Below are 97,597 nucleotides of genomic sequence, written 5' to 3'. Positions count from 1 at the left end.
ATTACATAGTCCCCTGTCATTCTGCGGCTTTCTCTGATATATAGTTGGGGCGACCAATGGTTGTCCTCTGTATATTCGTCTTTGGGGTAGCCCCATGCCTGTATTTCATCTCTTAGTTCTTGCGGAACCCTGGGATCGGTCTTGTAGAAATAAAGTAATCCCTGAGTGTAGTCTTTATGTGCTTGAATGATTTCCGCCCTTTCTTCATAAGATGCTTCCGGATAGTTATGGTTCATTCCGATCATATCAGTCGAAAATCCTCCCCGGTTATTTATATCCGTCTTATTGTTTGGCATCCGGCTCCAGATAAAATAATGGTTTAGTTTTCTTTTATCGGGTTGGGCGTCAAACAGGCGTAACAGCAACTCATATTTGGTGGAGTCATAATTTTCCGGCCGGGTGATTTCTATTTTGTTGGCAGGATTATCGGTGAGGCAAATGCGGTAATTATAGGCTTGTACTAACTTGTCGCCCGTACCGTCCGGCGAGAGTGCGGCAGGACTGATTCCCCATAATAATCCGCTTGTGGAATCACCTTTTATCTTGTACGGGTCTACTCCATCCGGGAACTGGTGTCCTTTCATCAGTTGGACGCCATTGTAAGTTTCATGATACAGTTTGTTGTCTTCCCGTCCTATCGTGTATGAAACTCCTGCTTTAGCCATCAGGTCACCCTCATAAGTACAGTCGATGAATACTTTGGCGGCTATGGATTTGCCGGGTTTTGTCCCGTCGGAACTTTCAAGCGTGATATTTTTTATATATCCGTTGGCAAGTTGGGCATCTGTGATTCTGTATTTATATAAAACCTCGACATCTGCCCGATTAATGTAGTCATTAAAGATGCTGTCCGCTACTTTGGGTTCGAATATCCATTGTTCCAGTTTGCCGTAATGAGCACCCAAACGACGGTAAAAGTCTTTTGATAATCCGGTTACTACTTGTTTGTTTCCTATATCGGTGAAACCAAGCCCGCCGGAAGTCAGTCCGCCGAGACGGTTTTGTGGTTCGATAAGCAACACCTTCTTATCCAACATCTTGGCAGAGTATGCTGCTATGACTCCGGCGGAAGTACCGCCATAGATACATATATCGTACTTTTCTTCCGGGTTGCTTTTACAACTGTACAGAAAAGTAAGAACGGTCAATAATAGAATAAGTTTCTTCATATTCGGTTTCATTTTACGTTAAACTTAATTTTTTGTAGGTCTTTGTCCAAAGAACTGCCACCCACCATGACGGTGAATGTGCCCGGTTCGAGCACATACTCGGCTTTATGGTTATAGTAGGACAGGTCTTCTCTGTTCAAGCGGAATGATACCACTTTGCTTTCTCCCTTTTCCAGAAGAATACGTTGAAAACGTTTCAGTTCTTTCACCGGTCGGGTGGTGTTACTGTAATCATCCCGAATATAAAGCTGGACGATTTCTTCCCCTTGCCTTTCTCCTGTGTTGCTGACATTCACTGTAACCTCTATTTCTTCGTTGGCATTATAATCCGTCTTGTTTGTTTTCAGTTGGTCGTATTTGAAAGAAGTATAACTTAGACCATACCCGAAAGGATAAAGCGGTGTTTTATCCCCGTCGATATAAGGATGGAGAAATTGGGACGGTTTGTGATTATATACCGTTGAAATCTGGCCTACGTGCCGTGGAATAGTGATTGGTAACTTTCCGCTGGGATTTACTTTGCCGAAGAGAATTTCTGCAATTGCTTTTCCACCCATTGAACCAGGCTCCCAAGCTTCAATAATAGCCGGGATATTTTCAGCAATCCATCCGGTGGCAAGGGGGCGTCCGTTTACCAGGATGACAATAGTAGGAACTCCTGTCTTGTAAATAGATTCTACAAGATAGTCCTGTTTACCCCAAAGGGTGATGTCCATGCGATCCCTGTTTTCTCCACATGTTTTCTCTTTCCAATGTTGCCGGAAAGAGTCTTCACCGACTACGACGATTGCCAAATCCGAAGACTTTGCTGCTTGTACGGCTTCTTCTATTTTGGCGCTGTCCAGTGCTCTCAGATTCCAACCGACATCTACATAATTTATCTGTACGCCGGATGCTTCTTCTTTTATGCCTTTCAGTATGGTTGAGACATTCTTCTCCGGTTGCTCAAATACCCAGTCGCCCATGATTGACTGGTTGTTGGCGTTAGGGCCTGTCACGAGTATCTTTTTGAACTTTCGGGTGTTGATGGGAAGCAGGGCTTCATTTTTCAAGAGGACGATGGAGCGTCGGGCGATTTCGAGTGCCGTCTGCTGATGTTCTTTGCTGAATACCGTTTTTTTTATACCGCCTTCCGTGACATACCGGTTTTCGAATAATCCTAGCCGGAACTTGGCTTCCAGTATCTTGGCGCATGCCTTATTAATTCTTTCTTCCGTCAGTTTTCCTTCTTTTATCAGTCTTAGGATGGCATCGGAAAAAACAGGACCATGCATATGCATGTCTACTCCGCCATCTACGGACAAGAAGAATGCGTCGGTCGTATTTTCGGCTATCCGGTGGCGTGTGCTGATTGCTTCCATATCCATCCAGTCGCTTACAATGAATCCGTCGAATCCGTATTCATTGCGTATGATGTCAGTCATCAACCATTTGTTTGCATGGCACGGGACTCCGTTCAATTCATTGTGTGCCGGCATAAGGGTGAAAGGTTTGGCTTCTTGTACGGCTGCTTTGAATGGTGGCAAAAAGATATTTCTCAGTTTTCCTTCACTCAATTCTACCGGACCGGCATTAGTTCCGTTATTGGCTATTCCCCCTGCAACGAGATGCTTGGCACAAGCCAATACGGTGTTTAATCCTGTAAGATTGTCTGTTTGCAGACCTTTGATGGATGCTACTCCCATGCGGGATACCAGATATGGGTCTTCCCCGAATGTTTCTCCGACTCTTCCCCAACGGGCATCGCAAGCTATCTCTATGTTGGGAGTGAAAGCCCAATGAGAACCTGTTGCGCGCATTTCGAGAGCTGTCTGTCTGTTTGCCTGTTCTATTAAATCAGGTGCAAATGTGGAAGCCATTCCTATGGGAGACGGGTAAATGGTAGAGCCACTGACAAGCCCGTTTCCGTGTATGGCATCAATCCCTATCAGTAAGGGGATCTTCAAACGGCTTTTCTCCGCCAACTTTTGCAAATGATTGGCTTCTTCCGGAGTCAGGACATGAAGAAATGAACCGATTCTTCCCTGTGTGACCATCCGTTCTACTCCTGTGGAGTGCAATCCTTTATAGAATCCTCTGGCATGACCGTTCAGCAGCTCTTCTTCCGTAATATTCTTTTCCGCATCACGCATATGTTCCAGACCGACATACTGGCACATTTGGGCAATCTTTTCTTCCAAGGTCATTAAGGACATAAGGTTTTCAACTCTTGTCCGGACTGGCTGGGAAGGGTCAAGGTATATCGGTTGTTGGGGTGCGTCATTGGCCCCAGATACTAAGGGTTGAAAAGCAATAAACAGGATAAATAATAATTTTATTTTCATTGTTTTATAGATAATAATTTCTAATCCGCCCCTATTTTTGTCATAAATAAGGGCGGTTAAGAATTAATTTATTTTGAGAACCGGATTATTTTTCCACTTTCATGTCGATGGTGACATTTCCTTTCGAACTGCCGCTGGCAAATGACCTGACAATTATAATACCATATTTGTCGGCTACAGTTTTGAATCCGATGATAGAGCCTACCCCCAGTTTTTCTGTCAGTTTCTCTACTTCTGCTTCGGATGAATTGGTGTAGAGATTCTGAATCATTTCAGCAGAATTGATTGCCAGGAACTCATCCGGTGTTATTTGCATAACTTTCAGTTTCGTACTGTTACGATGTTCCCAAGTAGCTATTGCATCCGGTGCTTTAAAAATAGCTGTGATACTTGCGTCGGACGGAGATACGAAATAATAGCCATATGAATTGTTGCTGTAGAATAAAGTAATGTCAATATTAGCTGATTTGGCTGCCGCTCCGTCTCGTACATAAATTTCTCCATTCGTGGTATTGAGGAAGGGACCTGCATCCGTACTGGCTTGTGCTCCGATTTTAAGTCCGTAGAATTCGTTGATGTCTAATTCTACAGCTCTCGTTACTTCTACGCTATATTCGCTTCTTACGATACCGCCGTTAGCATCCATCACCTCAAAAGTGAATGACAGGGTTTGTCCGGCATTCAAATCTGTAGTTGTGTATGAGAACGTATATGTATCACTGTTCGGATTCTCGAATGTCTCTTTGGTCAAATCTGTAAGTTCGGAATCAGCCAGATATGTTTTTATACTTCTTAGTGTTGCTGAAGAAGTAATCTCAATATCGAATGCGACCATTTCTCCAGCAGTGACTGTCTCCGGTGCTGTATCAGGAATCCTTATTTCGATTTCCGGTTGGGCGGCCTGAACGTAAACGGCATATTCGGCAGTTGATTTCTTTTCTTCATTATCAATTGCCAGTATTACAAAGTTCAGTGTTTTTCCTACTTCTTCCGATTTTATGGTATATGCTACATTGTATGAGCCTTTATCCGTATTTTCCGGATATTCTTTGGCGCTTCCGGGGATTTCTTGCGAGTTGAGCATGGTAACAACTTTTTTGATACCGGCTGTGCCTGTCATTTCTACAGAGAAACTGAGCTTTGTTCCGGGGTAAGCAATGACAGGTTCGTCTCCGACTTTCGTGAACTTAATAGTCGGTTTCGGGTTTTGCTGTATAGTTTCGTCATCACTGTCGCATGCTATGAAAAAGATAGCCGTGAGACACAACAAGATGCTTAAATTATATTTTAATAGTTTCATGGTCGATATTTTTTTATTGAACAGAAAATGGAATAACCGCACTTGCTACTTTCTTATTTTTCACGTCGCGCACAAAGACTATCAGACGATAGTTGCCAACTGTTGAAGGAGCTTTGAATGTAATATCCTTTTGGGTGTTATCATCTATCAATCCGGTGATACCATCCGGCAGGCTGCCGTCTGAAGAAGCTGTCTTTTCTTTCATAATCATCCAGTCGTAGGTCAGTGCATCTCCATCCGGGTCGGTGGCTGTAACTTTTGCTTCGTTGGATGAATTCGGGCTGACAATAATAACGTCTTCCGCTTTTTTGCCATTCATCAGCATATCATTACGGGTTGCTATCACCGGAGCACGGTTTTTCGGGTAACTCCCTGTCCATGCATATTGCATGGCATCGACTGCCGGGAAGGTATATCCTTTCTTGTCGAACAGCCCGTACCAAGTCAGTACTTCTCCGTGTGTCTGGTATCCCCATAAGAATACGAACGAACCTAAACAACCGTTGTCCTTATTGGCGGCTATATTCTCCTGATAGGCTTTCAGGTAGACGGCTTCTTTTTCACTACTGGTCTGTTCTACCAAGCCACCCCACGGCAATATTCTTTCGGGTTCGGGATTCATTTGCCACGTACCGCGAGGTCCGAACTCCGTAATCATATATGGTTTGGTCCAGCCTGCGGACTGAAGGTTACCCAATACTCCCGGCAGGTTAGGCGCATATGTATTGACCGATAGAATATCTATATGAGGGGCCTTTTCTATAATATTCTTTATATGGTTTACATTAGAGGATGCCAATGTCGTTGTAGTGGGATGATTTGGGTCGGTTTCGTGAATCATCTTAGCTATATCATTGATTGCATCCCAGAGTTTGAGATTGGTATAACTTGCTTCAGCTTCATTGCCTATCGACCATACCAAAAGCGCCGGATGGTCTTTGAAGCGTTCGACTGTTGCTTTTATTTCATCAAACTGAGCTTTTACCGCCGCACTGTTGTTATAATCAAAGCCGTCGGTCTCTCTTCTGATATAGAGCCCGAAATTTACATAAAGTCCTTTTTCCTGTGCGCTGTTCAAAATAGTCATGCTCTTGTCAGACACCCCATATGTTCTGATAACATTGGCTCCGAAGTCTTTGGCTTCAGCATAGAAGTTGTTGCATGCGGCTCCTTTGATATATAATTCTTGTCCGTTTACAAGCAATTTCCATTTTCCGTCGACTTTTGATGTCTCAACTTTAGCGGGGGGAACAACTGGCTTTTCTTCAAAAGAACCTTTGGGGATTGTATAATTGTCGTTGTCTGAACACGAAGCGTTCAGGACAGCGGCAAGTATAAAGAATGAGGTAAATAGGTATTTTAGTTTCATAACTTTATTTTTTAGTGGGTACTGATAATAATTGTCCGTCCTGTAGTAATTTATACTTCAATACATCATAAGATAGTTTCTGGACAGGTAAATTGGAATCTATTGCCAAAGCGGCGGCAGTGGCTGCCGATTGTCCTAATATCATATATACCGGTTCCATTCTGATAGTACTGTAAGCTACATGAGAAGATGACAAACATACGGTTGCCAATAGGTTGGCACATTCTTCCTCCTTAGGAGTCAGTGAATAATAACTGATAGGGTAGGGAATGGTAGGGGCAAATATGGTGCCCTCGTTTCTTAACTTGCCTTCTTGGTCGATGACGCGGGATACATAATGGCAGTCAAGGGCATAAGAACCCAGTCCCACCGAATGTTCGGCGGGTGTACGGTCTGTTTTGCGTACATTCTTTTCTGTCATCACAAATGTACCGATCATCCTGCGGGCTTCGCGCACGTATATTTGATAAGGGAAATTCCGGGTGTCGGTGAATTCGTCTTTAGGCAATCCCCAATCCAGCATCTCCTTGCGGATATGTTCCGGTACACGCTTGTCATGACCCAAAAACCATAACATGCCCAGTGCGTAATCTTTATGCAGTTGCTCTATTTCCTTTCTGGTTTTGTAGTCGGCTTCTGCATAGTCGTAGCTTGCACCGAAGAAGTCCAGATGGTTGGTATCCGTTTTCTTGTTAGGCATAGGAGTCAATGTTATAATTTGCTGGAGTTTTGTTTCCGGTTCCAGTTTCAGCATACGTACATATATCTCATACCATAACGGATTATAGTTCTTCGGCTTTTGAATGGATATACGGTTGTCGGGGTCGTTTGTCAGAGTCATTCTGTAGCAATAGGCTTGTACACGTTTGTCCGCATCCCCTTGTTTACCCCATTCCTGGGTTGTCACATAAGGCAGAGCGCCTGATTTTGCATTCCCTTCCTTGATGTAAGGGCTTATCTTTGTCAGGTCTTTCCCTTGGTCATAATTGATACGGATACCGTTATAGGTTTCTCCGTATTGCAGGTTTGATTCGCGCCCTACTGTGTAGGAAATTCCTGTACGTGCCAGAAGGTCTCCTTCGTAGGAAGCGTCTATAAACATTTTAGCTTCAATAACCTTTCCATTCTCCAGTTGGATGCTCCGGATTATATTCTCTTCTTTCCGGACGTTCTTATTCAGGTCGAGCCGGTGGTTGAAAAGGACTTCTACTCCTGCCGTTTTCAGCATATCCCGCATAATCCGTTCGGCTACTGAGGATTCATAAACCCATTGTATCCGCCTTTCATCATTTTTACCTCTATATGTGCGCTTTAATGTCGAAACCATGAATGATTCTCTGTCTTGATTGCGCCATACTTCGGGTTGCAGGTAGTAATTGTATATTTTGTTGTAGAATTCTTTTGTTATACCACCTATCAGGTCATTACGGTTCATGTCGGTAGCTGTCAGCCCTGATGTGACAAGACCGCCTACATGGTCGTTCTTCGATATAAGCACTACTTTCTTACCCATACGTGCGCCTTGTATCGCTGCAATTACTCCGGAAGCTGACTCTCCATATATACAAATGTCATATTGTGGAGTATTGGCAAACAAGCCTGTAACAAAAGAACAGAGCAGTAGTATTAATATAGTAATCTTTTTTCTCATCTTATTATATGTATGTTTTTCAGTGATTATTTGTATCCAATATTTTGCGGAAAGTTTTCGGCTCCCATATTGATGACTTCCGCTTCGGGTATCGGCCATCTCACAAAGTGAGGGTTGGCAGGCAGATTATTACGTCCGAGAATAGATGCAGGTATTTCCGGGTCCCCGGCATATGCCTTGACTTGCTCAATAAGTATTCCAAGACGTTTCAGGAAATACCATCTGTCGCCTTCGAAAGACAGTTCGCGAGCTTGCTCGTCCATAATGTCTTTCATAGTGAGCACACCGGTGAATTTATCGTTTCCGGCTCTTTCCCACGTTTTGTTGAAATAGTATTTGGCTAACGTCTGGTCATTCTTCATCAAGGCTGCTTCGGCCGCCATTATATAGGACTCGGCAAGACGGTATACTATCACATCCTTATAGCTGCGTGTCTCAGAAGCGGTGCGCGTCCATTTATCCCCATACTTGATGCATCCCGGATATACATATTTATTGATGCTTCCGTTCTTATATAGTGGAAAATAATCTCCGGGTTTTACTGTAGCCGAACCGTATGAGATGTTCTTATCAGTAGTATTCTTGTACTGGTGTATATAGTACTCCTGATAACGTTTGTCCTTAGCTTTGTCATACAGTGAGAATAAATAGGGGCTGGGGAGACATCTTCCGTAAGTATATCCCCAGTTGTCATAAGAACAGGCATATTCTGCGGTTCCACCGATTTCTGTGCGATACTGTGCGATGAAATAGGCGGCAAAGTAATTACCTTTCGGACTGGCACTGGATAAGTTGCCGCCCGGATTTTTGCTCCATTGTTGCACCATCAGCGCTTCTTTATGGTTCAAGTCCCCGGCATTGAAAACTTCATTCAGTGCAATCAAGTCAAAATGGCCGGATTTCTCAATTTCTTCCACTTGTTCCAAAGTCGTATCCCAGTCTTTGAGCCATAATGCTGCTTTGGCTTTCATATGACGGGCGGCAGCTTGGGTGAACCGTCCCGCTTCATCAGATACCCAATCGAGGTTTGTAATGGCATACTCCAAATCTTCGTAAATCAGGTCGAACACCTCTTTCTCGGAAGCAGCATGAAAATCTCTCGGGTCGTTGACGTTTTCAGCAGTAGTCGGCAGTACATTCAGCCATATCCTGTCGAATGTGCGATAAAGCAGAAAATAAGACTGTGCTCTGAAACACTTTGCTTCTGAAACGGTGGCCCGTAGTGAAGGGGTGTCTTCCAAATCCTCGGCGGCAGCAATTATTTCATTGGCTTTGCCTATGATTTGGTACATCGTGCGCCACATAAATCCTACCTGATAAGCAGACGGCTTTAAATAATTAGGGTCATAGATGCCGTAAAAGTTACCGGTTCCACCGTTGGTTACGGCTAAATCCGTACCTCTTTCCAAAGCAAAGATGGTGGAGTTCTCAGTATCATTTGCATAGTTACGTTGCAATGCGTATAGTGCATTGACAGCGAGCTTTAGCCCTTCCGGTGTTCCGAATACGTATTCGGAGCTATACTTCGTCTTATGTTCTTCGTCCAGGAAGTCGGAGCAGGAAGTAGTAAAGAGGAAGCAGGCTGTAAATATAAATAATATACTCTTTTTCATGATTTTACCTTATTAAAATGTCACATTCAATCCAAATAATACAGTCCTGGGTTCGGGATAATCTCCCGGAGTCTGTTCCGGGCCGTAAGCCTGTACGTCGGTTTTCGTCCAGAAGTTAGACAGTGTCATATAGAGTCTCAGACTTTGCATGTATGCTTTGCTGATAAGTGCACGGGGAAAATTGTATCCGAAAGTAACGTTTCGCAGACGGACATATGATGCATCCTGATAGCCCAATGAACTGATGTATGCGGGTGCTTGCGTCATGTTGGGCGCAGGGGCTTCATTAGACGGGTTATTCTGTGTCCAGTAATTGCGTCGGATACCGTTCCGCTTGGCAGTCAAGTCGCCACCATTCTCGAATGTGGTCAGATAAGGGTTGTAGATTGTCCCACCATGAGAGATATACAAGTCGGCAGATAAGTCGAATCCCTTATAGTTGAAAGATGTGCCGACCGTACCTATCCATTTGGGGTCACGTTGCATCACTACTCTGTCATCGGCTGTTATCTGATTGTCGTTGTTCACATCCCGCAGTTTGATGCTACCCGGAGTAGCTGTCGGCATATGAGAATTGGCGATATCGTCATCTTTTTGCCAGATGCCGTCAAATACATAGTCGTAATATACATTCATCGGATATCCGACAAACCATTTGTTGTTCACGTCATCAAGCGGTTTTCCATTCTCATCGACTTGTCCGTCTATCTTTTTTATTTCATTTTTGTTCTTGGTGAAAGTGAAGTTGACATCCCATCTGAAATCTTTGATTTTGACGGGAGTGGTATTCAGCGTTATTTCGATACCATTATTCTTCATTTCCGCCAGATTCACGGTCTGGGTGGAATATCCCAGTGAGCTCGGGATAGACTTGGTGACAAGCAGGTCGGTAGTCTTGGTAGTATAGTATTCTATCGTACCATTGATTCTTCCGTTGAAGAATCCGAAATCAAGTCCGATATTCCCGGAAGTGGACGTTTCCCATTTCAAGTTAGGATTGGTCAATTCTGTTCCGGGCAGGTATCCGATGACTGTTTTATCTCCGAATTCAGTCAGGTACCTGTCAGTCAAGCCAAGTGATTTATAAGGATTGACTCCTTGATTACCCACCGCACCGTAACTTAGACGGAGTTTCAGGTTGGACAACCATTTGGCTTCTTTCAAGAAGGACTCTTCATTTATCCGCCAGGCAAAAGCTCCTGAGGGGAAATAACCATATTTATTATTTTTCCCGAAAACCGAAGAGCCGTCCACGCGTAAAGCGAAGGTGAATAAGTATTTCTCGAACAGGTTGTATCTCACACGTCCTAAGAATGATAAAAGTTTTCTGTCAGACAATTGCCAGGTAGGAGTACCATATTCATTGGCGGAACCTATTGCATTGTAGGTCAAGTCGTCATTCGCAAATCCTGTGCCGTTTATTCCTAAACTCTTCCATTCAATGACATTCACACTTTGCATAAAGGTTGCGTCGAAATGATGATTCTTATTGAAATCCTTCACATAGTTGACTATATTCTCGAACAGGTAGTCATTGGAGAAACTGGTTCCGGCAGTCGCTTTTCCATTGTTGTTGCGTCCGGTCGTGTGCTTCGTTCCCTGATACGTGTTGCTATGGACGGTTCTGGTATTCAAACTTCCGTTGGCACGATATGACAAGTCTTTTGTGATTTTCCAGTCTACGAAGAAGTTTATCAATAACCGGTCTGTCTGGCTTTTATTGTTTGAGTAGTCGATATTCCATAAGGGGTTGTAATGAGACTCCCCGGCTTCGGTTACATCTTCACGCAATGAACCGTCGTCATTATATACTTTTGCCAGAGGCGGCATGGTGATAAATGAATTGAAGGAGCCGTCGGCTGTTTTCTTCCATGATTTGGTGTATAAGAAGTTCGTACCTATTGTCAGGTTTTTCAGTAGTTTGTGGTCGATGTTCAATCGTCCGCTCAAACGCTGGAATCCTGAATTAGGAACCATACCGTTCTGGTCAAAATATCCCAGTCCCAGGGCGTATTTTGTTTTGTCCCCGCCGGATTGGATTAGAATATCGTGCTTTTGTTGCCAGGCGGAGCTTATCATTAGTTTTTCCCAGTCAACATATTCTCCTGATTTGAGCACGTCGAGCATCAATCCTCTGAAACAGTCGGCTTCATCATAACTAAGATTGGCATTGTAGTATGCTTCCTTACGTAAAGCAGCCCATTCTTCTCCATTGTAAAACTCAAAGTTCTTATGAATACTTTGTGAAGCAGCGTAAGTGTTATAACTGATTTTCATCTTTCCGGTCTTTCCCCGTTTGGTAGTAATCAGTATGACACCGTTGGCGGCGCGTGCACCATAGATTGATTGTGAAGAGGCGTCTTTCAGAACTTCGAGCGATGCTATATCGTTGGAGTTTATATCATCTATACTGCTCATTGGAACACCGTCCACAATATAAAGAGGGTCATTTCCACCGGAAAGGGAACGCCGTCCCCGAATCAGAATGTTTGAACTTCCACCGGGCGCGGCATTAGCCATGGTGACTTGTACACCGGCAGCTTGTCCTCTCAGCATTTCACCCAAGCTGGAAGAGGGTGTGGCATTCAGTTTCTCGGAAGTTACGGAAGAAATAGCACCGGTGACGTCACTGCGTTTCTGTACGCCGTAACCTACTACTATTACTTCGTCCAGCAGTTCGCTGTCTTCTTTTAGTATGATGCGCGCTAACTCTTTACTGTTAGCTTTAACTTCGGTTGTTTGATATCCGATGTATGAGAACTGAATAGTAGCGTCTTCGGTTACGTTTGCCAAAGAGTAGTTTCCGTTAATATCGGTAATGATACCGTTCGTCGTACCTTTTACTAATACATTGGCACCGATAATGGGTTCACCGTTCTGGTCTGTAACTGTTCCGTTGACTGTTTTGGTTCTTGTAGACTTTATTGTTTCCCGACTTTTTTGTTTGCCGACGGAGATGGTATTGTTTTTCCTATTGAAATATAAATTGGTCTGTACCGTTATCTTGCTCAGAATATTTTCTAATGAGCTGTTGCGTGCTTTGATTGAAATGCGTGGAGCAGCATTCACAATTTCCTGGTCATAAAAGAATTTGTAGCCGGTCTGCTTGCTTAATTGATTGAATACATTTTCTACGGTTTCATTCTTGACATCCAGCGTAATGTTTTTCTTTTCCTGCGCCTGTGTGTAATAAGGCAATGATGACAAGCATACGAATAGTAAAAAAGCTAAAAATGAATGTACATTCCTGCCTTTCCTTTTTATATTAGGAAGATTATTCATAAATTTGTACGTTTTAGTAATTGAATAGATTATTTAAAACAAAGGTTCGTAATGCGCGATACGTTATTCACACGGGTCGAAACGAATGAATATCCGTCCGGATTACGGAATAGGGGCTTCTCTGAGAGACGGCTCCTATTTTTCTGAAATGGGATTAACCGGGTGCTTTCATAATATAATTTTTTTTTAGAATTATAAGTTTAATATTCAAGGTTCTATAAAGTAATACACACGATAGATTATATGCTAGGGTGTGATTAACATCTTTTTGCTATTTATATAACAATATGCAGTTTCCTTCTTTTTTATACCGGATACCACTTGTATATTCGATAGATTGAAGAACTGCTTCCAGGCTCTTATTGTCGTGCTCTCCGGAAATCAGATTATTGAATTTACCATCGGCAAATGTAATGCGGCAATTGTACATTCGCTCCAGCTCCTTTGCCACGTCACGTATCGGAGTACTGTTGAAACGCAGTCCGCCTTTTTTCCATATCGCCACCGGGCGCTCTTCGCGTCGTTTGCTGTATTCGCCCGAAATGGTATTGATAAGTACCTGTTCCTTGCCTTTTAACCGCATCATTGCTTCCGGCAAGTCCACTTGTACCTTTCCGCTTTCCACCTCTACAGAAACAATTTCATCAGAAGAATAGGATTTTATGTCAAAGCAGGTTCCCAATACACGTACATCGAAACGGCGGGTACTGACAATAAAAGGCTGTTCCTCATTTCTGTATACTTGAAAATATCCTTCACCTTCCAGTACTATTTTACGTTCTTCTCCTTTGAAACTATTCGGATACCGTACATGTGAACATGAATTTAGTGTCAGTTGGGTGCCGTCGGGCAGAAGAATCTGTTTACGTTCGCCATAAGAGGTTGAGGCTTCCAGATAGATAGTCTGTCGTTCATTCAGATGTTCCAGATAATGAATTCCGCCTAGTACAAGACAAACGATTGCTGCTGTGCTGATGGCAGCAACTGCGATACGACGCAGCCAAGTACGTTTTTTATGTTCTATGCGTTTCAATAATTGGCGTGCTTCCCGTTTATAGTGTTCCCGTTCAAGATCAGTGAGAGGTTGCTGTGTTGCCGCTTCTTCCCACACATCAGAAGACAACTCGTCGAGTGTTTCATGATTATCCGGGTGGTGCAAGCTGTTCAGTATTTCCCGGGCATCCTCTGTGGTATAGAGATCATCCAGATAGCGACGATATAAGTTCTTGTTATTTTCTGTATTCTTCATATTCTGTTATTTAGAGTTCGGGGATATCTTATTTTCCCCTTTGTATAATTAGTACACAAAGGAAAAGAGTATCTGGGGTATAGTTAACTTCCTTTAACCATCAACTTCATGAGAAGCTGTCTTCCGCTAAAGATTGAGGCAGATAAGGAGCAAGATAAGGTCAGTGCCGGTAATGGAGTGTTTCTCCAAATACGTACGAAGTGAACGTAATGAAGATGAGATATGCTCTTGTACAGTATTGACAGAAATTCCCAACGCTTCTGCAATTTCTTTGTGAGACATTTGTTTTTCACGGCTCATTTCGAATATTTCCCGTTGGCGGGAAGTCAGCTGTTCCAGTGCTTGGGATACAAGTCTTTGTAAATCATTAGCAATGATTGTATTGTTTGTCTCATTGCTATAGTCTATAGCTTGTGATAGAATCTGTTCTTTCAGCCGGTCTTCACTTGCCAGTTCACGCAACTGGTTCAGAATCCGGTTGCGCATGATTGTATATAGATAAGAAGAAAAAGAGGCGTCCGGATTAATAAAACGGCGACTTTCCCAAATCACAGTGAAGGCGTCCTGAAAGATGTCTTCAGCATATTCGCGTGATTTAAGGAAACGCATGGCAAAATATATCAGGCGATTTTTATAAGCCGCATAAAGTTCACAGAATGCATCCTCATCTCCGGCTATCAGACGGATGACAAGCGAACGTTCATTACCGGGAATATTTGTTGCGCACATATAGCATTTTAGGTTTCAATTCACAAAGGGATTGCTTAGATTGTCACAAACGTACGTAAAATCCGGGAAATAAAAAAGGAAAGAAGTAGCTAATCTTTTTCAGATTTATTTCAGTATCATGATTTTTCTTTGCCGGAGATAATTTGCTATCTTTGCAATTTTAACCCGATAATCAATGAGTAGAATATTATTTAATGCTAAGGCTTGGCTGTTTGTTTTATTAGTTGGACTGGTATCCTCTGTATGGGCACAAAGTGATGATTTCACTACATGGACCAAGTTCAAAGTGAATCATAAGATAGATTCTCGATTTTCGGTTTCCGGTGATTTGGAATTGCGTACGAAAGATGATATGAGCAGGATGGATCGTTGGGGATTAACCGTTGGCGGAGTTTACCATGCATATTCTTTCTTGAATTTCGGTGTCGGATATGAAACTCATTTTCGTAATTTGGGAGATTCGGACTGGAAGTCAAGACATCGTTATCATATCAGTGCAGTTGCAAGTTTTCGTTATCAGTGGTTGAAAGTCTCCTTGCGGGAAAGGTTTCAGCAGACTTTTGACCGTGGAGATTCGGAAACCCGTTTGCGTTCCCGTTTAAAATTAGCTTATGCACCCGCAAAAGGGATTGTTTCGCCTTACTTCTCTCTCGAGATTTATCAAAGTCTGGATGATGCTTCTTTTTGGAGGGCGGCTCGAATGCGCTATCGTCCGGGAGTAGAAATTGATTTGGCCAAACGCTGGTCGCTGGATGCGTTTTATTGTTACCAGTATGAATCTTCACGGGGGAAACATATTGTCGGTATAGAAGTGGTTTATTCTTTCTGAAAATGGTTGTTTTCTTATATAATAAGGTCTGACTTTAAGTTGGTTAAATATATGTAGATTTCTAAGTTGTTGATTATTCGTTAGTTAAAAATATAGATAAAGATTTCTTAATTAAAATATAGCTAGTTTCAACTATAATATGTACTTTCGCTTCCGCATTTCAAAATGGAATGCTGAAATTAACGATTCTACAGTGACAACAGACGTGTTGTATAATGTCTCATAACCGAAGCTAACACTTCCTTTTATGTCATTCTTCTGCTCAATCAGAGATTTCTTGTTTGAACTAATAAATACTAAAAATGAAAACATGTCATGGCCTATTTGTGGGAGTAGGTTTGTTTATTCTGTGTTCTGTTTCGTTGACAGCTTGTGTAAATCGCATTTCAGAAGAAGAGGGGGAAATAATCAATAATGGAGATATTCCATTGAAATTTATTGCTGATATTCACGAAATAGTCAATACTCGTGTGGCAAATAATAATTTTGAAGAAGGGGATGAGGTTGGCTTGTTCGCACTTGCGGGGAATACTACAATGCAGGAAGAACGTTATGCAGATAATCTTCATTTTGTACGTTCTTCCAATGGTGAATTTGTATCAGACGAGTCGGTTTATTATCCGGACGATGGAGTGACATTGAATTTAATCAGTTATTATCCATACCAGGAAAAAGGAGTACCAATGGGCGAAAGCACCATGCAAGTATCGGTTGCTACAAGTCAGAATAAGCCTGAAGATTATTCACATTCGGATTTTCTGGTTGCTTCTAAAGAAGATGTATTGGCTAGTAAAGAAGCTGTGCCCCTGACTTATAATCATCAATTTTTCCGTTTAAAGATAACTCTTGTTCCCGGTGAAGGAGAAAATGTAGAAGATATGTTATCTGCCAAGCCGACACTTTCTGTCAGTGGCTTTTATACTAAGGCTATTTACGATTTTCAAAAAAATACTTTCTCTGCTTATTCCGAAGAAAAGGAAATTACTCCTGCGGGCGAATGGGAAATAAAAGGCGGTCGGTTGGTAGGAAAAGAACTTATTCTGATACCGCAGGAAGCGACGGTTGGATACCAGTATATAGCATTGGAAGCCGGAGGAAAGCCATATACTAGCCTGTTGCCTGCCTCTTTACAATTGAAAAGTGGTAAACAGAGAGAATTGGAAATAACATTTGTAGCGGATGAAGATATATTAATGAGCAAAGTCAGTGGAGAAATCGGCGATTGGGACGGAACTGAAGTAGATCAGAGTGAATCGGTAACTCTTCATAAATATGTAGATGTATCAAAACTGACTTTTGAAAAATCGAATATATATAAGATACTAAATTCAGGAAAACAAGTTGCTGAAATATGTAAGGAGTATTTGGTTACTCCAGAACTTTCTTCCCAGGCGATTGTTGCTTATCCGATGAAAGAAGATGGAAGTGTTGATTTATCACAAGGAATTGTGGCTCAACTATTAGGTAAATCAGGTAAGGTTCATGGTGGAAGTGTTTCATGGAATGTGGAAGATAATTCTTTGACTTATACTGTCGGGAACTTGGCGGCTCGTAATAATGTTTATGTGCTGGCAGATGGAAAAATTTCATTGTCGGTAGCAGTAGCAGATAATGTATTATCTGTATTGGCATTAGAAGACGTTGCCCGCGATGTACGTGGCGGGATGATTCATAATTATCCATTGGTGAAGATTGGAACTCAATATTGGATGCGGGATAATTTGGAAACTGCCTTGTACGTGAATGGTGACGAACTTCCTAAGTTAGATGCTGTGACTGAAAATGCTGTCGGGTATTTGCAATCCGGTGCGGAACATCATTTTTATACAGCTAGTGTTGCGTTATCAGCTAATTTCTTACCTGCACATTGGAACATACCGAATAAAGGGGATTGGGATCTTTTGAATACTTATCTAAAAGGGGATGCTTCTTTACTGAAATCAGGAACCTGGTTACCACTTAAAACAGGAGAGACAGCACAACCGGCTAATAATTTGTCAGGTTTCAATGCAGCTCCTATAGGCATGTGGGTTGAACCGAATCAGAATATATTTGCAGGCAAGCATTTGGCATATTGGACATTGGATGATACAAATACAGCAATAGCCGATGATATCTTTTACCTGAAAAGTGATGAAAATACGATTGGAAAGTCTGCTCCGGGTGTCGAGAAAAAAGCTTTTGCAATTCGTTGTATCCGAAAGTAAATTAGCGGAAATCATTCTTCCTTTTCATATTTTGCTTATATTTGGGAAGAAAAACTAAAAAAGAGAGAACCATGAAGAAGATAATAAATCCCTGGAAAGGTTTGGAAGGGTACAACTGTTTCGGCTGTGCACCAAATAATGAAGCCGGAGTGAGAATGGAATTTTACGAAGACGGTGATGAAATCGTGAGCATCTGGAAACCCCGTCCTGAATATCAGGGGTGGATTGATACATTGCACGGTGGTATTCAAGCTGTTTTGTTGGATGAGATTTGCGCATGGGTGATACTTCGTAAGTTACAGACAACAGGGGTCACTTCGAAAATGGAGACTCGCTACCGGAAGCCAATTGATACGAAAGATTCTCATGTCGTGTTGCGTGCATCCATTAAAGAAATAAAGCGGAACATTGTTATTATTGAGGCGAAGCTATATAACAAGGATGGTGAAGTATGTACGGAAGCCCTTTGTACTTACTTTACATTCTCACAGGAAAAGGCGAAAAGTGAAATGCATTTTCTGAAATGTGATGTTGAACCGGAAGAGATATTACCTTTAATTTGAAATGAAAACTCAAGTTTTTGTGATAAATGTTTGGTAGTATCAAACAAATACTTTACTTTTGTCGCAGTTAATAAAAGAAATATGAAATATACAGCTACACATCATCATCATCATTTTCCTAACGAATAACTCGGTGGGCGTAGATGATATTGTGTATACTCTATATAACGATAACGAAGGCTTGCCGAATACGGTAAGCCTTTTTTTATTTTCTCATTCGGATAGTAATTAATAATAAATAATTAAATAAGATCATGTTAAGAATCGCAGTACAAGCCAAAGGACGTCTCTTCGAAGAGACAATGGCACTTTTAGAAGAATCGGATATCAAGTTGAGCACTACCAAACGTACTTTATTAGTGCAATCTCCTAATTTCCCCATCGAAGTTCTTTTTCTTCGTGATGACGATATACCACAGACGGTAGCTACCGGAGTGGCTGATTTGGGGATTGTCGGTGAGAACGAATTTATGGAAAAAGAAGAAGACGCGGAAATCATCAAACGTTTGGGATTCAGTAAGTGCCGTTTGTCATTGGCAATGCCGAAAGATTTGGAATATCCCGGCCTGTCATGGTTCAACGGAAAGAAGATTGCGACCTCATATCCTGTTATCCTTCGCAACTTCTTGAAAAAGAATGGTGTGAATGCAGAAATCCATGTCATTACCGGTTCGGTGGAAGTGTCTCCGGGCATCGGATTGGCTGATGCTATTTTTGATATTGTAAGTTCCGGTTCTACTTTAGTCAGCAATCGCCTGAAAGAAGTAGAGGTAGTGATGAAATCGGAAGCTTTGTTGATTGGTAACAAAAACATGAGCGATGAGAAAAAAGCAGTGTTGGAAGAACTCTTGTTCCGTATGAACGCTGTAAAAACTGCCGAAGATAAAAAATACGTATTGATGAATGCCCCGAAAGACAAACTGGAAGAAATTATCGCTGTATTGCCGGGTATGAAGAGCCCTACCGTAATGCCATTGGCACAAGAAGGCTGGTGTTCCGTTCATACAGTACTTGACGAAAAACGTTTTTGGGAAATTATCGGAAAACTCAAAGCACTGGGAGCAGAAGGCATTTTGGTACTGCCGATTGAAAAGATGATTGTATAAATATATATAGGCACGGATTACACAGATTACGCGGTATCTGAGGTTAGTGACTGCATTATCTGTGTTATCCGTGAAATCTGTGCCTAATAAAATATAAACTATGAAATTAATTAAGTATCCATCAAAAGAGCAATGGGCAGAACTCTTGAAACGTCCGGCACTGAATACGGAGAACCTGTTCGATACGGTTCGTACCATTATAAGTAAGGTAAGGGCAGAGGGTGACAAAGCTGTACTGGAATATGAAGCCGCCTTTGATAAAGTTACTTTGTCTGCGCTTGCAGTGACTCCTGAAGAAGTGCAGGTTGCCGAAACATTAGTAAGTGATGAACTGAAAGCCGCCATCTCCCTGGCAAAACAAAATATTGAAACCTTTCACTCTTCCCAACGTTTTGTGGGAAAGAAGGTGGAAACGATGAATGGCGTAACCTGTTGGCAAAAAGCCGTGGGCATTGAAAAGGTCGGGCTATACATTCCGGGAGGAACAGCCCCGCTGTTCTCAACCGTATTGATGCTCGCTGTTCCTGCCAAAATAGCAGGATGCAAGGAAATCGTACTTTGTACTCCCCCCGATAAAAATGGGAATATCCACCCTGCCATTCTCTTTGCCGCCCAACTGGCAGGAGTTAGTAAAATCTTCAAGGCAGGTGGTGTACAAGCGATTGCTGCCATGGCTTACGGAACAGAAAGCGTGCCAAAAGTCTATAAAATCTTTGGCCCCGGAAATCAGTATGTGACAGCAGCAAAGCAATTGGTAAGTCTACGTGATGTTGCCATTGATATGCCTGCCGGCCCTTCCGAAGTAGAAGTATTGGCTGACGCATCCGCAAATCCGGTTTTCGTGGCAGCAGATTTACTGTCTCAGGCAGAGCACGGAGTCGACAGCCAGGCCATGTTGATAACAACTTCCGAGGAACTCCAAACAGAAGTGATGGTAGAAGTGGAACGTCAACTGGCAGAATTACCCCGTCGTGAGATAGCTGCAAAATCGTTGGAAAACAGCAAACTAATCTTAGTGAAGGATTTGGATGAAGCACTGGAATTAACCAATGCTTATGCGCCCGAACACTTAATCATCGAGACAGAAAACTATTTGGAAGTGGCAGAACGTGTCACCAATGCCGGTTCTGTATTCCTCGGCTCATTAACTCCCGAAAGTGCAGGTGATTATGCTTCGGGTACTAACCATACTTTGCCGACCAACGGATATGCCAAAGCATATAGCGGTGTAAGCCTCGATAGTTTCATCCGCAAGATTACATTCCAGGAAATTCTTCCGGCAGGAATAAAAGCCATTGGTCCGGCTATTGAAGAAATGGCAGCTAACGAACTTTTGGATGCGCATAAGAACGCAGTTACTGTCCGTCTCAAAGCTATTCAGAACTCATAACTTAAAAAATCAAAGAAGTGAAAACGTTACAAGAACTAACCCGCCCGAACATTTGGAAACTAAAACCATACTCTTCGGCCCGTGATGAATATAAAGGAGTGACAGCTTCTGTCTTTTTGGATGCCAATGAGAATCCGTACAATACGCCTCATAACCGTTATCCGGATCCTATGCAATGCGAACTGAAAACGCTGCTGTCGAAAATCAAGAAAGTATCTCCCGAACATATTTTCTTGGGAAATGGTAGCGACGAAGCCATTGATTTGGTCTTTCGTGCTTTCTGCGAACCGGGCAAGGATAATGTAGTGGCTATCGACCCTACTTATGGGATGTATCAGGTTTGTGCAGATGTGAACAACGTTGAATACCGGAAAGTGCTATTGGATGATGACTTCCAGTTCTCTGCTGATAAGTTAATGGCTGCTACAGACGAACATACCAAACTTATTTTTCTTTGCTCGCCCAATAATCCGACAGGAAACGACCTGCTTCGTTCCGAAATAGAAAAGATTCTGAATCGGTTTGAAGGACTGGTGATGCTGGATGAGGCTTACAATGATTTCTCCAAAGCCCCCTCTTTTCTGGAAGAGTTGGATAAATATCCTAATCTTGTTGTATTCCAGACATTCTCCAAAGCTTGGGGATGTGCCGCTATCCGTTTGGGAATGGCTTTTGCATCCGAAGATATCATTGGCATTTTGAGTAAAATCAAATATCCCTATAACGTTAACCAACTCACTCAACAGCAGGCTATCAGTATGCTTCATAAGCATTATGAGATAGAACGTTGGGTAAAGACATTGAAGGAAGAACGCGATTATTTGGAAGAAGAGTTTGAAAAACTTCCATGTACCATTAAGTTATTTCCATCCGATGCTAATTTCTTTTTGGCTAAAGTGACGGATGCAGTGAAAATCTATAATTATTTGGTAGGCGAGGGGATTATTGTCCGCAATCGTCATACCGTTTCACTCTGCTGCAACTGTTTGCGTGTGACGGTTGGTACTCGTACAGAGAATAACACCCTATTGGAAGCCCTTAAAAAATACCCGGGATAGATTATGAAGAAAAAAGTTTTATTTATAGACAGAGACGGAACGCTGGTTATTGAGCCGCCAGTTGACTATCAACTCGACTCTTTGGAGAAATTGGAATTCTATCCGAAAGTATTCCGTAATTTGGGCTTTATCCGTAGTAAACTCGATTTCGAATTTGCAATGGTCACCAATCAGGACGGACTGGGTACATCATCCTTTCCGGAAGAAACATTCTGGCCTGCCCATAACCTGATGCTTAAAACATTGGAAGGCGAGGGAATTACTTTTGATGAAATACTGATAGACCGTAGTTTCCCTGAAGATAATGCGCCGACACGTAAACCACGTACCGGAATGTTGACGAAATATCTGAATAATCCTGAATACGATCTGCCTGGAAGTTTTGTTATCGGTGACCGTCCTACAGATGTGGAACTTGCCAAAAATCTGGGTTGCCGTGCCATCTATCTACAAGATTCAACAGAAAGTCTGAAAGAAAAAGGACTGGAAGACGTTTGCGCTCTCGCCACAACAGACTGGGATCAGATAGCCGAATTCCTGTTTGCCGGTGAGCGGAAAGCGGAAGTACGTCGCACAACTAAAGAGACGGATATATATGTAGCTCTGAACCTTGATGGAAACGGTACTTGCGATATTTCCACTGGTCTTGGCTTCTTCGACCATATGCTCGAACAGATTGGAAAACACTCCGGTATGGATTTAACGATTCGTGTAAAAGGAGACTTGGAAGTAGACGAACATCATACTATCGAAGATACTGCTATTGCTTTGGGAGACTGTATCTATCAGGCTTTGGGCAGCAAACGGGGAATTGAACGTTATGGATATGCTTTGCCGATGGACGATTGTCTTTGCCAGGTATGCCTGGATTTTGGTGGCCGCCCCTGGTTGGTATGGGATGCGGAGTTCAAACGCGAGAAGATAGGGGAGATGCCGACTGAAATGTTCCTACATTTCTTTAAGTCATTGAGTGATGTCGCAAAAATGAATCTGAACATCAAGGCTGAAGGGCAGAATGAACATCATAAGATAGAAGGAATCTTTAAAGCATTAGCCCGTGCTTTAAAAATGGCACTCAAAAGAGATATCTATCATTTTGAGCTTCCATCCAGTAAAGGTGTGCTTTGAGTAAATACGAAAATTTATGCAGAAACGAATCTTGTTGATCCTGTTTTTAGGAATCATTTTCTCTGTCTCTGTTTTCAGCCAAAACCTGAAAGCAGAGAAGGTTATTCTTCCTGATAGTGAACTGGCCAATTTGTATAAGATAGATTCGGGAGTATATCGTTCGGAACAGCCTTCATCTGTTGATTTTAAAGCTCTTGAAAAATATGGAATCAAAGAGTCCCTAAATCTCCGTAACAGGCATAGTGACGATGATGAAGCGGCAGGTACAGCCGTGAAACTTCATCGGGTAAAGATGAAGGCGCATTCAGTCAGTGAGGAGCAATTAATAAGGGCATTGCGTATCATAAAGAACCGTAAAGCGCCAATTGTAATCCATTGTCATCATGGTTCCGACCGTACAGGAGCTGTTTGTGCGCTCTATCGCATTGTATTTCAGAATGTCTCCAAAGAAGATGCAATTCACGAAATGACTGAAGGAGGTTTTGGTTTTCACCGTATTTATAAAAATATAATTCGAAGAATCAAAGAAGCGGATATAGAGCGAATAAAAAAAGAGGTGATGCAATAATTCAATTGACTGTATGATTTAGTCGAATCATAAGGAAGAATTAGAAACTTCTATGGCATGAATTAATGTTTTCTCCTCATCTATTAGCTAATTCAACAGCTAGTATTATCCTGTTGCACTTGTGTAACGGTGCAAATGGACTTGAGCAACTAGCCGGACAGACTTGTGTAACTCTTCAGTTGCACAAGTCTGTCCGACTAGTTATTCATAAAAGATGGTAACGCTCTGTAATATAGTATGTTATATGAAAAATGCAGTTTTTCTCTCCAAAAAGTCAAAAACAACCGCATGTTTTTTGTGAACTTTCCTTAAAATGAGCCTATTTTTAGACTTAAATACTTGATATATAGCGCTGTGACATTTTTGTTTTTCCCCCTATAATACTTAAAATAAATACAAAAATGTCGCAAACAAAAATACCTGCCAAAATAAACTGTCTATCAAGAAGATTATAAGTTCTCTATTTCTTTAAGCCACATAGCTGAACTGGCATCACTCGGCATTCGCCAATCCCCTCTCGGACTGATAGAAATACTACCGACTTTCGGTCCGTCAGGCAGGCATGAACGTTTGAACTGCTGATTGAAGAAACGACGGAAGAAAATGGATAACCATTTCTTAATTGTCTCTTCGTCATAACAGTCTTTGAATGCGGCACTTGCCAGGTAATAAATCTTGGAAGGACGGAAACCGAAACGCAGGAAATAATAAAGAAAGAAGTCATGCAGTTCGTAAGGGCCTACCAAATCCTCGGTCTTTTGCTTGATTTCTCCATTTTCATCTGCCGGAATAAGTTCCGGGCTGATAGGAGTGTCTACTATATCAAGTAGTGTAGCTTTAGAATCCTCATCCACACCATTTTCTGCCACCCATTGTACCAGATATTTCACGAGCGTTTTAGGTACGCTTGCATTGACACCGTACATAGACATATGGTCACCATTGTAAGTCGCCCATCCCAAAGCGAGTTCCGATAAGTCTCCTGTACCTATTACCATTCCCCAAGTCTGGTTGGCAACATCCATTAAAATTTGCGTACGTTCGCGTGCCTGTGAGTTTTCATAAGTGACATCATGTACGTTTACATCATGGTCTATATCTTTGAAATGCTGGATACAGGCATCTTTGATACTGATTTCACGGATAGATATGCCTAATGACTTCATCAAGTCAATAGCATTATGATAAGTCCGGTCAGTCGTTCCGAAGCCGGGCATTGTAATTCCGAGAATCCCTTTTCTTGATAATCCCAGTTTGTCGAAAGTCTTCACGCAGACTAGTAAAGCCAATGTTGAATCCAGTCCGCCGGAAATGCCTACTACAGCAGTCTTGGCTCCGGTATGGACGAGCCGTTGTGCCAGTCCTGCCACTTGAATGGAAAAAACTTCTTCACAATGTTCATTTAACTCATTGCCCTGCGGTACAAAAGGATGAGCATTGAAGTTCCGGGTTAAAGTCAGCTCTTTACTATTCACAAATTCCGTTGCGATAGAAACCGCCTTTTTGCCTTCGAAATTAGCTTGGTTGGCAGCGAAAGTCGTATTGATTCTACGTTCTGCGCGTATGCGTTCCACATCAATCTCGCTGATTATAAGTTGTTCTTCCATACTGAATCGCTCGCTACGTGCAAGAAGACTACCATTTTCGTAAATCAATCCGTTTCCGGCAAAGACTACATCTGTAGTAGACTCTCCGAAACCGCAAGATGAAAATACATATCCTGCGATACAGCGTGCAGATTGCTGGCTGATAAGAGAACACAGATAATTATGTTTTCCGATACCCTCATTATCTGCCGACATATTAAATAGAATTTCCGCTCCTTGCAATGCAAGTGAAGAGCTGGGTGGAATTGTAGCCCAGAGATCTTCACAAACTTCAATTCCGAAAGTAGTATCTGAAGTTTCAAAAAGCAGGTTAGCCCCTATAGGAACAATCTGTCCGCACAAACGTACATTATCAGTTGTAAGCTGAAGGGCGGATGTGAACCAACGTTGTTCATAGAACTCTTTATAGTTGGGCAGATAAGTCTTGGCTGCAACACCCAATACTTTTCCTTTCTGAATAACTACCGCACTATTGATAACCGTAGAATTGGCAACTACCGGCATACCGACAATAGAAATGATGTCCAATTGGCGTGTATTATTCAGGATCTGCATTAATCCCATTTCAGCCTCTTCCAACAAAAGTTGTTGACCGAATAAGTCACCGCAAGTATATCCGGTAATACTCATTTCCGGGAAAATAATGATTTGCACTCCTTTTCCTTCAGCCACTGCAATCAGACTTTCTATTCTCTCTACATTGAATTTACAGTCAGCCACTTTTATATGTGGCACGGCCGCTGCTACTTTCACGAATCCGTAGTTCATCTTATACCTTATTTATATATAGTGGGTGCAAAAATAGGAAAATAGTTTTGAATATTTATCTTTTCTATAGTGAATCCTTTCTATGGGGTATTTTACATCACTAGTGCTACTGTTGTTTAAACAATTAAATGAATTGTCAAAATGAAAGTTAATATTCTATTTGTTGAATAATTATTCTTTTGCTTGTTCCTCAATTGGTTTGTATATACTTAAATATGTGACAAAAAGATATATGTGGAAATTTAGTATAAAATATGCGACATTTTGTTTCTTTTATTTAACTATAATATTTATATTTGTAGCGAAAAAGAACATATTTAGAAATATATAGCACTTAAACAGGACAAGTAATATTAGTGTTTAATTTATAACTTAGGAGAGCAGATGGTCATACATTTAATTCACACAGCGGTAACACGAAAAATCTATTTGGATATTTGGCGTAATATTAAGAATTTGCCAAGTTAGTATTCCCTATTTTGTTTTTAGAGAAAATATCCTGCCCAAGGTCAAAAAAAAGTTATGCTTTGAGAGTTGACCTGTGGGAGAGGAGCGTATTATTATTTCTTGAGTGAAAATGGAATACGCGTATTTCACTTGTAGACAAATCTATAAAATAAATCAATTTCATTAATTTTAATTTAAGTATCAAAGATGAGAAAATCAATTCTCTTGTTTGTACTCTTTACTCTGACGAATATCCCCCTGTTGCTTTTCGCACAGGGCGGATATCAGGTAAAAGGACACATCATTTCGGCGGAAGATAACCAGCCGATGATCGGTGTGTCCGTTTTGGAGAAAGGTACAACAAACGGAGTAATTACCGATATAGATGGTAATTATACTCTTGAGATTAAGGGGACAGCAAGTGTTACTTTGTTGTTTTCTTATGTCGGTATGCAATCTCAACAACATGTGGTCAATGCTAACACTGGCACGTTAAACATTCGTTTGCTTTCAGACGCAGCGTTAATAGACGAAGTGGTGGTAGTAGCGTATGGTACACGTAAGAAAGGAACGATTGCCGGTGCCGTATCTACTGTAAAGGCTGAAAAAATGGAAAATGTACCTGCGGCCGGTTTTGATCAGTCGTTGCAAGGACAGACTCCCGGGTTAACGGTAATCTCTAATTCGGGAGAACCAAGTAAGGCAGCTGTTTTTCAGCTTCGAGGTACCAATTCTATCAATTCGGGTACATCTCCGTTGTTTATATTGGATGGTGTACCTATTTCCAGCGCTGATTTTAATACAATCAGTCCGGGCGATATAGAGTCTATCTCTGTGTTGAAAGATGCTTCATCAACCTCTATTTACGGTGCCCGTGCAGCGAACGGTGTGGTAGTAATTACTTCCAAACGTGGTTTGGCTATTGACAAGGCAAAAGTAACCATGCGTGCGCAATGGGGTTTTTCACAATTGGCTTCAGATGACAATTGGGTAGTGATGAATACTCCGGAACGTATCCAGTTTGAAAAAGAAATAGGTTTAGATACGGGAAAGGATTATAACTTGTTGTCTCGTACGGATGTAAATTGGCTAGATGAAGTATTTAATGATCGTGCTCCTTTGCAGAGTTATGAATTGTCAGTTAATCGCGCCACCGACCGCTTGAATTATTTTGTTTCCGGAGGATTCTATGATCAGGAAGGTATTGCACAAAGCTCAAATTTTCGTCGCTATAATATGCGTGCCAATGCGGAAGTGAAAGCTAGCAACTGGTTAAAAATAGGCACTAATACGATGATGGCATACGAAGAAATAGCACAGGCTGAAGAGGGAGAACCGGCGCTTTATACACCTATTTCCGGCTCTCGTTTTATGTTGCCTTACTGGAATCCTTATAATGCTGACGGCTCTTTGGCTTCCGAAAACGATGGAACCTGGACAGGAACCGGACAGAACCCGATAGAATGGATGGCGAATAATCCTGTAAAATATGAAAAATACAAATTATTGTCTACTGTTTTCGCGGAAGTTACTCCGATTAGGGATTTAACCATTCGTGCACAGTTTGCTGCAGATTATGCACATTCTACAGCTTTCATGCAATCTTTCCCGAGTTACATAATTAATAATAAATCAGGTAAGGCCGGACGTAGTTCATCTGATATTCTTAGTTTGAGTGAAACTCTTACAGCCAATTACCGATGGGCTTTGAATGACAATCATTCATTGAACTTTTTGTTGGGACAAGAAGGTATAGACTATCGTTCAACCGGATTTCAGGTAACTACACAAGGACAGAATAATGACCGTCTTACCAACCTGCTTTCCGGAACTCGTGCTATCTCGTGGCCGGATTCAAATAGTGCTTATTCATACTTGTCTTTTTTCTTTCGTGGAGAGTATAACTATAAAGAGTTATATTATGCGGAAGTTGCTGCACGTACAGATGCTTCTTCCCGTTTTGGTAAAGACCACCGTTGGGGAATGTTCTGGTCGTTAGGTTTTATGTGGAATATCAAGAATGAGGCTTTCCTTAAAGACATAGAATGGCTCACGACCGCACAGATTAAGTTAAGCACAGGTACTTCAGGTAATTCGGAAATTCCTTATTATGATCATTTGGCGCTGGTTTCCGGTAATGCTAACTATAATGATGAAGCCGGTATATATCCTACACAAAGTGGGAATGAAGAATTAAGCTGGGAACAAACTTGGGCAAACAATATCGGTTTAAGTTTGAGCTTTTTCAATAGAGCCAATTTGAACGTCGATTTTTATCATAAAAAGACTACTAATATGTTGATGTTAGTTCCTCAATCGTATGCTATTACTGGTGTCGGTAATCGTTGGGACAACATTGGCGCTATGATGAATCGAGGAGTGGAAATTGCAATTGACGGAGATGTAATACGTACAAAAGACTTCACCTGGAATCTGAGCGCAAACGTATCCTACAATAAGAATAAACTATTGGAACTGTATAATGGCGTGGAAGAATATGTAAACTCCACTACCGGATTGAAATACGTAGTAGGACATCCCGTTCATGAGTATTTCATGAACCGTTATGCAGGAGTGAATCCGGCCAATGGGGACGCTTTGTGGTACACAGCGGATGGAGAACTGACAACAGAATATCGTGAAGAAGACAAAGTAATGACTGGTAAAACTTTTGACTCCCCTTGGGCAGGCGGCTTTGGCACAACCCTAATGTGGAAAGGGCTTTCATTATCAGCTCAGTTCAGTTGGATGGCTAAAAGATATGTGATGAATAATGACCGCTTCTTCGAAGAAAGTAACGGACTTTATAGTGCTTACAATCAATCAAGAAGACTATTGTATGATCGTTGGAAAAAACCGGGCGACATTACGGATATTCCCCGTTACGGAGTGACGGCTCAACTTGATGACCGTTTTCTTGAGAACTCTTCATTCCTTCGTTTAAAAAACTTGACGCTAGCTTATGCGCTTCCGCAATCATTGTTGAGCAAAACTCATTTCTTCACGTCAGCACGTGTTTATTTGCAGGGACAGAATTTGTTTACTTGGACAGGTTTTACAGGACTTGATCCGGAAGTGGCATCTAATGTGTATAGAGCACAATATCCAGCTTCACGTCAGTTTACTTTGGGTATTGACATTTCATTCTAATAGTATAATAAAGAAAGATGATTAAGAAATTTAAATTATATATCCTGATGGCTGCTGTGGCTCTTTCCGCCACTTCCTGTTTGGATAAGATGCCGGAGGACTCTATACCTTTTGATGATGCCATTCAAACGGTGGATGATGTAAATCTGGCAGTTATCGGTATTTACGACGCATTCAAGAATAGTGCTCTGTATTCCGGTAATCTCACCATACTTCCTGATTTGCAGACCGATCTTGTGTATGGTATCAACGGAAATACGAATACATACGGAGATATTTGGCGCTGGAAAGACATTCTGGCAACAAATACAAGTATCGAGGCTGTTTATGCCGGACTTTATGATGTGATCAATCGTTGTAACTTTATGCTCGACCGTGTAGACGGAGTGAGAAATAATACAACCGATGATAATGATTTGGACAAGCTCGACCAGTATTGTGGTGAAGCTTATTTTGCCCGTGCGCTTGCTTACTCTGAATTGGTGAAGCTTTTTTGTAAAGCCTATGAAAGTGATGAAGATGCTGCTAATCAGTTAGGGGTTATCTTGACGAAACATTATCAAGGCGACGAAGAAATGAAACGTTCTTCGTTGAAAGCTTCATATGAGTTTATTCTTGAAGATCTTGACCGGGCAGCTAAGTTGCTGGAGTTGGATAAAGATTATGATCCGTCTGTTGATGTGGCTTTGTTTAATAATGCTACATACTTTAATGAATATACTGTATATGCTTTACGTGCACGTGTTGCTCTTTATATGAGGAAGTGGGATGAAGCTATCAAGTACTCCAGTAAAGTTATAGATAGCGGATACTATCTGTTGGCTAGTTGTACTCGTGCAATTTCATCCGGAGTCAGTTATTATAAGTATATGTGGACAAATGACATGTCTACAGAAGCTATTTGGAAAGTGGGTTTTACCGTCAATTCTTATGGAGGCAAACTGGGATTGATTTTCTTAAATTACGATCATGTGAATTATCGTCCGGACTATGTTCCGGCCAGTTGGGTGCTCAGTGCTTATAATATGAATGATTTGCGTGCCTCTACTTTCTTCGAATCGCATACTACCAGTTTTAGCCATCATCTTTCATGGCCTTTGCTGGTCAAGTATGCCGGCAATAAGGATTTTATTGCTGCTAATATTCTTCATGTTTCCATGCCTAAAGTTTTGCGCCTGTCAGAACAATATCTGATACGTGCTGAGGCTTACGTACAAAAGGAACAGCCTGACTATAACCGTGCAGGAAAAGATATCACAACACTGCGTACCGCGCGATATTCCTCTTATGGCGGATCAACCCCAATGAGTGAGTCTAATGCAATGGAGGTCATCGAATCCGAACGCGTGAAAGAACTTTATATGGAAGGTTTCCGTCTTCATGATTTGAAACGCTGGCACAAAGGATTCGAGCGCAAGCCGCAAGACCAGTCTTTGTCAACTGGTGACAGATTGAAGGTAGAAGCGGACGATCCCTTATTTGTGTGGCCGATACCGCAACATGAATTGGATGCTCCCGGATCGCAAATAGAGCCGAATGAAAGTAATAAATAAGATTAAAACATACGATAATGAAGAAATTATTAATAGGATGTATGGCAGCCGTTGCTGCTCTGATAGCTTTCTCCGGATGCGATCAGGACAAGGTGGTGTACAGCGGGCCCAATTATCTTATGTTTTCTGACACGCTTTATACTTATGCCGTGCAAGAAACCAATGAGATATTCAATGTGCCTGTTTCTGCCACTGTGCCTGCCGACTATGACCGCACTTTCGGTGTCGAAGTCATAGATAAGGAGAGTAATGCTGTTGAAGGAAAGCACTACAAAATCTTGTCGAATACCGTTACTATAAAAGCGGGTGAAATGAGTGCTGATATTAAGGTACAAGGTCTTTATAAGAGTATAGGTATTACAGATTCGCTAGGATTCGCTTTGCGGTTGGTAATCCCTGATACTGAACAATGGGGTTTGTACAAGAACGAAACAAAGGTCGTGATGCAAAAGATTTGTCCGTTTGATATCAAAAACTTTAGGGGGTATTGCAAAGTGACTTCCAGCTATTTGTCTTCAGACTACTATCCGAAGAAAGCAGATTTGCGACTGGTGACTTCTGATATTGTGGAAGGTAAAGAAAACACGATTGTAGTTCATGGACTCTATTTTGACGGTTATGATATGGAAATAAAGTTCAATAGGAAAGATGTTTTAGAACCTCTTGTTGAAATGGAAGAACAGATTTGTGGCTCTACCGGAGAGGCGTTCAATACGATTCATGGCGATGGTAAGTTACGGTTAAATCAGCCTACAGCTTATACTTCTTTCTATAGTACAAATGAGAATTTTATCTTGCAGTATGTTACTATGAGTGTAAATAATAAAGACGGCTCATACTACGGTACAGTAGGAACGTTCGTCAATATACTCGAGTGGATAAGCGAAGCGGAAGCTGAAAAATTAAAAGAACAAGGATATTAAAAAATAGCAATAGATAAAGATATGAAAAAGTTTAGTTTAAAACCACTAGGAGATTCGTGCATGAAGACATTATGCAAGAGTGGGCTCTTTATTGGCTTACTTATGGCTTTCTGCCTTGCGGCATGTTCGGATGACGATGACAATGCAGTGACTCCGATATTTCCGGAGAAACAGAATCTCATCTGCAATTCTAATGATACAAGAGAGTTTACTTTTGTTGCTAATACGAACTGGAGTTTATCTTCTTCTGCCATTTGGTGTAAGTTCAAAACTGATGATGAAGAAGAATTTGTTCTGTCCGGTACGGCTGGTACGCAGACGGTAACTCTTGTGATCACTGATGATAATATGCAGGTGGGTAACATTAGTGTAGCTAAATTGGAGCTGACAATGGGTGGTCAGACGATTGTAATCGGTGAAGTGACCCGTTCGGAAGTAGATTATAAACTGAAGATATATGATAAGGAAGGTAATGATATCACTGAAAACGGAGTTCTTAAAGTAGGTTATCAGGAATATTTCCGTTTTGATGTGGAAGCAAACTTCCGCTTTGCTGCCACCAATTTGCCGGGATGGGTTGAATTGGAAGGTGGATCCCTTGTAGGTGCGGTTAATAAGAAAGTACAAGGTGGTTTGAGAATAATCGAGAACGAAAGTCGTGAAAAATATCCGGTTTCGGCTAGTGATGAAAACGTGATAACATTCTCTGATGAAGAGGGAAGATCATTCTATACTATCAGACTAGCTTATGAGGGTATGACACCAGGAAAGATGGAACTGAAACGCCCCTCAAGTTATGCTACAGATTGGGTTGTATCAATGGATGGAAAAACATTTACCCAAAAAAGTACAGGTGGTAGTACAGGTGAAGTAGTGGTGAAGAAGAGAATGCCATTTACAGTTAAGACTCTAAAAGATGATTTTGAAATTGTATTTCTAAGTGAAGGATGGGACGGTAATATCCATTTAAAAGGTTCTATGTACGATTTCTTTACTTATGAATGGGTACATTGTGAAAAGGATGAAGGAAATTTAAACTTAACTGTTGATGACTACATTCCGAACGCAATGAATGGTGACCCTGATGAAAGGAGTGGATATGTTCTAGCATTTTCACGCGCAGAATATGAAAAGATAAAAGATAATCTAGAGGAAGCTATTGTTGTAAATGGAGAAATAGATTATAAGTATGAGCAGAACAATCTTTTAATTGGATTTACTCAAAAAGAAGTGAAAGAAGAGCCTCAAAATAACAGTTTCAAGATAAAGAAAGGTGGTTGGGAAGAAGTCTCTCCAAGTAAAACTACAGAACAGTCTATTTTGGATTTCCTTCAAGGAAACTATATGCTTGATGAGGTTTATTCTATTTCAGCTAATGCAGGTGACTATTATTCGATTTATCCGTTGCTGTCCGAGAGCGAATGGGCAGGTGAAGCTTATGTTATTAATAAGAGAGATGAAGAAGTTACTGCATCGGTTGAAGTGTCAATGGATGGAGATGGAATGTATTTTGGGATCACTGTACCTGCTACCTTTAATGAAGAAATAATTATTGTTTTTAAAGGAACTGATTACTTCTTTAAAAAAGCGTTAGTTATTACTCCTGCCAATTAATTAACATAGCTATTTTAATAAATGAATCTACAAAAATTATACTCAATATACCTCTTACCCCTTATCGTCAGTATACTGACGATAGGGTTGGTAACTGGTTGTTCCGACGATGATGAGGCACTGCAAAGCCAGTATGGTTATGTGCAGTTCCGACTTTTCAAAAGCGCGTCGTTTGAAGGAACAACTACTCGTGCGACGGACAAACTCGAATCGCTGTCGAACGCACAGAAGATAAAGGTGGTAATGGAGCATAACGGTACAACCGTTTCGCAGACGTTACCTTTGAACGCATACAATGAAAACAATGCAGAATATGGTATGCGTAGTGAAAAATTGCAGTTGGTTGTCGGTACTTATAAAATTATCGGTTATTATCTGTATGACAAACTGGATGAAGTGCTGTTGGCAGGTCCTGGTGGAGATGATAATGAACTGAACGTTGTCAGTGGAGGCTTACAGGAAAAAGCATTGCTAGTAGACGCTGTTTCTCGCGGAACAGTAACTTTTAAGCTGACAAAAGAAGGATTGACTACTCGTGCGGCAGGTGAATACTTGTTTAGTGATATTCGTTTCATCAAAGTCACAGTGATGAATACCTTCAACCGTGTCACTACCGAACTGAAGGATATGAAAGTCACCTATAAAGAAGATTCTAAGGAACATGAGAATCCTGATAATCCTAATGACAAGTATATGGATATAGGGGTAGCGACCTGCGACTCTGCCGTATGGCTTCCTGCCGGAACTTATCAGGTAGTAGCTTACACCACTTATACAAAAAGCGGTAGTACAAAAAAGGAACTGGAAACGCAGCCCGTCAGAGGTGAACCTTTCATTGTGAAAGATAATGAGTTGACAGAAGATGCTAATGTGCCTATCCAATTGAAGGAAACTGCAGAGTATATCAAAGACTATAAAGCACTGAAAGAAATTTGGAAAGCTTTAGATGGTGAAAACTGGAAATATTATGGCGGTACAGTAGATAATTCTGTACGTAGTACGAACTGGAATTTCAATAAAGAAATAGACATGTGGGGTGACCAGCCCGGCGTTGATTTGGATAGCAATGGACGTGTTACCGGACTTTCAATCGCTGGATTCGGAGCCAAAGGTATTGTGCCTGATGCTATCGGACAGTTAACGGAACTAAGAACTCTGTCTTTTGGAACACATAGCGAAACGTTGAGCGGGAGATTGTTTGGCGAAGACGAGCTGACTCCGAATATGAGTGACGAACAGAAACAGCGGATACGTATGCATTATAAGAGGACATTCCTTGATTACGATCCGCGTCTGAATATGTCGCAACTTATACAAGATGCTATCAATAGGAATCCGAAAATGAAACCTATCAAGAAAAACAGTCGTATTACATTGAAGGATACACAAATAGGAACCTTAACAAACAATATTACGTTTGTTTCGAAAGCTATTATGCGATTGACTAAATTGCAGGCGCTGTTTTTTGCCAATTCGCCTTTCACTCAGGATGAAATTGCAACCGAATGGGCAGACAAGGATTCCGAATATGCCAAACAATATATGAATGAGGATCTGAGTTGGAGCAAAATGGAGTCATTGACGGATGTGGAACTGTATAATTGTCGTAATATGACCCGCCTCCCGGAATTTATATTTGATCTTCCAGATTTGCAGTTACTGAACATCGCTTGCAACAGAGGTATTGAAGCTTCCGATATATTGGCTGATTGGCAAAAACTGGCGGACGATGAAGATACAGGTCCGAAGATTCAGATTTTATATATGGGGTACAACAATCTGGAAGCATTCCCGCCACACGAGTCATTGAAGAAGATGGTGAAACTCGGCTTGCTGGATTGTGTTCACAATAATATCAATACATTGAATCCGTTCGGTACGGAAATTAAACTGACAACTCTTAAGTTGGATTACAATCAAATAGAAGAAGTTCCGGATGATTTCTGTGCGTTTACCGATCAGGTGGAAGGTTTGGGATTTTCACATAACAAGCTGAAGTATATTCCGAATATATTCAATGCCAAATCGGTATATGTAATGGGATCTGTGGATTTCTCGTACAATGAAATTGGTTCGGAAGGCAAAAACATAAATTGTGAAATGAGTGAGTTTAAGGGTATCAATGCCAGTACGATTACCTTATCCTATAATCAGATAGAGAAATTCCCGACAGAATTGTTTGCGTCAGGATCTCCTATTTCTACTATTGATTTAAGTAATAATAAAATGACATCGATTCCGAAAAATTCACTTAAACCGAAAGAAGGGAATTATAAGAATACGTATATGCTCACTACTATTGATTTACGTTTTAATAAGTTGACTAGTTTGTCTGATGATTTTCGGGCGACCACTTTGCCTTACTTGAGCAATATGGACGTGGGGTTCAACTGTTTCTCGAAGTTCCCGACACAACCGTTGAATAGTAGTCAGTTGCAGGCTTTCGGTATCCGTCATCAACGTGATGCAGAAGGTAACCGTACTTTGCGTGAATGGCCTACGGGTATTACTTCTTGTCCGAGCTTGATTCAATTACAAATCGGTTCGAATGACATCCGTAAAGTAACCGAAAAGCTGACCTCGAAACTTTGGATTTTAGATATTGCGGACAATCCGAATATATCTATTGATGTGACAAGTGTATGTCCTAATATTGAAGCTGGTATGTATGCACTTATATATGATAAGACGCAGGATATTCGCGGTTGTGATGCTTTGGGTATTGAACGATAATATAAAAGATACTATTAATGAAATATTTTAATAAAATAATATTAGGACTGATTCTTTGCACTGGATTCGTTTTATCGTGCAAGGATGATGATGGAACGGGAATCAATGGTATTTCGATAGATAAGGAAGAGATTACTATCGGTGCCGAAGGAGGAACAGAGAAGATATCCGTTTCATCTAATGAACAATGGGTGGCACGTGTGTCTGACCCTTGGATTGCTGTTTCACCGGCAAATGGGCTAGGCTCGGCAGATTGCGTTCTTGCCATAGACTCTACACTGGAAAATACTGCGCGCACGGCAAAGATACGCTTTTCTATGGACGGACGTGAATCTAAGTTGGTTACAGTTACGCAGTTTGGCTTCGGTAAGCAAATTCTAGTGAGAGAACCAGAAGTGGAAATTCCCAGTTCCGATACTCACAAGAAACGTCATTTCGAAACTACCATTTCTACGAATATTGAATTTGCGATCGATAAAGTAGATTATTCTTTTGCCGAAGAGGCTACAATGACCGCTGAGGAGAAAGAGGAAGCGGAGAGAGAACGTAGTGGTTGGCTGACATTGCCGAAGAAAGAGGATTTAAAGGTTGATCTTGACAGAGGTGCGCGTCCCCGTACTCTGAAGGTTGATTTTCGTTGGGGAATGAATGTGGCTCCTTATACCCGTGTGGCAAAAGTGCGTTTAGTTCCAGTGGATCCAGAGAAAGATCAATTAGTAGATGATAACGGTAATAAAATTGATGCTGTTGTGCTGACTGTAACACAGAAAGCTGCAATGAAAATTGAAGATAACCGTTCGGGAGACTCGTTGGCTGTAATTACTATCAATAGCAAGCTCCAGACTATGATGAGTTTTGATACCAGTGAAAGTATGATTAACTGGGATTTTGTGACACTTTGGGAAGCTACTGATAAAGAAATTAAGAATAACGAAGTTCCTGAGGATGCAATAGGACGTGTGCGTTCAGTAAGCTATGCCATGATTGATTTGCAAAGTGGTGATTCCATACCGAAGGAAATTCGTCATTTGAAGTATCTGGAATCGTTCTCTATTCAAAGCAATGCAAACCGACAGACACGTACAGTTCATTTGGGTGAGGAAATCTGCGGATTAGAATATTTAAAGAACCTCACTGCATTTTCTTTCGGAATAGAAGACTTCCCTGATGGCTTTGTTAAATTAGGTAAGAAACTGGAAAGATTAGATTTGGCCAGCAATAATTTCAAGAAATTGTCTGTGATTACTGAAAAAGTGAACCAGGATAATTTCCCAAATTTGAAATATCTGACATTGACCGGATGCCGTGCTACGGAAACGTTGAGCGATTTAAGTTTGATTGAAGGCACTAAATACAATGGTAGAGAGGTAGGCCTGTATGTAAATATCTCTAAAGGGCAATCGGAACGGGAAGCTTTCTTGAAATTGCTGACTTGGGATAATCTGCTTTCACTGCAAATGTCATACAATTTTATAGAAGGTGAACTTCCTACAGATGAAGAAGTAACTGAAGCTTTGAGAGCGGCTAACAAACCGTTGACTTATAAGGCCGAAGATTTCTTTACTAAAGAGGAATTGACAGCTATACCGTCTATATTTCAAAACAAGATATCAAAAGACACTTGCCAATGGTTGCTGACGACAGATCGGCCTGTGGAATATAAGAAAACTAAAACTACGGTAAACGGCCAGCAAATACCGCGTGTATTGCCATTCGCCCGTAATGTTCATTTTAATTTGAACTTCCTGACCGGTGCTGTGCCGAATTGGATTTTATTCCATCCTTATTTTGCATATTGGTATCCGGAAACCATGGTATTTAATCAACAGGAGAATGGCAAAAATTCAAGTGGAACTGTGGTGGGGTTTAGTAATGTGGATATGGTGAACTACGATTATTCTTATTATTATGGAAAAGAAGATCCGGGAGAAGAGATAGTTGTAGAAGGCGTGGCCTATCCGTTGTATTTCAGAAAATTCGTATTATCGGGTACAACAGACTAAGCTAATTGTGGCATAAATATCATTAACAAGAATAATTTAAAAAGGAACAATGAAGAAAAAATTCTTATATACAGTATTGTTTGCCATCACATTGGCTTCATGCTCGGAACAAGAACTTATTGAACAACCGTCTACCCCTGTGGGGGGGACGGAAGTTCAGCTTCCGACTGATGTCACTTCCGGTGAACTACTGATTAAATTCGATCCTCAAATGACAGATATTCTTGATCGGACTCTAAAGATAACGACAAGAAGTGGAGGAGCTATGACTCGTTCTGGTATTCCATCTACGGATGAAGTACTGGACATTTTGGGTGCATATCATTTTGAACGTATATTTCCGGTAGATGTTAAGAATGAGGAACGTACACGTTCTGCCGGCTTACATCTTTGGTATCGGGTAAGGTTCGATGAAAATACAGACTTGAGGGAGGCTGCCGGTCGTCTTGCTAAATTGGGTGAGATATCCAAAGTACAGGCCAATGGTCATATTAAACGTGCTTATAACACTAAAGGTTACAGAAGTTATATAAGCGAAGCTGCGTTACAGCAAAAATCAGCTACACGTGCTGTAACAGCAAGCAGTACATTCTCTGATCCCGGATTATCTTATCAGTGGCATTACATCAACAGTGGTGCTAATGAATTTGATAATAAAAATGGGCTTAATAATGGTTCGGAAGCTGGATGCGATGTAGGTTGTGCGGAAGCTTGGGAGAAATGTACTGGCGATCCTTCTATAATTGTGGCAGTGTTGGATGAAGGAGTGATGTATAATCATCCCGATTTAAGAGGTAATATGTGGATAAACGAAGGAGAAGAACTTTATGCCGGTATAGATAAAGATGGTAACGGATATAAGGATGACAAGTATGGATACAATTTCGTAAGTGATACAGGTATTATTTCGTGGATGGAGGCTGAGGATTCTGGACACGGAACACATGTTGCAGGAACTATTGCTGCTGTGAATGGCAATGGTGAAGGTGTTTGTGGTATTGCCGGTGGTAACGGTCAAGAAAATTCTGGAGTGAAAATAATGTCCTGTCAGGTCTTCTCTGGTATAAATGGTGTCACTTTGGATGCAGAAGCCAGAGCTATTAAATATGCTGCGGATAATGGTGCCGTTATTCTGCAATGTAGTTGGGGATATAACTCTTCCTTGGCTAATATGATTGAAGGATATTCTCCCGGACCGGGTTCGGAGGAGGAATGGGAAAATATGTATCCGCTGGAAAAAGAGGCATTAGATTATTTCATCAATAATGCCGGTTCTCCTAACGGAGTGATTGACGGTGGATTGGCAATCTTTGCTTCCGGTAATGAATATGCAGGGATGGCGGCATTTCCCGCCGCTTATTCCAAATGTGTATCAGTTAGTGCAGTAGCAGCAGATTTTACTCCCGCTTCTTATTCAAACTATGGTGAGGAAGTGACTATTTCCGCTCCTGGTGGTGATACGGAATATTATAATAAGGTAGGGCAGGATGATCCTGAAAGTTGGTCGGATGGAATATATTCTGGTTCTGTTCTTTCTACATGGATACAGAATGGTACGGCTACATACGGATTCATGGATGGTACGTCTATGGCTTGTCCGCACGTATCGGGAGTTGCAGCGTTGGGATTGTCATACGCTTATCAGCAACGTCGTCATTTCAAGGCTAGTGAATATGTGGAATTGCTTAAGACATCAACAAAGTCATTAGATAGTTGGTATGGTGGTGGAAGGATGAAAAAATATTATCGCAACCATCTATCTGTAGGTGCTTCTCTTACCCAAGTGAATTTGTCGAAATATATTGGTAAAATGGGAGCTGGCCTAGTAAATGCAGGAATTCTGCTTGACAATATTAAAGATAAGGGCTCGGACATGGTAGTACCTAATGTATATGTGGCTGAAGGTACAGTATCAACTCTCAATCTGGCTTACTACTATGTGAATGGAGAAAATCTGACTTATACTTGCACATCAAGCGATGCATCTATTGCTACAGTCACTGTTGAAGGTACGCAAATGAAAGTGTCCGGAGTAAAAAACGGTGCAACTCGCATTTTAGTGAAAGTAAGTAATGGAAATGAGCAGACCATAACAGTCACCGTTCGTAAGAATGCGAATGATAACGGTTGGATGTAAATTCTGATATTCAATGAAATCATTTACTCTGATACGGTTGTTTTTATTAAGTGTAGTTACTGGACATTGGCAACTGTTCGAAGCCCGGATTGACTGTTCGATTCTACAGGAGCGAATAGATTCACTTATAAATCCGCCGTTGTTGAAGCAGGCCGGACAAATACTACGTTTTGATAGGACTTTGTTAAATATCGGGACATTAACCGAAGATGATGCTCCGAAGACATATCGTTTCATGTGTACTAATCTTAGTGGTAAGACCTTGAATTTAACCCGAGTCAAAACGACTTGCGGATGCGTGGTTGCAGATATTCAATCTGGAGATATATTACCGGGGGGAACAAAGGTTATCGGATTGACTTACAATCCGAATAACCATCCTGGAACAATAGATGCAAATGCTTTCGTTTACTTGTCTCTTTCTGACGAAAAGCCTGTGGCACGACTCACATTAAGAGGTAATGTGCTACCCAGCGCAGATGAATGGGCGCGATATCCATATATAATGGGGAAATTGCGGCTCAAACAAAATCGGATGGAATTTAAAATTTCCGGAAAACGCTTGTCTGAACGAATCCTCTGTGGTAATAGCGGAGAGCAAGAGTTGCGTTTGTCAGCTTCCAGTGTCCCCAAGTTTGCAACTTTTCGTACGGAACCGGAGGTTATCAGTCCAGGGGGAGAAGCTGATGTCGTGGTTACGATAGATGCGTCACAGATTCCTTCGGGAAAAGGCAGTTCGTTTACCTTTTCTATTATAATAGAAGGAATAGACGTACCGCAGTCTGACCGTATATTGAATATTAGAGTAAATCGTATTGAGTAATGAAATAAATAAAAGAAAATATGAAGAATATACTTAATTTGATGGCATTATTCGCCTTCGTACTTTGTTTTACTTCTTGTGATGATGACGAGAAGATGGACATTCCGACACTGCCGGTTACTCCGGCTAACTTGAATGGGACATGGCAACTTGCCGAATGGAACGGACAATCTATTGCCGAAGGTACATATTGTTACATAACTTTCAATCGCAAGGAGCAAACTTTTGAAATATACCAGAAGTTTGACAGCATGTACGCGCGTTATATCACCGGTGATTTCAGCATAGAAAAAGATCCTTATTTAGGATATGTGATTAGTGGCGAATATGATTTCGGCAATGGTGAATGGAATAACGACTACATCGTAACCGATTTATTGGAAACCGGTTCTATGATTTGGACTGCGAAAGATGATGCAGGAGATGTGTCTAAATATGTTCGTTGCGACGGAGTTCCTTCTAAGATTGTAGAAGAAGCTAGAGTTGATACGGATAACTAAAAGCTGACTTACGAAAAAAAGGATTCACTCCATTCATTGAATGATGTGAATCCTTTTTTATATATACTTAAACCTTACATCTCAGAAGTTTGCTCAATATTGTTATAAAAAAAATCATGAATTATTTGGAAATAAGATAAAGGGGAACTATCTTTGCATTGGATTTATAATTGTAATGAATACAATTTTGGAAAAGAAGAGGATAAATGATGAAACCATACGAACGATTATTAGACCATAATATAAAGCCATCAATGCAGCGTATTGCCATTATGCAATATTTGATGGAGCATCCCATTCATCCTTCAGCGGATGATATCTATACAGCATTGTCTCCATCTATGCCTACGCTTTCAAAGACGACAGTTTATAATACTTTGAAATTGTTTTCGGAACAAGGGGCGGCTCAGATGCTTACGATTGATGAGAAGAATACTAATTTTGATGCGGATACATCCATTCATTCCCACTTCCTTTGCAAACGTTGCGGACACATTTATGATTTGCAATGTCCGGAAGCGATAAAAAAAGTGGAAAGTTTGGAGATGGACGGACATCAGGTATCTGAAGTGCATTATTATTATAAAGGTATATGTAAGAATTGCTTGAGAAAAGATAAAGAAACACGTATTGACTAATTAATTTAAAATTGAGAAGAAAATGAAAAAATTTAGATGTACTGTATGCGGTTACGTTTATGAAGGTGACGCAGCTCCTGAGAAATGTCCTTTGTGTAAAGCTCCTGCCAGCAAGTTCGTAGAAGTTGTTGGAGTAGAAGGTGGTGCATTGTCTTTTGCTGACGAACACGTTATCGGTGTTGCAAAAGGTTGCGACGAAGAAATGATCAAGGATCTGAACAATCACTTCATGGGTGAATGTACTGAAGTTGGTATGTATCTTGCTATGAGCCGTCAGGCAGACCGTGAAGGTTATCCTGAAGTAGCTGAAGCTTTCAAGCGTTACGCTTGGGAAGAAGCTGAGCATGCTGCAAAATTTGCAGAATTGCTGGGTGACTGTGTTTGGGATACTAAAACCAACTTGCAGAAACGTAAAGATGCTGAACAAGGTGCATGCGAAGATAAAAAACGTATCGCAACTCGTGCTAAAGCTTTGAACTTGGATGCTATCCACGACACTGTACACGAAATGTGCAAGGACGAAGCTCGTCACGGTAAAGGTTTCGAAGGTTTATACAACCGTTATTTCGGTGATAAATAATCAAACCTCATAATAACTCTTAAAAGGTCTGTATTCAAAAATGAATACAGACCTTTTTTCTTTATATTTGCTCATCAACTTTTAATACCACAGTTATGAAAAGAGTACAACTATTGTTAGTTTGTTTAGTGCTTTCGGCGGCTGCTTTTGCTGCTGATAAAGTGATTAAGTTGCCGCAACCTAATTTGAATCGTACAGGTGCGGTGATGAAGGCATTGTCCGAACGTCATTCGACCAGAGAGTTTGCATCCAAAGCCTTGAGCTTGGCTGACTTGTCGGATTTATTATGGGCTGCTAATGGAATTAACCGGAAAGATTCAGGGAAAAGAACCGCTCCTTCAGCTATGAACAAGCAGGATGTGGATGTATATGTAGTGTTGCCTGAAGGCAGTTATTTGTATGATGCGAAAAATCATCAATTGAATTTGGTAGCTGAGGGTGATAATCGGGGTGCGGTAGCCGGTGGACAGGCTTTTGTGAAATCAGCTCCGGTTTCTCTGGTTTTGATTAGCGACCTTTCCCGTTTAGGGGATGCAAAGAAACCTCATACCCAGTTGATAGGAGCTATGGATGCAGGAATCGTTTCGCAGAATATTTCAATCTTCTGTTCTGCAGCCAAGTTAGCTACGGTGCCACGTGCTTCGATGGATAATAATCAATTGAAGAAAGTGCTGAAGCTGAAAGATACGCAGGTTCCTATGATGAACCATCCTGTAGGATATTTTAAATAAGGTCTGATAAGAATATAAAAATAGTGACGCTATCCGGTAAGAATAGCGTCACTATTTACTTGTTATAGCGTCACTATCCTTACCGGATAGCGTCACTATATTTTTCCCTTTTTTACTTCAATAAAAATTCATCAATTGCTTTCTTGTAAGTTGCTTTGTCAGCAGCTCCGCGGAAAAGCTGTGGATCTCCTTTCATGGGGATGAATACGAACAATGGAATACTTGTTGCGTTGAACAGGGCTGCCAGTTCTTTCTGCTTGTCCACATTTACTTTGTAGATTGTTATTTTCCCTGCATATTCCTTTGCCAATTCTTTCATGATAGGAGCTGTCTGGCGGCAAGGCCCGCACCAATCAGCGTATAAGTCGATAATGGCGGGCTTGTCACCTTTGTATTTCCACTCTTTTGATTTTTCATAATCGAAGACGTCTTTCAGAAACATTTCCTTGTTCATTACGACGACTTCACCGTTACCTGTTACCTCTTTTTTACCTTGACTGGCTTCTGCTTTGTCATTGAAAGCGTATACAATCACGCTTACCATGACAAGAGCCACCATTACTAATACTTTCTTCATTCGTTATCTTTATCTTTTTATGTATAATGTTTCTCGATAACCCCTTGCAGTTCGCTGCTATGGATTACGCCGGAATGTCTCCACACCGCTTCCCCATCCTTGAATACTATAAAGGTAGGTACGGCCTGTATACGATATTTAGTAGCCAGTTCTTCATGCTGGTCAACGTCTATCTTTACAATCCGGGCTTTGTCACCTACAACTAATTTCAGTTCTTCCAAAACGGGTTTCATTGCTTTACAAGGTCCGCACCATTCAGCAAAGAAATCAACCAAAACGGGTACCGGTGACTTTATCAAATCTTCAAACTTTTCCATAATCTTTCCTTTCTTAAAGTTAAATGGCAGCCATTGAAGACTGCAAATATAAATTCTATTTCATTAATATAACGGGAAAAAACTGTTTTTGTTCACAAAATAGTAATCTTGAAGATATTATCTTGTAATGTAAAAGAGGGGACTTTACGTATCGAAACACACAAAATGAAAGTACGAACAAAAGAGAAATGGATAATGAGCGAATCAGGCTTCATTATCCATTTCTTCTTTATGAATGATATTTCTAATTATTCCGCAATAGTCAATTCATCAATGATATGGGAAGCTCCCGCAAATTTATCTATGATAAAGAGTGTATAGCGAATATCGACACAGGCGGCACGCTGTGATGAAGGACGGAAAGCAATGTCGCCCGTCAATCCTTCAAAGTTACGGTCGAAAGCAGTTCCTACCAACTGACCTTTACCGTTGAAGACCGGACTACCGGAGTTTCCGCCTGTATTGTCAGTGTTTACAATAAAGCAGACGGGCATTTCACCGTTTTTGCCATAGCGCCCATAGTCTTTGGCTGCGTATAACTCTTTCAGTTTTTGAGGTACAACAAATTCCCAGTTTCCCTGATCTTCTTTCTCCATTACTCCTTTAAGGGTGGTATGGGCATCATAAACAGCACCGTCAAACGGTTCATAAGAAAGTACCTGGCCGTATGTCAACCGTAAAGTAGAATTTGCATCCGGGTAAATAGGAATACTTTTTTCCTGTCTCATATCCATCATGCCTTTCACCCATACTTTGTGAGCGGCGTCGTAGTTCTGATTCGCTTCTTTCATGGCGATAGCCGTTTTCAGTATCCCGTCGGTAATGGAATATTTGAATAATACCATCCAGTCGTATCCTATTTTATACAAGCTCGGCTTTTTGATAAACTTCTCAAAATTTTGGGGACTGCCGAAGATGGAGTGTTCGAAGCACTCATCGACGAACGCGTCGATATTACCTTTAAAACGGGAATTGATAATCTCAAAGATATTAATCCGCTGTTCTGCCGGAATATACTTGGCATAAGTTTTCAGCATTTCTTTGCCGACCATTTTCTCCACTTCCGGAAAAGGAACATTGGTAAAATATTTATCAGCTTCTTTTTTCAGGTTTAGCTTTGCTTCTTTTATCTTCTCTTTATCTTTAGATTTCAAGGCAGCAACCATTTCCATTGTAGAAGGAATACGCATAAAATCAAGAGCTGTTACCAATGCTTCATTAATAGCCTGCTGATGATAGAGAGCATCACGGCGATGAGCTACGATAGAACGGATTTCATCGAAAGCTTTCTGATAAGAATCATCTCCTTTTTCACGTCCACGTGCCAAAAGTTCTTCTTGTTGTGCACGTTTGGTATCCAATACGTTGAGACGTACCAGACCTTCGTTCATACCGATGGCATTCTTCCAATAGTTGGCAGATGATGCATACTTGCTGGCATAATGAATACGTACGGCGGGATCTTTCAGCATTTGATCCATAAGTACCTTTTGACGGGCCCCACGTACATGCTGACGCATGAAGTTGGTAGTCTGCATACGTTCTTCCACTTCATCGGAAATCATGTATCGCCAGTTGCGTCCGGGGAATCCCATGACAAAGGTGAAGTCACCTTCCTGTACTCCGGCAAGGCTGATAGTCAGATGTTTCTTTACTTTCAAAGGAACGTTGTCTTTAGAATAGGCTGCCGGTTTTCCATCTTTATCCGCGTAAATACGGAAAAGAGAGAAGTCCCCCGTATGACGCGGCCACATCCAATTATCCGTATCTGCTCCGAATTTACCAATGGAAGAAGGGGGCGCACCCACCATACGAATGTCGCTGTACACCGTTTTGATGAACATATAGTATTTGTTTCCACCATAGAAAGCCTTAAGCTCCAGTTTGGTGGCGGGAGTAATTTCTATATTCTCGGCTTTGGCAAAACGTTTTGCTACCTTGCTAAGATAGCTTGGTGACAGGTAGTTGACTCCTTCCGGATCCGGATCTTTCTTTAATTGCTCGGTGACATAATCGGTCACATCGAGAATACGGTCGATATATGTGACGGTAAGTCCCGGAGTAGGAAGCTCCGCCTCGCGGTTCATAGCCCAAAAACCTTCAGTCAGGTAATCATGCTCTACATTGCTATGCTGCTGGATAGCTCCATAACCGCAATGATGGTTCGTCAGAACCAGTCCTTCGGAAGAAATAACCTCTCCCGTGCATCCACCGCCAAAGTGTACAACCGCATCTTTCAGAGAAAGACCGTTTGCGTTGTATACCTCTTCGACAGGAATTTCAAGACCAAGTTCACGCATGGCAACTGCATTCTGAGTTTTCAGGTCGGTTAGCATCCACATGCCTTCGTCGGCGTGGATGCTGAGAGTTGCCAGTGAAAAGATGGTAAATAGGATTTGTTTTCTCATTTATTCTACGATTGTCATTTCGTTAATCAGATGTCCGCAGTTGCCCAATTTCTCAAGGATGAACAGGACATAACGGATATCCAGGTTGATACAGCGTTGCAGGTTGTTGTCGAAGTTAATATCACCACTCAACGATTCCCAGTTACCGTCAAAAGCACAACCGATCAGTTCTCCGTTTTCGTTCAATACCGGGCTGCCGGAGTTACCACCGGTAATGTCGTTGGTAGAGAGGAAGCAAACAGGCATATCTCCGTTCGGTAAAGCATAACGTCCGTAATCCTTCTTTTCTATCAGTTCTTTCAGTTTGGCAGGTACAACAAATTCACGGTCTTCCGGGTTTTCTTTTTCAAGAATACCTTTGGTAGTAGTGTAATAGTTGTAGTGTACACCGTCTTTCGGGTCATAAGGTTTCACGTTACCATAAGTCAGGCGAATGGTAAAGTTAGCATCCGGATAAGAAGGTACAGGCAGTTTCATTTCGCCAAGGCCACGGATATAGGTCTTGTGCAGCAAGGCGAGTTCCTGATCCATATCTTTCAGTTGTGAAACGATTTGCTCGAACAAGTCATATTTAGATTGGCAATATTGTAAAGCCAGGTCGTTGTCGATAGCTTTCACTGTCGGCTTTTTGATGAACTTTTCAAAGTTTTCACGGTTGGCGAAGATAGAGTTGTCATACATATCGTCGATAAACTTGTCATAGTCGCCTTTGTATTTCTGTTCGATCACCTTGTAGATAGACGGACGCTGGTCAGCCGGAATCATTTCTGCGTAAAGCGGGAACAGAGCTTTGGCTACCTTACGGTCTACTTCGTGGTCGTAGTCCTTATTATGTATACCGTCATAGGTTTCTTTCAGAGCTTCTATGCGTGCGTTGATTAAAGAGTCGTTCTTTTCTACCAGTGCTTCCCGTGTTTTGGATAATAGGGTACTACCGAATTCGATAGCGCCGAAGAATGTTTCTCTTAAACAAGTGAACTGATAGTTGAGAGGAGCGGTTTTAGCTACCAGGTCATCTATTTTCTTTACTACCTCTGCGTATTCAGCATTGTTCTTTGCTTTGGCAAATTCTGCGAATTTAGCTTCCTGCGCAGCCTTTGTACCCAGCACGTCATTATCAATAATCGCTTTGTTCATTCCGATGGAGTTCTTCCAGTAGTTGCTGGAACCGGCATACTTGTTGGCATACTGGATACGGATTTTGTCGCTGGCATTCATTACTTCTTTCAGGACAGCCAGGCGGGCACCCCGGATACGGATACGCGGTTCGTTTTCAGATTCCATACGTTCTTTTACTTCCGATACAGTCAGATAACGACTTGTACTTCCGGGGAATCCCATGATCATTGCATAATCTCCTTCTTTCAGACCTTTGATGGAGATAGACAAATGTTTCTTGGTTTTCAGAGGAGTATTGTCTGCACTGTATTCTGCCGGTTCACCGTTAGCATCTGCATAGATACGGAACATGGAGAAGTCACCTGTGTGACGCGGCCACATCCAGTTATCCGTTTCACCGCCGAACTTACCGATAGAAGAAGGCGGTGCGGCAACCATACGTACGTCCGGATATATTTTCTTATAAAACAGATAGAATTTATTTCCGGCATAGAACGGAAGTGCTTGCGGCACAATTCCTTTTTTATCTTTCAGATCACTTTTAGAGTAAAGTTCTTCTGCCAGTTTCTGAAGAAACGCACCTGTGAATGATTCTGATTCGGTGATTTCTTTAGCGGCGATTTTTGCGTTGACAATATCGGTAATATCTTCAATACGTTCGATAAAGGTGAATTTTAGCCCCGGAGTAGGAAGTTCCTTATCTCGGGAAGTAGCCCAGAAACCGTCGGTCAGATAATCGTGTTCAACGCTGCTGTGTTGTTGGATGGAAGCATAACCACAGTGATGGTTTGTCAGGATCAGACCTTCCGGTGAGATGATTTCTCCCGTACATCCCCCACCGAATATGCCGACAGCATCCTTTAGAGATACACCGTTGGGATTATATAAATCTTGGGCTTCCAACTTTAAACCTTGTTTTTTCATCATATCTATGGAATGTTGCTGCTGCATCAGTTGCAATAACCACATACCTTCATCCGCCTTGGCGGAACATACGATCAGCGCAGTCAGCGCCAATAAATAAAGTCTTAGTCTATTCATTAATTAAGTGATAAAAGTTAAATATATGATTGTTAATATGTTCTGTTTCTGATTATTCTGCTTTGAATGTTCCGTTCTTCAGGGCTTCCATAATATTTGCCGGTGGACGTTGGTTCATCAGTTCGTTTTTCATGAAGTCCATGTATGGAGCTACATGCTTGAAGAACTGATAGTATCCTTTGCATAAGTAATTCAAGCCGGGTTCGCCTTCCGATGTTTGGCTGAAACGATTCTTCGGACACTCTCCGTTGCAGGCAAAGAGGAATTCACATTCCTTACATTGAACCGGAAGAGACTGATATTTCATGTTTCCGAAGTTATGCTGGCGTTCGCTATGCATCATTTCCACGAGTGTTTGGTTGTAGATATTTCCCAATTTATATTCGGGGAACACAAAGTGGTCACAGGAATAAACGTCTCCGTTAAATTCCATCACACCGGCATGTCCACAGGTTTTTGCCATTGTACATACTCCAGGCTGTTCGCCCATCCAGTTGGCAAGGGTAGAGTCGAATATCTGTATGTAGTAGTTGCCTACATCTTCCTTTACCCATTCGTCAAAAAGAGTACAGAGGAACTTGCCCCACTGCTCCGGAGTGATTGAGAAGTCAGCCAACGTTCCTTCCTTGTTTTCTGCAAGAGAGGCGAGGTGGCGTCCGTCCTGATGCGGCAGGATACGCTCTACGATGGGAGCAAACTGAATATAGTGACAGCCTATCTCTTTGAAGAAATTGTAAAAATCCAGTGGATAGTCGGCATTGAAGTCATTGATAACAGCCATTGCATTCCATTCCACTTCATGTTTTTTCAGCAGATTGATGCCCTGCATTACTTTCACAAAAGAAGGTTTTCCCATCTTGTTTTTGCGGTACTCGTCGTGAAACTCCTGCGGCCCGTCGATAGAGACACCTACCAGCCAGTTGTTGTCGTGGAAAAACTTGCACCATTCATCGGTGAGCATTGTTCCGTTGGTCTGGATACAGTTGTCAATCGTACGTCCCCGGGCATACTTCTTTTGCAGTTCCATCGCCTTTTTGTAGAAAGAGAGCGGTCGCATCAGCGTTTCTCCCCCGTGCCAGGTAAAAAGCACCTGCGGCATGGTCTGTGAGTTGATGTACTCGTCGATAAACTTTTCAAGAAGTTCATCGCTCATTACGTGTTTCGGATTGTCTTTGTATAGATTTGCCTTCTCCAGATAGTAGCAATAATCGCATGCAAGATTGCATACGGCACCTACTGGCTTTACCATCACATAAAGCGGTTTGGCAAAAGGGGCATAAGTCGATGTTTTCATAACTGCAAAATTAGGTAATCTAAATGAAAAAAAATCGCTTATACGTATGTTTATAAGGATTATTAAAGAAAAGAGACTTACAAGATTTAAATATTGATAAAATGTTTCCTTGAATTCTGAATCAGTTGTACCTTTGCACACAGAATTTTAATGAATAGATGAACGTGAATAAAATTTTGCCTTTTTTGCTTTTGCTTCCATTTCTGGCTTCTTGCACCAGTAAGTACAAGATTGAAGGAACATCTTCAGTAAACAGTCTGGATGGAAAAATGTTGTATCTTAAATCCCTGAACGACGGCGAATGGGTAAAACTGGATTCCGCTGAAGTGGTGCATGGAGGATTCTCTATGAAAGGGAAAATAGATTCTGTGCAGATGGTAACGCTCTACATGGATAATGAAAGCATCATGCCGATTGTGCTGGAAAAAGGCAAGATTACGGTAACTATCAGCAATACCGACCTGAAAGCAGTGGGTACACCTCTGAACGCGGCATTGTATGAGTTCATCGACAAAAGAAATAAGCTGGAAGAAAGCATCGGTGAACTGGAACAGAAAGAAACCCGCATGGTGATGGACGGTGGCGATCTGGAAGAGATTCATTCACAACTCATGGTGGAAGGCGATTCACTGATGAAAGAAATGAACCAGTATGTAAAAACTTTCATCTCGACCAATTATGAGAATGTGCTCGGGCCGAGTGTGTTCATGATGCTTTGCAGTTCCTTGCCATATCCTGTTATGACTCCCCAGATAGATGATATAATAAAAGATGCCCCTTATTCTTTTAAGAGTAATAAACTCGTGCGTGAGTTCCTTTCCAAAGCGAAAGAGAATATGAAACTGATAGAAGAGCATCAACGTTTGGAACAAAATACTCCGGCAAATAAGTAAACTTTGAGTTTTTTGTGTATTTTTGCGCAAAACTCAAGAAAAATGAAAACGACTACTTCTGTATTTGCCGCTTTCTTTTTTATTTCTGCCTTTTTTATTTCGTGTCATAAGGATTCGGATGTCCTCAACAGGACTTTTTCCAAAGTGGAAGAGTATATGGACATCTGCCCGGACACAGCCTTGTATATTTTAAATTCAATACCTAATCCGGAAAACCTGCGTGGCAAGGCAGGGGCTGATTATGCGCTGCTGATGACGGAGGCTATGGATAAGAATTATATGAAATTTAGTTCTGATTCATTGATGGTATTGGCTTTGGAATACTATATGCCGGATAAGCGAGAACCCTTTATGCGTGCAAAGGCTCAGTTTTATTACGGACGGGTGTTGTTGGAGTCTGATAAGGCCGAAGAAGCCTTGGGCTATTTCCTTTCTGCAAAAGAATACTTTGCAAGTGTCCGAAACGATGAACTACTGGCATTGGTCGCTGAAGAAACGGGTAAAGTAAAACGAAAACAAAAAATACATACCGAAGCTTTAGAAGATTTTCGGGAGGCATTTGCCATGCACAAACAATTGGGCGATTCTATGGGAATCGTGCGATCCAGCCTTCATATGGCACGTTCCTTTTTGTTTGAGAATCAGTGGGACAGTAGTTATTATTATTATAAATATGCTTTAGAGTTAACTGAACTGAAGAAATATCCATTCGAGATTTCTATTCTGCATGAACTGGGAATATTATACCGTTCAATGGGGAATTTGGATGCTGCCGAACCTTATTTTCTGTCTGCATATCAGAAAGAAACTGATGAGGAGAAGAAGTATATGGAATGTTTGTCTTTGGGCTATCTGTATATGCAGATGGGAAGAATACAGGATGCACGGAAATATCTGAAGCTGAGTATGAATGCTACCCATCCATATACACGGATTGATGCTTATACTTATTTGTATTTTTTGGAAAAAGATATTGATAATTTTGAAGAAGCCATAATTTATCATGAGAAGGCGGATTCCATTACTAATGCGATGGAAAAGGTTAACTCCGGCGAATTGATTGTCCGTTTGCAGAAAGAATATGAGAAAGTGAAGCTTTGGAATGATAATTTGCGGATGAAGATACAGTATACAAGTTTTGCCTTGTGGAGTGTAGCTTCTTTTCTGATAGTAGCTTTTTGCATGTGTTATTATTATTGTAAAAATAGGGAACATAAGAATAAAATTATCGAAATTGAATCGCAAATCAAAGAAAATGAGGAACAAATAAAGTGTTATCAGCAGGAAATAGATGAAATTCAGAAATCAAAGGAGCGAATGTTGGAAGAGAACAGGATGCTCGAAGAAACCCGACTGAAAGTTGGTGAACTGAATGGTAAAATCATTCTTTTGAGCATGCAGAATAAGACATTATCGGGACTGCTCAAGGAATTAGGGGGAGAATTGACAGTAGGAACCTCTTCCGAACAATATATATCAGCTTTTCGTTTATTGCTCGCTATAAGGGAGGGTACGCTGAGAGGTAAATTGTCGGCTGGGGAGCGTTATAAATTATTCAGCTTGTTCGATTTGCTTTACTGTAATTATGTAACCCGTTTACTTGAAAAAACTCCTTCGTTGACTAAACGTGATCTTGAAATCTGTTGCTTCCTCAAGTTTGGACTGAATAATGAAGAGCTGGCACGTATTTTCCAAACTTCTTCTGACTCTGTAACTAAAGCAAAGGGAAGGTTAAAAGGGCGTTTGGGTATTTCTTCACAAGATGATTTGGCTGTTTATTTGGGCGGATTTTGATAAATAAAAAATGAATTGTCCGGTTCTATTTTTAAATAGTATTTGTATTTTGTTGATTATTAGTTGTTTAAGTTTTATTCTGTATACTAAATTTGTCCGGGTGACTTTTTTGGCGTTTTTCGATATATGCCGTACTTTTGGGCAGACAAAAACCAAATAGCTATATGAAAAATTTTAATGAGTTATCCGTTACTTCTTCTTATAAGGAGAGTAATTTGCAGCTTGTGGAACAGAAAGCCTGCATTGTTGTTGGGATTGCTAATCCCCGTATAAAAATAAGAGTGGAAGTTTTATTGAGTGAAAGCCCGGAATATCAAACAATTTATATATCTTCGGGAAGTGAAACAGGTAAGCTGATTGAAGAGGCGGATCTGATTATCGGATCGGGGATTACAGCGTATGAAGGGGTGGCGCGCCGGAAACCGGTGATTGTAGTAGGAGATTACGGACTGGGGGGACTGGTTACCCCTGATACATTCCGTAGCCAATATAATAACCGTTTTAAAGGTAGGATAAATGGTATGAAAGATGAATCTTTCTCGCTGGAAAGTCTTGAGAAAGAAATAAAGAAGGCTTTTAGCCTGACTTTTCAGGAATTACAAATGATGTCTAACCAAATTATCACATATCAAAATATCTAAATTTCTAGTTTTAATAATTTAATGCATAAAAACTGGTTAGGAATGTGGGGGTGCGTGAGTATCCCCACATTTAGTATCCATATCACCGATCTTGATCTTCGTTTTTCACCATACCCTTGTACTTTTCGGGAAGTGCACTTTCAACCGCGGCATAAGCCTCTGCCATAGTAGCTTTGATATTATCCATACCTTTTCCTTTGGGTGGAATAGGGTCGTGAATGGTCAGAATCATACGATGACGATGTATCCACTTCCCTGTACGTGGTAGAATTTCAAATGAACCGTCGATGGTGACAGGCACCACTGCCAACTGTAAATCATCGGCCAACTGGAAAGCTCCTTTCTTGAAATATCCCATATGTCCTGTGAAAGTACGTGCCCCTTCCGGAAAAACCACTAAAGAAACCCCGTCTTTCAGAGAGTCTTTTGCCTGTCGGATAGTCTCCAATACTTTCTTCGGTCCGGAACGGTCGACGAAGATATGCCCTGCACTTTCACAAGCCTTTCCTACGAATGGTAATTTGCGCAGGCTCTTTTTCATCATCCACTTGAAGTTTCTTCCGATGAAGCCATAGATCAGGAATATATCGAATGACCCCTGATGATTAGGTACGAAGATATAGGACGTTTTGTCATGCAACTTTTCACGCCCGTGAATTTTCACGGGAATCAACAGGAAAAGACAAATTAATTGTGACCATATTTTTCCCGGATGATATCCCCAGAAGTGGGCTCCACCCAAGAGTGAACCTACAATAGTGACGAGTGCCGTGAGGATGGTCAACACTAATAAAATAGGCAAAGCGATGCAAATCTGATAAATATAGTACAGTATCTTCATAGGGTTGGATTTTTATCCTGCAAATATACATGATTATTGGTAAAAAAGAGATTCAAATGCCGTTTTATCTTTTCGATTGTGTTATTTTTGTCTCTTGTTATTAGAGATAGTTACAAAAATATGATACGTATATTACATACTGCCGACTGGCATCTCGGACAAACGTTCTTCGGCTATGACCGTGCCGCAGAACATGAGATGTTTTTGAATTGGTTGTCAGAAGAAATTCGTCAGAAAGAAATTGACGCATTGGTTATAGCCGGAGACGTCTTTGATGTCTCCAATCCTTCGGCTGCTTCCCAAAGCATGTATTACCGGTTTATTTACCATGTGACGGCGGAGAATCCGAACTTGCAGATTGTGATTGTTGCCGGTAATCATGATTCGGCGGCACGTCTGGAAGCTCCCCTGCCTCTATTGCAGGCTATGAGGACAGAGGTCAGAGGAGTGGTGCGCAAACTGGCGGGTGGAGAGATAGATTACGACCATCTGTGTGTGGAACTGAAAAACCGGACGGGGGAAGTTGAATTGCTTTGCATGGCCGTTCCTTTCTTGCGTCAGGGAGATTATCCGGCAGTGCAGACGGAAGGTAACCAGTATGCGGAAGGAGTTCGTGAACTTTATGCGCAACTTCTGCAAAGGTTATGGAAGCGGAGAAAAGCCAATCAGTCGATTCTGGCCATCGGGCATTTGCAGGCTACCGGATCGGAGATTGCAGAGAAAGATTATAGTGAGCGTACGGTCATTGGCGGTTTGGAATGTGTGTCGCCGGATGCCTTTTCCGAGCAGATAGCCTACACGGCGTTGGGGCATATTCATAAAGCCCAGCGGGTATCCGGACGGGAGAATGTACGCTATGCAGGAAGTCCCATTCCGATGTCTTTTGCAGAGAAACATTATCATCATGGAGTGGTGATGGTAACTTTTGATGGTGGTTGTGCGGTAGATATAGAACGGATTGAATGTCCGAAGTCAGTCCCTTTGGTGAGTGTGCCGAATGGAGAACCTGCATTGCCGGAGGTTGTATTGGATGCTTTGAAAGATTTACCCGTAGCAGAGGAAATTGCACCCTATTTGGAAGTGAAGGTACTGTTGGAAGAACCGGAGCCCATGCTCCGGCAAGAGATAGAGGAAGCCTTGGCGGATAAAAACTACCGGTTGGCACGTATTGTTTCCACGTACCACAATGATGCGGGAAAGGTGGAAAAAGAGGAGACGGACTGGAAAGGGGGATTGCAGGAAATGTCTCCTTTACAAATTGCCCGATCTGCCTTTGAGAAAATTTATCAGGCAGAAATGCCTGAAGAATTGACAGACTTGTTTCAGGAAGCCTATTTGGCTGCTACCCGTAAAGAAGAGGAGGAAGAAGGATGAGAATATTAGCGATACGATTGAAGAATCTGACTTCGATAGAAGGAACAGTCGAAGTGGATTTTACATCTGCTCCCTTACATTCAGCAGGAATCTTTGCTATTTCAGGGCCTACGGGAGCAGGTAAATCTACTTTGTTGGATGCGTTGTGTCTGGCATTATACGATAAAGCGCCCCGTTTTGCCACTTCGGTGGAAAGTGTAAATTTGGCGGATGTAGGGGACAATCAGATTAACCAGTCCGATGTCAGAAACTTGCTGCGTCGGGGAACAAGCGACGGTTATGCGGAAGTCGATTTTATAGGAATAGACGGACATTGCTATCGTTCCCATTGGTCAGTAAGGCGGACAAGAAATAAAGTGAGCGGCTCTTTGCAATCACAAGTGTTGGAAGTGAGAGAACTGGATACGGAGAAAGAATTTCAAGGTACTAAAAAAGAGCTGTTGGCTCAATTGGTCGATTTGATCGGTTTGACGTATGAACAGTTTACCCGTACGGTACTATTGGCTCAAAATGATTTTGCTACTTTCCTGAAATCGAAAGGAACGGCAAAGGCGGAATTACTTGAAAAACTGACGGGAACAGGCGTTTATTCGCGTATCTCACAGGAAATCTTCGTCCGGAACAAAGCTGCACAGGAGGAAGTGGCTCTGATTCATAATAGAATGAGTGTGATTGAACTGATATCGGAGGAAGAACTGCTGACCTTGCAGAAAGAAAAAGAGTCATTGGTTGAAAAGCGTGCGGCAGGAATTAAATTGCTTGCCGAGCAGAATGCGCAACTGAATATTGTCCGGTCATTAAAGACGCAGGAAGAACTTCGGAAGAAGAAACAGGAAGAGGAGCAAGGGGAGAATGCAAGGTTGAAAATGTCTTTGGAAAGGCTTGCCTCACAAGAAGAAGGACTGGTACGCTTTAAAACTCAATGGGAAGCCATACAGCCGGATTTAAAGAAAGCGCGTCAGTTGGATGTGCAGATACAGTCACAGCAAGATGGATATGCGCAGGCGCAACAGATTTTGCAGGCTGCTTGCGGGCAGGTGGCAGAACAGGAAAAGAAGATGCGGACAGCTACGGAACACCTGCAATTATCTTTTCATTCTTTAAATCGCTTGTTGAATCATACAGGGGCGGAAGAATCTCTGCAACTTGAACAGGTGGAGAAAATCTTGCGGCAGGAAGAAGAGATGCTGAATGCCGGAGTAAAGGTGAATGAAGAACGGCTGGAACGATTGAACTCCTTTGGTTATCCGTCATTGGCTGAAGAACAAGTGAAGTTGCAGAAAGAACGGATACGTCAGCAGACCATCCGGCAGTTAACCGAAACACAAACGAAAGCCAAGGTGGAAATCGAAAAGTTAGAGAGAGAGACGGCTGATTGTTTAAAGCAACTGGCAGAACAAGAGATTGCACTGAAAACAGTCCAACGGCTTTATGAAAATGCCCGTATGGCGGTAGGAAAAGATGTGAAGGCTCTGCGTCAGCAGTTGCAGGAAGGTGAAGCTTGTCCGGTTTGTGGTAGTACATCGCATCCTTATCATCAGGAACACGAGGTAATAGACACTCTTTTTCGGAATATAGAGCAGGAATATAACACGGCGGTAGCTGCTTGTCAACAGAACAATAACCGTAATATTGCTCTGCAACGTGATTTGGCACATCAGAAAACGATTGAAAGACAGGTACGTGAACAGTTGGCTGCATTACAGAAAGAAGGTCTGGATGTCGGCAACGAAGAACAGATACAACATCGCCTGGCAGAATTGGCTAAGTTCATTTTAGAGTACCGTAATCTTTATGCGGAATGGCAACATAGCGATGAAGAGATTAAGAAAATGCGTGCCCATTGCGAGGCTCTGCGGGAAAATGTCTCCCAATGCCGTTTGGCAATGCAGAAAGTATCGTCTGCCAAAGAACAACTGGCTATTTTGCAAAATGCAGTCGCGGCCGAACAGAAGCGGTTTGAAGTGATAGAGAAGGCATTGAACACACTACGACAGGAACGTTCGGTCTTATTGAAAGGCAAGAGTGCGGACGAAGCGGAAGCTGCCGTAGCGAGAAAGGAAAAAGAACTGAATCTTGCTTTGGAACAAGCACGTAGAGAGGTGGAGACTGTGCAGAATCGCCTTTTCGGGTTGCAAGGAGAAATAAAGCAGATAACTTCAGCTATTGGAGAATTGCAGGAACAACAGAAACAGATTGAATTCCCCGAACAACTTCCCGAAATAATCAAGAAACAACAAGACGAAAATCTGAATACGGAACGAACTCTTTCTGCTATTGAAGCCCGCCTGCTGCAACAGATAAAGAATAAGGAAACAGTAGAAAAGATAGCCAAAGAACTGGCTGAAAAACAAACTGTAGCCGAACGCTGGGCGAAACTGAACAAGCTGATTGGAAGTGCGGACGGAGCGAAGTTCAAGGTTATCGCGCAAAGCTATACCCTGAATTTGTTGTTGCTTCATGCCAACAAGCATTTGTTCTATCTCTCCAAACGCTATAAATTACAGCAAGTCCCCGGCACATTGGCGCTTCAGGTCATTGACTGTGATATGTGTGATGAGGTGCGGACTGTATATTCCCTTTCCGGGGGAGAATCCTTCCTGATCTCTTTAGCATTGGCATTGGGATTGTCGTCCTTATCCAGTAATAATCTGAAAGTGGAATCCCTTTTCATTGATGAAGGATTCGGCTCTTTGGATGCGGAAAGTCTGCGGACAGCTATGGAAGCGTTGGAACAACTGCAAATGCAAGGAAGAAAAATCGGAGTTATTTCTCATGTGCAGGAAATGAGTGAACGGATTTCCGTTCAGGTACAGGTACATAAGAAAGTGAATGGAAAAAGTGCGCTTACCGTCGTAGGGTAAGCACCGTTATTTCCGGCCATGCGCCAAAGCGGAAAGGTAAGCCTACATAACCGATGCCGACATTGACATATAAGCCACGTGTGCCTTCCAGATACATTCCACCCCATTCGGGATAGACGTAAACAGAAGGAGAGTAGCTACCGAATTGAAGCTGCATGGCGTGGGTATGTCCTGCCAACATTAAATCTACGTCCGATTTGGGTAACACTTCCCGCCGCCAGTGCGTTGGGTTATGGCTTAACAGTATTTGGAACATACCGTCAGTACCGGCTTTTGCTCCGGCGAGATCACCATGTTGGGAGAAGGGCGGTTCACCTTCATTTTCTACTCCGATAAGGGCAATACTGTCATTTCCCTGAATTAGGATGGAATGTGAGTTATTCAGTAGTTTCCATCCCATAGCTGCCTGCCTTTGCTCTAAATCAATCAGATTATCGTCTTGCTCCTGTTTGCTTTTCCAACGGAAATAAGGGCCGTAATCGTGGTTTCCCAAGATGGAGTAAACTCCGTCTTTAGCCTTCAATCGGACAAGGATTTCCTGAAAACCATCCAATTCCTTCGCACGATGATTTACCAAATCTCCGGTGAAGACAATAAGATCGGGCTGTTGGGCGTTTACCAGGTTCACCATTCTTTCGATGTCAGGTGCATTTCCTATCCAACTACCGATATGTAGGTCTGAAAGTTGTACAATGCGATATCCGTCAAAAGCTTGGGGAAGGCGAGGCGAGGAGTAGGTGACTTCTTTGACCTCAAACTGGCTTCGTCCGATGAAAGAACCGTAGAGAATCATAATAATACAGAGGACAGCTAATGTCAATCCTGTACAGATAAACGGAGTACGTGGTGCCCGGAGCCATTTATGAAAAGGAATCCCGATGACAGTGCAGAGAGCCAGTAGTAACTTGGGAGCCGCAAAAAGGAAGAAGAAGACAGAATACCATCCGATGTCCCTTGTGTGGCTTTCGGAGAAAGGATTATTGGCGAAAAATACCAGATATACCAGTCCCGCGAGGATAAGGGTAGTCGGTATCCAATAGAGGATTCGTAACCATCGCTTTGTTGTGAGCCGGACGATAAAACGAAGATACAGATAAATATCCGGCAGGATCAGAAACAATAGTAGGAATATGAATAAACGTTGTAACATGCTGATTCGGAGTTAATATATTTAGAGTCTCTTTTTTATATCAATTCATTTAATTCGCTCAAGTTCTTTTTGATTTCGTGGATACGGTTAAGGAATTTCTTACGATAAATCCATAGGATCAAGCCAAGTCCGCCACCCCATAACAAAAAGAAAAAGAGCATCATACCGATTCCATATTGCCATACTTGCCAATAAATGAATGAAAGTACTGCCAATATCAGAAGAAAGATAATGGCAAACAATCGTTCTCTGATAGTCCACCGATGGATACGGTTGACACGACCAATCACCTCCACAAGCGGCATTTCGTCTATTTGAGTCCGTTGGAGAAAACGGGTGGTGACGATGTCCCAACAAAGTGCCGGAATCCAGGCAAGAAGAATGATGATATAGATTGGATTCAAACGGTTGTGCAATAATACTTCCGCTAAAAACAATATTAATACCGGCAGAGAAATCAGGATCAGCTTGATATTCAGGTTGGCAATGGCATGGATACCTTTATCGGCATGTCCTATCAGCTTCGAAAGCTCTTCTTCCTTGATAAGCTCCTTGTCTTTCAAGTGCTCATCGAGGGCATTCCAGGATTTTTTCAGTTCTTCCAGTTCCATATATCTTATTCCTCCTTTTTCATTCGTTTAAGTTTGTCTTTGATACGGCTTAGCTTGGTCGCTACATTCGTCACGGTTAGTCCGGTGATTTCTGCGATTTCCTCATAACTTTTATCTTCGAGATAAAGCAGGATGATTGATTTGTCGAGTTGTCCCAGTTGGTTAATCATCCGGTAGAGCTGTTTCAGCATTTCATTGATCGGGTCGTGTGCTTCGCTTGTCCAGTCAATCTCATGGGTAAGGCTGACGATTTCCGGTACATTTTTCTCTTTACGATAAAAACTGATACAAGTGTTGAGAGCAATACGGTAAATCCATGTCGAAATCTTACACTCTTTTCTGAATTTGGGAAAAGCTTTCCAAATGTTCAGTATCACATCCTGATAGAGATCGTTGAGAGGAGCGTTCGGATTGGCATACAGATAGCATACTTTGTAGATAACCCGCTCATATTCGCGGATGACCGACAAGAACTCTTGCTCAATGGGGTTATTTGCCTCTGTTGCTCGTTCTCTCATGGAGTTTAAGGTTGCTTTTTTGGTTAGTTAGTCGTGAGAAAAGGAGGAAAATCACAGTAAACGGAAGCTATTGTAAATTGGCTGCCAGGAATTTACGGATTTCTTCCACACTCTTTCCCCGGCGACGGGCATAATCTTCGAGTTGGTCTTCACCAATTTTGCCGACAGAGAAATATTCGGCTGCCGGGTGAGCGAACATCAGTCCGCAAACGGATGCGTGAGGATACATTGCTCCGTTTTCAGTCAGCGAAATACCTATCTGTTTCATATCTAAGAGCTCATCCAACAGGAAGTTGACGGATTGATCCGGCAAAGAAGGATAACCGACTGCCGGACGGATTCCCTGGTATTTCTCAACCAGCAAATCTGCCATACCTAAATTTTCATCCTTGGCATATCCCCATGCTTCTTTTCGTACATACTCATGCATCTTTTCCGTAGCCGCTTCCGCAAGGCGGTCGGAGAGGGTTTGGACGAGTAAATGCTTATATGGATCCTGCTCATACAGTCCTTCCATATCTGCGTCGATAGAAGAAGCAAAAGCACCGATGGTATCCGGGATGCCGGAAGATAACGGACGAATAAAGTCGCTTAAACAAACAAAGGGACTACCGTCCTTTTTAGGCGTTTGTTGGCGAAGCAAGGGGAAGGTGATGAACCGTCCTTCTTCCTTTTCAATCAACAGGTTATCTCCATCGGAATTTGCCTTGCAGAGTTTGAAGATTGTTTTTACTTCATAGTCACGGTCGAGCACGTCCAGCATCCGGTTGGCTTCTTTGAATAATTGCATGGCTTCGGCGGCTTTGCTACGCTCTTCTTCGGGGAAGCTGGCCAGCCACATGGCACGACAGGAATCACATCCATGAATGTTGGCGATGGCTGCAAAGCGTGGTTGGAAGCCCCATGCATGGAAGAAGTAAATCCAGTTGATGTATGGGGTGACGTTATGTATTTTGTAAGATATAACAGTACTACTCATAGGCTATCAGTGACGAATTGTAATTTATCTGAATCTTAACTCTTGTCCGCGATAAGTTTCGTCTATCTCTCCGTTGTTATATAACAGATGTCCGTTTGCAAATGTTTTCTCCACTTTCCAGTTGAAGGTATGACCTTCCAACGGGCTCCATTTACATTTACTTAAAATACAGTCAGTTGTTACTGTCCACTTATTGTCAGGACGTACCAAAACAAGGTCTGCCTGATAACCTTTACGAATGAATCCGCGATTTTGTATTTCGTACATTTGCGCAGGTGCGTGAGCCATCTTTTCTACCATTTTTTCAATGGTAAATACCCCCTTGTCAACTAATTCAAGCATACTGACTAATGAGAACTGAATCATCGGCATACCGGACATGGCTTTCAGAGCTCCTCCCTCTTTCTCACTGAGCAAGTGTGGAGCATGATCTGTTGCAATAGCGTCAATAAGACCGTTATTGACTGCTTCCTGCAATGCTTTCCGGTCTTCGGCTGTCTTGATGGCAGGGTTACATTTGATACGCGCCCCCAATGTCTGATAATCTTTTTCTGTAAAGAGTAGATGGGAAACGCAGGCTTCTGCCGTAATCCTCTTTTGTGCCAAAGGAGCGTTGGAGAACAGGCTCAATTCTTTAGCGGTGGAGATATGCATGATATGCAGACGCGCGTTAGTTTCATGTGCCAGTTTCACAGCTAGTTCGGAAGAACGGTAGCAGGCCTCTTCTGAGCGGAGAAGCGGATGGAGAGCCAACGGTACATCGTCTCCGTATTCTTTTTTATATTTATCCGTATTTTCTTTGATGATTCCCTGGTCTTCGCAATGGGCGGCGATAAGCAAATCGGTTCCACCGAATATATTACGCAGGCTGGCCATGCGGTCTACCAACATATTTCCGGTGCTCGAACCCATAAACAATTTCACGCCACAAACGCGGTGCTTGTCCAGTTGCGCAAACTGGGTGTAGTTATTATTGGTCGCTCCGAAGTAGCAAGAATAGTTGACCGACGACTTCTCGCCCAATAAAGCAAGTTTCTCATTCAGGGCTTCCAAAGTGGTTGTCTGCGGATTGGTATTCGGCATATCCATGATGGAAGTGACGCCACCGGCTGCCGCGGCATGGCTTTCTGTGGTAATATCTGCCTTATGAGTCAGTCCCGGATCACGGAAATGTACATGTTCGTCGATGGCGCCCGGTAACAGGTAACATCCGGTTGCATCTATGATTTCGTCACAAGGCGCGGTTGTTTTCTCGTCGCCTGCCAAAATTTCGGCGATTTTCTCGTCTTCGATAACAACCGAACCCAGTACTTTTCTTCCTTCGTTGACAATAACGGCATTTTGAATCAGTGTACGTTTCATTTCTTTTGCGGGAATTTATGGAACCAACTATTTGTTTTTAATTTAATCACACCGAATATGGCTTCTCCGAAGATGCTGCTGTTCATCTTGGAAGTACCCAGTTCGCGATTGATGAAGATAACGGGAACTTCGATGATTTTGAAACCACATTTATAAGCGGTGAATTTCATTTCAATCTGAAAAGCATATCCTTTGAAGCGGATATGGTCTAAATCAATCGTTTCCAATACCTGGCGACGGTAACAGACGAATCCGGCAGTGGTATCGTGTACGGGAATGCCTGTGATGAATCTCACATATTTGGATGCGAAATAGGACATCAGTACCCGTCCCATCGGCCAGTTCACTACGTTCACTCCGCTGACATAACGGGAGCCGATAGACACATCTCCGTCTTGTTCCGAGCAAGCCTGATACAGACGGGGAAGGTCGTTCGGGTTATGGCTGAAGTCGGCATCCATTTCGAAGATATATTTGTAGGTATGCTCCAGTGCCCATTTGAAACCGGTGATATAGGCGGTTCCCAGTCCCAGTTTCCCTTTACGTTCAATCATGAAAATACGTTCGGGAAATTCTTGTTGCAAGGTTTTGACTATATTTGCCGTTCCGTCCGGGGAACCGTCTTCTATTACCAGAATATGGAATACTTTGGGAAGTCCGAAAACGGCACGGATGATATTTTCTATGTTCTCCCGTTCATTATAGGTGGGGATAATTACGATGCTATCCGATGTTTGCATATAGATACTATAAAATTTAGAAACAAAAGTAGCTCTTTTCCTTTAGTTATAGATGAACTAAGGAAAATTTAACGTGTGCTATATTTCATTGGGAATCTCCCTTTATAATACTTCCAACCTTTGAGTATATACTCCCATTATTTTTTGTACTTTTGCGGTGAAATTCTTAATAGGTATGACAATAACTGAGTTGCAACAACAATATGCTGCCCACCCCAATACGGCAGTTATGAAGCGCTTGTTGAAGGACACTTCTGTTCAAACTATCTTTTGTGGTGGACTGTGTGCATCTGCTGCTTCCCTTTTTTCTTCTGTATTGGTGCAAGAGGGTGGTTGCCCGTTTGTGTTTATTTTAGGTGATCTTGAAGAAGCCGGATATTTCTATCACGACCTGACGCAGATATTAGGTGCGGAGACGGTACTTTTCTTTCCCTCTTCCTTTCGTCGTTCCATCAAATATGGGCAGAAAGACGCAGCGAATGAGATTCTTCGTACGGAAGTACTTAGCCGCCTGCAGAAAGGGGAGAAGGGATTGTGTATCGTAACTTATCCGGATGCGTTGGCGGAGAAAGTCGTGTCCCGCAAAGAGTTGAGCAATAAAACATTGAAACTGAACGTAGGCGAGAAGGTAGATACTACTTTTATAACGGATGTTCTGCATAGCTACGGTTTTGAATATGTGGATTATGTCTATGAACCGGGACAATACGCTGTTCGCGGCAGCATTATCGACGTCTTCTCTTTTGCTTCGGAATATCCCTATCGTATCGACTTCTTTGGCGATGAAGTAGAGAGCATCCGTACCTTTGAAGTGGAAACCCAGTTATCCCGTGAAAAAAAAGACGGGGTGTCTATTGTGCCTGATTTGGCTGTGACAGGTGATGTGACTACTTCTTTCCTTGATTTTATTCCGGAAGATACGACTTTGGCAATGCGTGATTTCCTTTGGTTGCGTGAACGGATACAGGTGGTGCATGATGATGCGTTGACGCCGCAGGCGATAGCTGTTCAGGAAGCCGAAGAGAACGGGGGGATTACATTGGAAGGAAAGTTGATAGACGGCAGTGAATTTACGGTACGTGCACTTGATTTCCGCCGATTGGAATTTGGTAATAAGCCGACCGGTACGCCGAATGCCAGTATCACTTTCAGCACTTCCGCCCAACCTATCTTTCATAAGAATTTCGATTTGGTAGCAGGTTCTTTCAAAGATTATCTGGAGAAAGGATATTCGCTTTACATCTGTAGCGACAGTATGAAACAGACGGATCGTATCAGGGTTATTTTTGAGGATCGCGGTGACAAGATACAATTCACCGCTGTTGAACGTACCATTCACGAAGGATTTGTAGATAACACTTTACGGCTCTGTATCTTTACAGACCATCAGTTGTTCGACCGTTTCCATAAATATAATCTGAAGAGTGATAAAGCACGTTCGGGAAAAGTGGCTCTTTCTTTGAAAGAATTGAACCAGTTCACTCCAGGCGATTATGTCGTTCATACGGATCATGGTATCGGACGTTTCTCAGGTTTGGTACGTATTCCGAATGGAGATACTACGCAGGAAGTTCTGAAGCTGGTCTTTCAGAATGAAGATGTGGTATTTGTTTCTATTCATTCCCTGCATAAGGTTTCTAAATATAAAGGCAAGGAAGGCGAAGCTCCGCGATTGAATAAATTGGGCACGGGTGCATGGGAGAAGCTGAAAGAACGCACAAAGAGCAAGATAAAGGATATTGCCCGTGATTTGATTAAGCTGTATTCGCAACGTCGGCAGGAAAAAGGATTTTCCTATAGTCCCGACAGCTTCTTACAACGTGAGTTGGAAGCATCTTTTATTTATGAAGACACACCGGATCAGAGTAAGGCGACTGTCGAGGTCAAGGCGGATATGGAAAGTGACCGTCCGATGGACCGTTTGGTTTGTGGAGACGTAGGTTTCGGTAAAACAGAGGTTGCTATCCGTGCCGCCTTCAAAGCGGTAGCCGATAATAAACAGGTAGCTGTCCTGGTGCCGACAACAGTCCTTGCCTACCAGCATTTCCAGACATTCCGCGAACGTCTCAAAGGATTGCCTTGCCGGGTAGATTATCTAAGTCGCGCACGTACGGCCGCACAATCCAAAGCGGTTCTGAAAGGATTGAAAGACGGGGAAATCGGTATCCTTATAGGTACGCATCGTATTTTGGGAAAAGATGTCCAGTTTAAGGACCTGGGACTGCTGATTGTTGACGAGGAACAGAAATTCGGAGTTTCTGTAAAGGAGAAGCTGCGTCAGCTAAAAGTGAATGTAGATACATTGACAATGACCGCCACCCCGATTCCCCGCACCCTTCAATTCTCATTAATGGGAGCACGCGACTTGAGTGTTATTTCCACGCCGCCACCCAACCGTTACCCGATTCAGACCGAAGTGCACACCTTCAATGAAGAAGTAATCACAGATGCGATTAATTTTGAAATGAGCCGTAACGGTCAGGTTTTCTTTGTCAATAACAGAATCGCCAATCTGCCGGAATTAAAAGCGATGATCGAACGTCATATCCCGGATTGCCGTGTAGCAATCGGACATGGGCAGATGGAACCGTCGCAACTGGAGAAAATCATTTTAGACTTTGTCAACTATGATTATGATGTACTTCTGGCGACAACTATCATTGAAAGTGGTATTGATATTCCGAATGCCAATACGATCATCATCAATCAAGCCCAGAATTTTGGATTGAGTGACCTTCACCAAATGCGTGGACGAGTGGGGCGTAGCAATAAGAAAGCCTTCTGCTATCTGTTGGCTCCGCCATTGAGCAGTCTTACGACAGAAGGAAAACGCCGACTTCAGGCGATTGAAAACTTTAGTGACCTCGGCAGTGGTATCCATATTGCCATGCAAGATCTGGATATTCGTGGAGCAGGAAATCTGCTCGGTGCGGAACAAAGTGGATTCGTAGCCGACTTGGGATATGAGACTTATCAGAAGATTCTTTCCGAAGCTGTCCATGAACTGAAGAACGACGAATTTGCAGATTTGTATGCAGATGAAATCAAAAGCGAAGGACAGATTAGTGGTGAAGGATTTGTTGATGAATGTCAGGTGGAAAGCGATCTCGAACTTTTGTTGCCTGCCAATTATGTAACCGGTAGCAGCGAACGCATGTTACTCTATCGCGAACTGGATGGTCTGACATTAGACAAGGAGGTAGATGCCTTCCGTTCCCGACTGGAAGACCGTTTCGGCCCTGTTCCACCGGAAACACAAGAGTTACTGCGTATCGTTCCTCTCCGTCGCTTGGCTGCACGTTTGGGAGCGGAAAAAATATTCCTGAAAGGCGGACGCATGACCCTGTTCTTTGTGTCCAACCCGGATAGTCCGTTCTATCAGAGCCAGGCATTCGGTAAGGTGATAGACTATATGATGAAATATACACGCCGATGTGATCTTCGCGAGCAAAATGGAAAACGGAGTATGCTGATTAAGGATGTATCGAATGTAGAGACAGCAGTCAGTGTGTTGCAGGAGATTGTGGCATTGCCGGTAAAAGAGGAATAGACAGGCGGTTCTGGCTATTTATCTTTTACCTCTGATTTTGTTTTGTACTACTTCTTTCCCTTTTCCATATAATTTATCTATTAAGTCAGAACGTCCAATCCGTCTCAACTCATTAATGATGTTCTTCCGTTCTTCCGGTTTATACCAAAAGAAAAACTGACGTTGAGAAAGTTTCTCCCGTTGGGTTTTAGCACTGAATATCGGTTCTAACGTGTATGGATGAAAACCGGTATACCATGCTTCGGTAGCTACTGTCATCGGAGTAGGAGTGAAGTCCTGCACTTGTTCCAAATGAAAGTCTAGTTGCTTGGTGATAACGGCAAGTTCCGCCATATCTTCTTCCTTACAACCCGGATGCGAAGAAATGAAGTAAGGAATCAGTTGCTGACGCAGATTTTCCTCTCTGTTAATACGGTCGAATATTTTCTTGAATGTTGTAAACTGTTCGAAAGATGGTTTGCGCATAATGGATAATACACGGTCACTGGTATGTTCGGGAGCCACTTTCAGACGCCCACTAACGTGATTGATAATCAGTTCGCGAGTATATTCAGCAGTACTGCGATTCGTTTCAGGGTCTTTACTTTGATGAAGTAACAAATCATAGCGTACTCCACTGCCGATAAAGGATTTCTTAATGCCGGGCAAAGCATCTACCGCATGATAAATATCCAGTAACGGGCGATGATCGGAGTTTAGATTCGGACAAACTTTCGGATGAATACATGACGGGCGTTTGCATTTCTTGCAAATAGATTCATCTTTCCCTTTCATCTGATACATATTAGCCGAAGGGCCACCCAGGTCACTTAAATATCCTTTGAAGTCCGGTAACTGGATAACCTCTTTTACTTCTTTCAGAATAGACTCTTTGCTACGGCTGACGATGAACTTTCCCTGATGTGCGGAAATAGTACAGAAAGCACAGCCACCGAAGCATCCCCGATGGATATTAATGGAAAACTTAATCATATCATAAGCCGGAATCCGCTTGCCTTTATATTTAGGATGCGGCATGCGGGTATATGGCAAATCGAAAGAACGATCCAAATCCTCTTGGCTCATAGGTGGATATGGCGGATTGACCACAACAATCTTATTCCCGACAGCTTGTGTGATACGTGAAGCCGAATATTTATTGGATTCTTCTTCAATATGCCGGAAATTGCTTGCTTGTTTTTTCTTATCCGCCAGACATTCTTCATGTGAATAGAGCTGAAGATCATCTTCGGCAGAAGTCCACTCTGTCTCACGGCAAAGGTAGGCTGTTTGTGGAATCGTTCCGATGATTGCTTTGAATTTACTGCTTGTCAATGAAGTTTCTTCATTGGTAAGCAGGCTTTTCATCTTTCGGATTAACTCCGCAATCGGTTTTTCTCCCATTCCGTAAATGAGTAAATCCGCACCGCTTTCACATAATATGCTCTTTTGTACTTTGTCTTGCCAATAATCGTAATGACTTAACCGTCTCAAACTGGCTTCAATACCGCCCAAGACAACAGGTACATCGGGATAAAGTCTTTTCAGTATTTGACTGTAAACGGTAGAAGGATAGTCCGGGCGCATATCCGAGCGACCGTCCGGGGTATAAGCATCCTCACTACGTAGTCGTTTGTTGGCTGTATATTTGTTTACCATGGAGTCCATGCATCCGCCGGAGATACCGAAAAACAGACGGGGACGTCCCAGTTTCTTGAAATCACGCAAGTCATCACGCCAGTTAGGTTGAGGTACGATGGCTATTTTCAAACCTTCCGCTTCGAGAATACGCCCTATAACAGCAGCGCCAAAAGAAGGATGATCCACATAAGCGTCCGCGCTGAAGAGAATGACATCCAATTCATTCCATCCGCGAAGTTCCACTTCTTTCTTAGTAGTGGGTAACCAGTCAGTCAAACGATATTCTTTCATGCCGCAAAGATACGGATAATAAAAAACATCCCAATGATTTTTTTATTCATTGGGATGTTTAACTTCAATCATTGGGATATTTTTTCAAAACTTCTCATTGATTGTGAACTCTAATGTCATTTGTTCTCCGTCGTAGATTTCGCGAAAACCGATACCTTGCTCAGAAAGAAATTCTTTCAAATCCTGAAATGCGTCGGCATGGTTCATGATAATCCCTATCATTTCACCGGGAGAAGCACCACACATGGCTTTTATTGCAGGAATCAGCGGACTGTAAGCTGTTGTTCCGCGAGTATCTATCGTAATCATCGTTATTCCTCTTCTTCCGTTTCCGGACTGGATAGCCAAGTGAGATAGAGCTTGATAAGCTGTTGCAAGCCGAATGCCTTCATATTATTGTGATAAATCACGTCGATGCAGAGATCCAGCAAGTCTTTGCTGTCTTCTTCCTGACTGGCGATAAGAGAACGGATGTTCAGTTTCAGCTTGTCCAGTACGCTTTCATCCACAATACCGGTGCTGTCAATAAGGTGGCGGAACAGTGCATATTTTTCAATTGTTCTCAAGTTTTCGTTAGATACTTCTATGCTGCGTGTACCGCTGGGATTTGCTTGTATAGTATACATTGTTTTTTAGTTTTAAGGGTTATTACAGTAGCAAAGATAGAATTTAAAATGAGAAACAGATTAAAAAAATGGATATTTTTTATTTCTGAATAAAGAATTCCAGTATGCCTGCCATAATCGTTGCCCGGTCAGCTTCCGACTGGATACTTTCAAAAGGAAAGCCCAATACGAAAGTGCGGTAGTTCCCTTTATAAGCGATACCTGCACTCTGGTTGTCGGGAGCATACGTGAATACCGGAAAAGCAGTATCTACTGGGACGATGCAATCCGGTGCGGGGACAGCGTAGCTATCTTCATTGGGGACACGTGGAATAGTAATCGTGCGTCCCAGTCCATTGATTCGGTTCGAAGTCTTATCCGTCAGACTGCTCTGATAACCGTATTTCAATATCTTCTCCGTAAACTCCCGATTTCCTTGTGTGCCGCTCATATCGCTTCCTACATATGCTCCGCTGACGAATAAGTTGCCGCCCGACTGGCAATAACTGGTGATAATCCGTTGCATGGCCGAAGAAAATGTCTTATAATATGCTTTGTTTACAGGATCTTCCTTCTCGAGTCCCAGGATATAATCCACAATCGGATAGTCTTCCAGTGATACCAGTCCGTTTTCTACTGCTTCATCACTGCATGACACGAAACTATATTTTCCGGCTGCCTGAATAGCCTTTCCATGAATAAAAGGATAGTCAAACGTATTTCCCGCAATTTTCATTCCCTCTAATTCGCTTCCGCTATGTCCTAGGCTGCCTTTTCCTTCTTTACCTGCCTGCGAGCGGTCGAATCCTACCTGTGCCCCGCTGAATGAGATATTCGACAGATACGGAACTCCGGGATCTTGTTCCAGATCGAATCCCGCCTTATCAAAAGTATTAATAACAGCCGGGCCGCTGATTCTGTCAAATCCATTGATGATTAATACCTTTTCCCGTTCCCGTTTCGCCTTATATGCGGAGAGAATTTCGGAAGGGAAACTTTCTCCACCCCTGTTTACGGCAGTTACTTTAAATGAATAGACAAGTCCCGGTTCTATCTTGACGGTGTATGAGGGCTTGCTGACTAATGTTCCATTATCAAAGCCGCCATAACCAATGCGTGTATATACAATGTATTCCCGTGGACGGGCAGTAGGTTCTTGCGGATCATCTTCCCCTTTCCATGAAAGTTCCAATGTATTCTTCTTTTTACCAAAACGAATGGCGAAATTGCTCACAGGCAGTGGTTGTACCACATATTCTTTATTATGCTGACTGGTGACAAACTGCAAGATACCTTTATAGATGGCACGTCCTACGGTAAACTTGAAATTCGGGTCATGCCCTAACTGCATATCTGCAAAGTTCTGATGAGAAAGCAACTCGATAATCGTAGAAGGAGTGGCGGGAAGTCTCGTCTCGCTATAATTCCGGTTCCACATACTCCGGCGTGTCCAAGGCAGGTTATAACTCGAATGAATATCTTTCTGAATCTGTGACAGCAGAATGTCTGCCAAGTCGCGCGATGCATATCGGTCTGTACCTGTATTTAGTTTACCATTATTGAAGTCGGTGGTATAAATGCCGAGTGAACCGATCAGTTCATCCGTTTTACTGCATCCTGCATCGCTGTGCAATGCCATTGTCATTTCCAACGGTACACGCAACCCCGGTTGATCCGGATTATAAACAGAACCTCCGGATAAGTAATTGATAGTGTTGGAACGTGTATTAATATCATCCGCATAATCATTATCACCTTTGCGTCCGGCATATACATCGTATGGCATTCCTGCCCATTGGGCAGAGTAACGTGCTCCTTCCAGGTAACGCGGCAGTCCGCTGATTTTTCCACCCCGGGAGATATTTCCCATTCCCCCGCCGAAACGTACCGCATCGGCACATACTACGCCGTGCTCACTGCTCTCATTACTTAGTATGACCATTCCATAGTCATTATTTCCCTTATCAAATTCAAAAGTACCAAGATATACCCATGTACCACCACCTATTTTTTGATTTACCTTAAATTCAGTAACTCCGCCATTATGAAAAACGAGATACTTGGCGTCACTTACACTATTAGGCAATGTCTGATAAGAAACATAAACGGCATATTCACCTGTTGCCGGCAGGGTAGGTACCCATTCGGCAAATGCCTGATCCTTATTCTTCTTTTTCTTTCTTTCGGTGGGGATGAAACGGCAAGTACCGTCGCTGAACGGATTTTCCCCATCCCTATAAATCTTTTTCTTTTGGGCGAATCCTTTTACAGGAGCCATTGCCCACTTCGCTTTTTTGCTTCCTACTTCCAGATAAAGGGAAGCGTTGGGCGTATCATTGTCCACTATGATTTCATTCTTTTGTGTGTTCCGTTCGCGGGGAGTATAAACGATAGCGCCTGCATTCTCTAGCATGGGAATCACATAGGGCAGAACGAAAGATTGAGTAAACAAGTCTTCTGTAGTGCAGAACAGGCGGGGACGTTGCCATCCCCATTCGTTCTTGTCATTCTTGAAATAGTTGCCATGGCTTTGCCAGATTGCGATGTGACGGTCTTGTAATCCGCGTGAAATGTCATTAGGCCGTGAGATGTTTTTCACCCAGGGAGCTCCTTTGTAATCAACGTTCAGGGACATTCGTTCCTTATCCTTTTTCTTGTTCCGGTAGAAATTAGGAACCAGTTCCTCGATAGGCTTTCCATCCGCATAAATCGTCAATCGGTAATAATGGACGGGGCCCGGGAGCAATTCTTTCACTTGGTTATAAATCGTTTCTACGGTTTCCGGTCGGAAAGGTTGATAGGCGAAACTCTCCGAAGCATAGACAGCAATCGTTTTACGGTCATAATTGATGTCGATACTATTCAGTTTGGGAGTGCTGATTTTAGCTGCTGCGGTATATTTGCCGAAATAATCCGTTAACCGTTCTTTTACATTCCTTTCAATATCCTGCGCAAAAAGGAAATTTACGCTGAGTGTAAGGCATAGAAAAAACACTATTATTTTTTTCATTATTCAATTCTTTTAGGTCATTTATCACAGATTGCCCGCAAAAATAAACAAAAAAGAGTGAGAAGTATCCAAACTTCCCACTCTTCTTTCATTGTTTTATATTCTCTTAATTAAGAATGTTTTCTCTTATAGCGGAATGTACTCTACGAATGCTTCCATTGCTTCGTATGAAGCCAGTCCTAACTGGTCGTACAAGACAGCAGTAGCATGGTTGCGGTCTTCACTGCGTTGCCAGAACAAACGTTCGTCGTTACCCAGGAACGGGGCGCTTTCCATCTGAGACTGATGTTTCAGGATAGAGTTGCGTTTTGCACGAAGTTCTTCCGGGCTGATAGGCACTGCCATTTCGATGTTTTCAATTTCCCATTCAGCCCACGCGCCACGATACATCCAGATACGGCAATCCTTCAGCCATTTGGCGCCTTCTTCTTTCTCGAGGTCGATAGCAGCGAATACGGCATCCGTACATACACGGTGTGTACCATGCGGGTCAGCCAGGTCACCGGCTACGAATATCTGATGAGGCTTCACTTCACGGAGCAGGTTACGTACGATTTCCACGTCTGCTTCGCTGATAGGATTTTTCTGAATCTTACCTGTTTCGTAGAATGGCAGGTCAAGGAAGTGCACGCGATCCAACGGAATATTATTATAAGAAGAAGCAGTGCGGGCTTCACCACGGCGAATCAGACCTTTGATAGTCAGAATGTCACGGCTGTCCATATCACCGTCTTTCTTATTTTTCAGGAAGTTACGTATTTCCGTATATTTCTCATTGATGATCTGATCCTCGCTATTATTGAAAATCTGATTGAAACCGTTGATGAAGTGCATGAAACGAACCACTTCTTCATCACCTACGGCGATATTACCGGAAGTCTCGTAAGCTACATGTACTTCGTGTTTTTGCTCTACCAGGCGGCGGAGTGTTCCACCCATGGAGATAACGTCATCATCCGGGTGCGGAGAGAAGATAATCACACGTTTCGGGAAAGGTTTGGCACGTTCAGGACGATAAGTATCGTCAGCATTCGGCTTGCCGCCCGGCCATCCCGTGATAGTGTGCTGCAAGTCATTGAAAATCTTGATATTTACATTGTATGCAGAACCATAAAGTGCCAGCAGTTCACTCAAACCGTTTTCGTTATAGTCTTTATTTGTCAACTTCAAGATAGGCTTGCCTGTCAACTGGCATAACCAGACGATGGCGCTACGGATCAGCTTGTCGTTCCATTCGCAGGAAGTCACCAGCCACGGACGTTGGATACGTGTCAGGTTCATGGCTGCCGAAAGGTCGAGAGCTACATGCGCGTTGTTGTGAGTTTGCAGATAAGATGCCGGAATCGTATCGGTGATTGCGCCTTCCACACATTCTTTAATCATGGCTGCCTTGTTTTCACCCCATGCAAGCAGATAAACCTTCTTTGCACCGAGAATGGTAGCTACACCCATCGTGATAGAACTGATCGGAGTATTGTCCATCGTTCCAAAAATCTTGGCTGCTTCATTGCGTGATGCATTATCCAGCAAAATCAGACGCGTGGTAGAATTCAGGCGGGAACCCGGTTCGTTGAATGCGATGTTACCTACACGACCGATACCCAGCAAGGCAATATCAATACCGCCGAAGCTTTCGATGCGTTGCTCGTACAAACGGCAATATTCAAAGATGGTATCTTTGGCAATGCTTCCATCGGGAGTGAATATATTCTGCTTGTCGATGTCGATATGATCCAACAACATACTCTTCAAAGCATTGAAGTTACTGTTGACTGCATCGGGAGACAACGGATAATATTCATACATATTAAATACGATCACGTTACGGAAGCTAAGCCCTTCTTCCTTATGCATGCGGATAAGTTCCGTATATACGTGTCTGGGTGAATCACCACCAGGAAGTGCCAATACGCAGAAGCGTCCTGCCTTTTGTTTTTCGCGGATGGTCTGTGCTATTTCGCGAGCAATGTAGTTAGCGCCTTCTTCCACAGACTCATAAATGTCAGTGGGAATTTTTTCGAGTCTTGTCAAGACTGATTTTTCAAAAGCATTCTCCGGTCTGTAGTATCTGGGGGAGACCCGGTGGAGACTGATTTGAGAACTAAGATTTGTTTTCATAAAGTTGTTAATTAAGTTATGTAAGATTAGCGTCCTTACGACTGTATTTACACGACAAAGATACAAAAGAAGTCTATATTAGTAACTACCAAGTTCTAGGTATTGTTGTCGTTTTAATCTGTTTTTAACATTTGTTTTGTTGCGTATCCGACAGATGAAATTCGTCGGCATCTTTCCATACCGGAAACTTTTCTCTGAATTGATTGAGAGAAGTCAGATTGAGTGCTGCCGTAGCTATTCCTTCCTGTCCGTCGGGCAGGGAAGCAACCTCTTCACCAAAAGCCGGGTAAACTTTGCTTCCACCGTTATATTCCAAATGGTATCCATCCGTTCCTATCCTGTTTACACCGCATACATAGCATTGGTTCTCGAGCGCACGGGCACGAAGCAGGGTATCCCACACGAGTCGGCGGGAAACAGGCCAGTTTGCTACATATATTAATAGGTCATATTCGTTGTTGACATTCCGGCTCCATACCGGGAAACGAAGATCATAGCAGACAAGCAGACAAATATTCCACCCGCGATAGGGGATGATGAGGCGTTTGTCACCGGCTGAAAAGTGTTCGGCTTCCCGTCCCATACGGAACAGATGCCGTTTGTCATAATAGAACTCTTCTCCTTCAGGAGTCAGGAAAAAGGCGCGGTTATAAAACTGCCCGTTATCTGTTGCTATATAACTTCCGCAGATAGCCAGTTGGAATTGCGAAGCCCATTGTTTGAGAAGGGTGATAGTCTCACCCGAGTTCGATTCTGCCAGTATTTTACTCTGCATACTGAATCCGGTAGAAAACATCTCCGGTAAAACAACAATCTCCGTTGTTCCACGAAGGCTTTGCAGCTTTTCGTGGAGCAAACGGAGATTTTCTTGTTTATTTTCCCAAACGATATCGGTCTGTACTATGGAAATACGGATAAGCTCCATAATTGAATACCTCTATACTTAATGTTTAAAGTTCGCCTAGAGCAAAATTTTCAGGATGTTTTCCTTTAAAATCCTTGAAATAAAGTTTGATTTCTCTCATGTCCTTATTGATGTCTCCCGATGGCATGATAGCTTTCGTTGCTGAGATTGTCTTCTTGCTATAATCAATCCCGATTAAGACAATAGGCACCTGAGCTTTCTGGGCGATAAAATAAAAACCTTTCTTCCAATTTGGATTCGCTTTGCGGGTTCCTTCGGGAGTGATAGCCAGGTGGAACTTTTTGCACTCGGCAAAATGGCGAACCATCTGGTCGACTAGAGAAGTCTTCCGGCTACGATCTACGGGAATTCCGCCCACTGCTTTGAAAAACAGTCCCAACGGAAAGAAAAACCATTCTTTTTTCATCATGAAACTTGTCTTACGGCCTAAAGCGCCATAAAATAGTTTTCCAATAAATAAGTCAAAGTTCGTTGTGTGTGGAGCGGCACATACCACGCATTTATCATAATTAGGTACCGTAACGTTTGTCTTCCACCCTAACAGACGGTAATAGATAAAGCTATAAATTGCTTTCTTCATTCTGCTCTTTAGTTCAATTTTCCGATAGCTTCAATAATCTCGTTAACCTTTGCATTAAAGTCTGCGCGGAATTTCTTATAGAAACCTTTCACATTACCCGGTTCGGTATGGCTGATACGGGTTACAAATTCATCCTGCATCTTCAGCACTTCAGCCATTAGCTCATCAGCTTTAGCTTTGTCAGTTCCGGGGATAAACATACTGTTGATTAAACACTCGGTGAATAATTCTCCTGCGATATAGTTTACGTTCTTTTTGAGTTCTCTTCTGCTTGCCATAATTTCTACATTTAATGGTGAATAATAAAAATACTTGCGGTAAAGATAGGCACTTTCTTTGATTCAGACGAATAAATGACCAAAAAAACATGATTCAAGCCTGCATCTTCTTACTGTATCACTAATTCACTCAAATAACCTCACCGGATTGATACTTAAGAATTGTTCGGTTTTCATTCCCCCTTCTCCGACTACGAAAGTAGCATACGGGTGATACATTTTGCGTACTTCTTCCAGTCCTGCATTATATTTTTCACTATTGCTTTTTACTTCTATAGCTACAATTCGATTTTTCTTTTTCAATATATAGTCTACTTCTTTATCTTTTTCTCTCCAGTAAAATACTTCATAATTGCCGGTAAATGCATTAGAAACAATATGTGCGCCAATCGCAGATTCAAAAATACGTCCCCATTCTTTTCTGTTAAGAATAGCCTCTTTAAAAGTCAAATCATTGTATACGGCTTTTAAGGCATTGTTGAATACCTGAAATTTTGGAGCGCTTGCTCTTTGACGTGATTTGTCTATTGCAAACTATTGTAAGCCGGTCAGTAAGCCGCTATCTCCAAGCAAGTTTAAATACCCTGCCAGTGTTGTTGTATTTCCGGCATCTTGTAATGAGCCTACCATTTTGGTCAAGGATACGATTTCACCGGAATAAGAAGTTCCTAATTCGAACGTTTGCCGTAATAACACCGGTTTGCTAATAGGAGAGTCGTATAAAATATCTTTATTGATAGTGGCATCTATGATTGCTCCATTGATATATTGTCCCCAGCGTTCTTCGTCTTTTATTAAAAAAGCAGCTCCCGGGTATCCGCCAAAATAGAGGTATTGTTCCAAACTCATGTCAAATGCATCCCGCATTTCCGGATACGACCAGTGTGTCATCCTTATCTCTTCAAAGCGTCCCATCATTGAGTCTGATAATCCTTTTTCCAACAACACACGTGAAGAGCCAAGGAGAACCACTTTCATATTGACATCATTGAATGTATCCGCATCCCATTCTTTTTTAACTACTTCGCTCCAGTTTTTTATTTTTTGGATTTCATCGATTATTAGAATAAATTCAGGTGAATCTTCTACCCGCATCTGTACTCTTGCTGTATTCCAACAATCTGAAATCCAAGATGTCTGTGTGGCGGGAATGTTATCTGCCGAATAGATTTGATACGGTAGATTCAGATCCTTGACAACTTGTTTGATGACTGTAGTCTTTCCAACCTGACGAGGTCCTAATACAACTTGCAGAAAATGTCGAGGTTCTTTTAGCCTTTCTGTAATAGTTTGATATTGAGCTCTTTTATACATGATTTCTATTATTTACTCAATGCAATGAGTACTTTTACTCAATACATTGATTTATTTTACTCAATGGATAATACAAATATACACAAATAGTTGCTTTGTACCATCTTAAATCTGCAATTCTTTATCTTTTATTACTCTTGGCAGGCTATACCCGAAAAGTTCGTTTCCGTACGGATTTGAATGTAAACTTACATCTATCATGTTTATACCACCAAAAACAGGGTATCTCTCATCAATAAAATAGCCGAATAAAGGTCGGATAGGCTCAAGATGGCTTGTTTTTGTTGCAATGAATCCATATAAATCCGACCTGAATGGCTCAATAACTCCACTTTAACGGCGATAAGTTTATAGCCCACATCTGTGTGACGAACAGCCTGCATATGTGGGCTGTACGGTTTACAGCTGCGGGCTGTACAGCCTGCATACGCGGGCTATAAAAAGATAACCGTTTCCAATGGATTATTAAGCTGCCAAATACAGGTTATCATCCTATAAAATGGATATTCTTGTGGCTTCATATGGGTGTTTTCCCCTGATACTACACTAAAGCGGATGCAGTATGGATATGATAGATACCCGTTTTTTACGGCAAAAGTATGATAGATACCTGTTTGGAAAGTTATCTATCATACTTATCATCCAGACAATTAGCATAATATAAAAATGAATGATAGTATGATAGATATTTTTTTTCATTATGTAGTATTTAAGTTGGCTGATAATCGTATGAACGATTAGAAATAATACCCTAAATTCACAAAACAACTTCCCTTATCCGTCTGATTGGAGTATCCCAATGAAATTTCCAGTGGCCCGAAGATGCTGTCCATTCCATAGCCTGCGCTGATGCCGAATAGCTGTTTACCCTTCAAAATCTCAAAGAAATTACTTTCCGTTAGTCCATAGTTTCCTGTCAGAGTGAGGTAATGAATAGAACCCATACGCTGTCTGAACTTTACGGACGCAATCATGAGAGTGTTGTCCATCAACTCCAGATTATTGACTCCCGCAAATGGCAATTGCTGTGGAATATAGAAACCGGGGACTTCGCCACCAATTGCGTTTTGCAAAGGATATGGGAATCCTTTTCCAATCAGGATACGTCCATAAATGGAAGGGATGACGGAAAAGCGGCGGGTAACGGGAATGACACTTGCCCATGATGCACTCAAAGCGGAAAACGGAGCGTGTTCATTGTATTGCGCCATATTATCCGTATAGAGTGAATAAGCGGCTTTGAAATCACTTCCTTTGGCAGGGAAATGTCCTTTGTCGTATGTATTATATTGTACCTGCGCAAAATAACTTAGAAAATGCTCCGATTCTACTTGCAGGTTCGTAAGTTCCGGTTTCTTGAACAGGAAATCTTTGTATTTATAATATTCGAAACGGAGTCCGAGCCCGAAACGGAAGTTCTTGTACCACACGTCGGAGAAACCAAATTCTGCCAAGTGGTATTTGTAGGTTGTATTGTAGGCACGGTCACCCTCTTCATAGATGTTGATATCATTGTATTGGAACATATATGAGAAGTTGAAGTTGCGTTGTTGCATCGGTTCGAGCGTATAGTCTACACGGGCGGCATACCGTTTTCCCAATCGTCCGGTAAGGGACAGGCGGGACGGGATACGGGTTTTGAGGTCTGCTGTTGCGTTGAGCAGCAGGGACGCGATTTCTTCCGAATCAAAACGGATACCGAGATTGATTCTTCTTTCATATTTTTCTTGCAACAGGAAGTTGAGCCGGTATCCTTCAGGCGTCTCTGTCAATGTATAACTGGCACCGGAATAGGATTGGCTGCCACGTAGTTGGTACAAAGCTTGTTCTATCTGTTGGGTTGAGATATTGCTGTTCTCTTTCAGGTTACATTTCTTCATCAACCATTTCTTGTCGTACACTTCTACGCCGGAAAATGAGATGTCTGTCACGTAGATGGTACGTACATTGGATAGAGAGGAATAAGGCCCGTGTTGCTTGGGCATATAATCATCCGCTATTCCTATCTTCTTTCTCAATGCGAGCAGAGAGCCCCATTGTGCCCTTGCCGCTTCTTCACCTCTTCTCATCAACGTGTCGATGGCGGCAGGTGTGAAACTGGCGGATGAATAACCATCCACGTTTACACGAATATAGGTATCTGTGAGGTCTACATTCTTTTCATGATTCGACTGGCAGGTAATATCTACAATCTGTCCTAAAATATCGGGAACACTATTCAGCTTATCCGCTGTTTTCAAGGCGTTTTGTACATCCACTCCGATAATAATATCAGCGCCCATTGCTTTTACCACATCTGCCGGGTAGTTGTTGACGATGCCGCCGTCTACCAATACCATGCTGTCTTGCCGTACCGGGGTGAATGCACCAGGGATAGCCATACTGGCACGCATGGCAGTAGAAAGTATTCCGTCACGGAATACGATCTGATTTCCGTTTACGATATCAGCCGCTACGCAAGCAAAGGGAATGGGAAGTTTATTGAAGTCGATAGAGTCATGATATCCCATCGTTAAGTCCGAGAATAGATTCGCAAGATTCTGGCCTTTCATGATTCCCCCCGAAGCTGCATCCTTAGGAGTTTTGGTGAAAGGTATGGAGATGACGAACTTTTCAGAGCGTTCACGATCAGTCAGTGACATGGCACTTCGTTTGACACGGTCACTGAGCAGGAATGTCCAGTTCTGTTTCCGTACCATACTGTCCAGTTGTTCCGGCGTGTAGCCGATGGCATAAAGACCACCCACAATAGCCCCCATACTGGTTCCGGCTATGTAGTCAATAGGAATACCGGCTTCTTCAATCACTTTCAATGCTTTGATGTGCGCCATTCCTTTGGCGCCACCCCCGCTCAAAACGACTCCTACCTTTTTTCGTTGCTCCTGAGAATGCAAAGAAAAAGGAAATAAGATGCAGATTGACAAAACCAATGTTGAAAAGATTTGTTTTTTCATTAGGACACGGTCTAGTGTTGTTGTTTTAATATAATACAAATGTAGGGCATAATTTGTTTAGTTGTTGAAATGGGAATTAAAAAAAATGTTCCAAAAGTCGGAAATGTGGATTATTTCTACACTTTATCCGGCAAATTCCACATTTTCACATCTGATATGGCAGAATATAACAGGCTGAATGCCAGTAAATAGTAGGTGTAAGGAATTTTGGCATGCAAATTGCATAAACAAGGAGTAGAGAACAAACATAAGTTAAATTTAATAATAAGATTCGATATGAGATTATTCTTTTCGAAACATGAGTTGAAACTGAGGAGAAAGAGAACCATTGCTGCTATTATCTGTGCGGTAGTTGTGTTGGGCGTGTACTGGATACTGACCCGACCTCAGAAGGCTGCACCGGAAATACCGACAGTTATTGTTGAACCGGTGGTGAAAGACGATGTAGAAATATATGGGGAATATGTGGGACGTATCCGTGCCCAACAGTTCGTCGAAGTACGTGCCCGTGTGGAAGGCTATTTGGAGAATATGCTTTTTGCCGAAGGTACGTATGTAAATAAGAACCAGGTTTTGTTTGTGATTAACCAGGACCAGTATCGTGCCAAAGCGGATAAGGCAAGGGCTCAGTTGAAGAAAGACGAGGCGCAGGCTTTGAAGGCGGATCGTGACTTGAAACGTATCCGTCCGCTGTTTGAGCAGAACGCTGCGAGCCAGTTGGACTTGGATAATGCGGAAGCAGCTTATGAGAGTGCCGAAGCAACCGTAGCGATGAGTGAAGCAGACTTGGCACAGGCGGAACTTGAATTGGGCTATACTATTGTCCGTTCACCTTTGTCCGGACATATCAGTGAGAGGAATGTGGATTTGGGTACATTGGTCGGTCCCGGTGGGAAGTCGTTGCTTGCTACGATTGTGAAAAGTGATACTGTATTGGTAGACTTCAGTATGACAGCACTTGATTACCTGAAGAGTAAGGAAAGAAACATTAACTTGGGACAACAAGATTCCACCCGTTCCTGGCAGCCGAATATTACCATCACATTGGCGGATAATACTGTTTATCCGTATAAAGGGTATGTCGACTTTGCCGAACCGCAGGTCGATCCTCAAACAGGTACTTTTTCTGTTCGTGCAGAAATGCCTAATCCGAAACAAGTTTTATTGCCGGGACAGTTTACAAAAGTGAAACTGTTGCTGGATGTTCGCGAAGGTGCTCTCGTCGTCCCTATGAAGGCGGTTACCATCGAAAAGGGTGGAGCTTATATTTACACGATGCGTAAGGATAATACGGCAGAAAAACGTTTTATCGAATTGGGGCCTGAAGTAGGAAACAATGTCGTAGTGGAACGAGGAGTGGCTGAAGGAGAGATGGTTATAATAGAAGGCTTCCATAAGCTAACCCCGGGAATGAAGGTGCGGGTAAGTCAGCCGGACACAGAAACGAAGGATAACGCGAAAGGAGAATAAACGATGAAAGTTACTTTTTTTATAGACAGGCCGGTCTTTTCGGCTGTAATCTCCATCGTGATTGTAATTGTCGGCATTATCGGTCTGACAATGCTTCCGGTGGATCAATATCCGCAGATCACGCCCCCGGTGGTGAAGATCAGCGCATCTTACCCCGGTGCGAGTGCGCTTACCGTGTCGCAAGCGGTAGCCACTCCGATTGAGCAGGAAATTAACGGTACGCCGGGGATGCTTTATATGGAATCCAACAGTTCTAATTCCGGAGGTTTTTCGGCAACGGTTACGTTCGATGTTTCCGCCGACCCGGATTTGGCGGCTGTTGAGATTCAGAACCGTGTGAAGCTGGCGGAATCCCGTTTACCGGCGGAAGTCATTCAGAATGGTATTTCAGTAGAAAAGCAGGCTCCCAGTCAGTTGATGACTCTCTGTCTGACGTCTACCGACCCGAAGTTTGACGAAATTTATTTGAGTAACTTTGCTACAATCAATGTGCTCGATGTGATTCGCCGTATTCCGGGAGTAGGGCGTGTCTCGAATATCGGTAGCCGCTACTATGCGATGCAGATATGGGCACAACCTGATAAGTTGGCAAATTTCGGACTGACCGTACAGGATTTGCAGAATGCATTGAAAGACCAGAACCGTGAATCGGCGGCAGGTGTGCTCGGCCAACAACCGGTGCAGGGATTGGATATTACGATTCCTATTACGACACAGGGACGTCTTTCCACAGTCGGACAGTTTGAAGATATTGTGGTGCGTGCCAATGCGAACGGTTCCATCATCCGGTTGAAAGATGTGGCGCGTGTATCACTGGAAGCTTCTTCATATACTACGGAAAGTGGTATAAATGGCGAAAATGCTGCTGTGCTCGGTATTTATATGTTGCCGGGTGCCAATGCAATGGAAGTTGCCGGCAGGGTGAAAGATGCGATGAATGAAATCAGCAAGAACTTTCCCGAAGGGTTGAGTTATGAGATACCGTTCGATATGACGACTTATATTTCCGAATCCATTCACGAAGTATATAAAACATTGTTTGAGGCATTGGTACTGGTGGTGCTTGTGGTCTATCTATCCTTGCAGAGTTGGCGTGCCACGTTAATCCCCATAGTGGCAGTACCTATTTCGCTGATTGGTACGTTCGGATTCATGTTGATTTTTGGTTTCTCACTCAATATATTGACATTGCTCGGATTGATTCTAGCTATCGGTATCGTTGTGGATGACGCGATTGTGGTAGTGGAAGGCGTGGAGCATATCATGGAAACGGAAAAGCTGAGTCCTTATGAAGCGACAAAGAAAGCGATGAACGGACTCGCCAGTGCATTAATTGCCACTTCTTTGGTATTAGCGGCGGTTTTTGTACCTGTCAGTTTTTTGAGTGGGATAACGGGACAGTTATACCGTCAGTTTACGGTGACGATTGTAGTGTCCGTACTTATCTCTACGGTGGTAGCTTTAACATTAAGTCCTGTCATGTGCTCTCTGATTCTAAAGCCGGATAGCGGGAAGAAGAAAAACATTGTTTTCAGGAAAATCAATGAATGGCTGGGTATTGGCAGTAATAAGTATGTAGCTGCTGTAACCCGTACTATCAAGCATCCCCGTCGGGTATTGAGTGCTTTCGGAATGGTATTGATTGCTATCTTGTTGATTCATCGTATTATCCCTACAAGTTTCTTGCCTATAGAAGACCAGGGATATTTTAAGGTAGAACTTGAATTGCCGGAGGGGGCTACGTTGGAACGTACGCGTGCCGTGACCGACCGTGCCATTGCTTACTTGGAGAAGAATCCGTATATCGAATATATACAGAATGTGACAGGAAGCAGTCCGCGTGTGGGAAGCAGTCAGGGGCGTTCGGAACTGACAGTTATCCTGAAACCCTGGGAAGAACGCAAGAACACCAGCATCGAAAAGATAATGGATACAGTGGAAAAACATCTCAAGGAATATCCGGAATGTAAAGTTTATCTCTCCACTCCGCCGGTGATACCGGGATTGGGTACTTCGGGCGGTTTTGAAATGCAATTGGAAGCCCGTGGAGAGGCTACTTTTGATAATCTGGTAGAGGCGGCGGACACATTGATGTATTATGCTTCCAAGCACAAAGAACTGACCGGTTTGTCTTCTTCGTTGCAATCGGAGATACCGCAACTCTACTTTGATGTAGACCGTGATAAAGTGAAGATGCTGGGTGTACCTTTGGCGGACGTGTTTTCTACCATGAAAGCCTATACTGGTTCGGTGTATGTGAACGACTTTAATATGTTCAACCGTATTTATAAGGTATATATCCAGGCGGAGGCTCCTTACCGTGAGCATAAGGATAATATCAACTTGTTCTTTGTGAAAGCGTCCAACGGAGCGATGGTGCCGCTGACTTCTTTAGGAAATGCATCCTATACAACAGGACCGGGCAGTATCAAACGTTTTAATATGTTTACTACAGCTGTTATCCGTGGAGCCGCCGCGCAAGGATACAGTTCCGGGCAGGCGATGGAGATCATGGAGCAGATTGCCCGTGACCATCTTCCCGATAATATCGGTTTGGAATGGAGCGGACTCTCTTATCAGGAGAAACAGGCGGGCGGTCAGACCGGTATGGTGATGGCATTGGTGTTTTTGTTTGTATTCCTCTTCCTTGCTGCTCAGTATGAGAGTTGGACGGTGCCTATTGCAGTATTACTTTCTTTGCCTGTTGCTGCTTTGGGAGCTTACCTGGGAGTATGGATTTGCGGATTGGAGAATGATGTATATTTCCAGATTGGTCTGGTCATGTTGGTGGGACTTGCCGCCAAGAATGCCATCTTGATAGTGGAATTCGCAAAAGTCCAGGTAGATAAAGGAGAAGATCTGATACAGTCGGCTATTTATGCAGCTAAACTGCGTTTCCGGCCGATTCTGATGACCTCATTGGCATTCGTTCTCGGCATGCTTCCGATGGTATTGGCAAGTGGTCCCGGTTCGGCAAGCCGGCAGGCGATTGGTACGGGGGTATTCTTCGGAATGATATTCGCCATTGTATTTGGTATCATTCTCGTGCCGTTCTTCTTTGTGATGGTATATAAAACAAAGTCGAAAATCTTAAAACATAAGAAATCATGAAACGAAAGAAACTATATATTGCCGTCTTATTACTTGCAGGAGTCTTGACTTCTTGCAAGGTAGGAAAAAGCTATGTCCGTCCCGATCTTCATCTGCCCGATAGCTTGGCGCAACATCAGGATTCAGTCAGCTTCGGCGACCAGGATTGGAAAGACATATACACAGATGCAACCTTGCAGAACTTGATAGAACGTGCACTGGATCATAATAAAGATATGCTGATTGCCGCTGCCCGTGTACAGGAAATGGCTGCGCAGAAACGAATCTCTACTGCGGCACTGCTACCGGATATTAAAGGGAAAGTGACTGCAGAACGTGAATTGGAGAATCATGGGGGAGATGCGTTTAAAAAGTCGGAAACCTTTGAAGCTCAGTTTTTAGTTTCGTGGGAACTCGACCTTTGGGGAAATCTGCGTTGGGCGCGTTCCGCCAGTATTGCTGAATATCTGCAATCCATAGAAGCGCAACGGGCACTCCGTATGACCATTGTAGCCGAAGTGGCGCAGGCTTATTATGAACTGGTAGCTTTGGATACGGAACTGGACATTGTAAAGCAAACATTAAAAGCCCGTGAAGAAGGAGTCCGCCTGGCACGCATCCGTTTTGAAGGGGGATTGACTTCGGAGACTTCTTACCGTCAGTCACAAGTGGAATTGGCGCGTACGGCAACATTGGTGCCGGACTTGGAACGTAAAATCTCTTTGAAAGAAAACGATATTGCTTTTCTTGCAGGGGAGTATCCTAACAAGATAGCCCGTTCCCGTTTGCTTCAGGAGTTTAATTCTCCCCAAACGCTACCGGTAGGACTACCGTCCACTTTGCTGGAACGTCGTCCCGATATCCGTCAGGCGGAACAGAAATTGATTGCCGCCAATGCGAAAGTAGGAGTGGCTTATACGAATATGTTCCCACGTTTGGCACTGACCGGTGGTTTCGGTACGGAGAGCACTTCTCTGTCCAGCCTTTTGAAATCTCCCTATGCCGTTATGGAAGGAGCTCTGTTGACTCCTATCTTTGGTTGGGGGAAGAATCGTGCGGCACTGAAAGCGAAGAAAGCGGCTTATGAAGCCGAAGTACACAATTATGAGAAGTCTGTACTGCAAGCATTCAAGGAGGCACGTAATGCTATTGTAAATTTCAACAAGATAAAGGAAGTGTATGAGCTTCGTGCCAATCTGGAACGTTCGGCGAAGAGCTATATGGATCTTGCGCAGCTTCAATACATCAACGGTGTCATCAATTATCTGGATGTACTGGATGCCCAGCGTGGATACTTCGACGCACAGATAGGTTTGAGCAATGCGATTCGTGACGAGCTGATTACTGTTGTGCAACTTTATAAGGCTTTAGGCGGTGGTTGGAAACAATAGCTTTTAACTTGTTTTTGAGGGAATAATGCAGTGATGTGCTTTTTAGCTATCACTGCATTATATATTTAGAAAAGGGAATACTTATTTAAAAATATAATTATAAGAAGAAACATAACCTTTGCTGTTTATTGTACAGGTTTTCACATACTCATCAGCATCTAACACATATTCATAGGTTTCTTCATAGCTATTGTAACCGAATTTTTCTTTTTGTGATGCAATCAGATGTTTTGTGGGTTTTCCTAAGATTCCTGCGTAATATGCAATGTGAAGTTCTGCTTCCACATCAAGCCAGCCGTTATCAATCGGGAGGATTCCGCCTTTGTTTATATTTGAAGTATAGGTATATGTATATTGACTGTCATCGTAACTGAATGATAGTACGTCACCGTCATTTCGCTCTATTTCTATTATTTTCGCATCTTCTCCGTCACTTTTTTCTGTGATTTTGATTAGATAACCGTTTGTGTCATACTCGAAAGTATAATGCGTATTCCATACATCTTCATCTTCTTTAGTGACTAATATTGCAGATGTTGCAAAACCGTTTTCGTTTAAAGAATATGTACATACTTCACTGTCATTACCGTCTTGCCATGATATCCTTACTTGATTACCATATTCAATGGTATATTTATCTTCAAAAGTTTCTTTATTACTAATCTCATACTCACTATAAGAGATAAGCTTTCCGCTATTGTAGCTATACACATCTTTTTCTGTATAACCGTTGGTTGTCGATTCGCATTGAGTGATTCTTTTGCCTTCGAATATTGTTGGCAATGTTACTTCTTGCTTATCATCATCATTACCACAAGCCGTAAATCCGGCACAAATTACGAGGGTTAATCCAATTACAAATAAATTCTTCATTGATTTCATACTTTTAATGGTTTTATAGTTAATAAATAGTTCTTTGTTTATATTGATTGAGAAAATAACAACTCTTATTCTTCAATGATGTCACGAAACAATGACCAATAGTTTGTCTTTTTATAGGTAGCTAGTGAACCTTTTGGTATAAATAGCGTACAATGACTCATATAGTCATTTGACCAATATGAAATATCAGGAGGAGTTGTTCCTTTTAGGTGAATTTCCTGTAGCTTATTACAATCTTTAAATATATTAGATTCTATTTTATTTACATTTTGAGGAATAGTTATAGTTTCTAGACTGAGGCATCCTTCAAGGGCTGAGACAGATATCACATTAAGTGAGGTGGGTAAGTTGACTGATGAAAGATTGATACAATTTCTAAAAGTTCCATATTGTATTTCGGTGATACCTTCAGATATTGTTATTGTTGATAAGTTAGAGCATCCGTCAAAAGCAAACTGACCTATTGAATTTAATGAGTTGGGAAGGTTTATATTTGTAAGTGATTTGCAATTTTGGAATGCAAGAATACCTATTTTTTGCAAGGAATTATTGAAATGAATGGAGGCAAGTTCTTGGCAATTTTGAAAACAATAGTCTCCAATACTTAGTAAAGAACTAGGAAAAATTACAGATTTCAGACTTAAACAGTTATATAATGCTACATTATCTATTTCTTCTAATGCATTAGGTAGCTCTACAAAAGAAAGATTAGTAAGACTAGCTAATGAATACTTTCCTATACGTGTGCAGTCTTTAGGAAGATGGATGGTTTGTAATTTAGGGTATGAATAAGTAGAAAAAAAATAATCGGAAACTTCATTGTTTTCTGTATAATATTTTTTTGTTACTATTGCATACGGTTCACCACCTTCTACAATTTTCGCATCTGATAAATTTAATTTAAACAATGTTTTGCTTAATTCCTCTTTCAAATACAAGATGTCACTCCCGTTCAAATAGCCGGATAATGTTAAGTTTTCTATCTTGTTTTTTTCACAATCATTCATTAGCTTAGATAAAGTTCCGGCTTGTGTCACGTGGATTCGTTCCACATTTGTTTCAACGAATATATCAGACTCAATTTCATGATCATCGCTGCTGCATGCTATTATGTTTATACAAGTAATAGCAGTAAAAAATATTTTTTTTAATAAAGATAGGTGTTTCATGTTACATAATTTATTTATCATGGTTTAAGTTTTATCTCAATTTATTGATAAACCTCAGCGCATTGGTTGCTGTTCTGTTTATTTTATCTATATTCTTTTCTTTTTTCAAACTGGATATTGCTTTATCGCTTATGTTGTATACTTGATGCATATCGTGGGGAAGGCGATGGATTAAAACTCCGGCTTCATTCAGATAATCATTGCCGTTTATAAGTAATAAAATAAAGTTTTTGTCTGCAGAATAAGAAATAATACAGTGTTCCATAAATCCACCTGTAGATACTTCTTCTTTTGAAACTAATTTGATGGGAGGCAATTCTGTATTATCTTTTAATGTGAAAGTAACGGTTTGCTGTTCTACAAATACTTTTTTAATAGTTTGAATACAGTTTGAAGTCTTATAGCGTCTGTATCCTCCTCCTGCTGAAATTCTCATAATGTTCTTGTTAAGTACAGTTTTTATTAGTTCGTAGAATTTTTCTTTTTCATGACGGATGGAGTCTTGCAAGTGTTGCGCGATATCTTTTTCTTTCTGTATCTGCTTTGCATGCTCAATTTTTTTATGATAGTCATTATGCTTTTGTTGTGCTTCCATTTGTTCTTGTTTTATATTTAGTAACCGTGCTTCTATTAGTTCGTCAGATGTATTCGCATATGTATATGTTCGTTCTACCCATTCTGTCATTTCATTTTTATTGTATGTCTTCCGGCAAATCCAATTTTGATGCGAATCGTATATATATTTGTATGTTTTAGTGGTGATATGGTGTTCATCCTTATAGTTGATTGTTAGTCCAATTTCGCTATTCTTTTGTAGTATGTCACCATATTTATTATATTGATAGGTCGTTTGTGAAGCAGCAGAACCATTGCTTGCTCCTAAGTATAATATTGATTTTAGAGGTTGGTCTATTGAATTGTATTCTGTTGCAACGAGTATTCCACCTGTATTTTCAGTATGTTTCTTACCATTTTGAGTAATTATTTTTTTTGCGGACAATTCACCATTCCCGTTATAAGTTTCAATAGTGTTTTCAGCAGATGAGTAAGAGTATTTCACTTTCTGAGATAATGTTTTTTTGCTTGAATCCTTAAAGTCATAATCATAGGTGTTTGTCTCAATAAGTTTTCCATTTGCACCATAAATATATTCTGTTTGTTGTAGGGTGTCTTTTACTATTTCTTCTATATGGGTTTCTTTATCCAAGATAGTTTTGTCTCTTAGGATAATAATAGTATTGAGTTTAAGACTTTTGTCATAGATATAATGTATAATATCCTCTTTATTGGTTGTTTTGTCGTAGAAAGTTCTTTTTTCTATTTTATTTGCTGTTTTTCTATAGATATTACCATTTTCATCGTAAAATGTTCGACTATATTTGCTCGTATCTTGCTTAATATACTCTCCGAATTTAAACGCGAAATTGTAGTATGTTTCTGTCATGGATATAACATGCCCTTTTATTCTTTCTTTTTGTAGGTCAGTCTTCTGTGCCATTACAAAAACCGTGAAAATCAATAAAATAGTCGTAATAATAGTTCTCATAATTTTGAATTTTCATCCTCTAGTTCCTATAAGGACATTATAATAAAAAAGAAAACGCGGAACTGCGTGCTATTCATTGTTTTTGAAGGTCCTGAGAAAACCCGACACACTTATGAATAGACAGCAGACCCGCGCTGTTTAGCGCGAGAACCGCATATGTCATTCTTGTGTGTCGCGAAAATTTCTCAGGTTTTCAAAAACAAGAATGAAGCACAACGCTTCTTACAATAACTTTTCTAAAAAAACAAATGTATCGCTATACATACTTTCATTTCGCAAAAATAGCCATATTTTTTCTAAGAAGCAAATAAAATGTAAGGTCTTTATTGGAGACTCAAAATATTATCGTATCTTTGTCATCGGAGTTGCAAGTGAGCAATTTCATTTAATATATTATGCGCTATGAGCGTTAAGTATAGAAAAAGAAAAATCGTACTTCAATTCGACAAGGAGAATCCGTTGTCAAAGTACGTTGCTACTAATGTAGTTATTGGTAGTATCGGTTACAACAAACTCTGTGATGAAGTAAACCAGCGTACTGGGATGCATCGGGGCATAGTAGATGTTGTATTAAAGGGTGTCCAAGACACTATGATTTCTTTTTTAGAAGAAGGCTTTTCGGTAAAGTTGGGAGAGTTCGGGTCATTCCGTCCGTCCATTCAAGCCAAAAGCCAGGATAAAGAAGAAGATGTAGACTCGGACACAATATCTAGAGTAAAGATTGTTTTTACTCCGGGAAACAAATTTCAGCAGATGCTGGGTGGAGTGAGTAAAGAATCTTTCTTTAGTACGTCGAAAGATGGAGAGGAAGACAAAGGGAAACCCGATAATCCGGGTGGTGGTTCCGAAGATGAAACACCGGATCCTTCTGTTTGATCTTTTTTATTTATTTTAAGCTAAACGGATGAGGGAAACTGAAAAGATTCCCTCATTTTTTTTGTCATATTCGTCTGAAACCTTCCAAAACGCTGTTGGGCAATGGTGAAATCACGGTTGCCCAACGGTAAATTTGCCGTTGCCCAACCGTGATTTTATGGATAATGGCTATTTATTATCAAAATTGATGACATAATATATCTTATTGGCTTTTAATGATGTGTGTAGAATATTAACCGATTTATCAGTGAGGTTTCTATGAGAGAATTGTAGGATATAAATTGCGGAGAATAATCTTTTAACTTGCCATGATAAAGAGTTCTATTAAAAATATATATCTTTGCGAGACAGATGTTGATTTATAAAGGAAGCGAATATGAGCAATAAAATATATCCTATCGGTATTCAGAATTTTGAGAAAATTCGTAATGACGGTTATTTCTATATTGATAAAACAGCCTTGATATACCAAATGGTCAAGACGGGAAGTTATTATTTCTTGAGTCGTCCGCGCCGTTTCGGAAAGAGTTTGCTCATCTCTACCTTAGAAGCCTACTTTCATGGAAAGAAGGATCTGTTTGAAGGACTGGCAGTAGAAAAGTTGGAAAAAGATTGGATTAAATATCCTATATTGCATCTCGACCTTAATATCGAAAAGTATGACACACCGGAAAGTCTGGATAATATACTTGATAAATCGCTGACAGCGTGGGAGAAACTTTACGGTGCTGAGCCGTCCGAACGTTCGTTTTCCTTGCGTTTCGCCGGTATCATAGAGCGTGCCTGTAAATTGGCAGGGCAACGTGTGGTCATTTTGGTCGACGAATATGATAAACCTATGTTGCAAGCCATTGGTAATGAGGAACTTCAAAAACAATTTCGAAATACCTTGAAACCGTTCTATGGAGCGCTCAAAACAATGGACGGTTGCATCAAGTTTGCCCTTCTCACTGGTGTGACGAAGTTTGGCAAAGTCAGTGTATTCAGTGATTTGAATAATCTGGATGATATTTCAATGTGGAATGAGTACATCGAAATATGTGGTGTCAGCGAGCGTGAAATCCACGAAAATCTGGAAACGGAACTTCATGAATTTGCCGCAGCGCGAGGAATAACGTATGACAAACTTTGTGAAGAACTGAGGGAGTGCTATGACGGCTATCACTTTACGCACAATTCAATCGGCATGTACAATCCGTTCAGTCTGCTTAACGCTTTCAAACGCAAAGAGTTCGGTAGTTATTGGTTTGAAACGGGTACACCTACTTATTTGGTGAAATTACTGAAAAAACATCATTATGACCTGGAACGGATGACACATGAAGAAACCGACGCCCAGGTCTTGAACAGTATAGACTCTGAATCCACTAATCCCATTCCGGTGATTTATCAAAGTGGATACCTCACTATTGAGGGATATGATGAACGTTTTGGCATGTATCGTTTAGGTTTTCCCAACCGTGAAGTGGAAGAGGGTTTTATTCGTTTTTTACTTCCTTTTTATGCGAATGTAAATAAGGTGGAGTCCCCGTTTGAGATTCAGAAGTTTGTCCGTGAAGTGGAATCGGGAGATTATAATTCTTTCTTCCATCGCTTACAGAGTTTCTTTGCGGATACTACTTACGAAGTGATCCGCGACCAGGAATTGCATTACGAAAACGTGCTTTTCATCGTTTTCAAACTGGTTGGTTTCTATGTTAATGTGGAATATAACACGAACGACGGCCGCATCGACCTTGTCTTACAGACTGATAAGTTCATCTATATAATGGAATTTAAACTGAACGGCACGGCGGAAGATGCTTTGCAGCAGATTAATGACAAGCATTACGACCTTCCTTTCGAAATGGACGGACGAAAGGTCTTTAAAATCGGCATAAACTTCAGTGCGGAAACCCGTAATATCGAGAAATGGATAGTGGAAGAAAAATAGATAGTATAAAGTACCATATCTTTTGTTAGCATTTAATGACATGTGCGGAATATTAACTGCTTTGTATTTCTTGTGTCGGAAATAAAAGTTCACTGCCTTCTTTCATAATTCGGAAAAAAGTGCGAAATTTGCAACGCTTTTCAAGTTTGACAAGAAACTTACTAACACCTTTAAATAAAAAATTAAAGAAAATGACTAAAAGTGCATTGCAAATCGCAAGGGCTGCTTATCAGCCCAAACTTCCGAAAGCATTGGCATCAGGAGCCGTTAAAGCTGTAGCAGGTGCTGCTACACAGTCCGTAGCCGATCAGGAAGCTATCAAAGCATTATTCCCTAACACGTACGGAATGCCGTTAATTACATTCGAAGCTGGTGAGACTGTGGCTCTTCCTGCTATGAATGTGGGTGTAATCCTTTCAGGTGGACAAGCTCCCGGTGGACACAATGTAATCTCAGGTTTGTTCGATGGTATCAAGAAACTGAATCCGGAAAACAAATTGTATGGTTTCATCCTGGGCCCCGGCGGTCTGGTAGACCATAACTATATGGAACTGACTGCTGACATCATCGACGAATACCGTAACACGGGTGGTTTCGATATCATCGGTTCAGGACGTACGAAACTGGAAGCTGAAAGCCAGTTTGAAAAAGGATTTGAAATCATCAAGGAGCTGGGCATCAAGGCGCTGGTTATCATTGGTGGTGACGACTCTAACACAAATGCTTGTGTATTGGCTGAATACTATGCTGCGAAGAAGTATGGTGTACAGGTAATCGGTTGCCCGAAGACTATCGACGGTGACTTGAAGAACGATATGATTGAAACTTCTTTCGGTTTCGATACGGCTTGCAAGACTTACGCAGAAGTAATCGGTAATATTCAACGTGACTGTAACTCTGCACGCAAATACTGGCACTTCATCAAATTGATGGGTCGTTCGGCTTCTCACATCGCACTGGAATGTGCTTTGCAGGTACAGCCTAACGTATGTATCATCTCTGAAGAAGTTGAAACAAAAGATATGTCTTTGGATGATGTAGTGACATACATCGCTAAAGTGGTAGCAGACCGTGCTGCACAGGGACACAACTTCGGTACAGTATTGATTCCTGAAGGATTGGTTGAGTTCATCCCGGCTATGAAACGTCTGATTGCTGAATTGAACGACTTCCTGGCTGCTAACGCAGAAGAATTCGCTCAAATCAAGAAGTCTCACCAACGTGATTATATCATCCGCAAACTTTCTCCGGAAAACTCTGCTATCTACGCAAGTCTGCCGGAAGGTGTTGCCCGTCAGTTGACGTTGGATCGTGACCCGCACGGAAACGTTCAGGTATCATTGATTGAAACAGAAAAACTGTTGTCTGAAATGGTAGCTACCAAGTTGGCTTCCTGGAAAGAAGAAGGTAAGTATGTAGGTAAGTTTGCTGCACAGCACCACTTCTTCGGTTACGAAGGACGTTGCGCTGCTCCGTCAAACTTCGATGCTGACTACTGCTACTCCTTGGGTTACACAGCTTCTATGTTGATTGCTAACGGCAAGACTGGTTACATGTCTTCTGTACGTAATACGACTGCTCCTGCTGCCGAATGGATTGCAGGCGGTGTGCCTATCACGATGATGATGAACATGGAACGTCGTCATGGTGAAATGAAGCCGGTTATCCAGAAAGCATTGGTGAAACTGGACGGTGCTCCTTTCAAGGCATTCGCTGCACAACGTGACCGTTGGGCTGTTGAAACGGATTATGTATATCCGGGTCCGATTCAGTACTTTGGTCCTACAGAAGTTTGCGACCAGGCAACCAAGACTTTGCAGTTGGAACAAGCTAAATAAAAGATACTTTTCAGAGCGGTTGTAATAAAACAGTTGCAATGAAAGTTTTTCCAGGCACGGATTACGCAGATTAACACGGTTTTTTAGTTATTCTATTTCTTATAAACCGTGTATTCCGTGTAATCCGTGCCTATCTCTAAATATTTATCATTTGAAGTAAATGCCGCCACGCAACAACCCGATGTCTGCCGTACAGAAGAAAAAAACTGTTTCTACTACCCGAAAGAAAGGAACGGTTTCTTCTTCCAAATCTCCCCGTACCCCGAAAAAGGTACAAGCGAAGCATAGTCATGCTATGCCTGTTTGGCTTCGCAATATCTTGGCAGTGATGATTGTCGGTTGTTTCTCCATTGCTTTTTATTATTTCTTTATCCGTCCTTATGCTTACCGTTGGAAACCTTGCCACGGATTAAAAGAATATGGCGTCTGTATTCCGGCAGGATATGATATTCACGGAATTGATATTTCCCATTATCAGGGAAAAATAGACTGGCCGAAACTCCGGCAGAACAAAGAGACGGTGACTCCTTTGCACTTTGTCTTTATGAAGGCGACGGAAGGCGGAGACCATGGCGATACTACTTTCTCGGCTAACTTTGCCAATGCCCGTAATCACGGATTTATCCGGGGAGCCTATCATTTTTATATTCCGAGCACGGACGCTCTGAAACAGGCGGACTTTTTTATCCGTACGGTGAAACTGGATACAGGCGACTTGCCCCCTGTACTCGATGTGGAAGTGACCGGACGAAAAGAAAAAGCAGAATTGCAGCAAGGCATCAAACGCTGGCTCGACCGTGTGGAATCTCATTACGGAGTGAAGCCGATTCTTTACACTTCCTATAAATTTAAGACACGTTATCTGGACGATTCCATTTTCAACGCATATCCTTACTGGATTGCCCATTACTATGTTGACTCCGTGAGGTATCAGGGCAAGTGGGACTTTTGGCAACATACGGACGTGGGGAATGTCCCCGGAATCGAGGAAGATGTCGACCTGAATGTATTCAACGGTACATTGGAAGACCTGAGAAAGCTGACAATTAAATAACAGGGTATTTCCTTTCCAAACAACTTATCTCTTCTCTCATTTGTTATAATCGTATTATTACTTAAAAAAAATACGATTATGAACTTTGATATAGCTATTATTGGCGGTGGCCCTGCCGGTTATACGGCCGCCGAAAGGGCAGGGGCAAACGGATTGAAAGCCGTTCTTTTCGAGAAGAAAGCAATAGGTGGAGTATGTCTCAACGAAGGATGTATCCCTACTAAAACTTTGTTATATTCTGCTAAAATACTGGATAGCATAAAGACTGCTTCCAAGTATGGCGTTTCCGCCGAATCTCCTTCTTTCGATTTGTCCAAAATCATGAACCGTAAAGATAAGACGGTGAAAATGCTGACAGGGGGCGTGAAGATGACTGTAAACTCTTATGGGGTGACAATCGTAGAGAAAGAAGCCTTCATCGAAGGAGAGAAAGACGGATTGATTCGCATCACTTGTGACGGCGAGACTTACTTCGCCAAATATCTGCTGGTCTGTACAGGTTCTGATACGGTGATTCCCCCGATACCGGGATTGTCGGATGTCAGTTACTGGACTTCCAAAGAAGCGTTGGAAATAAAGGAACTTCCCAAAACTCTGGTTATCATTGGCGGCGGAGTGATTGGGATGGAATTTGCTTCTTTCTTTAACAGCATGGGCGTAAAGGTGCATGTTGTGGAAATGATGCCCGAGATTCTAGGGGCAATGGATAAGGAAACGAGTGGTATGCTCCGTACCGAATACACCAAACGCGGAGTTACTTTCTACCTGAATACGAAAGTGGTGGAAGTGAAACCGGATGGAGTCGTGATAGAGAAAGACGGGAAAACTTCTACCATTG

General features: G+C 42.0%; 68 protein-coding genes and 1 pseudogene (1 of these 69 cut by a window edge). 34 read left to right on the top strand and 35 right to left on the bottom strand.

Translation table 11 applies throughout. The features are described from left to right. From AB5443_RS01810 to AB5443_RS01770, 9 genes are all read right to left on the bottom strand, one after another. Window positions 1-1,169 (bottom strand): FAD-dependent oxidoreductase (locus tag AB5443_RS01810; protein ID WP_368119581.1); only part of this gene is annotated, 1,169 nt, incomplete at its 3' end. 8 nt (window positions 1,170-1,177) lie between these two features. Next, a complete protein-coding gene (locus AB5443_RS01805) occupies window positions 1,178-3,493 on the bottom strand; it encodes a glycoside hydrolase family 3 N-terminal domain-containing protein (RefSeq protein WP_277130874.1) in 2,316 nt (771 codons plus the stop codon). An 85-nt stretch (window positions 3,494-3,578) separates the two neighbouring features. Beyond that, a complete protein-coding gene (locus AB5443_RS01800) occupies window positions 3,579-4,793 on the bottom strand; it encodes a hypothetical protein (RefSeq protein WP_195664092.1) in 1,215 nt (404 codons plus the stop codon). 13 nt (window positions 4,794-4,806) lie between these two features. Then, on the bottom strand, window positions 4,807-6,162 hold the full coding sequence (locus AB5443_RS01795) for a glycoside hydrolase family 2 TIM barrel-domain containing protein (protein ID WP_044655851.1): 1,356 nt from the start codon (window positions 6,160-6,162) through the stop codon (window positions 4,807-4,809). Between the two features lie 4 nt (window positions 6,163-6,166). After that, complete coding sequence (locus AB5443_RS01790; RefSeq protein ID WP_277130871.1) at window positions 6,167-7,813, bottom strand: FAD-dependent oxidoreductase; 1,647 nt, start codon at window positions 7,811-7,813, stop codon at window positions 6,167-6,169. 26 nt (window positions 7,814-7,839) lie between these two features. After that, the gene (locus AB5443_RS01785) at window positions 7,840-9,426 is read right to left on the bottom strand and encodes a RagB/SusD family nutrient uptake outer membrane protein (RefSeq protein WP_024987732.1); all 1,587 of its coding nucleotides are present in this window, start codon (window positions 9,424-9,426) and stop codon (window positions 7,840-7,842) included. Between the two features lie 12 nt (window positions 9,427-9,438). After that, on the bottom strand, window positions 9,439-12,708 hold the full coding sequence (locus AB5443_RS01780; protein WP_044655848.1) for a TonB-dependent receptor: 3,270 nt from the start codon (window positions 12,706-12,708) through the stop codon (window positions 9,439-9,441). A 271-nt stretch (window positions 12,709-12,979) separates the two neighbouring features. After that, window positions 12,980-13,957, bottom strand: coding sequence for a FecR family protein (locus tag AB5443_RS01775; protein ID WP_044656621.1), 978 nt, complete (start codon window positions 13,955-13,957; stop codon window positions 12,980-12,982). Window positions 13,958-14,083: 126 nt separating this feature from the next. Continuing rightward, entirely contained in the window at window positions 14,084-14,686 is a 603-nt protein-coding gene (locus tag AB5443_RS01770) for an RNA polymerase sigma-70 factor (protein ID WP_277130866.1), read from the bottom strand. A gap of 175 nt (window positions 14,687-14,861) precedes the next feature. Between AB5443_RS01770 and AB5443_RS01765 the strand changes: the two genes are divergently transcribed. The 8 genes from AB5443_RS01765 (at window position 14,862) to AB5443_RS01730 (ending at window position 23,535) form a co-directional block, all read left to right on the top strand. Then, window positions 14,862-15,515, top strand: a complete 654-nt coding sequence (locus AB5443_RS01765) for a DUF2490 domain-containing protein (protein ID WP_277130864.1) — start codon at window positions 14,862-14,864, stop codon at window positions 15,513-15,515. Window positions 15,516-15,817: 302 nt separating this feature from the next. Then, window positions 15,818-17,722, top strand: coding sequence for a fimbrillin family protein (locus AB5443_RS01760; RefSeq protein ID WP_022139554.1), 1,905 nt, complete (start codon window positions 15,818-15,820; stop codon window positions 17,720-17,722). A gap of 71 nt (window positions 17,723-17,793) precedes the next feature. Then, a complete protein-coding gene (locus AB5443_RS01755) occupies window positions 17,794-18,285 on the top strand; it encodes a PaaI family thioesterase (protein WP_022139553.1) in 492 nt (163 codons plus the stop codon). Window positions 18,286-18,539: 254 nt separating this feature from the next. After that, a complete protein-coding gene (gene hisG, locus AB5443_RS01750; RefSeq protein WP_022139552.1) occupies window positions 18,540-19,391 on the top strand; it encodes an ATP phosphoribosyltransferase in 852 nt (283 codons plus the stop codon). Between the two features lie 100 nt (window positions 19,392-19,491). Further along, the gene (hisD, locus tag AB5443_RS01745; protein ID WP_022139551.1) at window positions 19,492-20,781 is read left to right on the top strand and encodes a histidinol dehydrogenase; all 1,290 of its coding nucleotides are present in this window, start codon (window positions 19,492-19,494) and stop codon (window positions 20,779-20,781) included. 17 nt (window positions 20,782-20,798) lie between these two features. Next, a complete protein-coding gene (gene hisC / locus AB5443_RS01740) occupies window positions 20,799-21,839 on the top strand; it encodes a histidinol-phosphate transaminase (RefSeq protein WP_044656286.1) in 1,041 nt (346 codons plus the stop codon). 3 nt (window positions 21,840-21,842) lie between these two features. Continuing rightward, window positions 21,843-22,967, top strand: coding sequence for a bifunctional histidinol-phosphatase/imidazoleglycerol-phosphate dehydratase HisB (gene hisB / locus AB5443_RS01735; protein WP_022139549.1), 1,125 nt, complete (start codon window positions 21,843-21,845; stop codon window positions 22,965-22,967). A 16-nt stretch (window positions 22,968-22,983) separates the two neighbouring features. Then, window positions 22,984-23,535, top strand: a complete 552-nt coding sequence (locus tag AB5443_RS01730; protein WP_022139548.1) for a dual specificity protein phosphatase family protein — start codon at window positions 22,984-22,986, stop codon at window positions 23,533-23,535. Window positions 23,536-23,984: 449 nt separating this feature from the next. Here the strand turns inward: AB5443_RS01730 and AB5443_RS01725 are convergent, their stop codons facing one another. Further along, a complete protein-coding gene (locus AB5443_RS01725; RefSeq protein ID WP_277130858.1) occupies window positions 23,985-25,910 on the bottom strand; it encodes an NAD(+) synthase in 1,926 nt (641 codons plus the stop codon). Window positions 25,911-26,564: 654 nt separating this feature from the next. On the opposite strand from AB5443_RS01725, the gene AB5443_RS01720 reads away from it, so the two are divergent. From AB5443_RS01720 to AB5443_RS01665, 12 genes are all read left to right on the top strand, one after another. Further along, window positions 26,565-29,507: a TonB-dependent receptor gene (locus tag AB5443_RS01720; protein WP_277130856.1), complete on the top strand. Its 2,943-nt coding sequence runs from the start codon at window positions 26,565-26,567 to the stop codon at window positions 29,505-29,507. A 17-nt stretch (window positions 29,508-29,524) separates the two neighbouring features. Next, window positions 29,525-31,060 (top strand): RagB/SusD family nutrient uptake outer membrane protein, encoded by a 1,536-nt coding sequence (locus AB5443_RS01715; protein WP_195406946.1) that lies wholly within the window; start codon window positions 29,525-29,527, stop codon window positions 31,058-31,060. A gap of 17 nt (window positions 31,061-31,077) precedes the next feature. Beyond that, on the top strand, window positions 31,078-31,983 hold the full coding sequence (locus tag AB5443_RS01710) for a DUF4984 domain-containing protein (protein ID WP_195406947.1): 906 nt from the start codon (window positions 31,078-31,080) through the stop codon (window positions 31,981-31,983). Between the two features lie 21 nt (window positions 31,984-32,004). Continuing rightward, window positions 32,005-33,597, top strand: a complete 1,593-nt coding sequence (locus AB5443_RS01705) for a DUF5003 domain-containing protein (protein WP_195406948.1) — start codon at window positions 32,005-32,007, stop codon at window positions 33,595-33,597. Window positions 33,598-33,618: 21 nt separating this feature from the next. Beyond that, window positions 33,619-36,330, top strand: coding sequence for a DUF4458 domain-containing protein (locus AB5443_RS01700; protein WP_368113080.1), 2,712 nt, complete (start codon window positions 33,619-33,621; stop codon window positions 36,328-36,330). 17 nt (window positions 36,331-36,347) lie between these two features. Continuing rightward, window positions 36,348-38,333, top strand: a complete 1,986-nt coding sequence (locus tag AB5443_RS01695) for a BACON domain-containing carbohydrate-binding protein (RefSeq protein WP_368113079.1) — start codon at window positions 36,348-36,350, stop codon at window positions 38,331-38,333. A gap of 49 nt (window positions 38,334-38,382) precedes the next feature. Beyond that, window positions 38,383-40,470: a subtilase family N-terminal domain-containing protein gene (locus tag AB5443_RS01690; RefSeq protein WP_368113078.1), complete on the top strand. Its 2,088-nt coding sequence runs from the start codon at window positions 38,383-38,385 to the stop codon at window positions 40,468-40,470. 13 nt (window positions 40,471-40,483) lie between these two features. After that, window positions 40,484-41,293, top strand: coding sequence for a DUF1573 domain-containing protein (locus AB5443_RS01685; RefSeq protein ID WP_368113076.1), 810 nt, complete (start codon window positions 40,484-40,486; stop codon window positions 41,291-41,293). A 20-nt stretch (window positions 41,294-41,313) separates the two neighbouring features. Then, complete coding sequence (locus AB5443_RS01680; protein WP_195406953.1) at window positions 41,314-41,793, top strand: lipocalin family protein; 480 nt, start codon at window positions 41,314-41,316, stop codon at window positions 41,791-41,793. 209 nt (window positions 41,794-42,002) lie between these two features. Continuing rightward, a complete protein-coding gene (locus AB5443_RS01675; RefSeq protein WP_195407073.1) occupies window positions 42,003-42,431 on the top strand; it encodes a Fur family transcriptional regulator in 429 nt (142 codons plus the stop codon). Between the two features lie 22 nt (window positions 42,432-42,453). After that, complete coding sequence (locus tag AB5443_RS01670; RefSeq protein ID WP_368113074.1) at window positions 42,454-43,011, top strand: NADH peroxidase; 558 nt, start codon at window positions 42,454-42,456, stop codon at window positions 43,009-43,011. A gap of 95 nt (window positions 43,012-43,106) precedes the next feature. Next, a complete protein-coding gene (locus tag AB5443_RS01665; RefSeq protein ID WP_368113073.1) occupies window positions 43,107-43,742 on the top strand; it encodes a SagB/ThcOx family dehydrogenase in 636 nt (211 codons plus the stop codon). Between the two features lie 112 nt (window positions 43,743-43,854). On the opposite strand, the gene AB5443_RS01660 is transcribed toward AB5443_RS01665, so the two are convergent. From AB5443_RS01660 to AB5443_RS01640, 5 genes are all read right to left on the bottom strand, one after another. Continuing rightward, window positions 43,855-44,319 (bottom strand): co-chaperone YbbN, encoded by a 465-nt coding sequence (locus tag AB5443_RS01660; RefSeq protein WP_022139529.1) that lies wholly within the window; start codon window positions 44,317-44,319, stop codon window positions 43,855-43,857. Window positions 44,320-44,336: 17 nt separating this feature from the next. After that, window positions 44,337-44,636, bottom strand: coding sequence for a thioredoxin (gene trxA, locus AB5443_RS01655; protein ID WP_022139528.1), 300 nt, complete (start codon window positions 44,634-44,636; stop codon window positions 44,337-44,339). Between the two features lie 248 nt (window positions 44,637-44,884). After that, on the bottom strand, window positions 44,885-47,044 hold the full coding sequence (locus tag AB5443_RS01650) for a S46 family peptidase (protein ID WP_368113071.1): 2,160 nt from the start codon (window positions 47,042-47,044) through the stop codon (window positions 44,885-44,887). Then, complete coding sequence (locus AB5443_RS01645) at window positions 47,045-49,204, bottom strand: S46 family peptidase (protein ID WP_044656246.1); 2,160 nt, start codon at window positions 49,202-49,204, stop codon at window positions 47,045-47,047. A 52-nt stretch (window positions 49,205-49,256) separates the two neighbouring features. After that, entirely contained in the window at window positions 49,257-50,498 is a 1,242-nt protein-coding gene (locus tag AB5443_RS01640) for an anaerobic sulfatase-maturation protein (protein ID WP_073348541.1), read from the bottom strand. 158 nt (window positions 50,499-50,656) lie between these two features. Here AB5443_RS01640 and AB5443_RS01635 point away from each other — a divergent pair, with 158 nt between their 5' ends. The 3 genes from AB5443_RS01635 to AB5443_RS01625 all read left to right on the top strand — a co-directional run bounded on the left by AB5443_RS01635 (window position 50,657) and on the right by AB5443_RS01625 (window position 53,826). Beyond that, window positions 50,657-51,391, top strand: a complete 735-nt coding sequence (locus tag AB5443_RS01635) for a DUF4369 domain-containing protein (RefSeq protein ID WP_044656248.1) — start codon at window positions 50,657-50,659, stop codon at window positions 51,389-51,391. A gap of 42 nt (window positions 51,392-51,433) precedes the next feature. Beyond that, the gene (locus tag AB5443_RS01630; protein WP_277130828.1) at window positions 51,434-53,185 is read left to right on the top strand and encodes a tetratricopeptide repeat protein; all 1,752 of its coding nucleotides are present in this window, start codon (window positions 51,434-51,436) and stop codon (window positions 53,183-53,185) included. Between the two features lie 164 nt (window positions 53,186-53,349). Then, on the top strand, window positions 53,350-53,826 hold the full coding sequence (locus AB5443_RS01625; protein ID WP_022139521.1) for a hypothetical protein: 477 nt from the start codon (window positions 53,350-53,352) through the stop codon (window positions 53,824-53,826). A gap of 82 nt (window positions 53,827-53,908) precedes the next feature. Here AB5443_RS01625 and AB5443_RS01620 read toward each other — a convergent pair whose 3' ends face one another. Next, entirely contained in the window at window positions 53,909-54,667 is a 759-nt protein-coding gene (locus AB5443_RS01620; RefSeq protein WP_195406960.1) for a 1-acyl-sn-glycerol-3-phosphate acyltransferase, read from the bottom strand. Window positions 54,668-54,787: 120 nt separating this feature from the next. On the opposite strand from AB5443_RS01620, the gene AB5443_RS01615 reads away from it, so the two are divergent. Both AB5443_RS01615 and AB5443_RS01610 read left to right on the top strand, forming a co-directional pair. Next, window positions 54,788-56,041: an exonuclease SbcCD subunit D C-terminal domain-containing protein gene (locus AB5443_RS01615; RefSeq protein WP_277130825.1), complete on the top strand. Its 1,254-nt coding sequence runs from the start codon at window positions 54,788-54,790 to the stop codon at window positions 56,039-56,041. Further along, window positions 56,038-58,905: an AAA family ATPase gene (locus AB5443_RS01610; protein WP_277130823.1), complete on the top strand. Its 2,868-nt coding sequence runs from the start codon at window positions 56,038-56,040 to the stop codon at window positions 58,903-58,905. The genes AB5443_RS01615 and AB5443_RS01610 overlap by 4 nt, the downstream gene beginning before the upstream one ends. On the opposite strand, the gene AB5443_RS01605 is transcribed toward AB5443_RS01610, so the two are convergent. From AB5443_RS01605 to AB5443_RS01580, 6 genes are all read right to left on the bottom strand, one after another. Beyond that, window positions 58,889-60,055 (bottom strand): metallophosphoesterase, encoded by a 1,167-nt coding sequence (locus AB5443_RS01605; RefSeq protein WP_368113069.1) that lies wholly within the window; start codon window positions 60,053-60,055, stop codon window positions 58,889-58,891. The genes AB5443_RS01610 and AB5443_RS01605 overlap by 17 nt on opposite strands. A gap of 35 nt (window positions 60,056-60,090) precedes the next feature. Continuing rightward, the gene (locus AB5443_RS01600; protein WP_195406964.1) at window positions 60,091-60,666 is read right to left on the bottom strand and encodes a hypothetical protein; all 576 of its coding nucleotides are present in this window, start codon (window positions 60,664-60,666) and stop codon (window positions 60,091-60,093) included. A 5-nt stretch (window positions 60,667-60,671) separates the two neighbouring features. Next, window positions 60,672-61,184, bottom strand: a complete 513-nt coding sequence (locus AB5443_RS01595) for an RNA polymerase sigma factor (RefSeq protein WP_022139515.1) — start codon at window positions 61,182-61,184, stop codon at window positions 60,672-60,674. A gap of 67 nt (window positions 61,185-61,251) precedes the next feature. Further along, entirely contained in the window at window positions 61,252-62,163 is a 912-nt protein-coding gene (locus tag AB5443_RS01590) for a vitamin B12 dependent-methionine synthase activation domain-containing protein (protein WP_277130818.1), read from the bottom strand. Between the two features lie 24 nt (window positions 62,164-62,187). Next, entirely contained in the window at window positions 62,188-63,525 is a 1,338-nt protein-coding gene (locus AB5443_RS01585; protein ID WP_277130816.1) for a dihydroorotase, read from the bottom strand. Further along, the gene (locus tag AB5443_RS01580; protein WP_277130814.1) at window positions 63,522-64,265 is read right to left on the bottom strand and encodes a polyprenol monophosphomannose synthase; all 744 of its coding nucleotides are present in this window, start codon (window positions 64,263-64,265) and stop codon (window positions 63,522-63,524) included. Before AB5443_RS01580 ends, AB5443_RS01585 begins: the two co-directional genes overlap by 4 nt. Before the next feature lie 175 nt (window positions 64,266-64,440). On the opposite strand from AB5443_RS01580, the gene mfd reads away from it, so the two are divergent. Next, the gene (gene mfd, locus AB5443_RS01575) at window positions 64,441-67,815 is read left to right on the top strand and encodes a transcription-repair coupling factor (protein ID WP_277130812.1); all 3,375 of its coding nucleotides are present in this window, start codon (window positions 64,441-64,443) and stop codon (window positions 67,813-67,815) included. Window positions 67,816-67,833: 18 nt separating this feature from the next. On the opposite strand, the gene AB5443_RS01570 is transcribed toward mfd, so the two are convergent. The 10 genes and pseudogenes from AB5443_RS01570 to AB5443_RS01525 form a co-directional block, all read right to left on the bottom strand. Beyond that, entirely contained in the window at window positions 67,834-69,726 is a 1,893-nt protein-coding gene (locus AB5443_RS01570) for a YgiQ family radical SAM protein (RefSeq protein WP_195662569.1), read from the bottom strand. 84 nt (window positions 69,727-69,810) lie between these two features. Beyond that, the gene (locus AB5443_RS01565) at window positions 69,811-70,035 is read right to left on the bottom strand and encodes a sulfurtransferase TusA family protein (protein ID WP_277130809.1); all 225 of its coding nucleotides are present in this window, start codon (window positions 70,033-70,035) and stop codon (window positions 69,811-69,813) included. 2 nt (window positions 70,036-70,037) lie between these two features. Continuing rightward, window positions 70,038-70,352 (bottom strand): hypothetical protein, encoded by a 315-nt coding sequence (locus AB5443_RS01560; RefSeq protein WP_022139508.1) that lies wholly within the window; start codon window positions 70,350-70,352, stop codon window positions 70,038-70,040. Between the two features lie 79 nt (window positions 70,353-70,431). Beyond that, a complete protein-coding gene (locus AB5443_RS01555; protein WP_277130806.1) occupies window positions 70,432-73,341 on the bottom strand; it encodes a xanthan lyase in 2,910 nt (969 codons plus the stop codon). Between the two features lie 126 nt (window positions 73,342-73,467). Next, the gene (locus tag AB5443_RS01550; RefSeq protein WP_022139506.1) at window positions 73,468-75,459 is read right to left on the bottom strand and encodes a glucosamine-6-phosphate deaminase; all 1,992 of its coding nucleotides are present in this window, start codon (window positions 75,457-75,459) and stop codon (window positions 73,468-73,470) included. Window positions 75,460-75,583: 124 nt separating this feature from the next. After that, window positions 75,584-76,384 (bottom strand): amidohydrolase, encoded by an 801-nt coding sequence (locus AB5443_RS01545; RefSeq protein ID WP_073348314.1) that lies wholly within the window; start codon window positions 76,382-76,384, stop codon window positions 75,584-75,586. A gap of 25 nt (window positions 76,385-76,409) precedes the next feature. After that, a complete protein-coding gene (locus AB5443_RS01540) occupies window positions 76,410-76,964 on the bottom strand; it encodes a 1-acyl-sn-glycerol-3-phosphate acyltransferase (protein ID WP_277130803.1) in 555 nt (184 codons plus the stop codon). A gap of 8 nt (window positions 76,965-76,972) precedes the next feature. Then, complete coding sequence (locus AB5443_RS01535) at window positions 76,973-77,242, bottom strand: hypothetical protein (RefSeq protein ID WP_022139503.1); 270 nt, start codon at window positions 77,240-77,242, stop codon at window positions 76,973-76,975. A 126-nt stretch (window positions 77,243-77,368) separates the two neighbouring features. Beyond that, a pseudogene (locus AB5443_RS01530) lies at window positions 77,369-78,556 on the bottom strand (ATP-binding protein). Between the two features lie 737 nt (window positions 78,557-79,293). Continuing rightward, complete coding sequence (locus AB5443_RS01525) at window positions 79,294-81,510, bottom strand: patatin-like phospholipase family protein (RefSeq protein WP_277130801.1); 2,217 nt, start codon at window positions 81,508-81,510, stop codon at window positions 79,294-79,296. Window positions 81,511-81,786: 276 nt separating this feature from the next. Here AB5443_RS01525 and AB5443_RS01520 point away from each other — a divergent pair, with 276 nt between their 5' ends. From AB5443_RS01520 to AB5443_RS01510, 3 genes are read left to right on the top strand one after another with little or no spacing between them, the layout of a single operon-like run. Beyond that, on the top strand, window positions 81,787-82,980 hold the full coding sequence (locus tag AB5443_RS01520; protein WP_044653821.1) for an efflux RND transporter periplasmic adaptor subunit: 1,194 nt from the start codon (window positions 81,787-81,789) through the stop codon (window positions 82,978-82,980). Between the two features lie 3 nt (window positions 82,981-82,983). Continuing rightward, window positions 82,984-86,091 carry an efflux RND transporter permease subunit gene (locus AB5443_RS01515; RefSeq protein ID WP_044653822.1) on the top strand — a complete coding sequence of 1,036 codons (3,108 nt, stop codon included), beginning with the start codon at window positions 82,984-82,986 and terminating at the stop codon, window positions 86,089-86,091. Beyond that, window positions 86,088-87,461 carry an efflux transporter outer membrane subunit gene (locus AB5443_RS01510; protein ID WP_277130798.1) on the top strand — a complete coding sequence of 458 codons (1,374 nt, stop codon included), beginning with the start codon at window positions 86,088-86,090 and terminating at the stop codon, window positions 87,459-87,461. Before AB5443_RS01515 ends, AB5443_RS01510 begins: the two co-directional genes overlap by 4 nt. 81 nt (window positions 87,462-87,542) lie before the next feature. Here AB5443_RS01510 and AB5443_RS01505 read toward each other — a convergent pair whose 3' ends face one another. The 3 genes from AB5443_RS01505 to AB5443_RS01495 form a co-directional block, all read right to left on the bottom strand. Next, the gene (locus tag AB5443_RS01505) at window positions 87,543-88,343 is read right to left on the bottom strand and encodes a DUF4595 domain-containing protein (protein WP_283139943.1); all 801 of its coding nucleotides are present in this window, start codon (window positions 88,341-88,343) and stop codon (window positions 87,543-87,545) included. A gap of 65 nt (window positions 88,344-88,408) precedes the next feature. Further along, window positions 88,409-89,512 (bottom strand): leucine-rich repeat domain-containing protein, encoded by a 1,104-nt coding sequence (locus AB5443_RS01500; RefSeq protein ID WP_285948824.1) that lies wholly within the window; start codon window positions 89,510-89,512, stop codon window positions 88,409-88,411. Window positions 89,513-89,543: 31 nt separating this feature from the next. Further along, on the bottom strand, window positions 89,544-91,058 hold the full coding sequence (locus tag AB5443_RS01495) for a hypothetical protein (protein ID WP_277130792.1): 1,515 nt from the start codon (window positions 91,056-91,058) through the stop codon (window positions 89,544-89,546). A 402-nt stretch (window positions 91,059-91,460) separates the two neighbouring features. Between AB5443_RS01495 and AB5443_RS01490 the strand changes: the two genes are divergently transcribed. The 5 genes from AB5443_RS01490 to lpdA form a co-directional block, all read left to right on the top strand. Then, window positions 91,461-91,934 carry an HU family DNA-binding protein gene (locus AB5443_RS01490; protein WP_277130790.1) on the top strand — a complete coding sequence of 158 codons (474 nt, stop codon included), beginning with the start codon at window positions 91,461-91,463 and terminating at the stop codon, window positions 91,932-91,934. A 376-nt stretch (window positions 91,935-92,310) separates the two neighbouring features. Continuing rightward, window positions 92,311-93,867, top strand: a complete 1,557-nt coding sequence (locus tag AB5443_RS01485; RefSeq protein WP_277130788.1) for an ATP-binding protein — start codon at window positions 92,311-92,313, stop codon at window positions 93,865-93,867. 191 nt (window positions 93,868-94,058) lie between these two features. Beyond that, window positions 94,059-95,705, top strand: a complete 1,647-nt coding sequence (locus tag AB5443_RS01480; protein WP_277130786.1) for a diphosphate--fructose-6-phosphate 1-phosphotransferase — start codon at window positions 94,059-94,061, stop codon at window positions 95,703-95,705. A 160-nt stretch (window positions 95,706-95,865) separates the two neighbouring features. Continuing rightward, window positions 95,866-96,759: a glycoside hydrolase family 25 protein gene (locus AB5443_RS01475; RefSeq protein ID WP_277130785.1), complete on the top strand. Its 894-nt coding sequence runs from the start codon at window positions 95,866-95,868 to the stop codon at window positions 96,757-96,759. 78 nt (window positions 96,760-96,837) lie between these two features. Then, window positions 96,838-97,597: the 5' portion of a dihydrolipoyl dehydrogenase gene (lpdA, locus tag AB5443_RS01470; protein WP_277130783.1), read on the top strand. Its footprint extends 584 nt past the window's final position; 760 of the gene's 1,344 nt are visible here — the first part of the coding sequence; it begins with the start codon at window positions 96,838-96,840; the stop codon falls past the right edge of the window.

Source organism: Bacteroides sp. RTP21281st1_H5_RTP21281_210402 (assembly GCF_040918965.1).
Classification (GTDB): domain Bacteria; phylum Bacteroidota; class Bacteroidia; order Bacteroidales; family Bacteroidaceae; genus Bacteroides; species Bacteroides congonensis.
Note: the sequence above shows the minus strand (reverse complement) of the source record. Positions and strands in the feature narration are given on the sequence as shown.

Coding starts and splice junctions, on each gene's coding strand:
- AB5443_RS01595 (WP_022139515.1), bottom strand. CDS start 61,184: ATGAGAGAACGAGCAACAGAGGCAAATAACCCCATTGAGCAAGAGTTC.
- AB5443_RS01615 (WP_277130825.1), top strand. CDS start 54,788: ATGATACGTATATTACATACTGCCGACTGGCATCTCGGACAAACGTTC.
- AB5443_RS01800 (WP_195664092.1), bottom strand. CDS start 4,793: ATGAAACTATTAAAATATAATTTAAGCATCTTGTTGTGTCTCACGGCT.
- AB5443_RS01610 (WP_277130823.1), top strand. CDS start 56,038: ATGAGAATATTAGCGATACGATTGAAGAATCTGACTTCGATAGAAGGA.
- AB5443_RS01490 (WP_277130790.1), top strand. CDS start 91,461: ATGAGCGTTAAGTATAGAAAAAGAAAAATCGTACTTCAATTCGACAAG.
- AB5443_RS01790 (WP_277130871.1), bottom strand. CDS start 7,813: ATGAGAAAAAAGATTACTATATTAATACTACTGCTCTGTTCTTTTGTT.
- AB5443_RS01755 (WP_022139553.1), top strand. CDS start 17,794: ATGAAGAAGATAATAAATCCCTGGAAAGGTTTGGAAGGGTACAACTGT.
- AB5443_RS01570 (WP_195662569.1), bottom strand. CDS start 69,726: ATGAAAGAATATCGTTTGACTGACTGGTTACCCACTACTAAGAAAGAA.
- AB5443_RS01620 (WP_195406960.1), bottom strand. CDS start 54,667: ATGAAGATACTGTACTATATTTATCAGATTTGCATCGCTTTGCCTATT.
- AB5443_RS01715 (WP_195406946.1), top strand. CDS start 29,525: ATGATTAAGAAATTTAAATTATATATCCTGATGGCTGCTGTGGCTCTT.
- AB5443_RS01795 (WP_044655851.1), bottom strand. CDS start 6,162: ATGAAACTAAAATACCTATTTACCTCATTCTTTATACTTGCCGCTGTC.
- AB5443_RS01525 (WP_277130801.1), bottom strand. CDS start 81,510: ATGAAAAAACAAATCTTTTCAACATTGGTTTTGTCAATCTGCATCTTA.
- trxA (WP_022139528.1), bottom strand. CDS start 44,636: ATGGAAAAGTTTGAAGATTTGATAAAGTCACCGGTACCCGTTTTGGTT.
- AB5443_RS01480 (WP_277130786.1), top strand. CDS start 94,059: ATGACTAAAAGTGCATTGCAAATCGCAAGGGCTGCTTATCAGCCCAAA.
- AB5443_RS01560 (WP_022139508.1), bottom strand. CDS start 70,352: ATGTATACTATACAAGCAAATCCCAGCGGTACACGCAGCATAGAAGTA.
- AB5443_RS01695 (WP_368113079.1), top strand. CDS start 36,348: ATGAAATATTTTAATAAAATAATATTAGGACTGATTCTTTGCACTGGA.
- AB5443_RS01475 (WP_277130785.1), top strand. CDS start 95,866: ATGCCGCCACGCAACAACCCGATGTCTGCCGTACAGAAGAAAAAAACT.
- AB5443_RS01805 (WP_277130874.1), bottom strand. CDS start 3,493: ATGAAAATAAAATTATTATTTATCCTGTTTATTGCTTTTCAACCCTTA.
- AB5443_RS01665 (WP_368113073.1), top strand. CDS start 43,107: ATGAAAAGAGTACAACTATTGTTAGTTTGTTTAGTGCTTTCGGCGGCT.
- mfd (WP_277130812.1), top strand. CDS start 64,441: ATGACAATAACTGAGTTGCAACAACAATATGCTGCCCACCCCAATACG.
- AB5443_RS01510 (WP_277130798.1), top strand. CDS start 86,088: ATGAAACGAAAGAAACTATATATTGCCGTCTTATTACTTGCAGGAGTC.
- AB5443_RS01670 (WP_368113074.1), top strand. CDS start 42,454: ATGAAAAAATTTAGATGTACTGTATGCGGTTACGTTTATGAAGGTGAC.
- AB5443_RS01730 (WP_022139548.1), top strand. CDS start 22,984: ATGCAGAAACGAATCTTGTTGATCCTGTTTTTAGGAATCATTTTCTCT.
- AB5443_RS01550 (WP_022139506.1), bottom strand. CDS start 75,459: ATGAAAACAAATCTTAGTTCTCAAATCAGTCTCCACCGGGTCTCCCCC.
- AB5443_RS01630 (WP_277130828.1), top strand. CDS start 51,434: ATGAAAACGACTACTTCTGTATTTGCCGCTTTCTTTTTTATTTCTGCC.
- hisD (WP_022139551.1), top strand. CDS start 19,492: ATGAAATTAATTAAGTATCCATCAAAAGAGCAATGGGCAGAACTCTTG.
- AB5443_RS01725 (WP_277130858.1), bottom strand. CDS start 25,910: ATGAACTACGGATTCGTGAAAGTAGCAGCGGCCGTGCCACATATAAAA.
- AB5443_RS01590 (WP_277130818.1), bottom strand. CDS start 62,163: ATGAGTAGTACTGTTATATCTTACAAAATACATAACGTCACCCCATAC.
- AB5443_RS01565 (WP_277130809.1), bottom strand. CDS start 70,035: ATGATTACGATAGATACTCGCGGAACAACAGCTTACAGTCCGCTGATT.
- AB5443_RS01625 (WP_022139521.1), top strand. CDS start 53,350: ATGAAAAATTTTAATGAGTTATCCGTTACTTCTTCTTATAAGGAGAGT.
- AB5443_RS01690 (WP_368113078.1), top strand. CDS start 38,383: ATGAAGAAAAAATTCTTATATACAGTATTGTTTGCCATCACATTGGCT.
- AB5443_RS01760 (WP_022139554.1), top strand. CDS start 15,818: ATGAAAACATGTCATGGCCTATTTGTGGGAGTAGGTTTGTTTATTCTG.
- AB5443_RS01485 (WP_277130788.1), top strand. CDS start 92,311: ATGAGCAATAAAATATATCCTATCGGTATTCAGAATTTTGAGAAAATT.
- AB5443_RS01535 (WP_022139503.1), bottom strand. CDS start 77,242: ATGGCAAGCAGAAGAGAACTCAAAAAGAACGTAAACTATATCGCAGGA.
- AB5443_RS01555 (WP_277130806.1), bottom strand. CDS start 73,341: ATGAAAAAAATAATAGTGTTTTTTCTATGCCTTACACTCAGCGTAAAT.
- AB5443_RS01520 (WP_044653821.1), top strand. CDS start 81,787: ATGAGATTATTCTTTTCGAAACATGAGTTGAAACTGAGGAGAAAGAGA.
- AB5443_RS01780 (WP_044655848.1), bottom strand. CDS start 12,708: ATGAATAATCTTCCTAATATAAAAAGGAAAGGCAGGAATGTACATTCA.
- AB5443_RS01580 (WP_277130814.1), bottom strand. CDS start 64,265: ATGCAAACATCGGATAGCATCGTAATTATCCCCACCTATAATGAACGG.
- AB5443_RS01635 (WP_044656248.1), top strand. CDS start 50,657: ATGAACGTGAATAAAATTTTGCCTTTTTTGCTTTTGCTTCCATTTCTG.
- hisB (WP_022139549.1), top strand. CDS start 21,843: ATGAAGAAAAAAGTTTTATTTATAGACAGAGACGGAACGCTGGTTATT.
- AB5443_RS01650 (WP_368113071.1), bottom strand. CDS start 47,044: ATGAGAAAACAAATCCTATTTACCATCTTTTCACTGGCAACTCTCAGC.
- AB5443_RS01545 (WP_073348314.1), bottom strand. CDS start 76,384: ATGGAGCTTATCCGTATTTCCATAGTACAGACCGATATCGTTTGGGAA.
- AB5443_RS01705 (WP_195406948.1), top strand. CDS start 32,005: ATGAAAAAGTTTAGTTTAAAACCACTAGGAGATTCGTGCATGAAGACA.
- AB5443_RS01770 (WP_277130866.1), bottom strand. CDS start 14,686: ATGTGCGCAACAAATATTCCCGGTAATGAACGTTCGCTTGTCATCCGT.
- AB5443_RS01605 (WP_368113069.1), bottom strand. CDS start 60,055: ATGTTACAACGTTTATTCATATTCCTACTATTGTTTCTGATCCTGCCG.
- AB5443_RS01640 (WP_073348541.1), bottom strand. CDS start 50,498: ATGAAAACATCGACTTATGCCCCTTTTGCCAAACCGCTTTATGTGATG.
- AB5443_RS01645 (WP_044656246.1), bottom strand. CDS start 49,204: ATGAATAGACTAAGACTTTATTTATTGGCGCTGACTGCGCTGATCGTA.
- AB5443_RS01495 (WP_277130792.1), bottom strand. CDS start 91,058: ATGAGAACTATTATTACGACTATTTTATTGATTTTCACGGTTTTTGTA.
- AB5443_RS01685 (WP_368113076.1), top strand. CDS start 40,484: ATGAAATCATTTACTCTGATACGGTTGTTTTTATTAAGTGTAGTTACT.
- AB5443_RS01680 (WP_195406953.1), top strand. CDS start 41,314: ATGAAGAATATACTTAATTTGATGGCATTATTCGCCTTCGTACTTTGT.
- AB5443_RS01765 (WP_277130864.1), top strand. CDS start 14,862: ATGAGTAGAATATTATTTAATGCTAAGGCTTGGCTGTTTGTTTTATTA.
- AB5443_RS01700 (WP_368113080.1), top strand. CDS start 33,619: ATGAATCTACAAAAATTATACTCAATATACCTCTTACCCCTTATCGTC.
- AB5443_RS01720 (WP_277130856.1), top strand. CDS start 26,565: ATGAGAAAATCAATTCTCTTGTTTGTACTCTTTACTCTGACGAATATC.
- AB5443_RS01710 (WP_195406947.1), top strand. CDS start 31,078: ATGAAGAAATTATTAATAGGATGTATGGCAGCCGTTGCTGCTCTGATA.
- AB5443_RS01515 (WP_044653822.1), top strand. CDS start 82,984: ATGAAAGTTACTTTTTTTATAGACAGGCCGGTCTTTTCGGCTGTAATC.
- AB5443_RS01540 (WP_277130803.1), bottom strand. CDS start 76,964: ATGAAGAAAGCAATTTATAGCTTTATCTATTACCGTCTGTTAGGGTGG.
- AB5443_RS01775 (WP_044656621.1), bottom strand. CDS start 13,957: ATGAAGAATACAGAAAATAACAAGAACTTATATCGTCGCTATCTGGAT.
- AB5443_RS01675 (WP_195407073.1), top strand. CDS start 42,003: ATGAAACCATACGAACGATTATTAGACCATAATATAAAGCCATCAATG.
- AB5443_RS01600 (WP_195406964.1), bottom strand. CDS start 60,666: ATGGAACTGGAAGAACTGAAAAAATCCTGGAATGCCCTCGATGAGCAC.
- AB5443_RS01660 (WP_022139529.1), bottom strand. CDS start 44,319: ATGAAGAAAGTATTAGTAATGGTGGCTCTTGTCATGGTAAGCGTGATT.
- AB5443_RS01585 (WP_277130816.1), bottom strand. CDS start 63,525: ATGAAACGTACACTGATTCAAAATGCCGTTATTGTCAACGAAGGAAGA.
- AB5443_RS01500 (WP_285948824.1), bottom strand. CDS start 89,512: ATGAAACACCTATCTTTATTAAAAAAAATATTTTTTACTGCTATTACT.
- hisG (WP_022139552.1), top strand. CDS start 18,540: ATGTTAAGAATCGCAGTACAAGCCAAAGGACGTCTCTTCGAAGAGACA.
- AB5443_RS01505 (WP_283139943.1), bottom strand. CDS start 88,343: ATGAAATCAATGAAGAATTTATTTGTAATTGGATTAACCCTCGTAATT.
- AB5443_RS01785 (WP_024987732.1), bottom strand. CDS start 9,426: ATGAAAAAGAGTATATTATTTATATTTACAGCCTGCTTCCTCTTTACT.